Source organism: Streptomyces nodosus, from assembly GCF_008704995.1.
Classification (GTDB): Bacteria; Actinomycetota; Actinomycetes; order Streptomycetales; family Streptomycetaceae; genus Streptomyces; species Streptomyces nodosus.
This window is the reverse complement of sequence record NZ_CP023747.1, coordinates 6,355,074-6,469,957: the sequence shown is the minus strand read 5'-3', so window position 1 is coordinate 6,469,957 and position 114,884 is coordinate 6,355,074. Positions and strand designations below refer to the sequence as shown.

97 protein-coding genes and 3 pseudogenes (2 of these 100 cut by a window edge) are annotated in these 114,884 nt (G+C 70.8%); 54 read left to right on the top strand and 46 right to left on the bottom strand.

Annotated elements, in window-relative coordinates; translation table 11 throughout:
* Positions 1-927: the 5' portion of a LacI family DNA-binding transcriptional regulator gene (locus CP978_RS28805; protein WP_043445595.1), read on the bottom strand. The gene continues 129 nt to the left of window position 1, outside the view; only the first 927 of its 1,056 coding nucleotides appear in the window; the start codon lies at positions 925-927; its stop codon lies beyond the left edge, outside the window.
* Positions 928-1,066: 139 nt separating this feature from the next.
* On the opposite strand from CP978_RS28805, the gene CP978_RS28800 reads away from it, so the two are divergent.
* Positions 1,067-1,966 carry a hypothetical protein gene (locus CP978_RS28800; protein ID WP_227745495.1) on the top strand — a complete coding sequence of 300 codons (900 nt, stop codon included), beginning with the start codon at positions 1,067-1,069 and terminating at the stop codon, positions 1,964-1,966.
* A gap of 47 nt (positions 1,967-2,013) precedes the next feature.
* Here CP978_RS28800 and CP978_RS28795 read toward each other — a convergent pair whose 3' ends face one another.
* Together CP978_RS28795 and ligD are read right to left on the bottom strand one after the other, a co-directional pair.
* Positions 2,014-3,006 (bottom strand): multicopper oxidase domain-containing protein, encoded by a 993-nt coding sequence (locus CP978_RS28795; protein WP_107070463.1) that lies wholly within the window; start codon positions 3,004-3,006, stop codon positions 2,014-2,016.
* 189 nt (positions 3,007-3,195) lie between these two features.
* A complete protein-coding gene (gene ligD / locus CP978_RS28790) occupies positions 3,196-4,224 on the bottom strand; it encodes a non-homologous end-joining DNA ligase (protein ID WP_043445586.1) in 1,029 nt (342 codons plus the stop codon).
* An 86-nt stretch (positions 4,225-4,310) separates the two neighbouring features.
* On the opposite strand from ligD, the gene CP978_RS28785 reads away from it, so the two are divergent.
* The gene (locus CP978_RS28785; protein WP_043445583.1) at positions 4,311-5,381 is read left to right on the top strand and encodes an ATP-dependent DNA ligase; all 1,071 of its coding nucleotides are present in this window, start codon (positions 4,311-4,313) and stop codon (positions 5,379-5,381) included.
* Between the two features lie 28 nt (positions 5,382-5,409).
* On the opposite strand, the gene CP978_RS28780 is transcribed toward CP978_RS28785, so the two are convergent.
* A complete protein-coding gene (locus CP978_RS28780; RefSeq protein ID WP_043445580.1) occupies positions 5,410-5,874 on the bottom strand; it encodes a MarR family winged helix-turn-helix transcriptional regulator in 465 nt (154 codons plus the stop codon).
* Between the two features lie 288 nt (positions 5,875-6,162).
* Between CP978_RS28780 and pcaH the strand changes: the two genes are divergently transcribed.
* The 4 genes from pcaH to pcaDC are packed head-to-tail and all read left to right on the top strand — an operon-like array spanning position 6,163 to position 9,999.
* Positions 6,163-6,936, top strand: a complete 774-nt coding sequence (gene pcaH, locus CP978_RS28775; RefSeq protein ID WP_043445577.1) for a protocatechuate 3,4-dioxygenase subunit beta — start codon at positions 6,163-6,165, stop codon at positions 6,934-6,936.
* 5 nt (positions 6,937-6,941) lie between these two features.
* Complete coding sequence (gene pcaG / locus CP978_RS28770; protein ID WP_043445574.1) at positions 6,942-7,547, top strand: protocatechuate 3,4-dioxygenase subunit alpha; 606 nt, start codon at positions 6,942-6,944, stop codon at positions 7,545-7,547.
* Positions 7,544-8,875 carry a 3-carboxy-cis,cis-muconate cycloisomerase gene (pcaB, locus tag CP978_RS28765; RefSeq protein WP_043445571.1) on the top strand — a complete coding sequence of 444 codons (1,332 nt, stop codon included), beginning with the start codon at positions 7,544-7,546 and terminating at the stop codon, positions 8,873-8,875. Before pcaG ends, pcaB begins: the two co-directional genes overlap by 4 nt.
* A complete protein-coding gene (gene pcaDC, locus CP978_RS28760; protein WP_043445568.1) occupies positions 8,872-9,999 on the top strand; it encodes a bifunctional 3-oxoadipate enol-lactonase/4-carboxymuconolactone decarboxylase PcaDC in 1,128 nt (375 codons plus the stop codon). Before pcaB ends, pcaDC begins: the two co-directional genes overlap by 4 nt.
* A 299-nt stretch (positions 10,000-10,298) precedes the next feature.
* Here pcaDC and CP978_RS28755 read toward each other — a convergent pair.
* Together CP978_RS28755 and CP978_RS28750 are read right to left on the bottom strand one after the other, a co-directional pair.
* Positions 10,299-12,984: pseudogene (locus tag CP978_RS28755) on the bottom strand (ATP-binding protein).
* A 260-nt stretch (positions 12,985-13,244) separates the two neighbouring features.
* Positions 13,245-13,859: a TetR-like C-terminal domain-containing protein gene (locus CP978_RS28750; RefSeq protein ID WP_043445566.1), complete on the bottom strand. Its 615-nt coding sequence runs from the start codon at positions 13,857-13,859 to the stop codon at positions 13,245-13,247.
* Positions 13,860-14,212: 353 nt separating this feature from the next.
* Here CP978_RS28750 and CP978_RS28745 point away from each other — a divergent pair, with 353 nt between their 5' ends.
* Positions 14,213-15,193 carry a DMT family transporter gene (locus CP978_RS28745; RefSeq protein ID WP_043445563.1) on the top strand — a complete coding sequence of 327 codons (981 nt, stop codon included), beginning with the start codon at positions 14,213-14,215 and terminating at the stop codon, positions 15,191-15,193.
* Between the two features lie 83 nt (positions 15,194-15,276).
* Here CP978_RS28745 and CP978_RS28740 read toward each other — a convergent pair whose 3' ends face one another.
* The 11 genes from CP978_RS28740 to CP978_RS28690 form a co-directional block, all read right to left on the bottom strand.
* Entirely contained in the window at positions 15,277-16,134 is an 858-nt protein-coding gene (locus CP978_RS28740; RefSeq protein ID WP_150478331.1) for an LURP-one-related family protein, read from the bottom strand.
* 181 nt (positions 16,135-16,315) lie between these two features.
* On the bottom strand, positions 16,316-18,484 hold the full coding sequence (locus tag CP978_RS28735) for a discoidin domain-containing protein (RefSeq protein WP_043445560.1): 2,169 nt from the start codon (positions 18,482-18,484) through the stop codon (positions 16,316-16,318).
* Positions 18,485-18,538: 54 nt separating this feature from the next.
* Complete coding sequence (locus CP978_RS28730) at positions 18,539-20,170, bottom strand: glycoside hydrolase family 13 protein (RefSeq protein ID WP_043445557.1); 1,632 nt, start codon at positions 20,168-20,170, stop codon at positions 18,539-18,541.
* A gap of 32 nt (positions 20,171-20,202) precedes the next feature.
* The gene (locus CP978_RS28725; RefSeq protein WP_043445554.1) at positions 20,203-21,081 is read right to left on the bottom strand and encodes a carbohydrate ABC transporter permease; all 879 of its coding nucleotides are present in this window, start codon (positions 21,079-21,081) and stop codon (positions 20,203-20,205) included.
* Positions 21,078-22,031: a carbohydrate ABC transporter permease gene (locus tag CP978_RS28720; protein WP_043445552.1), complete on the bottom strand. Its 954-nt coding sequence runs from the start codon at positions 22,029-22,031 to the stop codon at positions 21,078-21,080. Before CP978_RS28720 ends, CP978_RS28725 begins: the two co-directional genes overlap by 4 nt.
* Positions 22,032-22,057: 26 nt before the next feature.
* Complete coding sequence (locus CP978_RS28715) at positions 22,058-23,398, bottom strand: ABC transporter substrate-binding protein (protein ID WP_043445550.1); 1,341 nt, start codon at positions 23,396-23,398, stop codon at positions 22,058-22,060.
* Positions 23,399-23,508: 110 nt separating this feature from the next.
* A complete protein-coding gene (locus CP978_RS28710; RefSeq protein ID WP_043445546.1) occupies positions 23,509-24,507 on the bottom strand; it encodes a LacI family DNA-binding transcriptional regulator in 999 nt (332 codons plus the stop codon).
* Between the two features lie 160 nt (positions 24,508-24,667).
* On the bottom strand, positions 24,668-25,483 hold the full coding sequence (locus CP978_RS28705) for an ABC transporter permease (protein ID WP_043445543.1): 816 nt from the start codon (positions 25,481-25,483) through the stop codon (positions 24,668-24,670).
* Between the two features lie 15 nt (positions 25,484-25,498).
* Positions 25,499-26,389 carry an ABC transporter permease gene (locus tag CP978_RS28700; protein WP_043445540.1) on the bottom strand — a complete coding sequence of 297 codons (891 nt, stop codon included), beginning with the start codon at positions 26,387-26,389 and terminating at the stop codon, positions 25,499-25,501.
* A gap of 8 nt (positions 26,390-26,397) precedes the next feature.
* Positions 26,398-27,606 (bottom strand): ABC transporter substrate-binding protein, encoded by a 1,209-nt coding sequence (locus tag CP978_RS28695; RefSeq protein WP_043449748.1) that lies wholly within the window; start codon positions 27,604-27,606, stop codon positions 26,398-26,400.
* Positions 27,607-27,708: 102 nt separating this feature from the next.
* Positions 27,709-28,746: an ABC transporter ATP-binding protein gene (locus CP978_RS28690; RefSeq protein WP_150478330.1), complete on the bottom strand. Its 1,038-nt coding sequence runs from the start codon at positions 28,744-28,746 to the stop codon at positions 27,709-27,711.
* Positions 28,747-28,849: 103 nt separating this feature from the next.
* On the opposite strand from CP978_RS28690, the gene CP978_RS28685 reads away from it, so the two are divergent.
* Positions 28,850-29,596, top strand: coding sequence for a FadR/GntR family transcriptional regulator (locus CP978_RS28685; protein ID WP_079162352.1), 747 nt, complete (start codon positions 28,850-28,852; stop codon positions 29,594-29,596).
* A 128-nt stretch (positions 29,597-29,724) separates the two neighbouring features.
* On the opposite strand, the gene CP978_RS28680 is transcribed toward CP978_RS28685, so the two are convergent.
* Entirely contained in the window at positions 29,725-30,393 is a 669-nt protein-coding gene (locus tag CP978_RS28680) for an MmyB family transcriptional regulator (RefSeq protein ID WP_043445537.1), read from the bottom strand.
* A 222-nt stretch (positions 30,394-30,615) separates the two neighbouring features.
* Between CP978_RS28680 and CP978_RS28675 the strand changes: the two genes are divergently transcribed.
* From CP978_RS28675 to CP978_RS28655, 5 genes are all read left to right on the top strand, one after another.
* On the top strand, positions 30,616-31,272 hold the full coding sequence (locus CP978_RS28675; protein ID WP_150478329.1) for a helix-turn-helix domain-containing protein: 657 nt from the start codon (positions 30,616-30,618) through the stop codon (positions 31,270-31,272).
* Positions 31,273-31,304: 32 nt separating this feature from the next.
* Positions 31,305-31,838 (top strand): hypothetical protein, encoded by a 534-nt coding sequence (locus tag CP978_RS28670; RefSeq protein WP_043445531.1) that lies wholly within the window; start codon positions 31,305-31,307, stop codon positions 31,836-31,838.
* 20 nt (positions 31,839-31,858) lie between these two features.
* Positions 31,859-33,040: an MAB_1171c family putative transporter gene (locus CP978_RS28665; RefSeq protein ID WP_043445529.1), complete on the top strand. Its 1,182-nt coding sequence runs from the start codon at positions 31,859-31,861 to the stop codon at positions 33,038-33,040.
* 63 nt (positions 33,041-33,103) lie between these two features.
* Positions 33,104-34,516, top strand: a complete 1,413-nt coding sequence (locus tag CP978_RS28660) for an FAD-dependent oxidoreductase (RefSeq protein ID WP_043445526.1) — start codon at positions 33,104-33,106, stop codon at positions 34,514-34,516.
* A 374-nt stretch (positions 34,517-34,890) separates the two neighbouring features.
* Positions 34,891-35,115, top strand: a complete 225-nt coding sequence (locus CP978_RS28655) for a hypothetical protein (protein ID WP_043445524.1) — start codon at positions 34,891-34,893, stop codon at positions 35,113-35,115.
* A 48-nt stretch (positions 35,116-35,163) separates the two neighbouring features.
* Here the strand turns inward: CP978_RS28655 and CP978_RS28650 are convergent, their stop codons facing one another.
* Together CP978_RS28650 and CP978_RS28645 are read right to left on the bottom strand one after the other, a co-directional pair.
* On the bottom strand, positions 35,164-35,871 hold the full coding sequence (locus CP978_RS28650; RefSeq protein WP_043445522.1) for a 4'-phosphopantetheinyl transferase family protein: 708 nt from the start codon (positions 35,869-35,871) through the stop codon (positions 35,164-35,166).
* Complete coding sequence (locus tag CP978_RS28645) at positions 35,804-36,724, bottom strand: metallophosphoesterase family protein (RefSeq protein ID WP_043445521.1); 921 nt, start codon at positions 36,722-36,724, stop codon at positions 35,804-35,806. The genes CP978_RS28650 and CP978_RS28645 overlap by 68 nt, the downstream gene beginning before the upstream one ends.
* Before the next feature lie 327 nt (positions 36,725-37,051).
* On the opposite strand from CP978_RS28645, the gene CP978_RS28640 reads away from it, so the two are divergent.
* Together CP978_RS28640 and CP978_RS28635 are read left to right on the top strand one after the other, a co-directional pair.
* Positions 37,052-38,209, top strand: a complete 1,158-nt coding sequence (locus CP978_RS28640) for an ATP-grasp domain-containing protein (protein WP_043445519.1) — start codon at positions 37,052-37,054, stop codon at positions 38,207-38,209.
* Between the two features lie 177 nt (positions 38,210-38,386).
* Positions 38,387-40,078: a carbohydrate binding domain-containing protein gene (locus CP978_RS28635; protein ID WP_043445517.1), complete on the top strand. Its 1,692-nt coding sequence runs from the start codon at positions 38,387-38,389 to the stop codon at positions 40,076-40,078.
* 165 nt (positions 40,079-40,243) lie between these two features.
* Here the strand turns inward: CP978_RS28635 and CP978_RS28625 are convergent, their stop codons facing one another.
* The gene (locus CP978_RS28625; protein ID WP_043445515.1) at positions 40,244-41,584 is read right to left on the bottom strand and encodes a 6-phospho-beta-glucosidase; all 1,341 of its coding nucleotides are present in this window, start codon (positions 41,582-41,584) and stop codon (positions 40,244-40,246) included.
* A 313-nt stretch (positions 41,585-41,897) separates the two neighbouring features.
* Between CP978_RS28625 and CP978_RS28620 the strand changes: the two genes are divergently transcribed.
* Positions 41,898-42,422 (top strand): DUF4981 domain-containing protein, encoded by a 525-nt coding sequence (locus tag CP978_RS28620; protein ID WP_227745493.1) that lies wholly within the window; start codon positions 41,898-41,900, stop codon positions 42,420-42,422.
* Here the strand turns inward: CP978_RS28620 and CP978_RS28615 are convergent.
* Complete coding sequence (locus CP978_RS28615) at positions 42,412-43,095, bottom strand: DUF4232 domain-containing protein (protein ID WP_052454344.1); 684 nt, start codon at positions 43,093-43,095, stop codon at positions 42,412-42,414. The two genes, CP978_RS28620 and CP978_RS28615, sit on opposite strands and share 11 nt — an antisense overlap.
* A 291-nt stretch (positions 43,096-43,386) precedes the next feature.
* On the opposite strand from CP978_RS28615, the gene CP978_RS28610 reads away from it, so the two are divergent.
* From CP978_RS28610 to CP978_RS28580, 8 genes are all read left to right on the top strand, one after another.
* A complete protein-coding gene (locus CP978_RS28610) occupies positions 43,387-44,715 on the top strand; it encodes a chloride channel protein (RefSeq protein ID WP_052454343.1) in 1,329 nt (442 codons plus the stop codon).
* A 206-nt stretch (positions 44,716-44,921) separates the two neighbouring features.
* The gene (locus CP978_RS28605; protein ID WP_043445509.1) at positions 44,922-46,328 is read left to right on the top strand and encodes a glycoside hydrolase family 16 protein; all 1,407 of its coding nucleotides are present in this window, start codon (positions 44,922-44,924) and stop codon (positions 46,326-46,328) included.
* A gap of 377 nt (positions 46,329-46,705) precedes the next feature.
* Positions 46,706-48,322 carry a glucose-6-phosphate dehydrogenase gene (gene zwf, locus CP978_RS28600; RefSeq protein ID WP_107070462.1) on the top strand — a complete coding sequence of 539 codons (1,617 nt, stop codon included), beginning with the start codon at positions 46,706-46,708 and terminating at the stop codon, positions 48,320-48,322.
* A complete protein-coding gene (gene opcA / locus CP978_RS28595) occupies positions 48,319-49,254 on the top strand; it encodes a glucose-6-phosphate dehydrogenase assembly protein OpcA (RefSeq protein ID WP_043445506.1) in 936 nt (311 codons plus the stop codon). Before zwf ends, opcA begins: the two co-directional genes overlap by 4 nt.
* Before the next feature lie 103 nt (positions 49,255-49,357).
* Entirely contained in the window at positions 49,358-50,236 is an 879-nt protein-coding gene (gnd, locus tag CP978_RS28590) for a phosphogluconate dehydrogenase (NAD(+)-dependent, decarboxylating) (RefSeq protein WP_043445503.1), read from the top strand.
* 154 nt (positions 50,237-50,390) lie between these two features.
* The gene (locus CP978_RS28585; RefSeq protein ID WP_043445501.1) at positions 50,391-50,846 is read left to right on the top strand and encodes a tellurite resistance TerB family protein; all 456 of its coding nucleotides are present in this window, start codon (positions 50,391-50,393) and stop codon (positions 50,844-50,846) included.
* Between the two features lie 59 nt (positions 50,847-50,905).
* The gene (locus CP978_RS35040; RefSeq protein ID WP_158508360.1) at positions 50,906-51,061 is read left to right on the top strand and encodes a hypothetical protein; all 156 of its coding nucleotides are present in this window, start codon (positions 50,906-50,908) and stop codon (positions 51,059-51,061) included.
* Positions 51,062-51,070: 9 nt separating this feature from the next.
* The gene (locus CP978_RS28580) at positions 51,071-52,516 is read left to right on the top strand and encodes a glycosyltransferase family 4 protein (protein WP_052454342.1); all 1,446 of its coding nucleotides are present in this window, start codon (positions 51,071-51,073) and stop codon (positions 52,514-52,516) included.
* A gap of 347 nt (positions 52,517-52,863) precedes the next feature.
* Here CP978_RS28580 and hemC read toward each other — a convergent pair whose 3' ends face one another.
* Both hemC and CP978_RS28565 read right to left on the bottom strand, forming a co-directional pair.
* Positions 52,864-53,838 (bottom strand): hydroxymethylbilane synthase, encoded by a 975-nt coding sequence (hemC, locus tag CP978_RS28575; protein WP_043445498.1) that lies wholly within the window; start codon positions 53,836-53,838, stop codon positions 52,864-52,866.
* Positions 53,839-54,365: 527 nt separating this feature from the next.
* Complete coding sequence (locus CP978_RS28565) at positions 54,366-54,629, bottom strand: hypothetical protein (protein WP_144401502.1); 264 nt, start codon at positions 54,627-54,629, stop codon at positions 54,366-54,368.
* 77 nt (positions 54,630-54,706) lie between these two features.
* On the opposite strand from CP978_RS28565, the gene CP978_RS28560 reads away from it, so the two are divergent.
* Positions 54,707-55,147 carry a DNA-processing protein DprA gene (locus CP978_RS28560; protein ID WP_227745492.1) on the top strand — a complete coding sequence of 147 codons (441 nt, stop codon included), beginning with the start codon at positions 54,707-54,709 and terminating at the stop codon, positions 55,145-55,147.
* 26 nt (positions 55,148-55,173) lie between these two features.
* A complete protein-coding gene (locus CP978_RS28555) occupies positions 55,174-56,505 on the top strand; it encodes an NsdA family TPR-like regulatory protein (protein ID WP_174498691.1) in 1,332 nt (443 codons plus the stop codon).
* A gap of 85 nt (positions 56,506-56,590) precedes the next feature.
* On the opposite strand, the gene CP978_RS28550 is transcribed toward CP978_RS28555, so the two are convergent.
* Positions 56,591-57,187, bottom strand: a complete 597-nt coding sequence (locus CP978_RS28550) for a TetR/AcrR family transcriptional regulator (RefSeq protein ID WP_043445488.1) — start codon at positions 57,185-57,187, stop codon at positions 56,591-56,593.
* Between the two features lie 147 nt (positions 57,188-57,334).
* Here CP978_RS28550 and CP978_RS28545 point away from each other — a divergent pair, with 147 nt between their 5' ends.
* Positions 57,335-58,219, top strand: a complete 885-nt coding sequence (locus CP978_RS28545; protein WP_043445485.1) for an NAD(P)-dependent oxidoreductase — start codon at positions 57,335-57,337, stop codon at positions 58,217-58,219.
* Positions 58,220-58,573: 354 nt separating this feature from the next.
* Here CP978_RS28545 and CP978_RS28540 read toward each other — a convergent pair.
* Positions 58,574-59,823 (bottom strand): annotated as a pseudogene (locus tag CP978_RS28540) (IS701 family transposase).
* 80 nt (positions 59,824-59,903) lie between these two features.
* Positions 59,904-60,344: a PPOX class F420-dependent oxidoreductase gene (locus tag CP978_RS28535; RefSeq protein WP_043445482.1), complete on the bottom strand. Its 441-nt coding sequence runs from the start codon at positions 60,342-60,344 to the stop codon at positions 59,904-59,906.
* 75 nt (positions 60,345-60,419) lie between these two features.
* Here CP978_RS28535 and CP978_RS28530 point away from each other — a divergent pair, with 75 nt between their 5' ends.
* Genes CP978_RS28530 through CP978_RS28520 form a run of 3 tightly spaced genes read left to right on the top strand, consistent with a single transcriptional unit; the run spans position 60,420 to position 63,704 of the window.
* Entirely contained in the window at positions 60,420-61,022 is a 603-nt protein-coding gene (locus CP978_RS28530; protein WP_043445479.1) for a TetR/AcrR family transcriptional regulator, read from the top strand.
* Positions 61,019-62,428, top strand: a complete 1,410-nt coding sequence (locus tag CP978_RS28525; RefSeq protein WP_150478328.1) for an MFS transporter — start codon at positions 61,019-61,021, stop codon at positions 62,426-62,428. Before CP978_RS28530 ends, CP978_RS28525 begins: the two co-directional genes overlap by 4 nt.
* Positions 62,429-62,456: 28 nt before the next feature.
* Positions 62,457-63,704, top strand: a complete 1,248-nt coding sequence (locus tag CP978_RS28520) for a serine hydrolase domain-containing protein (RefSeq protein ID WP_043445476.1) — start codon at positions 62,457-62,459, stop codon at positions 63,702-63,704.
* 126 nt (positions 63,705-63,830) lie between these two features.
* Here the strand turns inward: CP978_RS28520 and ribA are convergent, their stop codons facing one another.
* Positions 63,831-64,520: a GTP cyclohydrolase II gene (gene ribA, locus CP978_RS28515; RefSeq protein WP_043445475.1), complete on the bottom strand. Its 690-nt coding sequence runs from the start codon at positions 64,518-64,520 to the stop codon at positions 63,831-63,833.
* Positions 64,521-64,574: 54 nt separating this feature from the next.
* Here ribA and CP978_RS28510 point away from each other — a divergent pair, with 54 nt between their 5' ends.
* The gene (locus tag CP978_RS28510) at positions 64,575-65,432 is read left to right on the top strand and encodes a creatininase family protein (protein WP_079162351.1); all 858 of its coding nucleotides are present in this window, start codon (positions 64,575-64,577) and stop codon (positions 65,430-65,432) included.
* A 191-nt stretch (positions 65,433-65,623) separates the two neighbouring features.
* On the opposite strand, the pseudogene CP978_RS35850 reads toward CP978_RS28510, so the two are convergent.
* From CP978_RS35850 to CP978_RS28485, 5 genes and pseudogenes are all read right to left on the bottom strand, one after another.
* Positions 65,624-66,568: pseudogene (locus tag CP978_RS35850) on the bottom strand (lysylphosphatidylglycerol synthase transmembrane domain-containing protein); the annotation flags it as partial.
* The gene (locus CP978_RS28500) at positions 66,565-67,497 is read right to left on the bottom strand and encodes a trans-aconitate methyltransferase (protein WP_043445469.1); all 933 of its coding nucleotides are present in this window, start codon (positions 67,495-67,497) and stop codon (positions 66,565-66,567) included. The gene CP978_RS28500 and the pseudogene CP978_RS35850, both read right to left, overlap by 4 nt.
* Entirely contained in the window at positions 67,494-68,591 is a 1,098-nt protein-coding gene (locus CP978_RS28495; protein WP_079162568.1) for a glycosyltransferase family 4 protein, read from the bottom strand. Before CP978_RS28495 ends, CP978_RS28500 begins: the two co-directional genes overlap by 4 nt.
* 131 nt (positions 68,592-68,722) lie before the next feature.
* A complete protein-coding gene (locus CP978_RS28490; protein ID WP_043445464.1) occupies positions 68,723-69,121 on the bottom strand; it encodes a 6-pyruvoyl trahydropterin synthase family protein in 399 nt (132 codons plus the stop codon).
* Positions 69,122-69,282: 161 nt separating this feature from the next.
* Positions 69,283-70,263, bottom strand: a complete 981-nt coding sequence (locus tag CP978_RS28485) for a zinc-binding dehydrogenase (RefSeq protein WP_043445460.1) — start codon at positions 70,261-70,263, stop codon at positions 69,283-69,285.
* A 109-nt stretch (positions 70,264-70,372) separates the two neighbouring features.
* Here CP978_RS28485 and CP978_RS28480 point away from each other — a divergent pair, with 109 nt between their 5' ends.
* The gene (locus CP978_RS28480; protein WP_150478327.1) at positions 70,373-71,140 is read left to right on the top strand and encodes a CDP-alcohol phosphatidyltransferase family protein; all 768 of its coding nucleotides are present in this window, start codon (positions 70,373-70,375) and stop codon (positions 71,138-71,140) included.
* Between the two features lie 106 nt (positions 71,141-71,246).
* Here CP978_RS28480 and CP978_RS28475 read toward each other — a convergent pair whose 3' ends face one another.
* Positions 71,247-71,753, bottom strand: coding sequence for an RpiB/LacA/LacB family sugar-phosphate isomerase (locus CP978_RS28475; RefSeq protein ID WP_052454340.1), 507 nt, complete (start codon positions 71,751-71,753; stop codon positions 71,247-71,249).
* Positions 71,754-71,971: 218 nt separating this feature from the next.
* On the opposite strand from CP978_RS28475, the gene CP978_RS28470 reads away from it, so the two are divergent.
* Positions 71,972-72,739, top strand: a complete 768-nt coding sequence (locus tag CP978_RS28470) for an MBL fold metallo-hydrolase (protein WP_043445455.1) — start codon at positions 71,972-71,974, stop codon at positions 72,737-72,739.
* A 159-nt stretch (positions 72,740-72,898) separates the two neighbouring features.
* On the opposite strand, the gene CP978_RS28465 is transcribed toward CP978_RS28470, so the two are convergent.
* From CP978_RS28465 to CP978_RS28450, 4 genes are all read right to left on the bottom strand, one after another.
* Positions 72,899-74,743 (bottom strand): phosphatidylglycerol lysyltransferase domain-containing protein, encoded by a 1,845-nt coding sequence (locus tag CP978_RS28465; RefSeq protein ID WP_079162350.1) that lies wholly within the window; start codon positions 74,741-74,743, stop codon positions 72,899-72,901.
* A gap of 342 nt (positions 74,744-75,085) precedes the next feature.
* Positions 75,086-75,829: a hypothetical protein gene (locus CP978_RS28460; protein WP_052454339.1), complete on the bottom strand. Its 744-nt coding sequence runs from the start codon at positions 75,827-75,829 to the stop codon at positions 75,086-75,088.
* 143 nt (positions 75,830-75,972) lie between these two features.
* Positions 75,973-76,785, bottom strand: a complete 813-nt coding sequence (locus CP978_RS28455) for a helix-turn-helix domain-containing protein (protein ID WP_052454338.1) — start codon at positions 76,783-76,785, stop codon at positions 75,973-75,975.
* Between the two features lie 252 nt (positions 76,786-77,037).
* Positions 77,038-77,583 carry an SH3 domain-containing protein gene (locus tag CP978_RS28450; RefSeq protein ID WP_144401501.1) on the bottom strand — a complete coding sequence of 182 codons (546 nt, stop codon included), beginning with the start codon at positions 77,581-77,583 and terminating at the stop codon, positions 77,038-77,040.
* Between the two features lie 607 nt (positions 77,584-78,190).
* On the opposite strand from CP978_RS28450, the gene CP978_RS28445 reads away from it, so the two are divergent.
* Entirely contained in the window at positions 78,191-79,105 is a 915-nt protein-coding gene (locus tag CP978_RS28445) for a YceI family protein (protein WP_043445452.1), read from the top strand.
* A gap of 22 nt (positions 79,106-79,127) precedes the next feature.
* Here the strand turns inward: CP978_RS28445 and CP978_RS28440 are convergent, their stop codons facing one another.
* Entirely contained in the window at positions 79,128-79,697 is a 570-nt protein-coding gene (locus CP978_RS28440) for an Rv1352/Rv1906c domain-containing protein (RefSeq protein WP_227745491.1), read from the bottom strand.
* A 380-nt stretch (positions 79,698-80,077) separates the two neighbouring features.
* Here CP978_RS28440 and CP978_RS28435 point away from each other — a divergent pair, with 380 nt between their 5' ends.
* The 4 genes from CP978_RS28435 (at position 80,078) to CP978_RS28420 (ending at position 88,781) form a co-directional block, all read left to right on the top strand.
* On the top strand, positions 80,078-82,270 hold the full coding sequence (locus CP978_RS28435) for an N-6 DNA methylase (protein WP_174498690.1): 2,193 nt from the start codon (positions 80,078-80,080) through the stop codon (positions 82,268-82,270).
* Between the two features lie 99 nt (positions 82,271-82,369).
* Positions 82,370-84,361, top strand: coding sequence for a type I restriction-modification system subunit M (locus CP978_RS28430; RefSeq protein WP_043445450.1), 1,992 nt, complete (start codon positions 82,370-82,372; stop codon positions 84,359-84,361).
* Positions 84,358-85,599, top strand: coding sequence for a hypothetical protein (locus CP978_RS28425; RefSeq protein WP_144401500.1), 1,242 nt, complete (start codon positions 84,358-84,360; stop codon positions 85,597-85,599). The genes CP978_RS28430 and CP978_RS28425 overlap by 4 nt, the downstream gene beginning before the upstream one ends.
* On the top strand, positions 85,596-88,781 hold the full coding sequence (locus tag CP978_RS28420; protein ID WP_043445446.1) for a type I restriction endonuclease subunit R: 3,186 nt from the start codon (positions 85,596-85,598) through the stop codon (positions 88,779-88,781). The genes CP978_RS28425 and CP978_RS28420 overlap by 4 nt, the downstream gene beginning before the upstream one ends.
* Before the next feature lie 56 nt (positions 88,782-88,837).
* On the opposite strand, the gene CP978_RS28415 is transcribed toward CP978_RS28420, so the two are convergent.
* The gene (locus CP978_RS28415) at positions 88,838-89,044 is read right to left on the bottom strand and encodes a DUF397 domain-containing protein (protein ID WP_043445443.1); all 207 of its coding nucleotides are present in this window, start codon (positions 89,042-89,044) and stop codon (positions 88,838-88,840) included.
* Complete coding sequence (locus CP978_RS28410; RefSeq protein WP_043445441.1) at positions 89,041-89,886, bottom strand: helix-turn-helix domain-containing protein; 846 nt, start codon at positions 89,884-89,886, stop codon at positions 89,041-89,043. The genes CP978_RS28415 and CP978_RS28410 overlap by 4 nt, the downstream gene beginning before the upstream one ends.
* Before the next feature lie 396 nt (positions 89,887-90,282).
* Here CP978_RS28410 and tgmA point away from each other — a divergent pair, with 396 nt between their 5' ends.
* The 10 genes from tgmA to CP978_RS28355 all read left to right on the top strand — a co-directional run bounded on the left by tgmA (position 90,283) and on the right by CP978_RS28355 (position 103,603).
* Entirely contained in the window at positions 90,283-90,594 is a 312-nt protein-coding gene (tgmA, locus tag CP978_RS28405) for a putative ATP-grasp-modified RiPP (protein ID WP_043445440.1), read from the top strand.
* Positions 90,591-91,541: an ATP-grasp ribosomal peptide maturase gene (gene tgmB, locus CP978_RS28400; protein WP_174498689.1), complete on the top strand. Its 951-nt coding sequence runs from the start codon at positions 90,591-90,593 to the stop codon at positions 91,539-91,541. The genes tgmA and tgmB overlap by 4 nt, the downstream gene beginning before the upstream one ends.
* Positions 91,538-92,662, top strand: coding sequence for an ATP-grasp peptide maturase system methyltransferase (gene tgmC / locus CP978_RS28395; RefSeq protein ID WP_043445436.1), 1,125 nt, complete (start codon positions 91,538-91,540; stop codon positions 92,660-92,662). Before tgmB ends, tgmC begins: the two co-directional genes overlap by 4 nt.
* A gap of 278 nt (positions 92,663-92,940) precedes the next feature.
* Positions 92,941-93,408 carry an ATP-binding protein gene (locus tag CP978_RS28390; protein ID WP_043445434.1) on the top strand — a complete coding sequence of 156 codons (468 nt, stop codon included), beginning with the start codon at positions 92,941-92,943 and terminating at the stop codon, positions 93,406-93,408.
* Positions 93,409-93,586: 178 nt separating this feature from the next.
* Positions 93,587-95,131: a serine/threonine-protein kinase gene (locus CP978_RS28385; RefSeq protein WP_376697997.1), complete on the top strand. Its 1,545-nt coding sequence runs from the start codon at positions 93,587-93,589 to the stop codon at positions 95,129-95,131.
* 47 nt (positions 95,132-95,178) lie between these two features.
* A complete protein-coding gene (locus tag CP978_RS28380) occupies positions 95,179-97,335 on the top strand; it encodes a UvrD-helicase domain-containing protein (RefSeq protein ID WP_043445430.1) in 2,157 nt (718 codons plus the stop codon).
* A 1,047-nt stretch (positions 97,336-98,382) separates the two neighbouring features.
* Entirely contained in the window at positions 98,383-100,269 is a 1,887-nt protein-coding gene (locus CP978_RS28370; protein WP_043445428.1) for an ATP-dependent nuclease, read from the top strand.
* A gap of 531 nt (positions 100,270-100,800) precedes the next feature.
* On the top strand, positions 100,801-101,175 hold the full coding sequence (locus CP978_RS28365) for a hypothetical protein (protein WP_144401499.1): 375 nt from the start codon (positions 100,801-100,803) through the stop codon (positions 101,173-101,175).
* Positions 101,176-101,180: 5 nt separating this feature from the next.
* Positions 101,181-103,028 carry an alpha/beta hydrolase gene (locus CP978_RS28360; protein WP_043445426.1) on the top strand — a complete coding sequence of 616 codons (1,848 nt, stop codon included), beginning with the start codon at positions 101,181-101,183 and terminating at the stop codon, positions 103,026-103,028.
* Between the two features lie 92 nt (positions 103,029-103,120).
* Positions 103,121-103,603 (top strand): hypothetical protein, encoded by a 483-nt coding sequence (locus CP978_RS28355; RefSeq protein ID WP_052454334.1) that lies wholly within the window; start codon positions 103,121-103,123, stop codon positions 103,601-103,603.
* Positions 103,604-103,698: 95 nt separating this feature from the next.
* Here the strand turns inward: CP978_RS28355 and CP978_RS28350 are convergent, their stop codons facing one another.
* From CP978_RS28350 to CP978_RS28335, 4 genes are all read right to left on the bottom strand, one after another.
* Positions 103,699-103,911, bottom strand: a complete 213-nt coding sequence (locus CP978_RS28350) for a DUF6980 family protein (protein ID WP_043445424.1) — start codon at positions 103,909-103,911, stop codon at positions 103,699-103,701.
* 23 nt (positions 103,912-103,934) lie between these two features.
* Positions 103,935-104,297, bottom strand: a complete 363-nt coding sequence (locus CP978_RS28345) for a DUF1304 domain-containing protein (protein ID WP_043445422.1) — start codon at positions 104,295-104,297, stop codon at positions 103,935-103,937.
* 42 nt (positions 104,298-104,339) lie between these two features.
* Entirely contained in the window at positions 104,340-105,401 is a 1,062-nt protein-coding gene (locus tag CP978_RS28340; protein ID WP_227745490.1) for a DUF6745 domain-containing protein, read from the bottom strand.
* 84 nt (positions 105,402-105,485) lie between these two features.
* Entirely contained in the window at positions 105,486-105,812 is a 327-nt protein-coding gene (locus tag CP978_RS28335) for a hypothetical protein (RefSeq protein ID WP_043445420.1), read from the bottom strand.
* A gap of 239 nt (positions 105,813-106,051) precedes the next feature.
* Here CP978_RS28335 and CP978_RS28330 point away from each other — a divergent pair, with 239 nt between their 5' ends.
* Genes CP978_RS28330 through CP978_RS28305 form a run of 6 tightly spaced genes read left to right on the top strand, consistent with a single transcriptional unit; the run spans position 106,052 to position 112,210 of the window.
* On the top strand, positions 106,052-107,008 hold the full coding sequence (locus tag CP978_RS28330; protein ID WP_043445418.1) for an STM4015 family protein: 957 nt from the start codon (positions 106,052-106,054) through the stop codon (positions 107,006-107,008).
* A 7-nt stretch (positions 107,009-107,015) separates the two neighbouring features.
* The gene (locus CP978_RS28325) at positions 107,016-107,981 is read left to right on the top strand and encodes an STM4015 family protein (RefSeq protein WP_043445416.1); all 966 of its coding nucleotides are present in this window, start codon (positions 107,016-107,018) and stop codon (positions 107,979-107,981) included.
* The gene (locus CP978_RS28320; protein ID WP_052454333.1) at positions 107,962-109,140 is read left to right on the top strand and encodes an STM4014 family protein; all 1,179 of its coding nucleotides are present in this window, start codon (positions 107,962-107,964) and stop codon (positions 109,138-109,140) included. Before CP978_RS28325 ends, CP978_RS28320 begins: the two co-directional genes overlap by 20 nt.
* A gap of 1 nt (position 109,141) precedes the next feature.
* Positions 109,142-109,948, top strand: coding sequence for an STM4013/SEN3800 family hydrolase (locus CP978_RS28315; protein WP_043445414.1), 807 nt, complete (start codon positions 109,142-109,144; stop codon positions 109,946-109,948).
* Complete coding sequence (locus CP978_RS28310; protein WP_043445412.1) at positions 109,945-111,303, top strand: STM4012 family radical SAM protein; 1,359 nt, start codon at positions 109,945-109,947, stop codon at positions 111,301-111,303. Before CP978_RS28315 ends, CP978_RS28310 begins: the two co-directional genes overlap by 4 nt.
* A gap of 31 nt (positions 111,304-111,334) precedes the next feature.
* A complete protein-coding gene (locus tag CP978_RS28305) occupies positions 111,335-112,210 on the top strand; it encodes an STM4011 family radical SAM protein (protein WP_043445410.1) in 876 nt (291 codons plus the stop codon).
* A 28-nt stretch (positions 112,211-112,238) separates the two neighbouring features.
* Here the strand turns inward: CP978_RS28305 and CP978_RS28300 are convergent, their stop codons facing one another.
* Positions 112,239-114,884 carry the 3' portion of an ATP-binding protein gene (locus CP978_RS28300; RefSeq protein WP_227745489.1) on the bottom strand. It continues 63 nt past the right edge of the window, so 2,646 of the gene's 2,709 nt are visible here — the last part of the coding sequence; the start codon falls outside the window, past its right edge; the stop codon is at positions 112,239-112,241.

Below are 114,884 nucleotides of genomic sequence, written 5' to 3'. Positions count from 1 at the left end.
CATCAGCCGGCCCATCTCCTCGATGTCCTGGCGGACCGTCGTCAGGGGCGGATCGGTCTGCTCGGCGACCGTCAGCATGTCGTCGAAGCCGACGACCGCGACATCCTCGGGAACCCGCCGCCCCTGTGCACGCAGCACGCGCAGGGCGCCGGAGGCGGTGAGATCGTTGGCGGCGAACACGGCGTCGAGGTCCGGGTGGCGCTCCAGCAGCAGCCGCATCGCGCGCTCGCCGCCCGCCGGGGTGAAGTCCCCCTCGGCGATCAGCCCCGGGGCGACGTCGACCATGACATCACGGAACCCGTCGAGCCGGTCCACCGCCGAGGTCTGGTCCAGGGCGCCGGTGATGTGCGCGATGCGCCGGCGGCCGAGCCCCACGAGATGACGTACGGCCTCACGGGCGCCACCCCGGTTGTCGCTGTCCACATACACGGCGCTGCGGGTGCCCTCGCCCCAGCCGGGCCGCCCGCCGAAGACGGTGGGCATCCCGGCGCGCCGCACCAGCTCCGGCAGCGGATCGTCGAGGTGCAGCGAGAACACCAGCGCGCCGTCGACATGACCGCCGGAGAGATAGCGGCCGACCCGGGCGTGATCGGCGCGGCCCTCCGTCAGCAGCAGCACCAGCTGACAGTCGCGGGCCGTCAGCTCCTTGCTGATGCCGCGCAGCTGAAGGCCGAAGAAGGGGTCGGCGAAGACGCGGACCTCCGGTTCGGCGATCACCACCGCGATCGCGTCGTGCCGCCTGGTCACCAGGCTGCGCGCCGCCTGGTTCGGCACATACCCGAGTTCCTCGACGGCGCGGCGCACCTTCTCGACGAGGGGCCTGCGCACGCCCTCACCGCCGTTGACGACCCGGGACACGGTGGCCCGTGAGACCCCGGCCCGTGCGGCCACGGCCTCCAGGGTGGGACGCGGCGGGATCTCGGTCACTTCGGGGCTCCTCCTCGGCAGATGCCGGTCAGAATAACCCCGACCGCCGACATCTGAGAGCGCTCCCCGTCAGGGAGAAGCCGGTTGTGCCCGGGAAGCGGACCGGGTGAGGATCCCTCCATGACGACGAGAAAGAGCCATGGCCGCTGACCGCCGCCCCATGACCACGACCCGGCTGTCCGGGTACGCCCGGCTGCCGCGCGCGTACCACGCGTCGCACATCGTGCACAGCACGGTCGACGCCCAGGGCCGCGCCCACTGGCTGCTGACCGAGGAACCTCCCGACCGGCACCGCACGGACCCGTATGACGCCCTGGTCGTGACGGTCGAGGACGGCAGGCCCCGGGAGACGCGGCTCAGCGCGGTGGGGCCGCCGTACGCGGTGTTCGACGCCCTGCCCGACGGCGGTTTCCTGGTGGCCGCGCCCCGCAGCGACCCCGGCGAGGACCAGGTGCAGGTCTTCGACGCGCTCGGCCGCTGTTCCTGGACGTTCCGCGTCGGGGACGGCATCGAGGATCTGCTGGTCGACTCCTCCGGGGACATCTGGGCCGGCTATTTCGACGAGGGCATCTACGGTGACGACGCGTTGAGCGCGCCGGGGCTGCGCCGCTGGAGCAGCACGGGCGATCCCCTCTGGGCGCACGCGCCGGGCCCGGGGCACGACTACATCTCCGACTGCTATGCCCTGAACGTCGGCGCGAAGGCCGTGTGGGCGTGTCCGTACACGGACTTCCCGCTGCTGGAGATCCGGGGCGACCGGGTGGTGAGCGCCCGGAAGAATCCGGTGCACGGGGCGGGCGCCCTGGCCGTCCACGGCGACCGGGTGGTGTTCCTCGGTCCTTACGGCGACGACCGGAGTGTTCTCGTCGACTGCCGGCTCACCGGGAACGCCGTCGAACCGGTCGCCCGCGGCCGTCTGGTCCGCCCCGACGGAACCCGGCTGGAGCGGCGGCCCCGCACGGTGTGCCGCGGTCCTCGGCTCTATGTGCAGGCGGAGCCGTTCACCGAGTGGACGGTGCTGGACCTCGCCGCCGGCTGATGCCACCGGGTGCCGCGGCGGGCGAGGTTCGCGCGTCGCGGCACCGGTCACATGACGCCCGGCTGGTGCAGGGGGACCTTCCCGTCCTTCCCCTTCACCAGGAACAGCCCGGCCATGCCCAGGTCGGCGTGCCGTTGCACATGGCAGTGGTACATCCAGGCACCCGCGCCGACGCCCTCCCCCGCGATCACCTGGAAGCCGAAGGAGTCCCCCGGGCCCACGATCCTGTTGTCGATGATCGCGCTGTGGTCCTCGGGGCCGTCGAGGATTCCGGTGCGGTTGTCGGCCCAGCGGTGACCGTGCATATGGAACGTGTGGTAGTCGCTGCCATGCGTGATCATCACGAATTCGACGCGGTCGCCGACCGTCGCCTCGAACGAGGGGCCGTGGTGTCCCTGAGGCATCGCATGACGCCTCCGGTGTCTCCCGCGTCCCCCCTGCGGTTTGTGATTGTTGATCATCATGTTGTTGAACACGATGGTGTAGGTCCGGCCGGGCAGGACATCGCCGGCCCGGCGTACGATCACCGGCCCGTACAGACCCGCATGGACACCGCGCGAGCCGTGCTCCGAGCCGAGCACATGGTCGTGGTAGTGCCAGTAGCCCGCGCTGCCCTCCCGCCAGGTGCCGTCCTCGCGCCGCCCGGGGACATGGGTGCGCCAGGTGTAGGTGCGCTTGCCGCCCGGCTCCACCGCGCCCCCGGTCGGCCGGGTCCCGTCGTCGGCGATCTCGTAGTCCAGCCCGTGCACATGGAGGCTCGTCGGGGCGTCGGTGGTGTTGGTGAACTCGATGTGCAGGGTGTCGCCCTCGTTGAGCTCGATCAGCGGCCCCGGGATGGTCGCCCGCCCCTTGGCGAAGCCATAGCCCAGCTGTCCGTCACCCAGGCTCTCGGCGAACACCTTGATGCGCCGCACCTTGCCGCCGAGCGGTGCGGTTCTCACCTTCTTGGCGGGGCGGATGTCCTCCGGTCCCACGGACCACGCGGTCGCGGCGGCCGCACCGCCCAACAGCATCCGCCGGTTGAAGCTGCGTCTGTCCATGCGGGATTCCCCCATCCTGTACGGAGTTCACGGAGATGGGCCGCCGGACGAACAACGACGATGACGGCACGCCGAAACCGTACGCACATCAAGAGGCAAAATCTGACATTTAGACCATATGACTGGCGTGTGGCTCCGTCGTTCCGGTGATGCCTGATCGCACGAACCCCCCTTTCAGGTGATGCCTCGTCAGCCGGCCTCCGGTTTCCCCTCGCGACGGGCCCGGCTCGGCTGGACCCGCTTCGGCTCCCCGGGCATCTTCGGGTACTCCGGCGGATAGGGCAGATCGCCGAGGCCGTGGTCGTGTTCGTCACGGCGGGCGAGGTCCAGCAGCGCCTCCAGGGAGAACGCGTGGTCGTCCATGTCCGCGTGGACATCACCCAGTTCGGCGAACCGGCGGGGCATGGTGGCCAGATCGAAGTCGCCGGGCGTCACCTCGTCGACCTCCTCCCAGCGCAGGGGCGCGGACACGGGTGCCTGCGGCCGGGGGCGCACGGAGTAGGCGGAGGCGATGGTGCGATCGCGTGCGGTCTGGTTGTAGTCGACGAAGATCTTTTCGCCCCGTTCCTCCTTCCACCAGGCGATGGTGACGTCCCGGGGCATTCGGCGCTCCAGCTCGCGCCCGACGGCGATCGCGGCACGGCGCACCTGGGTGAAGGTCCAGCGCGGCTCGATGGGCACGAAGACATGCAGCCCCCGGCCGCCGGAGGTCTTGGGCCAGCCCCGCAGTCCACCGAACTCGTCGAGGACGGACCGCAGTTCATGGGCGGCGCGCACGGCGTCGACGAAGCCGGTACCGGGCTGCGGGTCGAGGTCGATGCGCAGTTCGTCGGGGCGGTCGACATCGTCGCGGCGCACCGGCCAGGGATGGAAGGTGAGCGTCCCGTACTGTGCGGCCCAGACGACGGCGGCGATCTCGGTGGGGCACATCTCGTCGGCGCTGCGACCGCTGGGGAAGGTGATGTGGGCGGTGGGGATCCAGTCGGGCATGTGCCGGGGCGCCCGCTTCTGGAAGAAGGACTCACCGGTCACCCCGTCCGGGTGGCGCTCCAGGGTGGTGGGCCGGTCGCGCAGGGCGCGCAGGATGCCGGGCCCGACGGCCAGATAGTAGCGCGCGAGGTCGAGCTTGGTGAAGCCCCGCTCCGGGAAGAAGACCTTGTCCGGGCTGGAGAGCCGTACCGTCCTGCCTCCCGCCTCCAGTTCCACCGCGTCACCCATGCGAGCCACGGTAGGCGCGGCGGCCCGGCCTCGCACACCGGGCGGACCGCGTCGCACGCGCAGGGGATCGGCCGCAGAATCAAGACATGGACCTGCCGGTGACGCCGCCCGTGAAGCCGATGCTCGCCAAGCCCGTGGCGCGCATCCCACCGGACATGCAGTACGAGGCGAAGTGGGACGGGTTCCGTGCGATCGTCTTCCGCGACGGCGCCGAGGTGGAACTGGGAAGCCGCACGGGAAAGCCCCTGACCAGGTATTTCCCCGAGCTGGTCGAGGCGCTGCGGGAGCGGCTGCCCAAGCGGTGCGTGGTGGACGGAGAGATCGTGATCGCCCGTGAGGGGCATCTCGACTTCGACGCGCTGACGGAGCGCATCCATCCGGCGGACTCACGGGTGCGGATGCTCGCCGAGCGGACGCCGGCGTCGTTCGTGGCGTTCGATCTGCTGGCGCTGGACGACACCTCGCTGCTCGACGTCCCCCTGCGCGAGCGGCGGGCCCGGCTGGAGGGGGCGCTGTCGGGGGTGACACCGCCCGTGCACCTCGCTCCTGCGACCCGGGACCGGGCGCTGGCGGAGCGGTGGTTCGAACAGTACGAGGGGGCGGGCCTGGACGGGGTGATCGCCAAGCCGCTCTCGGGGCCCTACCGGCCGGACGAGCGGGTCATGTTCAAGGTCAAGCACGAGCGCACCGCGGATGTGGTGGTCGCGGGCTACCGCTTCCACAAGAGCGGCCCGGTGGTGGGCTCGCTGCTGCTCGGGCTGTACGACGACCGGGGCGCCCTGCAGCATGTGGGCGTGTCCGCCGCGTTCCCCATGAAGCTCCGCGCGGAACTGGTGGAGGAGCTGGCACCGCTGCGGATGGAGGACGTCACGGGGCATCCATGGGCCGCCTGGTCGGACGAGGCGGCACACGAGACGGCCCGGCTGCCGGGCGCGCCCAGCCGCTGGTCGGGGAAGAAGGACCTGTCCTGGATGCCGCTGCGGCCCGAGCGGGTCGCGGAGGTGGCCTACGACCACATGGAGAAGGGGGTGCGCTTCCGGCACACCGCACGCTTCCGCCGCTGGCGCCCGGACCGTACTCCGTCCAGCTGCACCTACGCTCAGCTGGAGGAACCGGTCCGCTACGACCTCACCGAGATCCTCGGCACCCCGGGCTGAGCCCTCGCCCCCGGCGGAGGCGGACCGCTCAGGTCCCGCTTCCCGTGACGGGCGCCGGATCGCGCAGCCCCTCGGCCGCGGCCGCCACCCGCTGGATGAGAGCGAAGAACTGGGTCCGCTCCTCGTCGGAGAGCGGAGCCAGGAAGACCTGGTTCATCCGGGCCGTGCGGACCGCCAGTCTCCGGTGCGCGCGGATGCCGTCGTCGGTGAGGTGCAGCAGAGAGCGACGGCCGTCCTGGGGATCGCGGACCTTGTCGAGCAGCCCCCGGCGGCCCAGCCGGCTGATCACCTCGGCGATGGTGGACCGGTCGAGGCCCACCCGCTCCCCCACCGTGCGCTGGTCCAGCCCGGGCTCGGCGACCAGGGTGTTCAGGACCGCGAACTGCGGTGAGGTGATCTCCTCGGAGACCATGGTGTTCCACAGCAGATGATGCGCCTGCTGGAGTCTCCGGGCCAGGTGTCCCGGGTGGGTGGAGAGGTCCACCGTGGCCATCCGTGCTCCCGTGGTCGTGTTCGTGGCTGTCGTCCTGGTCATATTCGTCGGTGCACTGACCGACACCTTGAACGATACCCGTCCCAGACGTCGGGTGTCCTCGGGCGAGATACGCCCGGCGGACATCCTGAGAAGGCGTTTTCCAGGTCTTGACGCTGATGCGGCCGCGATGGCACCGTGTGCGCCACACCCAATCAAATGCTCAGTGCCCTGATTAATCGGAGTGATCGGGGCTTCTCGAAGGCCAGGCACCGGCCTGGGAGTCGAACGCTAGGAATCGACATCGTCATGGCTCTCACTCAGCAGGACATCGACCAGGAGATCGCGGCCGAGCGCGCCGCCTACCGGCAGCGGGTCGACGGGGGCGCCCCCGTCGAGCACCATCCGCGCCGGGACTACGCCCCCTACCGCTCCTCCGTGCTGCGCCACCCCGAGCAGCCGCCGGTCACCATCGACGTCGCCCAGGACCCGGAGCTGGTGGAGCTGTCCTCCCCGGCGTTCGGCGAGCGTGACATCACCGAGATCGACAACGACCTCACCCGGCACCACCGGGGTGAGCCGATCGGCGAGCGGATCACCGTCTCCGGCCGGCTGCTGAACCGTGCGGGGCAGCCGGTGCGCGGCCAGCTCATCGAGATCTGGCAGGCGAACTCGGCCGGCCGCTACGCCCACCGGCGCGAACAGCACGACGCACCGCTGGACCCGAACTTCACGGGCGTCGGCCGCACCCTCACGGACGACGACGGCTCCTACCGCTTCACCACCGTCCAGCCGGGCCCCTACCCCTGGCGCAACCACGTCAACGCCTGGCGCCCGGCTCATATCCACTTCTCCTTCTTCGGGACCGCGTTCACCCAGCGGCTCGTGACGCAGATGTACTTCCCGAACGACCCGCTCTTCCCCTACGACCCGATCCTGCAGTCGGTGACGGACGACGCGGCCCGGCAGCGGCTGGTCGCGACCTACGACCACAGCCTGTCGGTACCGGAGTTCTCCCTGGGCTACCGATGGGACATCGTGCTCGACGGCCCGGACGCCACCTGGATCGAGGAAGGACGCTGACCGCCATGACGAAGATCGACGCCGGCTCGCCGGAGAGCGTGCTCCCCACCCCGTCGCACACGGTCGGCCCCTTCTACGGCTATGCGCTGCCCTTCCCCGGCGGCGGTGAGATCGCCCCGGTCGGCCACCCGGACACGATCACCCTCCAGGGACATGTCCGCGACGGCGAGGGCAACCCGCTGCCGGACGCCTTTCTGGAGCTGTGGGGCCCGGATCCGGACGGCACGCTGCCGCAGGTCGACGGCTCGATGCGCCGTGACCCCGCGACCGGCGGCCATCTGGGCCGCAACGGCGTGCAGTTCACGGGCTGGGGACGCGTCCAGACGGACGCCGACGGCCACTGGTACGCCCGCACGCTGCGGCCCGGTGCGCGTGGGCACAGCGCCCCGTACCTCAGTGTGTGCGTGTTCGCGCGGGGCCTGCTGGTGCATCTCTTCACCCGGATCTATCTGCCGGACGACGCCTCGGCCCTCGCCTCGGACCCGCTGCTCGCCCGGCTGGACGAGCAGCGCCGTGGCACGCTGATCGCCGCCGCGGAGGGGAACGGCACGTACCGTTTCGACATACGTCTTCAGGGCGAAGGCGAGACGGTCTTTCTGGAGTTCCGGTGACATCAGACCCGTCCGACACCGGTCTGCTCTCCCCCGGGTGGGCCGACTCCCCCGCCGCGTCGGCGACCGGCGACACCGCGTATCTGCGGGCGCTGCTCGACGCGGAGGCCGCGCTGACCCGGGCCCAGGCCGCACAGGGGCTGGCGCCGGGGGCGGCGGCGAGGGCGGTCACCGAGGCCGCCCGGCCGGACCGCTTCGACGTACGTTCCCTGGCCCGGCGCGCCCGCGAGGGCGGAAACCCCGTCATCCCGCTGGTCGCCGATCTGACCGCGGCGGTGGGCGCCGACCACGGGCCCTACGTCCACCGGGGCGCGACCAGCCAGGACATCCTGGACACCGCGACGATGCTGGTCGCCGCGCGCACCCTGGACCTGGTCCTGGCCGATCTGGAGGCGGCGCAGCGGGCACTGGCCCGGCTCGCCGCGGGCCACCGGGACACCGTCGTACCCGGCCGGACGCTCACCCAGCACGCGGTGCCGACGACCTTCGGGCTGAAGGCGGCCGGCTGGCGGTCCCTGGTGCTGGACGCCCGGGACCGGGTACGGGCGGTCCGCGACCTGCTGCCCGTCCAACTGGGCGGCGCGGCAGGGACCCTGGCCGCGTTCATGGCGTACGGCGCGGAGGACCCGCGGGCCCTCGTGGCCGCATACGCGGGTGAACTGGGGCTCAGGGAGCCCGAGTCGCCCTGGCACAGTCTGCGCACCCCGATCGCGGATCTGGCGGGCGCGCTCGCCTTCACGGCCGGGGCGCTGGGGAAGGCGGCCGTGGATGTCCTGACCCTGTCCCGCACGGAGATCGCCGAGGTCGCCGAGGGCGCGAGCGGGGGCTCCTCGGCGATGCCGCACAAGGCGAACCCGGTACGGGCGACACTGATCGCGGCGGCCGCCCGGCAGGCCCCGCAGCTGGCCGCCGTCCTGTACGGGGCGCTGGTGGCCGAGGACGAACGCCCCGCCGGCGCCTGGCACGCCGAGTGGGAGCCGCTGCGCGCGCTGCTGAGGCTGGTCGGCGGCGCCACGCGGGACGCGGTGGAACTGGCCGAGGGGCTCCGGGTACGGTCCGACGCGATGCGGCACCACCTCGCCCTCACCCATGGTCTGATCGTCTCCGAGCGGCTGGCGGCCGAGCTGACGCCCCTGCTGGGCCGCGCCCGGGCCGGGGAACTGCTCACCGAGGTCGCCCTGCGGGCCCGTACCGAGGGCCGGAGCCTCGCCGAACTCCTGTCCGAGGAGCCCCGGTTGCGGGACCTCGACCTCGTCGCCCTCACCGATCCGACCCGTTACACCGGCTTCGCCGGACCGCTCACCGACCGTGCTCTGGAGCGCTCGTGACCGACAGGCTGCTGCACCATCGCACCGAGGGCTCGCCCTCCGCTCCCCCGCTGCTCCTCGGACCGTCGCTCGGCACCTCGTACGCCCTGTGGGACGCGGTGGCGCCCGAGTTGTCCGCGAGCCACCGGGTGATCCGCTGGGACCTCCCGGGCCATGGCGGTTCGGCCGCGGACCTCATCGCTCCCGGGGCGACGGTCGCCGATCTGGCCGCGCTGGTGCTGGCGCTCGCGGACGCGCTGGGCGTGGAACGGTTCGCCTACGCCGGGGTGTCCCTGGGCGGCGCGGTGGGACTCCAACTGGCCGTGGATCATCCCGAGCGGCTCTCCTCGCTGGCCGTCATCTGCTCGTCCGCGCACTTCAACGGGGCCCGGCCCTGGGAGGAGCGGGCCGCTCTGGTGCGCCGGGAGGGGCTCGGGGCCGTCGCGGCGACCGCCGAGGACCGCTGGTTCACGGCCGGGTTCACGGTGCCGCGGCTGGTGCGGGACCACCGGGAGGCGGACCCCGCCGCCTATGCCGCCTGCTGCGATGCGCTGGCCGCGTTCGACCTCCGTGACCGGCTGCCGTCGATCGGCGTCCCGACCCTGCTGATCGCGGGCCGTGAGGATCCGGCGACGCCTCCCGCGCATCTGCGGGAGATCGCCGACGCGGTGCCCGGCTCCGCGCTGGCCGAGATCCCGGGTGCCTCACATCTGGCGCCCGCGCAGTGCCCGGAGGCCGTCCTGGCGGCGCTGCGGACCCAGCTGTCGGGTGCCCCCGGGCGCGGTATGGAGGTCCGCAGGGCGGTCCTCGGCGATCCGCATGTGGACCGGGCGCAGGCGCGTCAGACCCCCTTCACCGCCCGCTTCCAGGACTTCATCTCCCGCTATGCCTGGGGCGAGATCTGGACCGACCCGACGCTCTCGCGCCGCGAGCGCAGCCTGATCACCCTGACGGCGCTGGTCGCGCACGGTCATCTCGACGAGTTGGCCCTGCATGTCCGTGCGGCCCGGCGCAATGGACTGACGCCGGAGGAGATCGGCGCGGTACTGCTGCAGACGGCCGTCTACTGCGGAGTGCCCGCGGCCAACGCGGCGTTCACGGTGGCGCAGCGGGTGCTGGCGGAGGAGGACTCCGCCGGGGGGTGATCTGGACCGGCGGTCGCGTCCGGCGCACCGTATCGTCGCCGCCACCGCCCGGCCGACGGGTACGTCTCCGGGGTGCGGGCCCGGCGCCCCGTGCCGCTCGGTCTCCGCGCCCTCGGTTCCGGCGCGGCCGCTTCGGACCGCGTCTTCGGGCGGTACGGCCGCATTCCCCGGCCGTGTCGGCCACGCGTCGCGGTCGTGTCGTACGCCCGCATGCCCCGGTCGTACGCCCGCACGAACTTCCGTACGACCGGGACATGCGGCCGGGTCCGGAGTCGGTCCCGATCGGCTGCCCCGGGGTGTCAGTGCGGCGCGCTGGTCTGCTCCAGAGCCTGCTGGGCACGGACCGCAAGACCGTCCGCCCCGCACGAACGTGCCAGCGTCAGGCCCCGTTTCAGCTCCGGCACGGACTTCGCGGCGGTGCCGTGTTCGACTCGGGCCGCCGCATGCTCATAGGCGCAGGGCGAGGATTCCAGATAGGTCACCGCCCGGGCGTACATCGTGGTGGCGCGGCGGCCCGTCTCCAGAGCGGCGGCCACCCGCAGGGCCTCGCCGATCGCCGTGTCGGTGCCCAGGAGTTCGGCCTGCCGGCGGGCGGTGCCGGCCAGTTCGGCGGCGCGCCGGGGATCGGTGTCGGCCAGTGCGCGGGCGAGGTCACCGGCCCAGGGCGCCAGCACGGTGTTGTGTCCGCGTCCGGCGGACGCCTTCTCGGCGGCCTCCAGTTCACTGATGCCCTCCTCGGTTCGGCCGACGGCGATCAGCAGCCGGCCGCGCACCGAACGGATGTCGGGCAGCACGATCGTGGTGGGGTACGGCGGTGCGAATCCGTAGCGTTCGGCCGTCGCCCACGCCTCCTCGGCATGCCCGCGGGCGAGCAGGGTGTCGATGAGCCCGCAGGTCGCGGACCAGTACAGGGGAAGCCCACGGCCGACCCGCTCGGCGAGGCGCAAGGAGGCGCGCAGGGAGGTCTCCGCCTCGACGAGGCGGCCCCGTCTGCGGTGTCCGAGGCCGACATAGGCATGGGCCAGGGCGAGATGGCCGCCGCTCCAGCCGGAGGACTCATAGGTGCGCAGGGCCTCGGTGAACAGGCTCTCGGCCCGGTCGAGACGGTCGGTGTACGCATAGGCGCTGCCGAGCATCAGCAGCAGCTCGATGCCCCACTCGGTGTCGGTCCAGCCGAGTCCGGGCGCGAGGCGGCCGTTGACCAGGGCACGGTCGCACAGCTCCACGACCTCCTCGGCGCTCTCCCCATGGGTCATGGCGTCGAAGCCGCGCAGGATGAGCAGCGCGCGTTCGGAGTTGTTCCGGCCGGTGCAGGTGCGGGCGATCTCGGCCAGTTCCCGGGAGCGGGCCGGGGTGTTCTCGTCGGCCGCGTGGACGGCCTCCCACATGTAGTGCACGGCTTGCAGGCGCATCCGTGAGGGGCCGGGTCCGAGCCGGGCGGCCTCCGCGACGACGGTGCGGATCGCCTCGTCCAACTGGTCGTTGTGCAGCTGGGCCTGGGAGAGGCGGTAGACGGCGCTCACCCGGTCGTCGCCGTCCAGGCCGGGCAGGGCGAGTGCCGCCTGGAGGTAGTCGATGGTGGTGGCGGGCGAGGTCAGCAGGGTGGCGCAGCCCAGTTCGTAGAGCACATGGGGATGGACCTCGGGCAGCGGCGGCTCCAGCAGGGCACGCTTCAGACAGCGGCGGGCCGCCTCGGGCGCGCCGACGGCGAGGTGTTCGCGGGCGGCGGCGCGCATCTGCTGGACGAGTTCCGCGTCGTCGTCCGGGTGCACCTCCAGGAGGTGGCGGGAGGCGGCGGCCGGGCCGCGTCCGGAGTCGGTGACGACCTGCGCGGCGATGCCGTGCATCGCGGTGCACAGTCCGGGAGGGATCGAGCGGTAGACGGCGCTGGCGATCAGGGGGTGCACGAACTCCAGCTCCCCGTCGCCCGGCCGACGCTCCTTCGGGTCGGGCCGGGAGAGGATACGGGCCGCGCCGAGGAGTTCGGCGCAGCGCTCCGCCTCGTCCAGGGGCATGGTGGCGAGGCGGGCCACCAGGGGGACCGTGATGCCGGTGCCGAGGATGGCGGCCGCCCAGGCGAACCGGGTGGCCTCGATGCCGAGTCCTTCGAGGCGGGCGACCAGGCCGTTGCCGCGGGAGGAGCGGTTCAGGGCGCGCAGTTCGGTGGCGGACGCCTCGACCGGTTGGAGCTGGCTGTCCTGCACCTTGGCGAGGAGTTCCACGGTCTCGTAGGGGTTGCCGCCGGTCACGGCCCACACCTCGCGGCAGAACGGGGCATCCGCGTGCCCGCCGACCGTGGCCCGGGTGAGCCCGGCGGCGGCATCGGGGGTGAGCGCGCTCAGGACGGTGACGGGGCGTCGGGAGGCCCCGACGACGGTGTCGAGGTGGCGGGCGCTCTCGCCGCCGGCCTCGCCGGTGCGCAGGGCGACCACGACCAGCACCCGGAACTCGTCCAGCCGTTCACAGAACGATGCCAGCCAGTGCAGGGTCTCCTGGTCCGCCCAGTGCGCGTCGTCGACGATCAGGACCAGCGGCCACTCCAGTTTGGCGAGCCGGGAGGCGGCCTCGACCAGACCGTCGCACACACCCTGTGGGTCGGCCTGCCCCGCACCGGGTTCGGTGAACGCCGAGGGCGGGGCCCGCGATCTCGTACGCGTCGCCCAGGTAGCCGCGTGCCTCCTCCGGCTCGAGACCGAGCAGTCCGGGCTTGAGCAGCTGCCGTACGACATGGAAGGGGACGGAGGTGACGGTCTCGCCGCCCCGTGCCGACCAGACCGTGCATCCTCGGCGCTCCGCGATGCGGCGTGTCTCGGCGAGCAGGGCGGTCTTGCCGATACCGGCCTCCCCGCCGAACACCAGCAGGTTCCCCGATCCGGTGGGCGCACCGTCATGGCGCAGGGCGTCGACCGCCTCGGTGACGACGGCGAGTTCCGCGTCGCGTTCCCACAGGGAAGCCGCCGCCGCGCCGGGCCGTGCCTCCGTCATCCCGGTACCTCCCCAGGTAGCCCAAACGACGTACAGGCCTTGAGCGTAGTCGCCCTCGCGCCCCGGCGGAGGAAGGTCGGAGCACCTGTTCCCTTCATGGGTGACGCGGATCGTCCGGCGGTGTCGGCAGGGCGGCCGGGCGGGACCCTCCTCCGTTCAGGAGGGAACCCCACCCGGCCGAGGGTGCGCGCCGCCCCCGTCCCCACGGTGCGGCGCATACAGGCCGGCGTCCGGTCATCTCGTGGACGGCGACCTGGGTCTCATCTCAGTCCGAGCATCGGCAGCAGCACCGCGTCCACGAAGCGTGCGAGGTACTCCTCGTCCGCGTACCGCCCCTCCAGGACGGGGTGGACCCGCACGACGCCCAGCAGTTGTGCCGGGACGTACTCCAGCGCCGGGTGGTCGGCGGGCACCTCCCCGCGCTCCACACCGCGCCGGACGATCGCCTTGAGCGCCTCGACCTCGGGCTCGACCAGGGCCTCGCGCAGCGCCCGCGCCAGTTCCTGGTCCTGCATCATGGCATGCCCCAGGGCCTGGAGCAGCCCGGTGTCCCGGCCAGACCGCTCGGCGGCCACCCGCGCCGCGGCGCGCAGGTCCTCGGCGAGCGAGCCGGTGTCGATCCCCGCGAACCGCACACAGCGATGGGACCTGAGCGCCGCGGCCACGAACCGGGGCTTGGTCTTCCACTGCCGGTAGAGCGTCGACTTGCTGCAGCGGGTGCTGGCGGCGACGCCTTCCATGGTGACCGCGTCATAGCCGCACTCACGGATCTGGTCGAGAACCGTGTCGAAGAACTCCTGCTCGCGCTCGGGCGTGAGCTTGGAGCGGCGCGAGGCGACAACCGTCTCCGGTGCGTCCGCTGCCTGCGACGTCATGGCTTCAGCTCCTCGGTCGTGGTCCGGGCCGCGTGGTCCGCTTCACACCAGTCTATCGATACGCCAGTGTACCGGTACGGGGTCGTATCGGTACACTGGCGTATCGATGAGACGTGGACAGGACCCGGTCGTATGTCGAGCGGACCCCGTTCCCGGCCCACCGCACACCACCCCGCACACGCACCGTCAGCAAAGGGGCCGGGGATGGATTCCCGCACCGAGCCCGAGCGAGGCAGCGAGCCTCGAGGAGAAGGGGCGACCGCGATACGCCGGCCGCCCCTCGCCCGCGCCGTCCCACCACCGTCCCTGCCGACGGGAGGGGCCGACCGCTCCGGCCCGCCGGGAGCCGGCCGATGAGTGCCACGGTCCTCGCCGTCGTCCTGTGCCTCTTCTCCGCCGTCGCCTATGCGGCGGCCGCGGTGGCCCAGGAGCGGCTGGCCGCCCGCACCGCGGGCACCGGTCTGCTGCGTCTGCTCACCCGGGGCGCCTGGTGGTGGTCGGTGGTGCTGAACGCCTCCGCCGCGCTGCTGCATGTCGCGGCCCTCAAGTTCGGACCGCTGACCCTGGTCCAGCCGCTCGGTGCCCTCACCCTGGTGGCCGCGGTGCCGTTGGGGGCGCGGGCGGCGGGACGCCGGGTCAGCCCCGTGGAGTGGCGGGGCACCGGCCTCACCCTGATGGGGCTGAGCGCACTGCTGGTGACGGCGTCCGGGCCCGAGCCCGACGATGTGCTGAGCCTGCCGGAGGCGCTGGCCGTGGCCGGTGCGACCGCCTCCCTGATAGGGCTGCTGTCGCTGCCCCGGTCCCGCACGGCGGGGGGAGCGTCGACGGGCGCCCGCCCCGGGCTGCGGCACGCGACCGCCTCCGGCTTCGCGTCCGGTGTCGCCTCGGCGCTCACCCAGACGGTGACGGTGGCGGCGACGGACCGCTCGGGACCGGTGCTCAGTGCGCAGGTCGTGGTGGTGGCTCTGCTGGTGGCGGCGTTCGCGATGGGTGGTCTGCTGCTGTCGCAGACGGCGTACCGGGGCGGCCTCGGCGCGCCGCTCGCGGTGGTGACCCTCGCCAATCCGGTCGCCGCGGGGGTGATCGGCCTCTCGCTGCTGGGCGAACGCCTCCAGGGCGGTGCGGCCGGTCTGCTTCTCGCGGTGGCGGGTGCGGGGCTGGCGTCCTGGGGTGTGGTGACGCTGTCCCGGCCGGTGTCCGGTCCGGCCGCGGAGGACGACCGCACGGTCGCGGCGCTGTCGGGGCCGGTGCCCCGGGGGGCGGGTGTCCTTCCGGAGTTCCCGCTGCTGCCCCCGCAGCCGCCCGCGCCCTCGGAGCACCTCACCGCGCGGTGAGACGGTGAGAAGACGAACGGCGGTCGGCAGGTGTGCGCACCTGCCGACCGCCGTTCACGGTCCCGGCGGAACCGGGGCGGGGCTCAGCCGAGGCCCCGCGAGTCCTGCTTGAGGGCCGTGTCCACGGTCAGCGCCGTGGCCACCACCAGGCTCAGCAGCGGCTCGGGCAGCTGGAAGTGGATCTGCAGCACATAGTTGTCGGCGGTCGTGAACATCGTCTTCGCCAGGCCCTCCCAGGTCTTGGTGATCCGGGCGACCTCGTTCTCGTTGTGGTCGACGATCGCGAAGTTCCAGGCGCGCCAGTTCTCCGCCTTGATCGCGCCGACCTTCTGGCCGTTCACGATCATGGCGAAGTTGATCTTGCCGATCATGTTCTCCTGGACGATCTCGCCCACGGGGCCGCCGTCCGGACGCGTCACGATCACCCGCGACTTGAAGAACTTCGCGGGCCGGGTCAGCATCAGCTGGGGCTGACCGTGGGCGTCACGGATCTCCAGCCGGTGCGTCAGGAACTGGTCGATGCTGGAGACGAAGCGCAGCACCTTCCGCAGCACGCTCTGCCCGACCTCGGTGACCGAGCCGAGCTGGCTGCCGTTCTGGTCGAAGACGCTGTACTCGTTCGTCAGCTCGATCAGCTTGGCCTTCTGGTTGACGACCAGGACCGGTTCGGTGAACAGGGTGCCGCCGCCCGCGCCGCTCGGGGCGACCCCGGCCTGCTGCTGCACCTGGCGCTGAACGCGCGGGTCGGGGGCCGGGGCCTGCTGGGCGTATGCCTGCTGCGGGCCGCCCGCCGGCGGCTGGGGCACCTGGGCGGGGGGCCGGCCCTGCTGTTCCGCATGGGTGTGCTCGGTCCACCGGGTGCCGTCCCAGTAGCGCAGGGTCTGAGGCGCCCCGTGCGGATCCGGGTACCAGCCTGCAAGAGTGTTCGATTGCGATGTCACCGGGGCACACTACCCCGCTCGTACCGGTATCTGACTAGTGCCTTCGTTGGGGGATTCGTCGCCCATGACCGACCGTTCCGGCGGGGCGGCGGCGGGAACGCGCCCCGCGCGCTCCACCGGGCCCGGGGTCCCCTGTGCGGCAGCGGATCCGGGCGGTGGAGCGCGGGGGCCCTTCAGGAGGTCACGACAGGTAGGCCTCCACCTCGCTGAACTGTGCCGCGGGCCACGCGGTGTTGGCGGTCACGGAGAGCCGCAGATAGCGCAGGCCGGCGCCGCTCGGCAGGGAGACGGTCACCGTGTTGCCGGACGCCGGGTCGAAGCGGTAGCCCTGGGAGCCGACCACCGTGCTGTATCCCGAGCCGTCCGTACTGCCCAGCACGGACAGGGTCTGGGTGCGTGCCTCCCAGGCCGCGAGCGGGGGCAGCTTCAGCACCAGCCGGCGGACGTTCTGCGTCGATCCGAGATCGACCGTCAGGGACTGCGGGAAGGCGTTGTTGGTGGACTCCCAGTAGCTGCCGGCGTCCCCGTCGACCGCCTTGCCGGGGGTGTAGACGTCCTGGGAGCCGGTGGCGGTGGCCGGACGGCCCTTGGCGAGGTTGCGGCCCGGGTCCGGGTCCGTGTTGCCCTGGCCGGGCTGCGGCCAGGCCGAGCAGTCCGACCAGGTGCTGTTCCAGCCGGAGTTGCCGCCGCCGTCGGTGAGGTTGAAGCCGCCCGAGCCGGAGGGGTAGGGGCAGTTGTAGATGCCCGCCGCGCCGACCCTGGTGGCCTGGACGTTGCTGAACTTCACCGTGCCCGGTGTCTCGGCCTGCACCACCACCGTGCCGGTGTTGGTCACGGTGGCGCCACTCACGGTGACGTTGTTGGTGGCGTAACCCCGCCCGCCGCCGGAGACGAACTCGAAGGCGCTGTAGGGGCTGTCGGTGATCGTGGTGTTGGTGATGTTCACGGTGGCGTTGACGGCGCTGTCGTAGGAGTCGACGCGCAGGGCACCCATGGGGTGGTTCCAGTTGGGGTTGACGGCGCCGGTGCGGACGAGCGTGTTGCCGTCGACCGTGATGGTGCCGGACAGCGGGGAGAAGGGGTCGAGGAACTTCTGGTTGGAGATGGCGATACCGCTGCCGAGGGCGTTGGTGTCGGAGATCAGGTTGTTCTTGACCGTGATGTCGGTGCCGCCGTAGATCGCGATGCCGTTGGCGAGGTTCGGCTGCGAGATGGTGTTGTTCTCGAAGCTGCTGTTGGTGTCGGGTCCGTACAGCGACCACATGGCGAGTGAGTCGTCGCCCTGGTTGCGCAGGAAGTTGTTGCGGACCCGGACGCCCTTGGCGGTGCCGTTGAGGTTGAGGCCGTCGGCGGTGGTGTCAAGGATGCGGTTGTTCTCCACGACCAGGTTGTCGTTGTTCCCCATCAGCCACAGGCCGACCTTGAGGTGCTGGATCCACATGCCAGAGACGGAGGAGTTCGGGCCCAGCGCGCCGTTGACGAAGTTGTCGGGGCTGGAGTCGACCCGCTCGGTGACCTCGCCGACGACCGCGAAGTCCTTGATGTGGACGTTGCCCGACGAGCCGGACTGGTCGATGAAGTGGGAGCTGTGCACCACCGAGTACCAGCTGCCGGCGCCCTGGAGGGTGACGTTCTGGACCCCGCTGAGGGCGGAGCCGATCCGGTAGTCGCCCGGCGGGATCCAGACCACTCCGCCCTGGGCCGCGGCGATGGCGTCCCGGAAGGCCTGGGTGGAGTCGGCCGCGCCGCTCGGGTCGGCGCCCCTGGAGGTGACCGAGACCGATCCGGCGGGCTGGCTCGCCGCGCCCGCGATCTGCTCGAAGTCGGCCACGTCCACGGTCACCTGGACGTTGGTGGCGACCAGGGCGACCGTGTCGCCGGGCCCTACGGTGCGGCCGAGCTGGATCCGGGCGTTGTCGTAGAAGTGGTGGGTCTTGGCGCCGGCGATCCAGCCGGTGTCGACATAGGAGTACTTGGAGGTGACCGGCAGGGTCGTGGCGAGCCTGCTGCCGTTGACATAGACGTCCAGCGAGCCGGACTGGCCGTCCGGGACGCTGTAGGAGACCGTCAGGGCGTTGGCGGCGCGCGGCACGCCGAACTCCACGCGCTGCCCGGCGGCGAGCCGTACGGCCTGGCGTCCGGAGGCCTCCGAGGCCAGGGTGCCCTGGGTGTAGTCCGGGCCGATCCGGGTGCCGGTGGTGGTGGCGGACTCCGCCTCCACCGAGGTGAGGGGGAGGCCGGCGCCCGCGGCGGCGTGCGCCGAGGGCGCCAGGGTGACGAGCGTGCCGGCGGCCAGGGCGACGGCCGTGGCCAGTGCCGGGAGGCGCCTGACCGATCTGGTGCTGTGCATGTGCTGATCCCTTCGTGGTGGGGGTACGGGACAGCGGGACACGGCGGCCGGTGCTCAGCGGCGGAGCCAGACCGCCGTGTCCCTCGGCAGCCGCCCCCGGGGATCCAGGGGGCCGCTGCCGAGCAGAAGGGCGGTGTGCGCGGGCAGTTCGGCGGGGGCCTCGGCGAGGTTCACCACACAGACCGGTCCGCCCGGCGCACGGCTGAACGCGAGGACTCCCTCGGGCGCGGGCAGCCAGGTCAGGGGGCCGTCGCCGAGCACGGGGCGCAGCCGCAGCGCCTCGCGGTAGAGGGAGAGCATCGAGTCCGGGTCCGCCGACTGCACATCGGCGGCGTACGCCTGCCAGTCGGCGGGCTGGGGCAGCCAGGGCTCCCCCCTCGATCCGAACCCGGCGTGGGGCGCGTCGGCCACCCAGGGCAGAGGCACCCGGCAGCCGTCACGGCCCGGGTCGGTGCCCTGGGAGCGGAAGTGCATGGGGTCCTGGATGCGGTCGAGGGGTATCTCCGCCTCGGGCAGGCCGAGTTCCTCGCCCTGGTAGAGATAGACGGAGCCGGGGAGGGCGAGCGACAGCAGGGCCGCGGCCCGGGCCCGCCGGGTGCCGAGGGCGAGGTCGGTGGGGGTGCCGAAGGCCTTGGTGGCGAAGTCGAAACCGGTGTCTACCCGGCCGTACCGGGTGACCGTGCGGGTCACATCGTGGTTGCACAGCACCCAGGTGGCGGGGGCGCCGACGGGCGCGTGCTCGGCGAGGGTGCCGTCGATCGCCGTACGCAGCCGGTCGGCGTCCCAGGGGCAGGACAGAAAGGCGAAGTTGAAGGCCGTGTGCAGTTCGTCGGGGCGCAGATAGCGGGCGAAGCGTTCGCTGTCGGGGAGCCAGACCTCGCCGACGAAGACGCCGTCGTACTCGTCGGCGATGGTGCGCCAGGAGCGGTAGATGTCGTGCAGTTCGTCGCGGTCCACATAGGGGTGCGGGTCGCGGCCCTCGACGAAGTCCGGCAGCTCCGGGTCCTTGGCGGGCAGGGCCGCCGAGTCGATGCGCACCCCGGCCACCCCGCGCTCGAACCAGAACCGCAGTACGTCCTCGTGCTCCTTGCGGACCGTCGGGTGGGCCCAGTTGAGGTCGGGCTGCTCGGGGGCGAAGAGATGGAGGTACCACTCGCCGTCGTCCAGTCGGGACCACGCGGGGCCGCCGAACTCGGACTTCCAGTCGTTCGGGGGGAGTTCGCCGTCCGGCCCGCGTCCGGGCCTGAAGTGGAACAGCTCCCGCTCGGGGCCGCCGGACCGGGCCGCGCGGAACCAGGGGTGCTGGTCCGAGACATGGTTGGGCACGATGTCGACGATGGCGCGGATGCCCGCCTCCCGTGCCTCCGCGATCAGTTTCTCGGCGTCCTCGAGGGTGCCGAAGGCGGGGTCGATGGCGCGGTAGTCGGTGACGTCATAGCCGCCGTCCTTCATCGGCGAGAGGTACCAGGGGCTGAACCAGAGGGCTTCCACGCCGAGTTCGGCGAGGTAGGGAAGTCTGGCGCGGACGCCCGCGAGATCGCCGGTGCCGTCGCCGTCGCCGTCCGCGAAGCTGCGGACGTACACCTGGTAGATGACGGCGGTGCGCCACCAGTCCGGGGTGTGGGGGTGTCCTCCGGTCCGGGCGGGGCCGGGCGTCGGAGGGAGGGCGGGGGTGGGCTGTCCCACGGTGCGTGCCTTTCTGTGAGGGGAGGGCTGTGTCAGCCCTTGGTGCTGCCCGCGCTGATCCCGGCGATGATGTGCCGTTGGAAGACGAGGAACATCAGGACCATGGGGATGCTGGCGATCACCATCGAGGCGATCAGCACGGTCAGCGGGATGTTCTGCGACAACTGCACCAGCGCCACGCTGATCGGCTGTTTGTCGGTGTCGGAGAAGACCATCAGCGGCCACAGGAAGTCCTGCCACACCGCGACCAGTGCGAAGATCGACACCACCCCGAGGACCGGGCGGGACATCGGCAGCACGATGGACCACAGGGTGCGCAGCCGGCCGGCTCCGTCGATCTCGGCGGCCTCCAGCACGTCCCGGGGGATCTGGTCGAAGAACCGCTTGAGCAGATAGAGGTTGAAGGCGTTGGCGACGGCCGGCAGCCAGATGCCCAGCGGGTCGTTGAGCAGGCTGGTGTGGATCAGCGGGAGGTCGGCGACGGTCAGGTACTTGGGGACGACGAGCGCCTGGGCCGGGACCATCAGGGTGGCGAGGATGCCGCCGAGGACCACCCTGCCGAGGACCGGCTTGAGCTTGGACAGGGAGTAGGCGGCCGCGGTGCAGAACACCAGCTGGAGCAGCCAGGCACCGGCGGCCTGCACCACCGTGTTCCACAGATGGGTGGGCAGGTCCATCAGGTCCCAGGCGTCGGTGTAGCCGCCGAGATGCCAGTGGTGGGGGACCAGGGTGGGCGGGGTCCCTGCCACCTCGTCGGGTGACTTCATCGCGCCGGTGACCATCCAGTACACGGGGAACAGGAAGGCGAGCGCGAAGAGCAGCACGATGCCGGTGAACACGGTCCAGTAGACGGCCTTGCCGCGGGGGCGGGACAGGGTGAGCGGCGAGACCAGGGTGCGGGTACTGCTCATGAGTCCTCCCCCGCGGTGCGGGTCAGGCGCAGATAGAGCGCGGAGAAGGCGCTGAGCAGCACCAGGAGCATCACGCTCAGGGCGCAGGCGCCGCCGAAGTCGTTGTAGAGGAAGGCGTATTTGTAGATCAGGTAGAGGATGGTGACGGTGGCGTTCTCGGGGCCGCCGCCGGTGATCACAAAGGGCTCGGTGAACACCTGCATGGTGGCGATGATCTGAAGCAGCATCAACATCAGCACGACGAAGCGGGTCTGCGGGATCGTCACATGACGGATGCGCTGGAGCAGACCGGCGCCGTCGAGCTCGGCGGCCTCGTAGAGTTCCCCCGGGATGCCCTGGAGGGCGGCCAGATAGATGAGGACCGTTCCGCCCATGTTGGCCCAGGTGGCGACCAGGACCAGGGAGACCAGAGCGGTGTCGGCGCCGTTGGTCCAGTTCGAGGTGGGCAGGTGCAGCAGGCGCAGCGCCTCGTTGGCGAGGCCGGCGCCGGGGTCGTAGAACCACTTCCAGAGCAGTGCGCTCACCACCGGCGGGATCATCACCGGCAGATAGACCACGACCCGGAAGAACGCCTTGGCGTGCCGGAGTTCATTGAGGACCAGGGCCAGTACGAAGGGCACGGCGAAGCCGATGAGCAGCGCGAACAGGGTGAAGAGCAGGGTGTTGCGCCAGGCCGCGCCGAACTCGGGGTCGTGCAGCACCCGGGTGAAGTTGGCGGTGCCGACCCATTCGGGCGCGGAACCGGGTGTGTATTTCTGGAAGGCGATCACGACGGCGCGGATCGCCGGGTACCAGGAGAACAGGGCGAAGCAGAGCAGCCCGCCGAGCAGGAAGGCGTAGGCGCGCAGCTGGTCGGTGAGGCGGCGCCGTCCCCGGCCCGCCACCGGGGAGGGCGCGCGGTCGGGACCCTCGGCGGCCGTCTCGATCGGCCGGGCCGCGGCCTCGGTCATCGGTGTCACCCCCGGGGTCATCGGTGTCAGCCCCGGGCGAGGATGCCGTCGATCTTGCCCGAGGCGTCCTTGAGCAACTGGTCGATGTCGCCGTCCTTCTTGGTGAGGACCGCGGAGACCACGCCGTCGAGGACGGAGTAGATCTGCTGGGCGTGCGGCGGCTCGATCTTCAGCTCGAGCTGCTGGTTGCCGTCGAGGAACGCCTGGTAGTTCTCCACCGGGACGTTCGCGTTGGCCTGCTTGACCTTCTGGTCCTCGGCGTCGGCGGCGCCGGTGAACAGCCGCGGTTCGGGAAGGCCGACCGGGGAGTCGGTCTTCTTGGCGCGGGCGTAGTCGCCGAGGAAGCCCTTGCCGGGGGTGAGGAACATGTGGTCGAGCCACTTCAGCCCGGCCTTGATCTGCTCGGGGGTGGCCTTCTTGTTGAACATATAGCCGTCGCCGCCGATGAGCGTGCCCTTGCCGCCGGGCATGGGGGCGAGGGCGAGGTCCTTGTAGTCGCCGCCCTTCTCCTTGACCAGGATCGGGATGTTGTCGGGCGCGGAGAGATACATCCCGAGCTTGCCCGAACCCATCATCTGCTGGACGTCGTTGATGACAAGGAGCTGCTTGCTGCCCATGGAGTCGTCGTTCCAGCGCATGTCGTGCAGGTTCTGCAGGACGGCGTGGCCCTCGGGGGTGTCGACGGTGGCCTTCTTTCCGTCGGAGCTGACGACGTTCCCGCCCTGCGAGTAGAGCTCGGCGGTGAAGTGCCAGCCGCCCTGGTTCTGGGCGCTGTAGTCGGCGTAGCCGACGGTGCCGTCGCCCAGCGCGGCGATCTTCTTGGCGGCGGCGCGGACCTCGTCCCAGGTCGTCGGGGGCTTGTCGGGGTCGAGGCCGGCCTTCTGGAAGAGCGCGCGGTTGTAGATCAGGCCCATCGAGTAGCCGGTGCGCGGGATGCCGTAGATCTTGCCGTCGACCGTGTAGATGTCGCGGAGCTGCTGCTGGAGGGTGCCGTAGCTCCCCAGGTCCTTGACGTACGGGGTGAGGTCGGCGGCCTGGTTGATGTCCACGACATGCTGGGCATCGGTGAAGTACGTGTAGAACACGTCCTCCATCTGGCCGCCGGCGAGCTTGGCGTCGAAGGTCTTGGGGTCCTCGCAGGGGAACGCGTCATGGGCGACGACGTCGATGTCCGGGTTCTTCTTCTCGAAGGAGGCGATGTCCTGCTCGAAGAAGCCGCGGTCGACCTTTGCGCTCTTGGGCGGCATGCAGTTGACCGTGATGCGGGTCTTGCCACTGGCCGAATCGCCGTTCGAGCCGCAGGCGGTGAGGGCGAGTGAACAGGCGCTGAGTGTGACAAGGGTGCGGCGGAACCCGGTGCTTCTCATCGGTGGACCCCTTCGGACAGGAGCGGTGGGCGCCGCACACTCAAGCACCCACAGCATCGTCCCGCAAGATGTCGCGCAGAATCTGAAATTATTTGACAGTGGAGCGGATCTCAGAGACGAGGCGCTTGCGCGGTCGATCCCCGTACCACCAGTTCGGGCTCGAACAGCAGCTCGTCGGCCGGTACGGAGCTGCCACCGATCTGGGCGTGCAGCAGTTCGACGGCGGCCTTGCCCATGGACTCGATGGGCTGCCGGACGGTGGTGAGGGGCGGTTCCGTGCAGTTCATCAGCGCGGAGTCGTCATAGCCCACCACGGAGATCTGCGACGGGACGTCGAGTCCCCTGCGGCGTGCGGCCCGCACCACGCCCAGCGCGAGCGGATCGCTGGCGCAGATGAATCCGGTGACCCCCCGGTCGATGAGCTTGGCGGCGGCCGCGTGCCCGCCCTCGATCGAGAAGATGGCCCGGGCGACGAACTCCTCCGGGATCTCCCCGGCGATCGCCCGCGCCGCGGCCAGCTTGCGCGCCGAGGGCACATGGTCGTTCGGCCCCAGCACCAGTCCGATCCGCTCGTGGCCCAGCGAGGCCAGATGCCGCCAGGCCTGTTCCACCGCCACCGCGTCGTCGCAGGAGACCCCGGGGAAGCCGAGGTGCCCTATGGCCGCGTTGATCAGGACGACCGGGATGTTCCGGTCGGCGAGCAGCCGGTAGTGGTCGTGCGGGGCGTCGGACTGCGCGTAGAGTCCGCCGGCGAAGACGACGCCGGAGACCTGCTGGTGCAGCAGCAGCGTCACATAGTCGGCTTCGGAGACCCCGCCCTTGGTCTGGGTGCACAGCACCGGGGTCAGCCCGAGCTGGGCCAGGGCACCGCCGATGACCTCCGCGAAGGCCGGGAAGATGGGGTTCTGGAGCTCCGGCAGCACGAGGCCCACCAGCCGGGCGCGCTCACCGCGCAGCTGGGTGGGCCGCTCGTACCCGAGGACGTCGAGCGCGGACAGCACGGCCTGCCGTGTGGCCTCGGAGACGCCGGGTTTGTTGTTGAGCACCCGGCTCACCGTGGCCTGGCTGACTCCGACCTTCTTGGCAACCTCAGCAAGTCGACGCGTCATACACGCAAGAATAGCGCAAGCCACGCAAGCGGTTTGCGTAGCCGTCGCGGCAAGGATCCGGCCGCTCTCCCGCCCGGACCCCTCGGCCTGCAAAAAAGCCGCCGGAGTGCGGGGACCTCCCCGGTCGGTCCCCGTACTCCGGCGGCGGTCTCGGGAGGCCTCAGATCCGGCTCTCCGTCGCCGTGTCCGACGACAGGCGCTGGGCGAGGTAGATGGGGATCACCGAGAGCAGCACGAGCACGGCCGCCACCACGTTCACGACCGGGGCCTGCTGGGGCCGGGTCATGTTGTTGAAGATCCAGATGGGCAGGGTCTCCACGCCCGCTCCCGCCGTGAACGTGGTCACCACGATCTCGTCGAAGGACAGCGCGAACGCCAGCAGACCGCCCGCGAACAGCGCGGAGCGCACCATCGGGAACGTCACGTCGACAAAGGCCCGGAAGGTGTGGGCCCCCAGGTCCATCGCCGCCTCCTCGTACGAGCCGGAGGTGCGCCGCAGCCGTGCGACCACGTTGTTGAAGACGACGACGATGCAGAAGGTGGCGTGCCCGACGACCACGGTGAACAGCCCGAGGCCGACCCCGAGCGGCTTGAGGACCGTACTGAACGCCGAGTTGAGCGCGATACCGGTGACGATACCGGGCAGCGCGATCGGCAGGACCACCACGAACGAGACCGTGCCCCGGCCGAAGAAGCGGTGCCGGGCCACCGCGAAGGCGATCAGCGTGCCGAGCACCAGGGCCACCGCGGTGGCGCCCAGACCCGCCTTCACCGAGACCCACACCGCGTTGCGGGCCCCTTCGTTCTCCCAGGCCACCGACCACCAGTGCACGGTCCACCCGGGCGGCGGCCAGCTCGCGCTGCGGTCCGGGTTGAAGGAGTTGACCAGCACGAGCGCGAGCGGCACATAGATGACCGCGAAGCCGAGCCCGGCGGCGATGCGCAGCGCGATGCGCGCGGAGCGGGACAGTTGCATGTCGAGGGACCTCTTCTAGAGGCTGCTGAGCGCGCCGGTGCGGCGCATCGCCAGCAGGTACAGCACGATGACCACCACCGGAACCGTGCCCAGCGCGGCGGCCATGGGCAGGTTGAGTTCGATGTTGGAGTAGACCAGGTTGCCGATCAGCTGGGTCTTGCCGCCGACGATCTGCACGGTGATGTAGTCACCGAGGCTGAGCGAGAAGGTGAAGACCGAACCGGCGGCGACCGACGGCAGCACCATCGGCAGGACGACCGTGCGGAAGGTGCGGCCGGGGCGCGCCCCCAGGTCGGCGGACGCGTCGAGAAGGCCGGCCGGCATCTGCTCCAGGGCCGTGTGGATCGGCAGGATCATGTACGGCAGCCAGAGGTACGTCAGGGTGATGATCGCGGCCGGCAGTCCGAACCCGGGGCCGCTCAGGCCGAACGGCTCCAGCATCCAGTCCGCGAGCCCGCCCTGGGACAGGATGAGCCGCCATGCGTACACCTTCACCAGGTAGCTCGCCCACAGCGGGGTGAGGATCGCGACCACCAGCAGGGGACGCCAGCGGGGCCGGGCCACCCGCGCGGTGAAGAAGGCCAGCGGGAAGGCGATCACGGCGCACAGCAGGGTCACGGAGAGGGCCACGCCGAGGCTGCGCAGGATCACCTGCCGGAAGACCGGCGTCGTCAGCAGCTCATGGAAGTTGTCCGTGGACCAGACCCGCACCACCTGGGAGGTGAAGGTGTCCGTCGTCCAGAACGCGGAGACGAACAGGACGCCCAGCGAGCCGAGATAGAGCACGCCCAGCCACAGCAGGGGGGCGGTCAGCAGCAGGGACAGCCGCAGCCGCGGTCGGCGGTGCAGCAGCCCGGCGAGCCGCCGGACGGGAGACCGTCCGGCGGCAGGCAGGGAGGCGCTCATCGTCGTCCTCAGCCCTTGATCTCGGTCCAGGCCTGGACCCACTTGGTGTAGGGCACGCACTTGACGTCGGTACGGCCGTCGAGGCACTGCTCGATGGGCGTACGCCAGAAGGCGACCTTCTTCCAGTACTCCGCCTCACCGGCGTGGTACGTGTCGCAGAAGCCCTTCTCGCTGGTCTCGGCGCACGCCTCGGAGTTGGCCGGGGCCTCGCCGAAGTACTCGGCGACCTGGGCGTTGGCCTTCGGCGAGATGATCCAGTCCATCCACTTGTAGGCGCAGTTGGGGTGCTTGGCCTTGGCGGACAGCATCCAGGTGTCGGACCAGCCGGTGGCGCCCTCGTCGGGGAGGAAGGCCTTGATCTTGGCGCCCTCGCTCTCCGCGATGTTGGCGATGACCTGCCAGGTGGTGCCGACGACGGAGTCACCGCTCTTGAAGGCGGAGATCTCCTTGAGGTAGTCGCTCCAGTACTCGCCGACGTTCACGTTCTGCTTCTTCAGCAGGTCGACCGCCGCGTCGAACTGCTTCTGGTCGAGCGCGTAGGGGTCCGTGATCTTCAGCTCGGGCTTGGTGTTCTTCAGGTAGAGCGCCGCGTCGGCGATGTAGATCGGGGAGTCGTACGCGGTGACATGGCCCTTGTAGGAGGCCGCGTCGTCGAAGACGGCGGACCAGGAGGTCGGCGCGGGCTTGACCTTCTTGGTGTTGTACATCAGCAGGTTGGCGCCGCGGCCGTGCGGGATGCCGTAGGCCGTGCCCTTGATGGAGTTCCACGGCTGGAGCTTCAGGTCGTCGAAGACGTTCTTGTAGTTGGGCACCAGGTCGGTGTTGACCGGGGCCGCGTCACCGGAGGCGATGAGGCGCAGGGAGGCGTCGCCGGAGGCGGAGACGGCGTCGTACTCACCCGTCTTCATCAGCTTGACCATCTCGTCGGAGCTGGCCGCGACCTTCGAGTTGACCTTGCAGCCGGTCTGCTTCTGGAAGTCGCTGACCCAGTCGACCTTGGGGTCGTTGGAGCCGTCCTCCACATAGCCCGCCCAGTTGACGAGGTTGACCTGGCCCTCGGTCTTGCCCAGCTCGGTCTGCGCCTTGAGGTCCGGCGGGTTGAAGCCGTTGCCGCCGGGGGACGCGGACGAGCCGCCCGAGTCGGACGAGCCGCAGGCGGAAATCGCGAGCAGCGCCGCCACGGCCGCGGCGGACTGGAGGGTTCGGGTGAGACGCACGACGTTCTCCATGAGTGATGGGGGGGGACCTTGCGTGGGGGGTGAAGCGTTTGGTCGGGGACCTCTGGGACGGCGGCGCCCCTCAGGGGCGCGCCGAGGGGGTCAGCTCGTTTCGGGCACCTGGACCGCGTGGCGGCGATGCCACTGCAGGCGCACCCGGGTGCCCCGGTAGGCGGCGACGTCCTCCGAGGAGGTGTCGAGGTTCTGCTGGAGGGCGGTGAGGCGGCCGCCCGCGTCGAGGTCCACCAGGAAACGGGTGGCGTCTCCCAGATAGACCACTTCGGCGACGGTGCCGTCGGCGGTGGAGTGCTCCGGCTCGTCCGCGAGGGCGGACTCCTTGAGGACCCGGATCTTCTCGGGCCTGATGCTGTAGGTGCCCCATGCCCCCACCACCCGCTGCGCCGCCTCGCCCTGGAGCAGGTTGGAGGTGCCCACGAAGGAGGCGACGAACGCGGTCGCGGGGCGTTCGTAGATCTCGGCGGGGGTGCCGACCTGTTCGATGCGGCCCTGGTTGAAGACGGCGATGCGGTCGCTCATCGTCAGGGCCTCCTCCTGGTCGTGGGTGACGAACACGAAGGTGATCCCGACCTCCCGCTGGAGCGCCTTGAGTTCGACCTGCATCTGCTCGCGCAGCTTGAGGTCGAGGGCGCCGAGCGGCTCGTCGAGCAGCAGCAGCCGGGGGCGGCCGACGAGGGCGCGGGCGAGCGCGACCCGCTGCCGCTGACCGCCGGAGAGCTGGGCGGGCCGTCGCTTGCCGAAGCTCTCCAGGCGTACGCCGGCGAGTGCCTCGCGGGCCCGGCTCAGTCGCTCCACCTTGGCCACCTTGCGCACCTTGAGGCCGTAGGCGACGTTCTGCTCGACGGTCATGTGCGGGAAGAGCGCGTAGTCCTGGAAGACCGTGTGCACATCGCGCTCGAAGGGCGCGAGGCCGGTGACGTCCTGGCCGCCCAGCTCGACCGTTCCCGAGCTGGGGCTCTCGAAGCCCGCGATCATCCGCAGGACGGTGGTCTTGCCGGAGCCGGAGGGGCCCAGCATCGAGAAGAACTCCCCGTCGGATATGTCCAGGTCGACGCCCGCCACTGCGGTGGTGCCACCGAACTCCTTCCGCAGACCCCGCAGCCGGATCGCGCTTCCCTTCATGACGGGAACCTTTCTGGTGCACTCTTACGTTGAAGTAAAAAGATATGAACTCATAGTTCAAATCTCAAGTCCTGGCTAAGGTAAAGGTTGAGCAACGCACAAGGTGGTGGCCGTGAAGCACAACAGAGGCGCCGGAGCCCGGACAGCGGTCTTCACTCCGGTGGACACACGGGCGCGCGTCGAGACGGTCGTCCGCCGCATCGGCGACGCCATCGAGCTCGGACTGCTCGCCGACGGCGAGCAACTCCCGGGCGAGAGCGTACTTGCTGGACAGCTGGGCGTGTCCACCGTGACCCTGCGGGAGGCGCTCATGGCGCTGCGGCAGCAGGGATTGGTCACCACCCGGCGGGGGCGCGGCGGCGGCAGCTTCGTCTCGCTGCCCGACGACCCCTCCGAGGAGCGGATCCTGGCGCGGCTGGCCGACTGGAGCACCGAGGAACTGAGGGACCTGGGCGACCACTGGGCGGCCATCTCCGGCGCCGCCGCCCGGCTCGCGGCCCAGCGCACCGAGCCGGACGACCTCCAGCCGCTGCGCCGCACCCTGGAGGAGTTCGCGGCGGCCCGGGGCGCCTCGGCGCGCAGCCGGATCCATGGACGGTTCCAGGTGGAGCTGGCCGCCGCCGCGCAGTCCGCCCGGCTCACCCGGGAGCAGGTCGCGCTGCAGACGGAGGTCGGGGCGCTGCTGTGCCTGGTCCTCGGGGACGACACCCGTCGCCACAAGCTGACGGATCGTTATCGGACCGTGATTTCCGCCGTGCAGGACGGGGCCCACGACGTGGCCGGGGAGCTGGCCGAGCGATGCGTCCGGGACATGACGGCACGGCTCATCGCGGTGCGGCTCACCCTGTAATCCGCCGACGGCCGGACCGAGTTGAGCGACGGGGCGCCCCGCGCCCCGGGTGGCCGTCCTCCGGAAACATCGAGCCCCGGCACCGTCGGCGACCTGAACGCCGACGGGGCCGGGGATCCGCGAAGGCCTCAGCCCTGCGGTGCGGGCACCACCCGGAGATGGCCCGCCGCACGTCGGGCCGGGCGGGCCGGGCGCGGGGCGGGTGCCTGGGGCCGCGCTTCGCGCAGCACCAGGGTCAGCCGCGCATACCCCATGTCCTGGAGCGTCCTGGGAGTCTCCCCCACCAGCCGGCAGTCGGCGCCCCAGCGCGGGTCGGGATGCAGCAGCGGCCGCACCGCCCCGTCGTGCTCCAGGGCGTGCCGTCCGACCGCACGGATCCAGTGCGGCAGTCCGTGCCGGTAGGCGGCGTCCATGATCGGATCCTGAGCGATGTCCCGGCGGATGGCCTGCAGTCCATGGTCGTGACCGTGCCGTTCCACCGCCGCGGAGAAGTGTGCCAGCATCGGCAGGCACCAGCTCGACTCATGGTCGCCGAGGACCGTCGACGCGTCCGGGTGGAACAGCACGAAACGCAGGAAGTTGTCTCCCGGCATGGCCGTCGGATGCGGTGCGACCCGGCCGAAGAGCGCCTCGAACGCGGTGTTGGTGAGGACGACGTCCCAGCGGTGGTCGAAGACCAGGGACGGATAGGGGGCGGCTTCCAACAGCGCGGCGTAGTCCTGCAGATACGCCCGCGCTTCCGGACTCTCGGGGACGGGTCGCGGCTGCGGCCGCTGCCCTCCTGCCTGATGTGCCATCGGGAGGTCACCCCTCTTGCCCTTGCGGCCTTCACGCGGCGCCCCGATCCTGCTGCCCCACCTCAACCCGTGTCAACTATCGTGGCATTCAGGGGCGGTTGACGGCTGAATCTCGCCACAGTTGTGGCGAGACCTGGATGCGGGTTCATGGAAGCGGATAGCCTTTCCCGTGGTTCCGGACGACCCTGACGACGATCTGAGAGACATGTAGGAGACCCCTCGGTGACGGATGGCTTCGAGGTTCCGGACACCATGACGACGGATCGGCTGCCGTCCGTCGTCTCCCGGGTCACCGCCCTCACCGACCGACTGGGCGTACCGCACGAGGAGGTCTTCGACGTCCCGCGCCTGTCGGTCGAATCCGGTGTCCCGGAGCCGGTGGTCAAGGCCCTGCTGGGCGGAATGCCCGCCGGGGAACCCGACCTCCAGGCACGCTTTCTGCAGCGGCTCGACCTGCTGCGCCACACCCGGCTGAAACCCAACGGACGCAAGTACACCCAGCAGGAGATCGCCGACGGCGCGGGCATGTCGCGTCAGCAGGCGGGTGCCCTCATCAACGGGGACCGGCGCCCCACCATGGAGCACTGCGACGCGATCCAGCGCTTCTTCAAGGTGCACGCGGGCTTCCTCACGGCCGAGGACAGCGAGGCGCTCACCCATATCCTCCAGCACTGTGAACAGGAGCTCCTCCAGCAACTCGCCGACCGCGAGCGTGCTTCGGCCGATGCCGCGGCCGACCCGCTGGAGCGGCTGCTGCAGGACCACGGTGTGCGCGGCATCGCCTGGCGGGCCGCCCAGCTGCCCACCGACCAGCACCGTGACAAGGTCGCCGAGTGGCTGGACATGCTCCTGGAGAGCGTCAAGCGGCCCGAGTTGTGATCCTGGGGAGGACCGTGGGCATCGGAAGGAAGATGCGCCGTCTGTGCGGCGAGCTCGTGGAGGAGCTCTCGCTGACGGCGCCGGCGGAACCGGCCGAGCTGTGCGCGGCGCTGTGCGACGCCATGAGCCGGCGCCGCGGCCGTCCGGTCCGGTTCCGCACGGCCCCCTTCCCGCCCGGCACAGCCAGCGGACTGTGGATCGACATGGCCGAGCAGGACCTCGTCGTCGTGGAGGAACGCACCGCCCCCGACCACCAGTTGGTGATCCTCGGCCATGAGCTGTGGCACATGAACGCCGGGCACCACGGCCACCCTGTGGAGGGCCTTGCGGTCGCGGCCCGGTCGCTGAGCGACACCGCCGACCTGGAGGCCACCGTCCGCCGGGTCGCCGCCCGTACCCGGTTCGACCTCGCCGACGAGCAGGAGGCCGAGAGCTTCGGGCTGCTGCTGGCCAGCAAGTGCCGTACCTGGCTGCCCGGTTCGGCGCTGCGCGGCCCGGTCAAGCGGGACGACCTGGCGGGGCGGATCGAGACCTCGCTGGGCTACCGCGGCCCGCAGAGCCGCTGAACGGCCCGGGCGGGAACGCGATGGACGGATCGAGCTACTACATACCCGCCGCCGCGATGGCGTGCGCCCTGGTCCTCAAGGCACCCGCGCTGCTGCGTTCCTGGCGCGATCCGCTGCTGCGTTCGGTGTGCACCCTGCTCACCCTGGCGGGGCTGGTCTTCCTCTTCGCCGCACCGCCGACCATCGCGAAGGTCAATCGCCTCACCGGTATCACCAATGTCTCGGCGCCCCTGGTGTACTGCCTGCTCAGCGCCTTCAGCGCCGCCTGTCTGGTGCTGGTCGTCAACTGGCGCGGCGGCCCGCCCGCCCAGACCCGTCTCCTCACCCGGCGGATCACCGCCGGATACGCCGTGGTGATCGTCGCCCTGGTGGTGCTGTTCGCCCTCGGGGACGCCCCGGTGGAGCGGCTGCGCGACTTCGACACCTACTACGCCCGCACCCCGTATCTGCGCGAGCTGATCGTGCTCTATCTGACGGCGATGACCGTCGCCGGTCTCGCGATGACCGCACTGTGCTGGCGCTGGGCCCTCCAGGTGCACGACTGGCTCCGGGCCGGGCTGCTGATCATCGTGACCGGCTATCTGTTCAACCTGGCCTATCTGGCGACCAAGTTCACGGCCGTGGTGGCCCGTTGGTGCGGCGGTGACCTGGACGGCCTGAGCACCTATGCGGCACCCGTGCTGGCCTCCGCGGGCGCGCAGATCAGCGCCGTCGGCTTCTGTCTTCCGCTGGCCTGCCGACGCGTCGGGGACAGCTGGACCACCTGGACGACCTACCGCAGGCTCGGACCGCTGTGGCACGAGCTGCGCCCGGTGTCCGCCCACGCCGGCCGGGAGCTGCGCATCTCCTGGTGGTCGCCGGTCGAACTGCAGGTGACACAGCGGGAGTCCGACATCCACGACGGCATGCTCAGCCTCTACCCCTACTTCGACCCCGCGGTCCGCTCCCGCGCCTATGACGCGGCGGTGGCGACCGGCTCGGACCCGCTCCAGGCGGAAGCCGAGGCGGACGCGGCGATGGTGGCGGCGGCCGTACGGGCCAGGGCCGCCGACCCGGAGGGCCGGGTCATCGACGCGGCGGAGGTGACCCTCGCCTCCGCTCCCCACGAGGGGTCCAGGGACCTGGTGCGGATGTCGCTGGCCCTGCGCCGGTCACCGGTCGTCGCGGCCGTCCGCGGGCAGGCCTGGGGGCCACCGCGGTGACGCCGCGCCCGACGCCGCCGCGCCCGTCAGCTCTCCCCCTCGACAGAAAGAGTGCCCCCGCCCATGTCTGACAGAGCCGCTCCTCGCCGCACCGCGGTGGTCGTCGGCGGCAGCATCACCGGCATGCTCGCCGCTTCGGTGCTCGCCGACCACGCCGATGTCACCGTGGTGGAACGCGATGTCCTTCCCGACGGTCCCCGGCCGCGCAAGGGACTGCCGCAGGCCCGCCATGCCCATGTGCTCTGGTCCGGCGGCGTCAAGGCCCTGGAAGAGCTGCTGCCGGGGGTCGTCGACGAGTTGGTGACGCACGGCGCCCACCGGGTCCGCATCATGACCGACCTGGTGTCCAAGGCCCCCTCGGGCCAGTGGTTCCGCCGGTTCGAGCACAGCCGTCACACCAATGTGCTGTGCAGCCGCGATCTGCTGGACGCCGTGATCCGGGCCAGGGTGCTGAAGGACCGGCGGATCACCCTGCTGACGGACACCGAGGCGCTCGGTCCCGAGGGCGGCGCGGACCGGGTGCGCGGGATGCGCGTCCGTACGGCGGGCGCCACCACCTCTCTGCCGGCCGACCTGGTGGTGGACGCGAGCGGGCGGGCCAGCCGGGCCCATGTCTGGCTGCGGGAGCTGGGCCTCCCGCCGGTCCCCGAACGCACCGTCGACGCCGGCTTCGCCTATGCCAGCCGGATGTACCGTGCGCCCGGAACCACCGCCGCCGGATTCCCCATCGTCAACGTCCAGGCCGACCCGCGGAACGCTCCCGGCAGGGCCGGCATCATCACCCCCGTCGAAGGGGGCCGCTGGCTGGTGACGCTCGCCGGGACCCGGGGCGGACAGCCCACCGCCGACAACGAGGCGTTTCTGGCCTTCGCCCGGACGCTGTCCCATCCGGTCATCGGTGAGCTGCTCGCCGACGCCGAACCCGAGACCGATGTCGTCACCTCCCGGAGCACCGTCAACCACCGGCGCTACTACGAGAAGGCCACCCGCTGGCCCGAGGCCTTCACCGTCCTCGGGGACGCCGTGGCCGGCTACAACCCCGTCTACGGCCACGGGTTGAGCGTCTCCGCGCTGAGCGTCCTCGCCCTGCGCCGTGTGCTGCGCCGGAGGGACCTCGTCGCGCCCGGCACGGCCCGGCGCATCCAGAAGGCTGCGGCACGCCCCGTCGAGGGCGCCTGGAGCCTGGCGGTCGGCCAGGACGTCTTCTACCCGGGCGCCGGTGCCGAGCCGCCCACCCGGCTGGAGAAGGCCCTCACCGCCTTTGTCGACAAGGCGGTGGACGCCGGGTCACGCGACCCGCGCGCCCTGCGGGTGCTCCTGGACGTGATGAGCATGGAGGCGTCCCCCGCCCGGCTGCTCGGGCCCGACATGCTCGCCCTGATCTGTTTCGGCCGGAAGCGACCGCCCCTCGACGGCCCCCCGCTCACCGGGACCGAATGGCGTGCGGTCACGGCGACACCGGCACGGGAGGAGTGACGCCCGGGCGCCCGACCACCCCGCCCCGAGGCCATACGGACACACGGGCCCCGCACCCGCCGCCCCTCAGCCCCACGCACCTCAGGGCCGACGAACGGCTCCCCGCCGCCACGGCCACACCGCCGTCCGTGACGCCCTGCCGCGGGACTGCAGGGGCCCCGGGCCACGGAACCGGGATCGCCCCTGCCGCACAGCACCGGCCCACTGCGCCGACCGGGCGAACCCCCGCCCGTGGAACCGGCATTGTCAGTGGCGCACGGCAAGCTGAAGCCACGTCACCGGTCGGCGCGGCGGGCGGCCGCGTGCCGGGGCGTGTGCCGTGCACCTGTGCCGCGCGACGCCTGTCGCCCGGCCGACCCGGGGAGAGCCGACCGATGCCGACCGCCGTAGGGACCGACCGTGAACGCGCCGCCGTACAGGCCTATCTGCACCTGCTGCACACCGTACGGGCCGCCCTGGACGGTCCCCCCGACCCACGGCGACCGCCCCTGGTGCCGCCCGCCGTACTGGCCGAGGCGGACCGGGCCCTGGCGGACGCGGGACTCAGCGGCACCGAGAAGGAGTTCTTCCGTCTGGTCGGCGACCGGTGCTCCCGATGACCCTCGTGCACCGGCCCCGCGAGCCCGGCCCGATCCGAACGAATGTGCCTAGCCTTGGGGCACGACCACGGAGGTCGCGGCCAGTCCGTGCCGGGCCGCCCAGCGGCCCTCGAAGACCTCCACCCGGCGACCGGCCACCACCGGCCCCGGGACCAGCAGCCGGGCCCGGAGAGTTCCGCCGGCGGAGATGCCCGAGCCGTCCCCGGCGTCCGGCGCGTCGCCCGGCAACAGCTCTATGTCGGCCTCGTGGAAGTCGAGCCACCGGCCGGTCAGCGGGAACCACGCCTTGTAGACGGACTCCTTGGCGCTGAACAGCAGCCGGTCCCAGTGGACCGACGGATGGCTGCGGGCGAGCCCCCGCAGCCGCGCACGCTCGGCGGGCAGCGAGATCGCGTCCAACACGCCGTCGGGCAGCCGGTCATGGGGTTCCGCGTCGATGCCCAGCGAGACCAGTTCCCCGGCCCGGGCCAGCGCGGCGGCACAGTAGCCGTCGCAGTGCGTCATGCTGCCGATCAGCCCGTCCGGCCAGCGCGGCGCGCCACGCTCACCGGGCAGGATGGGGCGTCCCGGCACGCCGAGCTTCTCCATGGCCTGCCGCGCACAGGCGCGTACGGTGGCGAACTCCCGGCGCCGTTTGTCGACGGCCCGGGCGACGACGGCCTCCTCCTCGGGGTAGAGGAAGGTGTCGTCACCGGTCGTGGCGTTGCCGGAGGCCTCCACCACCGCCACCGAACCCGGGACCAGATCCTCGAACACCTGCTTGAACCTCCATCGGCAGAATGTGGCGCAGCCTCCCGGGCGGCCCCGGGCGTGGGCCCCATTCGCGGGGGTAGCCGACCGACACCTCTTCGAAGCGGACGCCCTCGTGGTGGGTGGTCCGCGGAATGTGCAGATGCCCGTAGACCATGCAGGCGACACGGAAGCGGCGGTGCCAGTCGGCCGTCAGCCGGGTGCCGCACCACATGGCGAACTCGGGATAGCGCAGGACGTTCATGGGGTGCCGGTCCAGCGGATAGTGGTTCACCAGCACCGTGGGGAGGTCGTCCGGGATCTCGGCGAGCCTGCGCTCGGTCTCGGCCACCCGGGCCCGGCACCAGGCCTCGCGGCTCGGGTAGGGGTCGGGGTGCAGCAGAAACTCGTCCGTGCAGACGATCCCGGTGCTGTGGGCATAGGCCAGCCCCTGCTCCTTGGTCGCGCAGCCGGCCGGCAGGAAGGAGTAGTCGTAGAGCAGGAACAGCGGCGCCACCACCGCCGGTCCGCCAGGACCCTCCCAGATCGGGTAGGGGTCCTCGGGCGTGGTCACTCCCAGTTCCCGGCACAGGGCGACCAGATGCTCGTACCGCTCGACCCCGCGCAGGGTGACGGTGTCCTTCTGGTGGGTCCACAGCTCATGGTTGCCCGGCGCCCAGATCACCTTGCGGAAGCGGCCGGCGAGCAGCTTCAGGGCCCAGCGGATGTCGGCGACGGTCTCGGCCACATCACCGGCGACCAGCAGCCAGTCCTCGTCCGACGTGGGCCGCATCCGCTCCACCAGGGCCCGGTTCTCCGGGTATCCGATGTGCAGATCGCTGATGGCGAGCAGCCGTCCACGGCCTTCCGACGACTCCACCCGCGCCCCTTTCAAGAATCGAACGTGAACACAAGAACACACCGGGACCTCGACCGACAAGGGAGACCCGCGGGAGCTAGGGGAACCCCCGGAAAACACCGGTCCGCGGATGCTCACGGGGCCCGTGGGACCACCCGTGCCACCGGGACGGAGCCGGGGCGGATCCGTAACGCGCGTGTAGCAGTGGCAGTGCCCGGAAGGGCCTATGATCGCCCCAGCACATCCGCAACGAACGCTGTGACGCGCACGACGGCTCGGTGCACCTCCCCCACCCCTGGCCGGGCACGGCCTGCTTCGCCCTGCCCGCGTTCCCGAAAGGCGGCCTGCATGGTCTCTCGCGTACGCGTCTGGCTCAACCGCACGTACGCGGAGAACGTGTTCTTCATGGATCAGCTGCGGAGAAATCCGAGCGACCGGGCGGTCGAGATCCATGCCACCCATGGCAGCGCCGACTCCCCCGTCCTGGCCGCGGCCGACACCGCCGAGCTGGAGCCGGAGGGGCTGTCCCCGGCGGCCTATGTCGAGTACGCCCTGGACCAGTGCGCGCGCCGCGGCATCGATGTGTTCGTGCCCCGGCTGCATCAGGAGGCGATCGTCGCGCACCGCGCCGAGTTCGAGGCGGCCGGTACGGCACTGCTGGCGCCGCCCGTCGAGGCGGTGACGGTCTTCCAGGACAAGGTGACGGCCTATCAGGCGGTCCAGGCGGTCGGAATTCCCGTGCCGCCCTGGCGTCGGGTCACGAACGAGGACGAACTCGTCGCCACCGTCGAGGAGTTGGAGGCCGGCGGACACCGGGCCTGCTTCAAGCCCGCGGCAGGCGCGGGCGGTGTGGGTTTCCGGGTCATCACCCGGACCCCCTTCTCGATGGTGCAGCTCGAGGGCTTCCCCAGCCCCTATGTGCCGCTGGACCTGGTGGTCCGGGCGGTGCGCGAGGCCGAGGCGCCCGTCGACTGGCTGGTGATGCCGCGCCTGGAGCAGCCCGAGGTGTCGGTGGACTGCCTGACCGGGCCCGACAACCGGATCCGTATGGCGGTGGGCCGCACCAAGATGGGCCGCCGCCGGGGCTTCACCCTGCACGAGCAGTGGCTGGAGCCGGCCAGGCGGCTCGCGGAGGGCTTCGGGCTGCACCATCTCTCCAACATCCAGTTCCGGATGTACGGCGACCGGCCGGTGCTCATGGACGTCAACACCCGCCCGGCGGGCGGACTGCATCAGCTGGCGCTGTGCGGGATCAACGCCCCTTGGGCGGCGGTGCAGTTGGCGCTCGGGGAGGACCCCGGCACGGTGGTGCCGCCGTTCCTCGGCACGGACTACACCGTGGTCTCGGGGCCGCGTCCGCTGCGTCCGCTCTCGGTTCCGCAGCAGCGGGCCGGGGAGCAGCAGGTGCCCCCCGCGCCGCTCACGGCTCCGGCCGGTTCGGCGGGAGGCGGCTCGGCCGCGGCCGGCACCGCCGGGGTGGACGCGCAGAAGGTGCTGCCGCTGTAGGGCAGGGCGGGACCGATCCGCGCCGAAGCCTTGACAGCGGGATTGGTCCATACCAACTTGGTTGCGCACCCTTCTGCACCTCCCGCGCCTCCCCGCAGTTTCCGTGCACCCCGCAGTCCCGGTGCACCCCGCACTTCCCTGCACTCCCGAACCCCCCATTTCCTTCTGGGAGATCGCATGCGTTCCGTTCTCAGACGTACCAGACGTGCCCTCCTCGCACTCGTCGGCTCCGCCGCCCTCGCCCTGGCCGGGGCGGTCGCCCTCCCCGGGACCGCCGCGGCGGCCAACATCCTGTCCAACCCCGGCTTCGAAACCGGCGGCCTCTCCCCCTGGTCCTGCACCGGCAATCTGGGCTCGATCGTCTCCAGCCCCGTGCACGGCGGCTCCAAGGCCCTTGCGGGCGCCGTGAGTTCCAGCGACAACGCGCAGTGCGGCCAGACCGTCCCGGTCCAGCCGAACACGGCGTACACCCTCAGCGGCTGGGTCCGCGGCAGCTATGTCTACCTCGGTGTGGACGGCGGTGCCTCGACCTGGACCTCGTCCCCGTCGGCGTACAGCCAGCTGTCCGTCTCCTTCACCACCGGCGCCTCCCAGACCAGCGCCACCATCTATGTCCACGGCTGGTACGCGCAGGGGACGTACTACGCCGACGACATCAGCCTGGACGGCCCCGGCGGGGGCGGCGGCGGCTCGGACACCCAGGCGCCGACCGCGCCGGGGAACCTGACCTCCACCGGCAAGACGTCCACCAGTGTGTCGCTGTCGTGGTCGGCCTCGTCGGACAACGTCGGGGTGACCGCGTACGACGTCTACAGCGGCGCCAACCGGGTGCTCAGCGTCTCCGGTACGACCGCCACGGTCAGCGGGCTCTCGCCCAGCACCTCTTACACCTTCACGGTCAAGGCGCGGGACGCGGCCGGGAACGTCTCGGGGGCCTCCAACGCGGTGACCGTCACCACCGCCGCGAACAGCGGCGGCGGGACCACCGGCTTCAAGCAGGCCGCGCCCTATCTCTACCTCGGCTGGGGCGACCCGCCGAACGCGGCCTCGGTGATGAGCTCCACCGGGATCAAGTGGTACACCCTGGCGTTCATGCTGGACTCCGGCGGCTGCAACCCCGCCTGGGACAGCAGCCGACCGCTGACCGGCGGCACCGACCAGAGCGTCATCAACCAGATCCGCTCCGCGGGCGGTGATGTCGTGCCCTCGTTCGGCGGCTGGTCGGGCAGCAAGCTCGGCGCCAACTGCTCCTCGGCGAGCGCGCTCGCCGGAGCCCTCCAGAAGGTGATCAACGCCTATGGCCTCAAGGCCATCGACATGGACATCGAGAACTCGGACGAGTTCGAGAACGAGGCCGTGCAGGCGAAGATCCTTACCGCGCTGAAGACCGTCAAGGCCAACAACCCCGGTCTGAAGACGATCGTCACCTTCGGCACCTCGACGACCGGCCCGACCTACTACGGCAACCGGCTCATCGAGCAGGCGCAGTCGCTGAACGCCGACATCGACGTGTTCACCATCATGCCGTTCGACTTCGGCGGCGGCTCCGACATGTACGGCAACACGGTGAATGCGGCCGAGGGCCTGAAGACCAAGCTGAAGTCCACCTTCGGCTGGGACGACGCGACGGCCTACGCGCACATCGGCATCTCCGGGATGAACGGCCTCAGCGACCAGCAGGAGAACACCACCCCGGCGACCTGGACCAAGATCCGTGACTGGTCCAACTCCCATCACATCGCCCGGCTGGCCTACTGGGCGGTCAACCGTGACCGGCCGTGCGCGGGCGGAGGCGTGGTGAGCAACTGCTCCGGCATCGACCAGAGCACCTGGCAGTTCACCTCCATCACGGCCGGGTTCACCGGCTGACGAAGGACATCGGGGCCCGGTCGCGTCGCGGCCGGGCCCCGGTGCGTCCGGGGCCGGTGCGACCGGGGCCGGTGCGACCGGGGCCGGTGCGACCGGGGCCGGTCCGGGGCCGGTGCGTCCTGGGCCGGTCCGGGGCCGGTGCGTCCCGGCCCTGGCGTGCGCCTCTCAGCGGAGGTACGCCAGTCCGGGGTGGACCGCGGTGTACCCCTCGACCAGCCCCCGGGCGACGTTCACGGAGTCGACCAGCGGATGCAGGGCGAAGGCCTTCACCGCCGTGGCGCGGGAGCCGGACTCGGCGGCGGAGAGCACCTCGCGTTCGACGGCCTTGACCGCGCACACCAGGCCGGTGGCGTGGCCCGGCAGCGGGTCGGCGGCGATGGGGTGCGCCCCGTTGGCGTCGACCAGGCACGGCACCTCGACGACGGCCTCCGGGTCGAGGACCGCGAGGGTGCCGCGGTTGCGCACATTGAGGATCAGGGTGGTGCGCTCGTCACGGGCGATGGCCCGCATCAGGGCGAGCGCCACCTTCTCGTAGCCGCCGGACAGATCCTCGGCCTCCCGCTCCCCGGCGCCCGCGGTCTCCCGGTTCTCGGCCATATAGGTGGCCTCGCGCTCGGCCCGGGTGCGCTCCCAGGCCGTGAGGGCCCCGGCGTCCGGGCGCCTCATCTCCGCGTAGAAGCGGGACTGCTGGTCGCGCAGAAAGGCGCCGCGGGTCTGCTCGGCCTCGCGGTAGGCGCGGACCGTCTCGCGGTTGAAGTAGTAGTAGTGCAGATACTCGTTCGGGATCGCGCCCAGCGACCGCAGCCAGTCGGGGCCGAAGAGCCTGCCCTCCTCGAAGGAGCCGAGCAGCCCGGGGTCGGCGAGCAGCCGGGGCAGTTCGTCGCGTCCTGCGACGCGCAGTCCGCGCACCCAGCCCAGGTGGTTGAGGCCCACATAGTCGATGAACGCCTCGCCCGGGTTCGCCACGCCCAGCACCCGGGCGATACGGCGGCCGAGGCCCACCGGGGAGTCGCAGATGCCGATGACACGGTCACCGAGGTGGCGGGACATGGCCTCGGTGACCAGGCCCGCCGGGTTGGTGAAGTTGATGACCCAGGCATCGGGGGCCAGCCGGGCCACCCGCCGCGCGATGTCGACGGCCACGGGCACGGTCCGCAGCCCGTACGCGATGCCGCCCGCGCCGACCGTCTCCTGGCCGAGCACCCCCTCCGCGAGGGCCACCCGCTCGTCGTCTGCACGGCCCTCGAGACCGCCGACGCGGATCGCGGAGAAGACGAAGTCGGCGCCGCGCAGGGCCTCGTCGAGGTCGGTGGTGGACCTCACCGCGGGCGCGTCGGGCACCCGCGCGGCCTGCTCGGCGAGGACACGGCTCACCGCGGACAGCCGCTCCGCGTCCAGATCGTGCAGTACGACCTCGGTGACCCGGCCCTCGGCCCGGTCGCCGAGGAGCGCCCCGTACACCAGCGGCACCCGGAATCCGCCACCGCCCAGAATCGTCAGCTTCACGCTCGCACCTCTCCTGCCCCGCACACATCCGGACCTGCCACGATCGCCCCGGCGCCCGCCTCCTCGGGCGGGCAGCGGGGTCCTCCTCGATCATCGACCCGTCCCGCGGAGGAGTGCACGGTTCCGTGCCACCGCACCCGAACGGTACCGACGCGTGACTGCCGGCGGGGACGGCGGCCGACGACGTGTGCGCGCCCCGCATCGAGGGTCCGAGCCGGTGCGCATCGCCTGCCACCGGGCCGCCATCGAGTCCATGCCGGGCCTTCAGGGCGGCTTCATCCGGGGGTTCCGGGGTCACGGCAGGCTACGGCGTGTGAGCTACGGGAGAGCGGCCGGACGCAGGGGCACCGGGCGGTACGGGGGCGGCGTGGCCGCGCTCGACCGCTGCCGGCCGGACGCCGGTGTCCTCGGGGAGCTGCCGGGACACGGTGCGGCCCCCATGACCGAGACGGTGTTCCCCGGACACCCGCCCGAGTCGGAGAGCACGGCGCCGGTGGGCATGGAGTGCTTCCGCCATGAGGGCATCGTCATCCGCAATCAGCGGCGCCTCGGCGGCCTGGACCGGCTGACGGCCGAGTGGGAGCTGACCCTCGCCGACGGCCGCACCCTCACCGCCCCGGCCGCTCTGCCCCGGCTCGTCCCGGGCGAGTCGGCCGCCGTGCCACTGCCCTTCGCACTGCCGCGGGACGGCGGTGAGGCCTGGCTGACGCTGCGGGTGCGCACGGCGGAGGACCAGCCGTGGGCACCCAAGGGCACTCAGGTGTGCGTACGGCGGCTGCGGCTGAGGGGGCCCACGGCCCGCTCGGCGGCGGTGGGGTCGGGCGCGGCTACTGCCTGACGGGGCCGACGAACACGGCCTCATCGGTGGAACCGTCCTCCAGGACCGGCAGATGCACGGTGAGCTGGAGGGTGCCCCGGTGCGTCTCGTTGGGCGGGACGATCACCGCGCTGCTGAAGGTCGCACCGGTGCCGCCGCTGTCGTTCCGCAGCGCCAGCAGATCGAAGGTCGCGCTCCGTCCCGGGGCGAGGGTGACGGTCTGCGGGTTGTCCATGGTGCGCTGGGCGCTGACCCGGCCGTCCTTGCCGACCAGGTCCACGCTCGGGTAGCCGCGCAGGGAGCAGATCGTGGAGCCGGAGTTGGTCAGCCTGATGACGACAGCGCTGAAGTCCTCCTGGGTGTGGGTCGCGCCCTTGGCGAAGGTCAGGTTCATGGTCTTGCAGGACGGGCCGGGGTTCACCAGCACACTGGGGCGGGCGGGGCTGCCCGGCCGGGGCGGTGAGACCGGGGGCCGGGACCTGGGCGCCGCCGGGGACCTTCCGGCCGTCGAGCCGGTCCCGGACGCCGCGAGGGTCCCCGTGACGGAAGCACCCGGAGAGGCCTGGCCGGAGCGTACGGGGCGCGCTCCCCTGCCCTTCTCGTCACCGCTGCCCTTGCACGCGGTGAGCGGGATCCCCGCCGCGAGCACGACGGCGATGAACGCCGGCACCGTGCGGAGCCGTGGAACACGCATGAGATCCCCCCTGGTTGAGAGCACCGGAGCAGCATCACGATCCCGGCAAGGAAGGTACACGCGAGATCACCCGGTGTGATCGCGGCTCGCGGGGGATCGTTCACATGCGCGACGTCACCCGCCGCCGGACGGGCCGTCCGGTCCCCTTCGACCGTGCCCGGGCCGACGCCCTCGCCGGACCGCACGGGGGCGCGACACGCGAGCCGGACGGGCACGGCCCCGGGCGGCCCCGCCGGGAGACGATGCCCGGCGAGGGCCGAGTGACGGCCGGCTTCCCGGGAAAGGCGAGCGATGGGTGGTGGACGCGGCGACGACCGCGGCAGGGACCGGGCGGGGGCGGTGGGGCAGCCGAACCTCGTCGCGCCCGTGGATGTCCCCGCGCTGTCCGTGCGGTTCTGGGTGCTGGTGCTGGCCACGGGGGTGCTGGCGGGGCTCGCGGGTGCCGCCCTGATGGTGCTGCTGCACACGGCGGGCCACCTCACCTATGCCTACCGGTCGGGGAGTTTCCTGGCCGCGGTCGAACGGGCCGGTGCGCCCCGCCGGGTGGTGGCCCTGGCCCTCGCCGGGGCGGTCGCCGGGATCGGCTGGTGGCTGCTGCGGTGGTGGACGGGGCCCGGCGGACCCGAGGTGAGCGCGGCACTGTGGCGGGACAAGGGGCATCTGCCGCTGCGCCGCAGTCTGGGCACCGCAGTGCTGTCCGTGGTGATCGTGGGCATGGGCGCGTCGCTGGGGCGGGAGGCGGCACCCCGGCTGGCCGGTGCGGCGCTGGCCTCCCGGCTGTCCGACTGGGCCCGCCTGGACACCGCGCACCGCAGACTGCTGGCCGCCTGCGGCGCCGGTGCCGGCATGGCGTGCGTGTACAACGTCCCGCTGGGAGGGGCGCTGTTGACCCTGGAGGTGATGCTCGGTGTGCTGTCGCTGCGGCTGGCCCTGCCCGCCCTCGCCACCTCCTGCATCGCGACCGCGGTCGGCTGGATCCTGCTGCCCTCCGGGCCCACCTATCAGCTGCCCGATGTGCCGCTGTCCGCCTCGCTGACCGTGTTCGCCGTGCTGATCGGGCCCTTCGCGGGGCTGCTCGCGGTCGGCTGGGTGCGTCTGATCAGGATCGCGCACGAGCTCCGGCCGAAAGGGTGGCGGCCACTGGTCGCGCCCCTGCTGGTGTTCACCGCGGTCGGCGCGCTGGCCGTCCCGTATCCGCAGCTGCTCGGCAACGGCAAGGACATCATCCAGCTCACCCTGGGCGCACAGCTCGCCGCCCCCGCACTGGTGGCCCTGCTCCTCCTCAAGCCGATCGCCACCGCCGCCAGCCTGGGCAGCGGCGCCAGCGGCGGGCTCTTCACCCCCACGGTCGCCACCGGTGCCCTGCTGGGCGCCCTCGCCGGGCAGGGCTGGACCCTGGCCTGGCCGGGAGCGCCCGCGGGCTTCGCCGTCGTCGGGGCCGCCGCCGTGCTGGCCGCCGCGATGCAGGCGCCCGTCGCCGCCATCGTGCTGATGCTGGAACTCACCCGCACCATCGACGCGCTGATGGTCCCGCTGCTCCTCGCGGTCACCGGAGCCATGGTCGTCTCCCGGAGGCTCGACACCCCGTCCATCTACTCCGTACGCCTCCCCGCCCAGTGACTCCCGGCCGAAGCGGAATCAGCACACCTCCCGTTTCACCCCCTGAACTCCCTTGCCGCGCAAGGACTTTCCCGGCTTCGCCTCTTGACGGCCGAGCAAGGTCAGAGGACATTGGCCGCGCGGCGTGAGAGCGCTCTCAACCAGTCCGACCCCCTCTGCTCTCGCGCGCCTCCGCATACCCCCACCTGTACCGAGGAGGCACACCCATGAAGATCACCTCCGGCATCCCCCCGAGACGCCGCCCGCTGCGCCGCGCACTGGTCGCGGTGCTCGGCACCATGGGCCTGGCCGTGGCGGCCGCCACGGCCGCCACCCTGCCCGCGAACGCGTCCGCCCCCGCACCGCCCTCCGGCTGGAACCAGGTCTTCCTCGACGACTTCAACGGGCCCGCCGGATCCGGCGTCGACACGGGCAACTGGCAGTACGACCTCGGCACCGGCTACCCGGGCGGTGCCGGCAACTGGGGTACCGGCGAGGTCGAGACGATGACCTCCAGCACCGACAACGTCTCGCTGGACGGCAACGGCAATCTCCTGATCACCCCGCGCCGTGACGGCTCCGGCCACTGGACCTCGGGGCGCATCGAGACCACCCGCGGCGACTTCCAGCCCCAGGCGGGCGGGGCGCTGCGCGTCGAGGCCCGCATCCAGATGCCGAACGTCACCGGCGCCGCCGCCAAGGGCTACTGGCCCGCGTTCTGGATGCTGGGCACGCCGTACCGGGGCAACTACTGGAACTGGCCGGGCGTCGGCGAGCTGGACATCATGGAGAACGTCCAGGGGCTGAACACCAACTGGTCCACGATGCACTGCGGCACCAGCCCGGACGGCCCCTGCCACGAGACCACCGGCATCGGCGGCTCCACCTCCTGCACCGGCGCCACCTGCCAGGCCGGCTTCCACACCTACGCGGTGGAGTGGGACCGCTCGACGAGCCCCGAGGAGATCCGCTTCTCCCTCGACGGCACCACCTTCCACACCGTGAGGGCGAATCAGGTCGACGCCGCCACCTGGGCGAACGCCACCAACCACGGCTACTTCGTGATCCTGAACGTGGCGATGGGCGGCGGCTTCCCGGACGCCTTCGGCGGCGGCCCGGACGGCGGCACCGAGCCCGGGCACCCGATGGTGGTCGACTATGTGCGGGTGCTCCAGTCCTCCGGCGGCGGGGGCGGCACCACCCCTCCGCCGTCGTCCGGCAACCGGAACGCCTACGACCGGATCGAGGCCGAGTCGTTCGACAGCCAGTCGGGGGTGGTCACCGAGGCCACCACGGACAGCGGCGGCGGCCAGAACATCGGCTCGCTGGCGAACGGCGACTGGGCTCTCTACAAGGGCGTCGACTTCGGCTCCTCGGCGGCCACGCAGTTCTACGGCCGGGTCGCGAACGGTGCGGCCCAGGGGGTCGGCGGGCTGGTCGAGGTGCGCCTCGACAACCGTTCGAACGCACCGATCGGCAGCTTCGCGGTGGGCAACACGGGCGGCTGGCAGAACTGGCAGACGGTTCCGGCGAACATCTCCCCCGTCACCGGCACCCATGACGTCTATCTCACCTTCACCAGCGGCCAGCCCAACGACTTCGTGAACGTGAACTGGTTCTCCTTCGGTCACTGACAGGAAGACGGGAGACGGGAGACGGGAGACGGGAAGTGCCGAGGGGGGCGGGCCAAGTGCCCGCCCCCCTTTCTGTGCCCTTCCGCCGTCCGTGAAGGCCCGCGTGGCGATCGGGCGGGTGTCGCCGCGACCTGGTACCGGTACGTCGGTGAGAGTGGACGCATCGTCTCCCCGGACACCGAGGTGCCTCCGCCGGTGCCGGAACCCGGTGCGGCGGGTACGGCTTCACCGCCGGGACGTGGCCGCCGCCGAGGAATCCCTCGCACCCGTCAGCGGTTGTTCCGACCGCCGAAGGGCACCGTGGAGTCCGGGGCGGGCCGGGACGACCTGCCGGAGGCGGTAGCACACTGCATACGGAGCAAGGGAGTTGATGGGCAATGAGTGAGGAGAGGTCCGAGGGGACCACTGCCGGGAACACGGAGCCGGAGACCGTGACGACCGGAGCCACGGGTGAGAACGGAAGCGCGGCGGAGGACTGGGGCAACCCCCTCCGTGATCCCCGCGACCGGCGTCTCCCCCGGATCGCGGGCCCCTCCGGTCTGGTGATCTTCGGTGTCACGGGCGATCTGTCCCGCAAGAAGCTGATGCCCGCCGTCTACGACCTCGCCAACCGGGGTCTGCTGCCGCCGGGCTTCTCGCTCGTCGGCTTCGCCCGGCGCGACTGGGCCGACGAGGACTTCGCCGAGGTGGTGCACCAGGCGGTGCGCGAGCATGCCCGTACGCCCTTCCGCGAGGAGGTGTGGCAGCAGCTCGCCGAAGGCATGCGGTTCGTCCCCGGCACCTTCGAGGACGACGACGCCTTCGCACAGCTGTGCACGGCCATCGACGAGCTGAACGCGTCCCGGGGCACCGGCGGCAACTATGCGTTCTATCTCTCCGTGCCGCCGAAGTTCTTCCCGCAGGTCGTCCGGCAGCTGAAGAAGCACGGGCTCGCCGACGCCCCGGCGGGCTCCTGGCGGCGCGCGGTCATCGAAAAGCCGTTCGGCCATGATCTGGCGAGCGCGCGTGACCTCAATGCGATCGTGCACGATGTGTTCGAACCTGACCAGGTCTTCCGCATCGACCACTATCTGGGCAAGGAGACGGTCCAGAACATCCTGGCACTGCGCTTCGCCAATCAGATGTACGAGCCGGTGTGGAACCGCTCGTATGTCGACCATGTGCAGATCACCATGGCCGAGGACATCGGCATCGGCGGCCGGGCCGGCTACTACGACGGCATCGGCGCCGCCCGCGACGTCATCCAGAACCACCTCCTCCAGCTGCTGGCCCTCACGGCCATGGAGGAGCCCATCGCCTTCGACGCGGAGGCGCTGGTCACCGAGAAGCTGAAGGTCCTCAGGTCGGTGGAACTCCCGGAGGACCTCGGCGGCCACACCGTGCGGGGACAGTACGCGGCCGGCTGGCAGGGCGGCGAGCGGGTCGGCGGCTATCTGGAGGAGGAGGGCATCGACCCCGGGTCCACCACGGACACCTATGCGGCGATCAGGCTGGGGATCGACAACCGCCGCTGGGCGGGCGTGCCCTTCTATCTGCGCACCGGCAAGCGGCTGGGCCGCCGGGTCACCGAGATCGCGGTCGTCTTCCAGCGGGCGCCGCACTCCCCCTTCGACACCACCGCCACCGAGGAGCTCGGCGAGAACGCGATCGTCATCCGCGTCCAGCCCGACGAGGGCATGACCGTGCGCTTCGGTTCCAAGGTGCCGGGTACCTCGATGGAGCTCCGGGACGTCAGCATGGACTTCGCCTACGGCGAGTCCTTCACCGAGTCGAGCCCGGAGGCCTACGAACGGCTGATCCTGGACGTACTGCTCGGCGACGCCAATCTGTTCCCCCGCACCGAGGAGGTGGAGGAGTCCTGGAGGATCCTCGACCCGATCGAGGAGTACTGGGCCTCCCACGGCAAGCCCGCACAGTATCCCGCGGGCACCTGGGGTCCGGAGGAAGCCGACGAGATGCTCGCACGAGACGGACGGAGCTGGCGCAGGCCATGAAGATCGACCTCACCGACACCACGTCAAGCCAGATCAACAAGGCCCTGGTGCAGGGCCGCCGGGCCATCGGCACCCCCGCCGTGGGCATGGTCCTCACCCTGGTCATCGTCACCGACGAGGAGGACGCCTATGACTCGCTCAAGGCGGCCGAGGAGGCCTCGCACGAACATCCCTCGCGCACCCTGGTCGTCATCAAGCGGCACGCCCGCACCCTGCGGGACCGCACCTCCTCCCGGCTGGACGCCGAGGTCCGGGTGGGCGCCGACGCCGGTACCGGCGAGACGGTGATGCTGCGGCTCTACGGGGATGTGGCCGACCACGCCGACTCGGTGGTGCTGCCGCTGCTGCTGCCGGACGCCCCGGTGGTCGTGTGGTGGCCGGTGGACGCCCCGGACAACCCGTCCAGGGACCCGTTGGGCGCCCTCGCCCAACGCCGGATCACCGATCTGTACGCCGTCGAGGTGCCGCTGGCCGTGCTGGAGACCCGGGTCTCCTCGTACGCGCCGGGCGACACCGACCTGGCCTGGACCCGGCTGACGCCCTGGCGGTCACTGCTGGCCGCGGCGCTCGACCAGGCCCGTATCCCGGTGACCTCGGCGGCCGTCGAGAGCGAGGCCGGGAACCCCAGCGCCGAACTGCTGGCCCGCTGGCTGGGGTCCCGCCTGGAAGTGCCCGTCGAACGGGTCGTCACGGACGGACCGGTGGTCACGGCCGTCCGGCTGGGCACCGCGAAGGGCGAGATCGTCATCGACCGCCCCGAGGGCCCGCTGGCCACCCTCACCCTGCCGGACCAGCCCCCGCGCACCATCGCGTTGAAGGTGCGTCCGACCTCCGAGCTGATCGCCGAGGAGCTGCGCCGCCTCGACGCGGACGAGATGTACGCCATCGCCCTGCGCGGCGAGGCCGCCGGGAGGAACACCCGCCGTGTCTGACCGCCCCGGGCCCCTCAGACCCGTCCAGGCTTCTGGCCCCGGTCCTTCCACCGCTGCCGCCCTCATGGCCGCGCGTCGCACACCCAGGGAGAAGTGAACTGATATGCAGATCGGACTGATCGGTCTCGGCAAGATGGGCGGCAATATGCGCGAGCGCATCCGCCGCGCGGGCCACACCGTCGTGGGCTACGACCGCAACCCCGAGCTCTCCGACGTCGGCAGCCTGAGCGAACTGGCCGAGAGGCTCGACGCCCCGCGCGTGGTCTGGGTGATGGTCCCGGCCGGCGCCGCCACCCAGTCCACCGTCGACGAACTCGCCGGCCTGCTCTCCCCCGGGGACACCGTGGTCGACGGCGGCAACTCCCGCTGGACCGACGACGAGAAGCACGCCGAGCAGCTCGCGGCCAAGGGCATCGGCTTCGTCGACGCGGGCGTCTCCGGCGGGGTGTGGGGGCTCGAGAACGGCTATGCCCTGATGGTCGGCGGCGACAAGGAGCATGTGGACCGGCTGGGGCCGATCTTCGAGGCGCTCAAGCCGGACGGCCCCTACGGCTATGTCCATGCGGGCAAGGTCGGCGCGGGCCACTTCGCCAAGATGGTCCACAACGGCATCGAGTACGCCATGATGCAGGCCTACGCCGAGGGCTGGGAGCTGCTGGAGAAGGTCGACTCCGTGGAGAACGTCCGGGAGATCTTCCGCTCCTGGCAGCAGGGCACGGTGATCCGCTCCTGGCTGCTGGACCTCGCGGTCGACGCCCTGGACGAGGATCAGCACCTCGGCAAGCTGCGCGGCTACGCCGAGGACTCCGGCGAGGGCCGCTGGACCGTCGAGGCCGCCATCGACAACGCCGTGCCGCTGCCCGCGATCACCGCCGCGCTGTTCGCCCGGTTCGCCTCCCGGCAGGACGACTCCCCGCAGATGAAACTGATCGCGGCACTGCGCAACCAGTTCGGCGGCCACGCCGTCGAGTCAAACAAGTAGCCGAGCGGTCAAGGACCGGCCCCTGACGGCGGGTTGGAACGCGACCGGAACTTATACGGCTCCCGGACAGTTCTTTCTACGTTGCTGTAGAGACAGAAGAGGTCCCGGCCCGCCCCTGACGGCGGGCCGGGGCTCGATGACATCGGGAGTACGCATGGCCCTGTGGGACCGCATCAAGGAATCCGCCTCGACGATGCAGACCCAGCTCGTGGCGAAGAAGAACGATCTGAAGAGCGGGGCCTTCCGCGACGCGAGCATGGCGATGTGCGCCCTGGTGGCCGCCGCCGACGGCACGGTGGACCCGTCCGAGCGCCGGCGTGTGGCCCAGCTCATCGCCGGCAACGAGGTGCTGCAGAACTTCCCGGCCGACGATCTGCGCCGCCGCTTCGAGGACAACCTCGACAAGCTGACGAACGACTTCGACTTCGGCAAGGTCAGCGTGTTGCAGGAGATCGGCAAGGCCAAGAAGAAGCCCGCCGAGGCACGTGCCGTGATCCAGATCGGCATCGTCATCGGCGGCGCCGACGGCGACTTCGACAAGGACGAGCGGGCGGTCGTCCGGGAGGCGTGCTTCGCGCTGGACCTGCCGCCGCACGAGTTCGACCTCTGATCCCCACCGCCCGGGCCACAGCGCGTCGGCGCCCTCGGTGAGACGAGGGCGCGGCCCCGGTGGCCCGGGCTGTGGTGGCCCGGGCCGTGGTCGTCGCGAGCCGGGGCTCGTACGGCGCGCACCCGTCGCTCGTCCCGGGCATGCCGGACGCCCCGCGCCCCGCCATCCGGGTGGCGGGACCCCCGGGTCTGCTGTCCGCCGTCCGCGCGCCCTAGCCTGACGGCATGTCCCGTCGCACCCTGCGAGCCCTCACCCTGGCCGTCTCGGTCACCTGGGCCGAGCTGCGCCACGATCCGGCGCGCGCGGCGCTGTTCGCCGGGCGTCTGCTGCCGGCCCGTGACCGGCACCCGCTGCCGCCGGCGAAACGCCGCCCGGACGCGTCGCCCCGTCCCACCGGACCGGTACCGGCTCCACCGGGGCGAAGGATCCTGCCCGTTCCCGGGAGGGTGCTGCACCTGGTCCCCGAGGGGCTGCCGGAACGGCACACGAACGCCACCGCGCGCACCCAGGCGCTCGCCCGGGCCCAGTCCGCCGCCGGGCTCGACCCGCATGTGGTGACGAGAATCGGATTCCCCCTGGACCACGGGGTGTTCGATGCCCGGCCACTGCATCTGCTGGACGGAGTACCCCAGCACCGACTGCTGCCACGCTGGCTCCCCTACGATCCCACGGCGGCACTGAGCCGCCAGGCAGAGCTGACCGCACACCTCGTCGAACGGCTGCGCCCCTCCGCGCTGCATGTCGGCGGCGATGTGGGCGACGGCCTGGTGGCGCTGGCGCTGCGCGAGACCTATGGGCTCCCCGTGGTCCACGAGGTCCGCCGGCTCGGGCGGGAAGGCCGCGGCATCGGGCAGGAAGGCCGACCAGCCCGGGAGCCCAGGCGCTCCCGAGGGAACCACAACTATCCCGCAATCAGCGAGTGGGAGACCCACTGCCTGCGCGAGGCCGACGCGGTGCTGACGGCGAGTCGGGCGATGAAGACGGAGATCCTCTCGCGCGGGGTGCCCGAGGAGCGGGTACACATCGCACCGGAAGCAGTCGATCCGGCCTTCCTCGACCCCCTCCCCGACAGCACCGCCCTGCGCGCCGACCTCGGCATCGAGCCCGGGGAGCACGTCGTCGGCACGGCAGGAGACCTCACCCGCCCCGAGGGAATCGGCACCCTACTGGAGGCCGCGGCCGAACTACGGCGCCGGGGAGTTCCGGTACGGCTGCTGCTGATGGGCGAGGGACCCGAGCGCCCCGCGCTCGAAACACTGGCCGCACGACTGGGGCTGACGGGGGCGGTGGTGTTCACCGGCCGGGTGCCCCGCGACCGGCTCCGGGCCCACCACGCCGTACTGGACGTTTTCGCCGTGCCACGCATCGAGGAACATCCACACCCGGCGGCGCCCCCGCTCGCCGCGGTCGAGGCGATGGCGAGCGGTCTCCCTCTCCTGGCGAGCGACCTCCCGGCGATGACGGAACTGGTCGACCCAGGAGTCAACGGCCTTCTACTCCCACCGAACTCCACCCCGGCCTGGACCGACGCCCTCGACATGCTCCTCTCCACCCCGAAGAAACGCCAGGCCTGGGGCACCGCCGCCCACGCCACCGTCGTCCGCGACCGCTCCTGGGAACGCATCGCCACCACGACCCTCGACGTCTACCGCACCCTCGGATCCGCGTGAGCCCCCGCTGACGGGGCGCCCACTTCGGGCCGCCAACCGCGGACCCCACCGACCGGAGGCCCACCCACGAAGTCGAGAAGCCCTCAGGGCACAAACGGCCGACATCCAGCATTGCCGGGCCATCCCCGCGGGCGCGGGGATGGTCCCGCCCAGGCGCAGACCTGGCAGTACAAGGTCAGCTGCTCCCCGCACCCGCGGGGATGCCCCCCGGCATGGTCGCCGTGCCGGCGCCGCGGACCCTGCTCCCCCGCAACCTCCGGGATTCCCACACGCTGCGCCCGGAAAGATCCCTCCCACCGCCACAAGGGAGGTGCTGACGATCGGGGCCGGCCGATGACGCGCACGGATCAGTGTGGGATGCCCTCGATGATGTCGCGGGCGCCCTGCCGCAACAGTTCGGCGCAGACGCGTGAGCCGAGTACGACGGGATCGTTCATGGACTCGCCCCAGGAATGGGCGTGAACGAACTTGGATCCGTCACGGGAGAAGACCATCCCACGCAGGCTGAGCTGCCCATCGGGCTCCGTGACGCAGTGCCCCGCGATGGGGCTGTTGCAGTGCCCCCGTAGGCCGTGCAGCAGTACCCGTTCGGCCGTGACCTCCACCATGGTGCGTTCGTGATTGAGCTGCTGGAGGAGATAGGCGACGGCGTCGTCGTCCTTGCGGCATTCGAGGCCAAGGGCGCCCGCGCCGACGGCTGGCAGCATCTCACCAACCTCGAACACCTGTCGCGCCCGGTGCATGAGGTCGAGGCGTTCGAGTCCGGCATGCGCGAGGACCATGGCGTCGAGCTTGTGATCCATGGGCCTGAGCCCGTCGAGTTTGTCGATACGCGAGCCCACCAGACCACGGACGCGCACGACATTGAGGTCGGGGCGAACGCGGTTGATCTGAGCCTTACGTCGCACGGCCGAGGTGGCCACGGAAGCTCCGGGCGGCAGGTCGGCCAGTGTCCGCATGTCGGAACCTTCAGGAACGAGGAGCACGTCGCGCACGTCGTCGCGAGGCAGATACGCGGCGAAGATCAGGCCTCGTGGCATGGGAACGTCGCCCGGCACGTCCTTGATGCAGTGGACAGCCATGTCCACCTGCCCGCGCTGCAACATCTGGTCGATTTCGCGGACGAACAGGCCCTTCCCGCCCAGTTGAGCCAAGTCGCCCTGCCACTTGTCCGCCTCGGTGGTGACCGGCACGACCTCGATGTCCAGGGCAGGCTCGATCTTGCGCAGCAGGCCCGACACCTGGTCGACCTGGGCGAGAGCCAGCGGCGAGTTGCGCGTACCGATGCGCAGGCCACGGGCGGGAAAGTCAGTCGCACTCATAACACCCCTTCGTACCTGAATTCAGCATAGATATCGCTAACCGGAGGCCTACAGTGGCTCCGCGATTCGCGCGGCGACAACGGAAGACCGTGGCCCCGGCGAAAGCAGACTGGGGGTCGTGCGTCCTGCACTCGTCACAGGGGGCCATCCGCGCGCCGCCGCAGAGCTTCACCGGCGAACCTCCAGCGCGAGACGGCGCAGGGCCCTGCGGGTGTCGCAGAGGGTGGGGTCGTCTACGCACTGCTCGCACGTGCTCGGGTGTTCGTTGTGGGCGGTGACGGCGGCCTTGCGCACACACGGCCGACAGCCGCGGGGGTACCAGGGGGCAACGACCCCGACAAGGGTCCCGGATCGCGCGCCGAAGTCGATCGCGGTCTCCCCGGTGAGACGGGTGCCGCACCACACACAGGAGCCACCACGGACCTGTTCCGCCGTCAGGAGCCCTGCGTCGAGGTCGGGGAGCGGCAGAAGATCAAGAGATCTGCCTGCGGCGACAGTGGCCACACCTGCGTGCGCCGCACTTTCGGTCATGCCGAAGCCTCCGGTAGGGGCGTGGCGCCAACCGCGAGGATGCACGCGATACGCTCCGCGCATTCCTGTTCACGTCCACGCTCGCCGATCCTGTAGTCGAATGAGGTGACGAAGCTCCCCTCCGTAACGGTGTTTTCCTCCGAGAGGCGACTGTTGAGAGGGTTTGAGACGTGCAGTCGTAAATCGGTATTGCAGATGTCCACCACAAGGCCATGCGCCTCGAGTCGGGCGCCCAGTTCTCTCAGGTTGTCGATGTCCACGGGTCGACCATCTCAACCCGGCTCCCGACTGGGGATATGACAACCTATGACACCGGGAGATGATCTTGATTTATCGAGTGACCATCACCGGAACCCGCAGCACCGAGCACAGGCCCCTGACCGAATATGCCGACCTCTTCACGCGCTTCCTCAGCCCCTTCGCGCCCTCTGCCCACTTCTACATCGGCGGCGCCAAAGGCATCGACAGCCTCAGCCTGCTGTGGCTCGCAGACAACACCAACTCCGGCCTCACCATCGTCGCTCCGGGGACTGTGGATCAGCAGCCCGCCGAGGCCCGGCAGGCGATCACCCGCGCCCGCGACCGCATCACCGAGATCGTCGAACTGAAAGCACCCGAGTTGAATGCAGCCTCCTACCATGCCCGGAACCGCTGGATGGTCGACCACACCAGCATGACCATCGGCTTCCCCTGCCACGGTCGACTTCGCTCCGGGACCTGGCAGACCCTCGAGTACACCCTGGAACAGGGCAAACCTCATGTTGTCGTCCCCATCTGACCATCGGCTGCTGCACCATGGGAGGCATGGACGACAGGGCCACGGGAGCGGCCGCGCTCAAAAGGCTACGCAAGCGGCGTGGTCTGTCCCTCGCCGGCCTCGCCCGCGCCCTCACCGGCATCACACAGTCCCTGCACCAGCCCTCCCTGCCCGCTGTCGCCAGCATCCAGCGGTCCGTCGCCCGTTCGGAGGCTGCAAAGCCGACGATGCCTGACGAGCGCTATCAGCTCCTCCTCGCCCACATGTACGCCCGCACCCCTGCCGGCGATCTCGCGCTCGGGGCAGGGTCCGACTTCGCCGAGTACCTCCAGGCACTCGGTCTCCTCGGCGAAAGCGAACACCGCACCGCTGGCTTACGGACCACGGTCCTACGCGCCACCACCGACGCGGGCAGTGGCGTGCTCGCCCTCCTCAGTCCTGGTATCCACGCAAGCCTCGCCGCCGCGCTCGCAGACCCGTCCCAGGCCGATGACCAGACCGCGACCGGCCTCGCCTCCGTCGTCGCCGACGTCAACGCAGAGATCGGCTCGCTGCCGCTGGTGCGCCTCCAACTTCTCCTGGCGCCCGCGGTCGAGGCCGCCCGGCAACTGCTGGGCGGGGCCGTCCCACCGTCCCTTGCTGCGCGGTTACGGAACATCGCGGTTGCCGGGATGGCACTTGCCGGGCGCCTCGCCTTTGAGACACGTGACGACGCCGCCTCCCGCGCGCTGCACGCCGAGGCCACTCGGGAGGCCGCGACGCTGAGGCCGTGGCGGCAGGCCAGCGTTCAGCTGAGCCATGCTCTCGTCACCCTGTACTCGACCGAGGGTCTGGACGGCGCGCGGCGTCTCGTCGATCAGGCGGTGCGGACCGCGCAAACCGGCGAGAGCGTACTGGTGCGGGCCCGCGCGCACGCGCTTCAGGCCGAGTTGGCCGCGCGCTGTGGCCACGACCGGCAGGCGCAGACCGCGCTCGGGCTCGCCTGGTACGACATGGACTCCGACCACACAGACGATCCCGCGCCCATGTCATTCTCCCCCAGCCACCTGCGTGGTTTCGAAGGCGTGTGTGAGCTGTACGTCGGCGACCCGAGGGCCGCGCACGACCGCTTCGCTCGGTCGGCTGCTGCGCTCACCACGCCGCGGGAGCGGGTTCAGCGCGCGATCATCACCACGGACCAGGCGCTCGCCCGGATCCGGCTCGGGGAACCACAGGCCGCAGCGGAGCTCCTGCACGACTGCGTGGCCGCCGCGTCCAGCACGGGTGGCCGGGTGCCGGCGCTCCGCCTGCGGCAGGCCCGGCGGGAGCTGCGGCCGTGGAGGCGCGAGGACTGGGTGGCCCATCTGGACGATCACCTCACGGATGCGCTCGGACCCTGATCCGCCCGGCCGTCAAAGACGGCACCTTGGGCTCATCTCATGAGCCTCACGTGCGGCTTGCCGCCGCAGTGCACGCCCGACGCGGTTACGGCCTCTGGTCGACGTTCGCGTCCAGCAGGGGGCCGAGTTCTGTCGCCACGGCCGTCAGGGCGCGTACATCGCGTTCGGCGCGAGCGATCAGTAGTGCGCCCTCCAGTGCGCTGATCATCAGCGTCGCCAGCGGTTCCGCGCGGGCCGCCGGGATACCCATGTCGGTCAGCGCCTCGGTCACCGGGTGGGTCCAGCGTGCGAAGGCCGCCGCCGCGGCCGTGCGGGTGGAGTCGGTGGACTCCACGCAGTCCACGGTCGCCGCGGCCACCGGGCAGCCCCCGGCGAACCCCGCCAACTCGTACTCGTCCGTCCACTGGCGCACCATCGCGGCGAGCAGCCCGCCCGGCGTCGGCTCGTCCATCCCCGCGAGGAAACGGGCGACACGCCGGGACGCATACCGGCCCGCCCAGTCCACCGCCTCGTTGACGAGCTGTTCCTTGCCGCCGGGGAAGTAGTGCTGGAGGGAGCCGCGCGGGGCTCCCGCGTGTGCGGCGACCTCCCGCATGCCGGTCGCGGTGACGCCGTCACGCCGGATCAACTGGGCCGCGCTGAAGACCATCCGCTCACGTGGTCCCCGCTCGGACATCGCCATCACCGACCTCCCGACTCGCCGTCACCCCGCTCGCCACCCTATGACCGGCGTCATAACGCCCGCTACCATGCCCCTGTCAGCGGATTATGACCACTGTCATAAATGCCCCCTCGGCCGAGGGTGGCCCGACCAGGAAGGCGGTTCCTCATGAAGGTCGGCTTCATCGGTCTCGGCGTCATGGGGCAGCCCATGGCACTGCGACTGGCCCGCGCCGGCACTCCTCTGGTGGTCTGGAACCGCACGGCGGCCCGCACCGCGCCGCTGCGCTCGGCCGGTGCCGAGGTGGCGGCGGATCCGGCGGAGGTGTTCGCACGGGCGGACGTGGTGATCCTGATGCTGGCGGACGACGTGGCGACGGATTCCGTCTTGGGGCGCGCGACGCCCGCATTCACGGCCCGGGTCGCGGGACGCGTGCTCGTGCACATGGGGACGACCTCCCCCGACCACTCACGCGGCCTGGCGGCCGAGGTCCGGGCGGCGGGCGGACGGTATGTCGAGGCACCAGTGTCCGGCTCCCGGGTCCCGGCCGAGAACGGGCAGCTGGTGGCGATGCTCGCCGGGGACGACACGGCGGTGGACCTCGTACGGCCGCTGCTCGCCCCCTTGTGCCGCGAGACGTTTCTGTGCGGCCCCGCGCCGAACGCCCTGCTGATGAAGCTCTCGGTCAATCTGTTTCTGATCACCCTGGTCACCGGGCTCTCGGAGGCATACCACTTCGCCGAACAGCACGGTCTCGACCGGCGCCTCTTCCTGGACGTCCTGGACGCGGGGCCGATGGCCAGCGGAGTCTCCCGGATGAAGGCGCCCAAGCTGCACGCCCGTGACTTCGAGGTGCAGGCGGCGGCCCAGGACGTGCTCAAGAACAACCGGCTGATCGCCGAGGCCGCCCGTAAGACGGGGATCGCCTCCCCGCTCCTCGACGTCTGCCACGCCCTCTTCGAGGAGACCGTGACGCTGGGGTACGGCGACGAGGACATGGTCGCCGTCCTGCGCGCGATCGAGTCCCGCACCGCCGACGGCGTCAGGGGTTAGCTCCCGGGGCGCCCGGGGCCGGGACTTGCGCGCCGCAGCCTAGTGCTGTGACCGGGAAGGTTTGCCGGAAAGCTCGCGGCGTCCGGTGCGGTGCATCGCAAGGCGGAGCATTACCCGCGTACTGGATGTACTCGGGTGGTGCGACAACGCGGCGGTGGGGGCACCTCCCGCGCGAGCGCAGCCGAGCGTGGGGGAGCGTGCCGGGCGTCGCGAGCCGGTGAACCTTTCCGGTCACAGCACTAGTAGGGCTTGGTCAGGTTGGTATCGGGGTGGGTATGTCGCGGTGACAGGTGGGGCAGGTGCCGATCCAGAGGGCGAGGAGTGTCTGCATCTCGCGGACTACTTGGTAAAGGCTCAGTCCTGCGCCGCGTCTTTTGGGTCGTGTGCCAGCCGTTGCAGGGTGCAGAAGGCGTGGGCAGCCGAGACGAGGGTGACGTGGTGGTGCCAGCCGTTCCAGGTGCGGCCTTCGAAATGGGCCAGTCCGAGGGCTTGTTTCATCTCGCGGTAGTCGTGCTCGATGCGCCAGCGGAGCTTGGCCAGTCGGACCAGCGAGGCCAGGGGCATGCCGGAGGGCAGACTGGACAGCCAGAACTGCACCGGTTCCGGCTCGGTGGCGGGCCATTCGGCCAGCAGCCATCGCTCGGGCAGCCCCGCGCCCTTGGTGGCCTGGCGGATCTCGCGTCCGGCGGGCCGGATGCGCAGGACGACGAAGCGCGAGTACATGCGTTTGAAGCCACTGCGCCCCTTTCCCGGCCGGGAACCCTCGCGCCAGGACACCGGCCGGGCCGCCTGCCGGCCGGCCTCGATGACCAGTTCCTTCACCGTCATCGGCTTGTCCGGATACGTCGCCACCGGCGGTCGGCCAATGCCCTGATAAGGCGGGGTAACCGGCTGCGCATGTTCAGGGTGAGCAGTGAGCCGGGAGGAGACGCCGACGGCGTAAGCCAGTTTCCGTTCTTCCAGGGCCAGGCGGAAGGCGGTGGCGTCGCCGTATCCGGCGTCCGCGACGACCAGCGGAACGTCCACGCCCCAACTGCGGGCCTCGTCGATCATGTCCAGGGCCAACTGCCACTTCTCCACATGGCCGGCGTCGGCGGGGACGCCGCAACGCTGACGGCGGGCGACCTTGGCCGCATCCGTCTCCGGCGAGGCGGGATCCCAGGAAGCGGGCAGGAACAGCCGCCAGTCGATCGCGGCCGAGGCACGGTCGTTGGCCAGGTGCAGCGACACGCCTACCTGGCAGTTGGTGACCTTGCCCGCGGTGCCGGTGTACTGCCGGGATACGCATGCAGAGGCGTTACCGTCCTTGAGGAAGCCGGTGTCGTCGACGATCAGTGCCTCCGGACCGATCGCTTCATACATCCTCCAGGCCAGCCGGGCCCGCACATGGGCCGCATTCCACGGACTGGAGGTGATGAAGTGCGCAGCGCCTGGCGGTTGCCGTCCTCGCCGAGACGGGCAGCCATCGGTTCCACCGACTTGCGCCGCCCGTCCAGCAGCAGCCCTCGTACATACGCCTGCCCCCAGCGCCGCTGGTCCGCGCGGAAGAACCCGTCGAACAACTCCGCCGTGAACGCCTCCAGGTCCTCCCGGACCTCGGTCATCTCCCCAGGTGTCACACCCCCACAACGACACCCCGACGCCACCGGACACGCCACTCACGAGTGAAGCTGACCAAGCCCTACTAGACGGCCCGGGGAATGCCGTACGCCCGCTCCACCCGCAGGCGCAGCACCAGGCGCCGGTCGCGGACCATCGCCGCGCGGTACTCGTCCCAGTCGGGGTGCTCGCCGAGAACGTCGCGGTAGAGGCGGACGAGTTCCTCGACCGTGTCGTCGTAGGGGTCCTGCGCGACGGGCGAGAGGTCGGCCGTGCCCTCCGCGACCGTATAGGCCCATCGGTCGGCGCTGGTCACATGGTAGGAGGCCCGCGGGTCCCGGCGCAGATTGCGGGTCTTGGCGCGGTCGTCCGTGATCGAGACCCGGATGATCCGCTGGTCGGGGTCATAGGCGTGGCTGACGTTCGACAGCTGGGGCCGGCCGTCGCGTTTGAGGGTGACCAGCACCCCGCCGTGGCCCTCCAGGAGCAGTGCGAGCAGTGCGTTCTGCGTGGCGTCCTCGGTCATATCCGGGTCAACTCACGCGACGGGGTCACGCATTCCCGAGTAGACACTGTCTACCTGGGCTGGTAGACAGTGTCTATGACTGATGCGGAAACGGAGAGGGAGACAGAGACAGCGATGGGCCTGCGCGCACGGTTGGTCGATGTCGGTGTCGACCTGGTGGCCACCGAGGGCGTACCGGCGCTCACCCTGCGGGAGATCGCCCGGCGGGCCGGGGTCTCGCACGGGGCGCCCCGCCGCTACTTCCCCACCCATCTGGAGCTGCTGTCGGCCATCGCGCGCCGCGGCTTCGAGGATCTCTCGGCGCGGGCGGCCGAGGCGGTCGGCGACGGTTCGGCACACCCCCGGGACCAGCTCGCGGCGCTGGGTCGCGCCTATCTGGACTTCGCGTTCGCCCATCGGGGCATGCATGAGCTGATGTTCCGTCATGATCTGCTGGCGAGCGGCCACCTGGGGCTGCGCGAGACCAGCCTGCCGCTGTTCTCGCTGCTGGCGGGGCTGGTCGGCCGGGCCAGGCCGGACGCCGACGCGCGGCTGGTCGCGGCCTCCCTGCTGGCGAACCTGCACGGCCTCGCCCAGCTGTGGAGCTGGGGCAGTCTCCAACTCGCCACGGGTGCGGAGGACTTCGCGCCCCTCCTGGATGCCGCCCTGGACGCGCACCTCGGGACGGAGAAGCGGTGACCCGGCATCGCGGGGTGACGCTCGCCTGCAGTGTGGTCGGCGCGGTGATCGTCGCCCTGGACGGCACGGTGCTCACCGTCGCGCAACCCACCCTGCGACGGGATCTGGGCGCCTCACTGACCCAGGTGCAGTGGACGAGCACCGGCTATCTCATCGCGGTGGCGGGCCTGTTGGTCTTCGCGGGCCGGCTCGGCGACCTCTATGGCCATCATCGGATGTTCGCCCTGGGCATGCTGGGTTTCGGCGCGGCCTCGGCCGGCCTGGGGTTGGCGCCCGGCATCGGCTGGGTGATCGGACTGCGCGTGATCCAGGGCGTCTTCGGCGCCCTGCTGCAACCGGCGACGCTCGGCATGCTGCGCGCCGCCTATCCCCCGGAGCGGCTGGGCATGCCGATCGCGTTGCGCACCGGCGCCATCGGGGTGGCGGCCGCGGCAGGCCCGCTGGTGGGCGGGGCGCTGGTCACCCCGTTCGGCTGGCGGGCCGTCTTCTTCCTCAATGTCGCTCCGGCGCTGGTGATGGGCCTGCTGGCGGCCCTCTCGGGCGGCCCGGAGCCCCGGCGGGCCGTCCGCCCGCCGCTGGATCTCCCGGGCGCCGCTCTGCTCGCGGCGACCCTGGTGTGTCTGGTGTACGCGCTCACCGCCGCCGTGGACTCCGGCCGTACGGCCGTATCGGCGTCGGCGCTGCTCGGGGCGGCGGCGGCCGGCTGCCTGTTGGTCCGTCATGAACGCCGCGCCGACGGTCCGTTGGTTCCCGCGGAGGTGCTCGGCCGCTCGGCCGTCGGTGCCGCGCTCGGACTGCTGGTGGCGGCGTCGGCGGCGATGCTGGGCGCGCTGTTCGTGGGCAGCTATGTCCTTCAGGACGTGCTGGGGCTCGACCCGCTCCGGACCGCGCTCCGCGCCCTGCCGGGGCCCCTGGCGATGGTGCCGGCGGCGCCCGCGGCGGCCGTTCTGATGCGCCGCCACGGTCCGCGCCGCACGGCCGTGACGGCCACCGTGCTGCTCGCGCTGGGCATCCTGGTGTTGTCCCGGCTCGAACAGGAGTCGTCCCCGGTCTGGGCGGGAATGGGATTCCTGCTGCTGGGCGCCGGTTTCGGCACGGTGATGGTGACCGCGACCGCCGTCGTCGTCCGAGGGGTGTCCATGGCATCGGCCGGAGTGGCGGGCGGGCTGCAGCAGACGGCGCTGAACATCGGGCCCACGGTGGGCGTGGCTGCCGCCGGGGCGCTGATGACCTGGACGGATGTGGCTTCCGGGCCCACCTTCACGGTGCTCGCCGGTGTGTGTCTGCTCGGTGTGCCGCTCGCCCTGCGGCTGCCCGGCCGGCCGGAGGACCGGAGCGCCCGGCGCGGAACGGACGCTCCCGCTTCCGTGGCCGATCATGAAAGGTTGAACCCGCGCGCCCGGTGAGGGCACCGGGAGAGGTGGGAGGAGAACGATGGGACACCTGCGGCAAGAGGTGGAGCCGGGCGAGGTCGGTCTCGACGCCGACGCGCTGGCACGCCTCGACCGTCACTTCGCCCGCCAGGTCGACGAGGGCCGGCTGCCCGGCTTCCTGGTGGCCGTCTCCCGGCACGGCCGGACGGCCCATCTCACCGTCCATGGACACCGTGACGTCCGGGAACGGCTTCCGGTCGAGACCGACACCCTGTGGCGGATGTACTCCATGACCAAGCCGGTCACCTCGGTCGCCGCGCTGATCCTGATGGAGGAAGGGCGCTTCGGTCTTGACACGCCGGTGGCCGAGTTCCTGCCCGCGTTCGCCGAACCCCGGGTGTATGTCGACGGCTCCGGCCGGGACCTCCGTACCCGCCCCGCCGAGCGGCCGATCACGGTGCGGCATCTGCTCACCCACACGGCGGGACTGACCTTCGACTTCTACCACGCCCACCCGGTCGACGCGCTCTACCGGGAGGCGGGCATCGAGTCGTCCGTGGTGCCCGGTACGACCCTGGCCCAGACCTGTGAGGTGTATGCGCGGCTGCCCCTCCAGCACGAACCGGGCGCCCGCTGGAACTACTCGGTGGCGACCAATGTGCTGGGCCGGCTCATCGAGGTGGCCTCGGGCCAAAACCTGGACGACTTCCTCGCCGAACGCGTCTTCGCCCCGCTCGGGATGACGGACGCCGGTCTGTGTCTCACCGAGGCCCAGGCACCCCGGCTCGCGGAGCTGTACGGAGAGTCGGAGCAGGGCGGCATCGTGCCGGTCGCGGGGCTGCCCCTGCGCGGTCGGCCCCGGTTGCTGTCCGGCAGCGGCGGCATGGTGGCCTCGGCGTACGACTACCACCGCTTCATGGAGTTCCTCCGCCGCCGCGGTGAACTGGACGGCACCCGGCTGCTGAGTGCCGACACGGTCGCCGCGATGACCTCGAACCAGTTGCCGGGCGGCGCCGACATGCGCTCCTGCGGCGCCCCGGTCCATCGCGAGCCCGGCAAGGCGGGGCTCGGCTTCGGCCTGGGGGTCTCCGTCGTCACGGAGCCCACGCTCACCCGCTCGCCCTCGGTCCTGGGGACGTTCGGCTGGAGCGGTGTGGCCACCACCACGTTCTGGGTGGACCCTTACCACGATCTGACGGTCCAGTTCCTGACCCAGCTCAAGCCCAGGGGCGCGCACACGGTCTACCCGGAGCTGAAGCAGTTGGTGCACCAGGCCCTGGTGGGTTCCACCGCGCCGGCCGGGGTGTGAGCCCGGCCCCTGCCGGGCCGGGTGTCAGGTGCGGGGGCGGCGGCCGGACGTTACCGCCTCCGGCCGCCACGCACCCCGCCGCGCTCACCGGGATCGCGCCCGATGAACCCGGTCACCGCACCGGGCTCACGAGGAGTGGACCACCGCGTCCAGATGCGGCAGATGGTGGTCGAGCCGTTCCCGCTTGGTCCGCAGATAGGTGAGGTTGTTCTCGCCCGGCGGGATCAGCAGCGACACCTGCTCGTCGACCGTGATGCCGTGCCGCACCAACGCCTCCCGTTTGCGCGGGTTGTTGGAGAGCAGGCGCACCGACCGTACGCCGAGATCGTGCAGGATCTCCGCGGCGACCCGGTAGTCACGCGCGTCCACCGGCAGGCCCAGGGCGAGGTTGGCCTCGACCGTGTCCAGGCCCTCCGCCTGGAGCTTCATCGCGCGCAGCTTGGCGAGCAGACCGATGCCACGGCCCTCATGCCCGCGCAGATAGATCAGGACGCCGCGTCCCTCGGCGGCGATCTCCCGCAGCGCGGTGGAGAGTTGGGGTCCGCACTCGCAGTGCGTGGAACCGAAGGCGTCTCCGGTCAGGCACTCGGAATGGAGCCGGACGAGCATCCCCCGTTCCTCGATGTCGCCGTGGACCAGGGCGACTTGTTCGTCGCCGCGGGCATGGTCGAGGTAGCCGACGGCCTGGAAATCACCATAAGTGGTGGGCAGCGGGGCGTTCACCACCCGGGTGACTCCATGGCGCGGTTCCTGTACTCCTCTGGGAACTCCCGAGAGAGGAGCAGTCCCGCCGAGTACGCCTTCATTGTCTGTCATGATCTGTTCCTATCTGGTGAGCGCAGGCGGTACGAGACGAAAGGCCGTGGGAAAATGAGCGGTTCGGGAAGTTCGGATGGTGCGGGGACGCCGTCGGCGGGTGACACGGTCGCCTCGGGGCCGTCGCCCGCGGCCACCGCCGGTGTGCTGCCGTCGGACACCTCGCGGGATGTGAGCGAGCGGGCGACCGGTCCGTATCGTCAGGTCGCCGTCCTGCCCGTGGGCAGCTACGAACAGCACGGCCCCTACCTGCCGTTGGCGACCGACACCCTGATCGCCTGCGCGATCGCCCGCGAGATCGCGGCGGCTTATCCGGTGCATCTCCTTCCTCCGGTGACGATCTCCTGTTCGCACGAGCACGCGGCCTGGCCGGGGACCGTGAGCATCTCCGCGGTCACCCTGCATGCGGTGATACGGGACATCGCCGCCTCGTTGGCCCGCTCGGGTGTCGAGGCGCTGGTGGTGGTGAACGGTCACGGCGGGAATTACGTCCTCGGCAATGTCGTCCAGGAATCCGCCGGAAACGGTGTGCGTATGGCGCTTTTCCCGGCCGCGGAGGACTGGGAAACGGCCCGGGAGCGAGCCGGAGTACGCACCTCGCTGCTCAGTGACATGCATGCCGGGGAAATCGAGACCTCCATTCTTCTGCACTGCCATCCCGAATCCGTCAGGCCCGGTCACGAGACCATGGATTTCCTCGCCGACGACCGCAGGCATCTGCTCACCCTCGGGATGTCGGCCTATACCGAGTCCGGTGTCATCGGGCGTCCCTCGCTCGCCACCGAGGAGAAGGGACGACGGCTGCTCGCCGCGCTCACCGACTCCTTCGAGGCGTATTTCTCCCTGGTCGCCTCGGACAAGCCCCAGGGCGACGCCCCGGGGTCCGAAGGCGAAGGGGCGAGGTCCCTCTGACGGGGCGTCGGTGAGGTCACCCGGCGTACCGGGACGGAGCCCCGGGTGGGGGCACGGGGCGTGTGGGGGATGCGCTCCGTGCCCCCGCCCCGGGCCCTCCCGGACCACCGGGCGAGCAGGACGAGGATGCCGGGCAGACTCGCGACAAGGCTGAGGACGCCGTACACCACCGCGACGGTGAGCCCGGTGTCCGTGCCGAGGCCGGCCACGCCGAAGGCCCAGGCGGTGACGCCCTCCCGGGGGCCCCAGCCGCCGATGTTCAGCGGGATCCCCATGGCGATCAGGGCGAGCAGCGCCAGCGGCAGCAGGGTGACCGGGGAGGCGTGCGATCCGGCGACCCGGGCGGCCACCAGGAACATCAGCAGATGCCCGGCGAGCACCACCAGGGACGAGACCAGCACGACAGGCCAGCTGCCGCGGGACAGCAGGGCGGTTCGCACCTCGGCGAGCACGGCGCCCGGCTCCCGGCGCCGGCGCGGCGGGCGGGAGCCCCGGACCGCCCGCACCGCCACCACCAGGGCCAGGGCACCGACCGCCACGAGCGCGAGCGGTCCGGAGAGCTGACGAGCCTGGCCCAGCACCGGCGAGGGCATGATCAGCAGGACGGGCACCCCGACGGCCACCAGGGCCAGTTGCCCCGCGGTCCGTTCCAGTACCACGGCACGGACCCCCCGGCCGAGGTCACCGGCGCTCTGCCCGTGGCGTACCGCGCGGTGGACGTCGCCGAGCACCCCGCCGGGAAGCGCCGCATTGAGGAACAGCGCCCGGTAGTAGTCGGCGACGGCGGGACCGAACGGCAGCCTGATGGCCAGCGCACGGGCCACCCGGCACCAGCGCCAGGCGCTGAACACGGTGGTCAGGGCGCCGATCCCGAGCCCGGCGAGCAGGGCGGCGCCGTCGATGCGTCGCAGCCCGTCGAGGAACACCCCGGTGCCGAGCCGCCACAGCAGCACACCGAGGATGACGGCTCCGGCGACGGTGCCGAGATGTCGGCGCAGGGCGCGCGGGACGGAACGGCGGGGGGACGGCGCCGCGTCGGCCGGGGCCGCCGGGACGGCTGCGGCTGCGGCCCCGGCGGGCACGGTTCCGGGCGCCGCCTCCCCCGTCTCCGCCCGGGCGACGGTCTGCGCGGTCATCCGCTGTCTCCCGTCGGCCGGGGCAGGACCAGGAGGTCGTCATGGTGCACCACCACGCGCAGTTCGCCCGCCGCACAGGTGGCCAAACGATCATGCAGATACGTATCCGCACGGGCCGCGAGCCCCGGCCGCTGTTCGACGGCCGCGCCGACCCAGCCGCGCAGCCATTCCTCGGTCAGCTCCCCCTGCTCAGGGCCGAGGACCCAGGCGCTCGGCTGGGTCAGTACGGTCGCGCCGAGCCGGCCGAACGCCTCGCGGGCGGTGTCCACCGCGTCGGGTCCGAGGAGTTCGCCGCGGCACTGGTGCGCGTTGAACGCCTCCTGGATCTCCTCGTCCATGGGGTGTGCGGGGGTGAGTTCCACCCGGCCGGCCACGGTGAGCGTCAGCAGGGCCGGGCAGCCGGCGCCCGCACAGGCGGCGGCGAGGGTGCCGATCTCCTCGGTGGTCAGGACGTCCAGGAGCGCGGAGGCGGTCACCAGTGAGGCTCCGGTCAGGGCGTCGGGGGTGAGCCGGCCGATGTCGCCGCGCTGGGTGGTGACGGTCACCGGGCTGCCGTCGGCCGCCGCCCGGGGCGCCCCCGCCGTGGCGAAATGGAGCAGATACGGGTCCCGGTCGTGCAGCACCCAGTGCTGGGCGCCGTCCAGGAGCGGGGCGAGCCACCGCCCCATCGAACCGGTGCCGCAGCCCAGGTCGTGCACCACCAGGCCGGTGCCGCGCCCGGGCCGGTTGGCGAGCCGGACGCGCAGCGGGTCCAGCAGATCGTGTGCGCGCGCCGCGGCGTCGGCGGGCTCCCGCAGGCGGAGCCACTGCGGGGCGTAGCGCGGGACCTCGGATTCACCGGGGACGGGGGCGGGGATCGCGGAGAGCACCGCGGGTCCCGGGTCACCCGCGGGGGTCTCGGGGCTCGTCGGTGTCGTGCTGGTGTTCATGCGGCCCTCCGGGGCTCATGGCGCAGCCGTCCCAGGACGCCCGCGAGGCTGCGGGCGGTGGTGGCCCAGCCGTCCAGCGCGGCGCGCCGGCCGCGCGCCGCGGCCTTGAGCCGGCGCCGTACGTCGGCCTCGCCGAACCAGCCGCGCAGTTCCGCGGCGAGGGCGGCGGGGTCCTCCGGCGGGACCAGGATGCCGGGCACCCCGCCGTCGGGGGCGCGCCCGACCGCCTCGGGGAGTCCTCCGACATCGGTGGCGAGAACCGGGATGCCCCGGGCGAGCGCTTCGGTGACGGCCATGCCGTAGGTCTCGGCGTACGAGGTGAGGACCATGAGGTCGGCGGCGGCGTAACTGGCGTCCAGTTCGGCCCCGGAGCGGGGTCCGGCCAGCTGCAGCCGGTCGCCGAGGCCGTGACGGGCGATGAGGACGCGCAGGCGGGCCACGTACTCGGGGTCCTGGCCGAGGCCGCCGACGCAGACGCAGGTCCACGGCAGATCGGTGACACCGGCGAGGGCCTCGATCAGCCGGTGCTGTCCCTTGCGCGGGGTGACCGCGGCGACGCACAGCAGCCGAGACACCCCGTCGGTGCCGGGGGCGAGGGGCGCGATGTCGGCACCGGGCGCGGCGACATGAACCCGTTCGGGGGCGAGACCGTGGTGGGAGACGAGCCGGCGCACGGCCCAGTCGCTGGTGGCGACGACGGCGGACACCGCCCTGAGGACGGCGCGCTCCTTGGCGTCGAGTTCGGCGGCGGCGCGCGGGTCGAGGCCGGTCTCGTCGCCGAGCGGCAGATGCACGAGGACGGCCAGGCAGAGCCGTTCGGCCTCCGGCACGACGATCTCGGGGACGCCGCAGGCGACCAGGCCGTCCAGCAGCACGACCGTGCCGTCGGGCAGTTCCCGCAGGGTGCGGGCGAGTTCGGTGCGCTCGGGGGCCGTCGGCCGGGGCCAGGATCCCGCGACGAGGTGGCGGTGGACCTGCCAGCCGAAGCCGGGCAGGTCCAGACAGATACGGCGGTCATAGGCGTTGCCGCCGCTGGGGGCCGTCGCGTCGTCGACGCCGCCCGGCATGACGAAGTGCACGGTGCGCAGGGACATGGGAACGATGTCGGCGGGGGCGGGGGCCCGGTGCCGCGCGGACACCTGGCCGGGGGACGGCCGGTCGGCGGTCAGGGGGCCGGCCGGCCGGCTCGCGGTGTCCGGGAGCGGCTGGTCGAGGGTCGTGTCGGTCACAGGGCACGCTCATAACTCGCCCAGGCGATGTGCGACTCGTGCAGGGTGACGGCGAGGGCGGAGATGCCCCGCGCGTTCTCGCCCAGCGCGCCCTGGTGGATGCGTTCGGCGAGCCGGTCGGCGATCACCTTGGCCAGGAACTCCGTCGAGGTGTTGGTGCCCTCGAAGTCCGGCTCGTCGTCGAGATTGCGGTAGTTGAGCCCGCCGACCACGGCGCCGAGCTCCTGCGTCGCCAGCCCGATGTCGACGACGATGTTGTCGTCGTCCAGCTCGGCGCGACGGAAGGTGGCGTCCACCAGGAACGTCGCCCCGTGCAGGCGCTGCGCGGGCCCGAAGACCTCGCCTCGGAAGCTGTGGGCGATCATCAGGTGATCGCGGACGGTGATGCTGAACAACGGACGACCCTCCAGGTGCGGTGCGTCTGATCCCCTGCCGGGGCCCGCCGTCTAGTACGGCCGGCCCTTGCGCGTTGTTCAGCTGCCCGTTCTCCGTGTTTCGATACCCGGGGAATTCCTCGTGGGGTTCCCCGGGTTCCGGGCGGCTCGGGCGGCGGGGCTCAGCCGGCGTCGTACAGGACTCGATGGCACAGCCCCTTCAGCTCACCATCGGCGAGGCGGGGCAGCACCTCGGGGAGGTCCTCGAAGGGGGACTCACCCGTGATCAGTGCGTCGAACGCGGGTTCGGCGAGCAGTTCGAGGGCCAGGGCGAGGCGGTCGGCGTAGGTGCGTCCGGCGCGGGCGCGCGGCGAGACGGTGCCGACCTGGCTGCCGCGCAGGGTGAGACGGCGCGAGTGGAAGGCCTCGCCGAGCGGCAGGGTGACCCGCCGGTCGCCGTACCAGCTGAGCTCGACGACGGTGCCCTCCGGGGCGAGCAGTTCCAGGGACCGTACGAGGCCCTGTTCGGTGGCGCTGGCGTGCACGACGAGGTCGCAGTCGCCGAGGGCGTCCTCGGGCAGCGCGAAGTCCACGCCGAGCGCGCGGGCGGTGCCGGCACGCTCGGGGTCGGCGTCGACGAGCTGGACGCGCACCCCGGGATGGCGGGCGAGGAGGGCGGCGACACAGCCTCCGACCATCCCGCCGCCGACCACCGCGATCCGGTCCCCGATGAGCGGTCCGGCGTCCCACAGCGCGTTGACCGCGGTCTCGACGGTGCCGGCGAGGACGGCGCGCCCGGCGGGCACGGAGTCCGGCACGACGGTGACGGCCGAGGCGGGGACGACATACCGGCTCTGGTGCGGATACAGGCAGAAGACGGTCTTCCCGGCCAGTTCGGCGGGCCCGTGTTCCACCTGCCCGACACTCAGATAGCCGTATTTCACCGGTGCCGGGAAGTCGCCCTCCTGGAAGGGGGCACGCATGGCGGCATGCTGACTCTCCGGCACTCCACCGCGGAAGACCAGGGTCTCGGTGCCGCGGCTGACACCCGAGTACAGCGCCCGCACCAGCACCTCCCCGTCGCCGGGTTCCGGCAGCTCCACATCGCGCAGCTCACCGTGCCCCGGCGAGTGCAGCCAGAAGGCCCTGGCGGTGAGGTCCATCTGCGTCCTCCTGAACGATCCGGCGTCTCATCACGTAACGCAGCTACGAGAAGTCGCGCACAAGGTACGTGGCGAAGATCGAATCTGTCACTCGGCCGGAGGGTGAGCGGTGGCCCTGAACCACACATATGACGTACGGCTGTTGCAGCAGGAGACGACCGTGGGAGCGGGCGTGCAGGTGCTGCTGCTGGCCTTGCTGGGGGCGGTGATCGGGATGGGTACGGCCGGCTGGCTGACCGGGCTGGCGTTCGCGCTGGGCACCTGGGCCGTCCTCACCCGGGCCGTGCTCCGCTCCCGGCTGCCCTCCTTCGGACCGGCCAACCGGGTGACGCTGGGCCGGTCGATCCTGGTGGGCGGCGTCACCGCGCTGGTCGCGGACTCCTTCGAGAGCGCGCCTCCGGTGACCTTGTTCGTGGGGCTGACGGCGGTGGCGCTGATCCTGGACGGGGTGGACGGCAAGGTGGCCCGGCGCACGGGCACGGCCACCGCGCTCGGCGCCCGGTTCGACATGGAGGTCGACGCGTTTCTGATCCTGGTGCTGAGCGTGTATGTGTCGATGTCGCTGGGCCCCTGGGTGCTGCTGATCGGCACGATGCGCTATGTGTTCGTGGCGGCGGCCCGGCTGCTGCCCTGGCTGAACGGCCAGTTGCCGCCCAGCACGGCACGCAAGGCGGTGGCGGCCTTCCAGGGCATCGCCCTGCTGGTGGCCGCCTCCGGTCTTCTGCCGCACGGGGCGACGGTGGGCCTGATCGCGCTCGCGCTGGGGTCCCTGGTCTGGTCGTTCGGGCGCGATGTGCGGTGGCTCTGGATCACCCACGACCGGTCCGCGAAGGCGCCGACCGGCCAGGAGGCCCCGCAGCCGGCAACCGGCGGCTGACCGGCGGTGGGGCACCGTGCCGGAGGCGCCCCCGGTGTCCGGCGCGGGCCGACGCCCCGCCGGGGCACGGCAGCAGGCCCGGGATGACGCGGCCGGCCGGCGCGGCTCACTCCTCGCGGCGACCGGATGCGGTTCCGCCCCGCTCGATCCGCTCGATCCGGTCGATCCGGTCGATCCGGTCGATCCGGTCGATCCGGTCCAGGTTCTCCCGGTCCTCGGGCTCCTCGTCGGGCTCGGCCGTGAACCAGGCGTCCAGGATCTCCTTGAGCAGCGGCTCCGAGGTCAGCCGCAGGCTCAGCGCCAGCACATTGGCGTCGTTCCAGCGGCGTGCTCCGTCCGCCGTGTAGGCGTCCGTGCACAGCGCCGCCCGTACGCCCGGCACCTTGTTCGCGGCGATCGACGCTCCCGTACCGGTCCAGCAGCACACCACCGCCTGGTCCGACCGCCCGTCGGCGACCTCGCGGGCCGCGGCCTCCGAGCACATGGCCCACCGACGGTCGTCCCCGGGGCGCAGCGCACCGTGCGCCAGCACCTCGTGGCCGCGGTCGCCCAGCTCCGTGACCAGGAGACGGGCCACGGGTTCGTCCATGTCCGAGGAAACAGAGATCCGCATGTCCCGGAGCCTACCCGCGCAGGCCGTTCACCCGGCCGGGTGGCGGGAGGGGGTTCGGGCGGGCGCTCGGCCGGACGGTACTTTTCGGTTGCCGGATCCTGGCGTTCCACCGGATCCGGGCTGCGAGAGGATGAACGGGGCGGCGCCGGAACAGGTGTCCGCATCCGATGGCTGAAGTCGGTCCGCCCTGCGGGGCCCTGAGGAAGTTCCGGTGATCCATGTCCAACGACGGCATCGTCGAAGTCGGCCCCGATGTGTATCTGGTGGCGGGGACCAGCACCAACTGGGTGATCGTCAAGGACGGTGACAGCGCCACCCTCGTCGACGCGGGGTATCCGAAGGACCGGGAGCGGCTCCTCGCCTCCCTGGCCGCGGTAGGTGTGTCCCCTGCCGCCGTGGAAGCCGTGCTGATCACCCATGCGCACAACGACCACTTGGGCGCGGCCGAGTATCTGCGCCGCACCCATGGGACGCCGGTGCTGATGCACCGGGAGGAGCTGCCGCACGCACGGCGCGAGTTTCTGCACCAGGTCTCGGTGGGTCAGGTCCTGGCCAACGGCTGGCGTCCCGGTGTGCTGCCCTGGGCCGTCCACGCCCTGCGCGCGGGCGGAAAGACGCATGTCCCCGTCGTCGATCCGCAGCCGTTCCCGCGGGAGGGCCGGCTCGATGTCCCCGGGCGTCCCCTTCCGGTTCCGACGCCCGGTCACACCGACGGGCACTGCGCCTACCAACTGCCCGACACGGGCACGCTGATCACGGGAGACGCACTGGTCAGCGGCCATCCGACGTCCCGTCAGCAGGGGCCGCAGCTGCTGCCCCGGATGTTCCACCGCGACCGGTCCCGCGCCCTCGACTCCCTGAGCGCCCTCGAAGAGCTCGACGCCGATGTCCTGCTCCCCGGCCATGGCCCGATCGTCCGCACCACCGCCCGCGCCGCGGTCGAGCACGCCCGCGAACTGGCCGCCCGGGACGGCCGTCCCTCGTAGGACGTGTTCCGAGGTACCGTCTGCCCCGCGGCCGTGGCCTGAGGGCCGGCCGCAGCCGTGGCCCGAGGGCCGGGGCGACCGTCGGTTCACCCCGGTGGCGCCGTTCCCCTCTTCACCCGGGTCCCGTCGTGGGCGTGCACCGGGTCCCGCGGTGGGCCTTCACCGCGTCCCTCCGTGGGTGTTCACCGGCTCCTGTGGTCCGCCGGTGCGCCCGCGCGCGATCCGGGGGTGCCGTCCGAGGAGGGGCGGCAGGGCGGGCACGGTCAGAAAGCCCTCGGCGCGGGCGCTGGCGATGCCGATGCGCGGGATGTCGCTGGTCTTCTCGAACAGCAGGAAGCGGGGCTCCCACACCGGCCGGTACTTGGCGTTGGCGCGATAGAGGGACTCGATCTGCCACCACCGGGAGAAGAAGGTCAGCACCGAGCGCCACAGCCGCAGCACGGGTCCGGCGCCCAGACGGGAACCGCGTTCGAAGACGGCGCGGAACATGGCGAAGTTCAGCGACACCCGCTCGATGCCGACCTCGGGGGCCCGCAGCAGCAGCTCGATGACCATGAACTCCATCAGGCCGTTCTCGCTGTCGCGATCGCGCCGCATCAGATCGAGGGAGAGGCCGTGCGCGCCCCAGGGGACAAAGCTGAGCATCGCCCGCGGCTCGCCCTCGCGGTCGAGGCACTCCAGCATCACGCAGCTGTCGTCGGCGGGGTCGCCGAGTCGTCCCAGGGCCATGGAGAAGCCGCGCTCCCCGCCGTCGCGCCAGTCGTCCGCCTTCTTGATCAGGGTGGCCATCTCGGACTCGGGGATGTCCCCGTGCCGGCGGATCCTTACGGTGTGACCGGCGCGACGGACCCGGTTGTGCGCCTGTCGCACGACCCGCATCGCCCGGCCCTCGAGGCTGAAGTCCGCGACCTCCACGATCGCCTCGTCACCCAGTTCGAGGGCGTCGAGGCCATGGCGGGCGTAGATCGTGCCGGCCTCCTCCCCGGCGCCCATCACGGCGGGAGTCCAGGCGTGCCGACGGGCCTCCTCCAGCCAGGCGTCGATGGCGCCCGGCCAGGCCTCGGGGTCGCCGATCGGATCGCCGGAGGCCAGGGTGACACCGCCGATCACCCGATAGGCGATCGCGGCCTTGCCGCTCGGGGACCAGATGACCGCCTTGTCGCGGCGCAGCGCGAAATAGCCGAGGGAGTCGCGCTCACCGTGCTGGTCGAGCAGGGCGCGCAGCCGCCGTTCGTCCTCCTCGCCGAGGAGTTCCCGGCCGCGGGGCGCGCGGAAGCAGGCGTAGAGGACACAGAGCGCGGAGAGCGCGATCAGGATGTTGATGGTGATGTCGACCCAGCGCGGGGCGTGCACGGCGTCGATACGGTCGGCGAGCGGGCCGACGCTGACGCCGCGCAGCAGGGTGTAGGCGATCCTGTCCAGGAGGGAGGCGCCGGGCAGTTGGTTGGTGGCGCTCACCAGCAGGGTGCCGATACCGCCGCTGACCAGGACTCCGCAGCCGGCGACGATCAGTGCGAGCCTCGGATTGGAGCGGTCGCCCACGGCCCGGAACTCCCTGCGGCCGAGCAGCAGCGCGGCCACGAACAGCCCGGTGAGCAGGACGGAGATCCAGTCGAAGACATGTCTCCGGTAGGGGGCCTGGGTGAGGGCGAGCACATAGAGCACGAACAGCGGGCCGGCCAGCAGCAGATTGAAGATCCACGCGGCGCGTTTCCGGCGCCGCATCACCACCGCCAGGAACAGCGCAAGGACCGCCGAGACCAGTCCGGCGGTGGCCAGATACGGGGTGAAGAGCTCCCCGCCGTTGTGCTCGTGGACCTCTTCGCGGAAGGACAGCGAGAGCACCGCGACGATGTTCAGCACGGCCAGCAGCCTGAGGTACCAGACCGTGGCGGCGGCCGCCCCCGGGCGCAGGCGCGACAGAAGCGGCGGCCGCTGCTCCGCCGCGTCCCGCGGGCACTGGGCGCGCTGCTGGGGAAACACCGGTTTCTGACGTGCGGGCACCGCGATGACTCATCTCGACGAAAGGCCGGAACGACCGGCGTGGACGGAAGCGACACAGGGGACGGGGGGCGCACTACCCACTGTTCTCCCTGCATACTCCGATCGACCCTACATTTCGTAGGGGTTTCATGGGGCCCTGGAAGGTAGGAGTCAGGCAAGGACCGAACCGGGACGCCTGGGGCTCGGGGCTCAGGGCTCAGGGCTCAGGGCTCAGGGCTCAGGGCTCGAGGCTCGAGGCTCGGGACTCGGGACTCGGGACTCGGGACTCGGGACTCGGGACTCGGGACTCGGGACTCGGGACTCGGGCGAGGGTGGCTTGCCCGACGGGGAGGCGGGTCGCGGCTACGGCGCCCTGTCCGCCACGGGGTCCTGTCCGCGTCCGAGATCCATACACCCGGCGTCCACACGCCCGGCATCCACACCCCCGACGTCCACGCGCCCGAGATCCACGCGTTCGGCAGCCAGATGCTCGAGCTCCGCGCGTTCGAGATCCGCGCGTTCCAGCAGGAAGGGCACCAGCCCCCGCTCCATCACCGCGCGCTCCCAGTCCTCACGGGCACGGCGAACCCCGGGATCCCGGTCGGCCGGATCGTCACCGTGACCGCCGTCGCGGCCCCGCGCCCGGGCGGCCAGGAGCCAGGCGAGGTCACCGAGGGCCGCCCCCGCCGTCACCGCGGCGGCGATCACCCCGGACATCACCAGACCGTCTCCGGCATGCGGGCGCGCGGCGAAGGCACGCAGGCCGAAGCCGCACAGCAGAAACACCCCTGCGGCCACCACCCCGAGGCTGGGCACCAGCACCGCGAGCACCAGCAGCAGCCGGTCGGTACGGCCGTCGCCACGTGCGGGGCGCCCGCCGGGCGCGAGGACGGCGGCTCGGAGCGCGGCATAGCGCTCGTATTCATCGGTGGCGACGCCGAGGAGGGTGTCGCGCGCCTCCAGCGCCCGCGCGCGCAGCCGCTCATGCGACCGGCGCGCGCCGGCGGTACGGATCGTGGCCGCCACCCGTGGAAGCCCCAGGGCCCGGTCGACCATCCGCTCGAAGATCGGGCCGTGCTCCGGTGACGGCTCCTCGGACTCCCGCACAGATCCCCCGAACGGCGACAACACCCCGGCCGTAACCGACCGGCGGACGGACGAGCCAAACCCTACAACATGTAGGACGTCCGTCCGAGGGGCTGCGCGGAGGTGCCCTGGGACAGGGGCCCACTTCCGGCCAGATCATCCGCTCAACGTTCATCGGCGGACCGGGCGTACAGGCCGGTACACGCCCGTTTGCCGTCCACCTCCGCGCAGGCTTCCACCCCTTCGGGGGAGGTCACGGCGATCAGGGGGCTCTCCGTGCCGCCGGAACCGCCCCCCGGGTACGCCGCGGACAGCACGTCCTGCCCCGAGCGGACGGAGACGACCCGGGCCGCCGACGACGGAGCCTGGACCTCGGCCCAGGCCGCACCGCAGGACGGGGAGTACACCAACCGCACCGCATAGGAGGCGGCCCGGACCGTGCTCTTGGTCTGTGCGTCACGGTCGCAGGCGGACAGATCGGGCTGCTGTCCCTGACAGGAGGCGCCCCGGCACCGGGACGCGGGCGGCGCCTGCCGCGCCCCGCCGGGCGCCGCGGAGCGATGGGCCGCGACCAGGGCGAGGGCCACGGCCGCGACGGTGACGATCAGGGCGAGCACCGGCAGCGGCAGCGCCCGGATCCCGGCGGGCCGCGCCAGGGGGCGGTCCTTGCAGGGCGGCGCGCCCACGGCTGCCGGACGGTCGGCCGCCTCCCACTGGGCGAGTATGGGGGCGGGGTCGTCACCGGCGAGCCGGGCGAGCGCCTCCACCGCCGAACGAGGGGGTCGCTGGGCGCCGTTGAGATAGCGGTGCCAGGCGGACTTGCTGTAGGGGGTGCGCGCGGCCAGGGCCGCAAGACTGAGACCGGTGCGCTTCTTCAGATCGCGCAGCTCCGCCACGAACGGCTCGTCCATCCGCGCCGACGAGGTGCCGTCCCCCTGCTCGTCGGCCGACGCCGTCCCCTCCGCGCCCGCCGTCACGGTCTCGGTCCCTGGGGCTGTTGCATGAACTGTCCTCAACACCTATTCCACTTTGGGCGGTTCGCCCTGGTTGTTGGGATGTGTGCCCAGGGGTGTGGTGTCGCCACACATCGAGTCCCCGAGGAGATGGGCGAATTGCCCGGGCCGAGGCTCGCATACGTTCTGCCCGGACACCCACGGGTGACCGGGCAGAACACTCCTTCGGGAAGGTCGACGGGCCGCTCCCTCAGGAGAGATGGGAGGCGGACCCCGTCAGCACCAGGGCACGGCGCTCCCTACGCGGACATAGTGGGCGGAGACATACCCCCTGCCGTGGGCGAGCCGGTACCAGTGCCGGTTCCCGTGGACGTACGAGCCGTGCCTCTGGCACGACACCAGCAGACGGGCGTGGCCGTGGCGGTGGCCGATGACGCGGTAGCCGAAGCCGGGGCCGGAGCGGACGTTCAGCGAGACATGGCGTGCGCCGACACGTCCCAGGGCGTGGGAGCGGTGGTGGTAGGCCGTTCTTGTGGCGTGATGGACATGACGGATGTGATGGGCGCGGCGCACATGGCAGTGGTGACGGAAGTGGTGGTGGCGGGCGTGGTGATGGCACCACCGCGTCGCGTGCCGCGCTCGATGGCTGACCGGCGCGTTCCGGGCGGAGTCGGGGAACAGGACATGGGCGCGGTGCGGGGCCGTCGCGACGAGCGGCGCCGGGACGACGTGGTCGCTCTCGGCGGCCACGGCTGCCGTGGGCACCAGCGCGAACAGCGCGACCGTGGCCAGCAGACCGCCCTGCAGTGTCCGACGAATCATGGAAACCTCCGTGCTGACAGTGCCGATCACGAGACGTGATCTCACGTCGCCCAGCGTTTCCTTGCCGACGCACCGGAATTCCGTTCCATCGGCCCCCGGGACGCGAGGGACGTCCCCCGGGACGGAAGAGCACCGTCAACTGCGCACCGCGCGCCGTCCCCCGGTATGACCGGCACGAATCCGCACGCCCTTGGCCGGCTCCGCTGCCGGGGGTCCCCCCACTCCCGCGCGGGCGGGCCGGGGCGAACAGCCGTGTTCCGGCACACCGGGCCCGCTGCTCCCCACCTCCGGCCGGCGCTCCGGGCAGGGCGTCGGCCGACACACCCCGGGCCGGGGGTCACCTTCGCCACAGGAATCTGCAAAGCACCAGGACCGCGACACCGCGACCCCCTCCTCGCGTAGGCAGGTTTGCGATGGCCGGGCCACCCAACTCACCCCCGTACGCCGTTGACTACGGAAAACACTCCCCCTTTGCAATCTTCTTTATGATCGTTAACGATCTGTCCCCTTCGCGATGACATCCTGGCTCCGGATACTGTTGGCAACCGCGATCAGTGTCGACTGCGCGACGGCGCAACAGTCATACGTATACAGACAGGTGAACTCCATGCCCCTCGGCCTGCTCCGCCGTCTGCGCCCCCGCACCGCATCCGCTGCCGGGCCGGACCTTTCACTGCCCTTGCCGGCCGGCGCGGGCGCCTTCGGCTGCGAGGTCGTCGACCCCACAGGACAGCCCATGGCCGGTGCCGAGGTCACGGTGACCGCGCTGGACAGCCATCGCGTCGCGACCCACGGCACCACCGATCCGTACGGCTTCTTCATGGCGGCGCTGCCCCCGGGCTCCTACGGCCTGCGGATCGCGGCCGAGGGGCTGTCGCCCGCCCGCGAGACCATCGAGATAGCCGCCGGCGTGGCCCCTCCCCCGGCGCACATCACACTGGACCCTGCCCGCCAGCTGGAACTCCCGCCGACCGGCACCTGGTTGTTCGACCCGCCGCACACCGCGATCCGGTTCATCGCCAAGCATGTGGGCATGGCCCACGTCCACGGCCGCTTCACCCGCTTCGACGGCGGCATCCGCGTCGCCCCGAACATGGGCGACTCCCAGGTCTCGGTGCGCATCGACGCCTCGAGCATCTCCACGGGCAACAAGACCCGTGACAACCATCTGCGCTCCGCCGACTTCCTCGACGTCGAGCACTACCCGTACATCGACTTCGTCAGCAGCCGGTTCATCTACCGCGGCGGCTCCAAGTGGACCCTCCAGGGCACCCTCACCATGCACGGCACCAGCCGCTCCGTCGGCCTGGACACGACCTACCTGGGCACGGTGAACGGCGGCTACGAACAGGAACTCCGCTGCGCGGCCCTGGCGAAGGCGGAGCTGCACCGTGAGGACTTCACCCTGAACTACCGCTCCATGCTGGCCCGCGGCATCGCGGTCGTCGGCCCGACGATCCAACTGGAACTGGACATCCAGGCGATGTACCACACCTCGGACACGCCTACGCCGCCGGAGTAGGCGTGTCAGCGAACGCCGTGTCTCAGCCCACCCTCTTCCACTCCTGGCACCGGTTGGTCTTGAAGTACTCGCCCTGATTGAGCGTGACACGGCCGGGGCCCTGCAGGTTGTTGTTGGCGATGATGGCGTCGAACTCCCCGCTGGCGTTCTTGGCCCTCTCCCAATAGCACCCGAACCCGCCGTCCGGACCGGCCGTCTTGTAGGTGCCGGCCTTGATGTCCTCGCCGACGACGTACTCGCCCTCGCCCGAGAAGCTGTCCGCCGGGCCGGATTCCTGCGTCTTCTTCGGCTTCGCCGTCACCGTCTTGGTGACGGTGGGAGCGGGCTCGGGGTCACCGGCCTCGGCGGTCCTGGTGACCGTGACCGTCGGCTGGGGTGCGGCCTTGGCGTCGGGGGCGCCCTTGCCGCTGTCCGCCGAGCCGTCACTGTTACCGATGCCGACTCCGACGAACAGAGAAACCAGGGCGACCGCACCGTACTTCAGCCACCCCCTGCTGCGGCGGGCGGGCTGTCCGGGGCCGGTCGGGGCACCAGGGCCGAAGGCACCGTGTGCTCCCTGGTCGGGCTGCGGGGACGGCTGCGGGAAAGTCATGGTCTGTTGTTCCTTTTCTGTGGTCCGCGAAAGGCGATACGCACTGCGTGGCCCGCGCGGCGTGACGAGACGGCCGCCAAGTAGTGAGCGGCCCCCGGACGGCATGGAGGGGAGCGGCCGGGCGGTGCCGCTCCCCGGAGTGTTCTGAGACGGGCGCGGACAGCGCTCCGGCTGGTGCCGACACTCGGCGCGCCGGACCGGAATGGCACAGCACGACACGACGGCACGCACGTTCCCGACAGGCGCCCTGTCGGATGACCGCCCCCTAGTGGAAGCAGCCACAGACAAACATAGACACGAAAGCGTCGTCAACCACGCCACCGGACTTGACGAGTGTTGTAGGTTGTTGATGTCCGCTACGAGAGGCCCAGGACTCCGCCATGCCCCAGTCATCCGCCCAGGTGACCGCCGCCGAGATTTCCCGCATCGCGGGGGTCACCCGCGCCACAGTGAGCAACTGGCGCCGCCGGTACGGCGACTTCCCGGCCCCCTCGGGCGGCACGGAGAGCAGCCCGTTGTACGACCTGGAGACCGTGCGCACCTGGCTCGCCTCGCGTGGTCACGCCTCGGCGGCGAACCCTTCGGAGGAGCTGCGTACGACCCTCCGCCTGCACGCCCGGAGCAGCGGCAGCGGCACCTCGGACCTGCTGCTTCTCGTCCTGGCGGCAGCCGGCCGCTCACCGGAGGAACTGACCTCCGCCGTGCGGTTGCCGGACCCGGATCTCGTCGCCCGCGCGGAGCGCGACGCGGCGGACGTCGCGGAGGCCGTACCCGGCGCGGACGCGGTCCGCTTCAAGACGATCGACGCCACGGTGCTCCGGGCGCTGTACTCGTGTGTACGTGACGAGGGCGGCCAGGCCGCGCTGGGCGTGCTCGCGGAACGCGAACTGGAGGACAGCGCGGCGAGCGGCACGTACCAGACGCCCGCGCCTCTCGCGGATCTGCTCGCTCGCCTGATCCCCGGCACCCCGGCGCGTGTCTTCGACCCGGCGTGCGGCAGCGGCACCCTGCTCGCGGCCGCCGCCCGCCACGGCGCGCAGGAGCTGTACGGCCAGGACTCCCTGCCCGTGCAGGCCCGACGCAGCGCGGTGAGCCTGATGCTCACGGCCCCCGAGACGGCGGTCACCGTGCGCGCCGGTGACAGTCTGCGCGCCGACGCCTTCCCCGACCTGACCGCGGACGCGGTGCTGAGCAACCCGCCGTACGGCGTCCGGGACTGGGGGCACGACGAGTTGGCGTACGACCCGCGCTGGGCGTACGGGGTTCCGGCTCGCGCCGAGTCGGAGCTGGCCTGGGTGCAGCACGCGCTCGCCCATCTGACACCGGGCGGCTACGCGGCCCTGGTCCTGCCGCCCGCCACGGCCGGCCGCGCCTCGGGCCGCCGGGTGCGGGTGGAGCTGGTGCGCAGCGGGGCGCTGCGCGCGGTGATCGCGCTGCCGGTCGGCGCGTCGGTGCCGTTGCACGTCGGGCTGCAGATCTGGGTTCTTCAGCGGCCCGAACCGGGCGGCGCCGAGCGCAAGTCGGTGCTGTTCGTCGACACGGCGCAGGCGGCGACGGGAGCTGATGCCGGCCGTGGTGGGACGGCGGGGCCCCGGACGCGGGGCGGCAGCCGCTCCACCTCCCTGGACTGGGCCGCCGTCACGGCGCGGGTCCTGAGCGCCTGGCAAGCGTTCACGGCGGACCCGGACGCCTTCGACGGCGAGCCCGGTGTCGCTCGCGCGGCCGGCGTCGTCGACCTCCTGGACGACGTGGTGGACCTGACCCCGGCACGGCTCGTACGGGCCTCCCGGGCCGAGGTCGATCCCGCCGAGCTGTCGGCGGAGGTGGACGCGACGCGACGTGATCTCGTACGGGCCGCCAAGTCCCTCGGAAAGGCCGCGGGCTACGACGACTGGAGCGCGACCGGCCCCTCGGCGCGCGAGTGGCGGACGGCAACGGCGTCGGACCTCGCGCGGGGAGCTGCTCTGACGCTGCTGCGGACGGTTCCGGAGAGCGGGCGCGGACGCGGGGAGGGCGGCGGCGAAGAACATGGGGCCGTCCGGGTCCTCACTGGCGCCGACATTGTTCGGGGTTCGGGTCCCACGGGCGACCCGGCTGAGCTTCGCGGTGACACGGCACCCGTGATCGCCGTCGGGGACGTGCTCGTACGCGCGGTCGCGAGCGGGGGCGGCCCGATGGCACTGGTCGCCGGCGAGGAGGAGGCAGGGGCACTGCTCGGCCCCCACATTCACCTCTTCCGGCCGGATCCGACGCGGCTGGACCCCTGGTTCCTCGCCGGGTTCCTGGGCGCGGAGGACAACATCGCGGGCGCTTCCACGGGCAGTACGGTCCTGAATGTCAGCCCGGGCCGGCTGCGCGTTCCCTTGCTGCCACTGGAGGAGCAGCGACGGTACGGGGAGGCATTCCGGCGCGTGCATGAGCTACGGGCTGAGGCACAGCGGGCGACGCGCCTCGCTGAGGAGACGGCGCGGCTGCTGTCGGGCGGGCTGACCGGAGGACAGTTGCTCCCGTTGCGGGATGTCGGTACGGCCACACCGACCACACGAACGCAAACTGGCGATTCACCTCGCTAGGCAGACGCACCTCCACACATCGACCACAATTGGACGCTCCGCGTCGCTGAACGGCGCGGCGGGGGCGGGACACGTTTCGGAAGGAACTCGGGGATCCAGTTGAACAGCAGTAAGCACACGGAGTTGGCGAACCACGCGTGGTCCGTCGCCGATCTCCTGCGGGGGGACTACAAGCAGTCCGACTACGGCAAGGTCATCCTGCCGTTCACGGTGCTGCGGCGCCTTGAGTGCGTGCTGGAGCCGACGCGCGAGAAGGTCGCGGAGCTGGCGGAGCAGCACAAGGACAGCGGGATCGACCCGGACCGCTTCCTGCGCCGGGCCGCGGGCCACTCCTTCTACAACAAGTCCGACCTGACCTTGAAGAAGATCGCGGACGACCCGCAGAACGCGGCGCAGAACCTCATGGTGTACGTGGGGGCGTTCTCCGACAACGCGCGGGGCGTCCTGGAACGCTTCGAGTTCGCCCAGCAGATCAAGCGGCTCGACGGCGCGGACCTGCTCTACAAGGTCATCGGCAAGTTCACGGATCTGGACCTGCGTCCCGAGGTCGTGCCCAACCACAACATGGGCTACATCTTCGAGGAACTGATCCGCCGCTTCTCCGAGCAGTCGAACGAGACGGCCGGTGAGCACTTCACGCCGCGTGAGGTCATCCAGCTCATGGTGCGGCTGCTGGTCGCCCCGGACGGCGACGCGCTGCACCTGCCGGGCACGGTCCGTACCGTACTCGACCCGGCCTGCGGCACGGGCGGCATGCTCTCCGCGATGGACGACCTGATCACGGAGCTGAACCCGGACGCCACGGTGGAGGTGTACGGGCAGGAGCTCAACCCCGAGTCGTGGGCGATCTGCCGGTCCGACCTGATGATCAAGGGCCAGGACCCGGAGAACATCGCCTTCGGCAACTCCTTCTCCGACGACGGCCACGCCCGCAAGACCTTCGACTACATGCTGGCCAACCCGCCGTTCGGGGTGGAGTGGAAGAAGGTCAAGGACGAGGTCGAGGCCGAGCACAAGACGCTCGGTGAGGCCGGCCGCTTCGGTGCGGGTCTGCCGCGCATCAACGACGGTTCGCTGCTGTTCCTCCAGCACATGATCGACAAGATGAAGCCGGTGGATGTGAACGGCGGGGGCGGTTCGCGTCTCGCGATCGTCTTCAACGGCTCGCCGTTGTTCACGGGCGCGGCGGGGTCGGGTGAGTCGGAGATCCGCCGCTGGATCCTGGAGAACGACTGGCTGGAGGCCGTCGTGGCCCTGCCGGACCAGCTCTTCTACAACACCGGCATCGCGACGTACTTCTGGATCCTCACGAACCGGAAGAGCCCCGACCACAAGGGCAAGGTCGTGCTGCTCGACGCCCGCGACCAGTGGCAGAAGATGCGTAAGTCGCTGGGTGACAAGCGTAAGGAGTTGAGCAAGGACCACATCGCCACTGTGGTCAAGCTGTACGGCGAGGCCCTGGCCGTGGCGGGGGATGCGGAGCACCCGCTGCACGGCAAGGTGAAGGTCTTCTGGAACGAGGACTTCGGCTACCAGCGGATCACGGTGGAACGGCCGCTGAAGCTGCGGTTCGAGGTGACGGAGGAGAGGCTGGCGGCGCTGGAGGCGTCCAAGGTCATCCAGAAGCTTCCGCAAGCCTCGGCTCTGGCGGATGCCTTCAAGTCCCTGATGGACACGAGCTGGAGCACGAAGCAGGAGGCCTGGCTCGCCTTGAAGGACGCGGTGGTCCAGGCAGGCGGGACGTGGCCGACGGGGGCGCCGTTCAACAAGGCGCTGCGTGAGGTCATCGGGGTACGGGACCCGGAAGGTGAGGTCCAGCTCGTCAAGGGGCAGCCCGAGCCGGACGCGGAGCTCCGGGACTTCGAGAACGTGCCGTTGGGCGAGGACATCGAGGAGTACGTGGCCCGGGAGGTCCACCCGCACGTGCCGGATGCGTGGATCGACCACAGCAAGACGAAGATCGGGTACGAGCTCCCGTTCACGCGGCACTTCTACGTGTACGAGCCGCCGCGGCCGTTGGCGGAGATCGACGCGGAGTTGAAGGCGTTGGAGGCGGAAATTCAGGTGCTTCTGGGGGAGGTGACAGCGTGAAGACTCAACCTTCGACAATTCCGCTCAGATACGTCCTTACCCCTGTGGAGAGAACAGGCTTCGAAACTTCCCAAGTCCTTTCCGTCTACCGCGATCACGGTGTAGTCCCCAAGAACTCACGGAGCGATAACTACAACAAAACCCCAACTGACCTTTCACGCTACCAACTGGTTCAAGCAGGCGACCTCGTTGTCAACAAGATGAAGGCGTGGCAAGGTTCCCTTGGGGTATCTGACCACGAAGGAATCGTTAGCCCCGATTACCTTGTATGTGAGATCGGCGGGCAGGTGCACCCACCTTATCTCCACCATCTATTGAGGTCAGCACCGATTATCGGGGATTTCAAGTCTCGCTCCAAGGGAATCCGCCCAGCACAGTGGCGACTTTACTGGGACGACCTGGCTCAAGTTCGGATCGATCTCCCCCTACTGGAGGAGCAGCGACGCATCGCCGAATTCCTCGACGCCGAGACCATCCGCATCGACCGCGTTCTAGAGCTTCGCAGTGAGCTCGCTGCGCGCCTGATCGAACGTGATAACGCTTTGCGTGATGGCCTACTGGACCGCCTGTTCGAGTCCACAGATACCATTCCTCTACGGAGGTTCATCACTCGAATCGAGCAGGGCGACAGCCCTCAATGCGAGGCAGTTCCGCGCCAGACGAGCACTGAGTGGGGGATACTGAAGCTAAGCTCCGTCAGGCATGGGCAATTTGACCCTGACGAGAATAAGCGCCTCCCCGATCACCTCCGCCCGAACCGCTCCTATTCAGTCGGCCATGGGGACTTTCTCGTGACCAGGGCTAACACGCCCAACCTCGTGGGTGATGTCGCAGTAGTCACAGAAGGGGTCGAGAGGTTGCTCTTGCCTGACCTCATCTATCGAGTGAGACTCACCGACAGCGTAAGCGCAGATTTCGTTGCACAAGTGGCGCTTGGCCGCCGCACCCGCTCCCTCATCGAGTCCGTGGCACGCGGGACGTCGCAGTCAATGGTCAAGCTGCGCGGCGAGGACATCAAGACATGGCCTATTCCGAGTGCCACGAAGGATCAACAGGACAAATTCGTGTCGATCATCGCGCACAGAACTGCCGCCTCTGCCCGCCTGCGCAGCCTCGTAGACCGCCAGGCCAAACTGCTCGCGGAGCGACGTCAGGCCCTCATCACCGCCGCCGTAACCGGCCAGTTCGACGTATCCGCCGCCAGCGGGCGCAACGTAACCGAAGGAGTCTCCGCATGAGCCCCGTGCACGACGAGTCGTCCTTCGGGTCCGCGATCGTTGCCGCCCTCTGCGAGCGAGGTTGGCGGGAGGCGAATCCCGAGGACTATCAGGCTGATCTCGGTCTGGACACCAACGAGCTGTACACCTTCATCGGCGCGACCCAGCCCGATGAGTGGAGCGAGCTGCTCACCGTCTACGGCGGCAACCCCAACGAGGCCCAGCACGGTTTCGCCCAGCGCCTCGACCGGGCCATCGCCGAGGACGGGCTCCTCCACGTCCTCCGCAACGGCGTCAAGGACCGCGGTGTCCGCATCCGCGTCGCCTACTTCAAGCCCAACCTCATCTCCGCCGACTCCGTACTCGACGGCTACCGGGCCAACCGCCTCACCGTCGTCCGGGAACTCCGGTACGCCACCAAGCAGGCGGACTGGGGACACGAGCTCGACCTGACCCTGTTCCTCAACGGCATCCCGGTCGCCACGGCCGAGTTGAAGAACCCGCTCACCGGGCAGGGCGTCGAACAGGCCAAGGAGCAGTACCGTACCGACCGGGATCCGACCGAGCTTATCTTCACGCGGCGCGTGATCGCGAACTTCGCCGTCGACCCGGACCTGGTCTTCGTCAGCACGCAACTGCGCGGCAAGAGCACCCGATTCCTGCCCTTCAACACCGGCTCTAACGGCCCCGGCCAGCCCGGTGGGGCTGGGAACCCGGCCCCCACTGCCCACGGCACGTACGCGACCTCCTACCTCTGGGAACAGGTCTGGCAGCGGGACAACTGGCTCGACCTCCTCCAGCGTTTCGTGCACCAGCAGAAGCACAAGACGCCCGGCGGTGGAACCACCAAGTCGACGATCTTCCCCCGTTTCCACCAGTGGGACGTGGTCCGGAAGCTCACCGCGCACGCGTCAGTGCACGGTGCCGGCCAGAACTACCTGGTGATGGCCTCCGCCGGCTCGGGCAAGTCGAACACCATCGGCTGGCTGGCCCACCGCCTCAGCGACCTGCACGCCCGCAGGGATCCGAGCGTCCTGAGGCCCGATGCCCTCGCCGAGGGCCGTATCAAGCCGGGCGAGCCCGTCTTCGACAAGGTCATCGTCATCACCGACCGCCGCAACCTGGACTCCCAGCTCCGGGAAACCGTCGGCGGATTCAGCCAGACCGACGGCCTGGTCGTGAAGGTCGACGAGAAGCACGGAGCCAAGAGCGAACAGCTCGCCCGCGCCCTCTCCCGGGACACCGGCAAAATCGTCACCGTCACCCTGCACTCGTTCCCCGCGCTGCTCGACTACATCAAGCGCAACCCCACCGAGATCAAGGGCACCCGCTTCGCGATCATCGTCGACGAGGCACACTCCTCGCAGTCCGGCGACGCCGCCACCGCCGTGAAGTCCGCCCTGCGCGACCTCGGCCTGGACGCCGACTCGGACGACGAGGGCGCGACCACCGTCACCCTGAACGACCAGCTGAAGGCGAAGGCGGTGGAACGCTCCCGCGCCGCCAACCTCTCCTACTTCGCCTTCACCGCCACGCCCAAGTCCAAGACGCTCGAACTCTTCGGCACGGAAGGCGTCGAGAACGGAAACACCGTCTATCGCCCCTTCCACACCTACTCCATGCGCCAGGCCATCGAGGAAGGCTTCATCCTCGACCCGCTGCGCAACTACGTCACGTACAACACCTACTGGAAGCTCGCGAACCTCAACCGCGACGAGAAGGAGGTCGACCCCTCCAAGGCAAACAGCCTGCTCGCCCGGTTCGCCCTCATGCACGAGCACACGGTGTCGCAGCACGCCCAGGTGATCGTCGAGCACTTCGTCGCCCACACCCGCGGCCGGCTCGGCGGACGCGCCAAGGCCATGGTGGTCACGGCCTCCCGGCACTCCGCCGTGCAGATGGCCCGCGCCATCCGGAGTTACATCGCCGACCGCGAGTACGACACCAAGTACCCGGACCTCGGTGTCCTGGTCGCCTTCTCCGGGTCCCTCACCATCGACGGCGAGGAGACCACCGAGGTCAAGGAGAACGGCGGTGGCATCTCGGAGAACGCATTGCCGAAGGCCTTCGGCTACACCCGTGCCGACGACAAGGCCGCGAAGGCCGGTGGCAAGGGGCAGCAGGAGTACCGGATCCTGGTCGTCGCCGAGAAGTACCAGACCGGCTTCGACCAGCCGCTCCTCACCACGATGTACGTCAACAAGACACTGACCGGCATCGCGGCCGTGCAGACCCTCTCCCGCCTCAACCGCACCGCCGAACGCAAGTCCCAGGCAGACCTCGCCGTCCTGGACTTCGTCAACGACGCCGAGGACATCCAGGACGCCTTCCGCCCGTACTTCGAGGAGGCGCACACCCTGCCCTCCGATCCCAACCTCCTCTACACGGCCCAGAGCCGCGTCATGTCCGCCCCGATCATCTCGGAGCAGGACATGGACGAGTTCGTCGCCGCGTACTTCGAGGCGCAGGCGAAGGCGGCCGGCTCCCAGTCCAAGTGGGAGAAGCTGCACGCCGAGCTGTACCGGCTCCTGTCCCCCGCCGTCGTCCGCTTCACCGCCCTCCTGGAGAGCGAGGAGGAGGACGACGTCGAGACGGCCGAGGAGTTCCGTGCCAATCTCAACGACTACGTCCGCAAGTACGGCTTCCTCGCACAGATCGTGCCGTACCGCGATGCCGAGTTGGAGCGCCTGTACCTGTACGGGCGTTACCTGCTCAATCGCCTCCCCCGCCTCGCGGACGGCGGAGTCGACATAGGGGAGGTCGACCTGAGTCACCTGCGTGTCGAGAAGACCGGTGAGCACGACGTGTCCCTCAGCCCCGACGGTCCTGCCGAGCTCAAGGGCTTCGGCGACGGCGTCGGCGGCGCGAAGGACCCCGAGAAGTCACTGCTGTCCGAGCTGATCGACAAGTTCAACAGCAAGTTCGGCACGGACTTCACCGAGGAAGACGTTCTGCCGGCCTTCAACGCCACCAAGGAGGACCCGAAGGTCCGGGCCGCCGCCCTCGTCAACGACGAGGAGAACTTCGGCATCGTCTTCGACAAGAAGTTCGAGGAGAACATGATGGACCATGTCTCCACGATCGACACGCTCGGCAAGCGGTACTTCGGTACGGACCGCGACTTCAAGTCCAACCTGGACCGCAGCGCCCGCCGTGCGGCCTGGCGGATGATCCGCCGGGAAGAGGGGCTGGACGACCTCTGACCGCTTGGGGCCCGGTGCCGGTGCGCACCGGGCCCCGACGGTCATGTGTCCGTCGCTCAGCGCCGGGCGGCCATGCGCACGAAGCCGGCCCACGCTTCGGCGCCGAACGCCAGCCTGGCCACTGCGGGCCGCTTCGAGTCCCTGACGAGGATGGCTCCGGAGGTCGGGGCGGCCTCGACGCATTCACCACCGTTGCCTGTGCTGTAGCTGCTCTTTATCCAAGCGGCCTCGGGCACAGCCGCCTTGCTGTGCTGCACGCTCATGTGTCTCCCATCAGTTGCTCGATGAACGCCACCGACTCGCTCGGTGTCAGCGCTTGTGACCGGAGGATGCCATAGCGCGCTTCAAGCGTGCGTACGTACGCAGCGTCGGTGTAGATGCGGCTGTGATCCTGTACTTCCGCGTACGCAAGGCGCTGCCCCTTGTCCGTGTCGATCAGTGTGAAGGGGCCGCCCAACGCGGCGTTGTCTTCACGTTCGATCGGCATGACCTGCACCTCCACGTTCCTAGACTGACTGGTGACGAGGATTTGTTCCAGCGTCTCGCGCATGACTTTCTGGCCGCCGATCGGCCTGCGTAGCACCGCCTCCTCGATCACGAAGCTCATCAAGGGAGCGGGGCGTCGGCACAAGATCTCCTGACGCACCATGCGTGCCTCAAGCCGTTGCTCGATCACCTCGTCTTCCAGTAGCGGCCGCTGCATGTGGAAAACAGCACGCGCGTAGTCTTCCGTCTGCAACAAGCCCGGCACCGCGTACACCGCGTACAGGTTCAAGGCCGCAGCCTTCGCCTCCAGCCGAGCCATGTCCCTGAAGAAGGCCGGATACTGAGCCCTCCCCATCTCCTCCTTCAGGGCGGTCAGCACTCCCCCGGCCCCCAGCACCTCATCCGCCTTCTCGATGAACCGGGCCTGCGGAATCCGCCTCCCCTGCTCGATCGAGGCCACCGTCTCCGGTGAGTACCCCATCCGCTTGCCGAACTCCGGGCGCTCCAGCCCCGCCTGCACCCGCAACAGCTTCAACTGCCGTCCGAACGCGGTGACCACGCCCGCCCCCGGCTCGTCCTCCGGCCTCCGCTGCCCAGCCTCTTCGTCCCGCACGGTCATCTCTCGCGCCTCTCCCCGTACCACCACGTACACGGCCGCACACGCCACGGACGAAAGCCCCGCGTCGGCGCGTCACCACTGGTCACGCTAGGCCACAGGGCGCCACCGTAAGTGCATGACCTCGGCACAATCACCCCTCACGGTGCACAACTTCGCGATGCACCTCCGCCGGGGCCACCCCTCGGGCCGGCAACCGAACCTCGCGGCCGACCTCGTCGCCGACTGATCACCAGGCAGGCGAAACGCCCCGGAACCGTCCGGCGGCGGCTCCCACCGACTCCGCTCCGAAGCCCCCGGAAAGGCCGACGGAGCGGACAGCGGCACCGGTGGCCGGCTCCCAGGAGACGGCCGCCGCCCGGCAGAACCCATGACATTCCCGCCCACAAGGAGGCACCGATGTTCGCCCACTCCGATCGGCTTCCCAGCGGGACGCCGCTGCCCAACGGCGTCAACACCCCCGCGCCATGGGGATTGCGCCGGATGGCGCCGTACCCGGCCTTCGCACCCTCGTACGCCCACGTCGCGCTGGACCCGGCCACCCAGACCGGCCGCTACTTCGACGCCGCCGGACAGGTCGTGGAGATGCCCGGACACGGGACCAGCACAGGCACCAACCCCGCGACCAACACCGGCAACCCTTCCGACGGCGCGGGCCCCGGCGGTGCCGGTGGCGGCGACCAGGACACCGGGAACGACACCGACCAGTGACAGACATGGGTCCGGTTCTGGTCGTCACCAACCTGGACGACCCCACGACCGACCTGGTGATCGACGAACTGCACGGCCGGGGCGTCCCGGTCGTGCGGTTCGACTCCGGGGACTTCCCCGCCACCCTGTCGTTCGCGGCCACCGTCACGTCGAACGGAATCGGAGGCACGCTGAGCACGCCCACGCGCACAGCGGACCTGTCCCGCGTCCGTTCCCTCTACTACCGCAGGCCCTCCGGGTTCGCCTTCCCCCACCTCGACGGTCAGACCGCACGCTTCGCCGTCACGCAGGCACGTTACGGCCTCGGCGGAGTCATGGCCTCGCTGCCCGGCTGCCTGTACGTCAATCACCCGCACCGCATCGGCGACGCCGAGTTCAAGCCGTCCGGGCTTGCCGTCGCAGCCGCTTGCGGATTCCGTCTGCCTCCCACAGCGATCACCTCGGACCCCGACACCGCGCGCACCTTCGTCAAGACCCACCGTCCGGTCATCTACAAGCCACTGTCCACGCCGCTGTACCGAATCGACGGGGTCTCCTGCACCGTCGAGGTACGAGAGGTCACCGCCGATGAAATCGACGGCACGGTGGCCGGCACCGCCCACCTCTTCCAGCAGCGGATCGACAAGACCGGTGACGTGCGCGTCACCGTCATCGGCGATCAGGTGTTCTGCGTCCGCATCGAGTCGGACCTGTTGGACTGGCGCACCGACTACTCACGACTCCGGTACAGCGTCGTCCATCCACCGCGGGGTATCTGCGAGGCCCTGCGCGCCTATCTCGACCACTTCCGGCTCGTCTTCGGCGCTTTCGACTTCGCCGTGGACCGCCAGGGGCAATGGTGGTTCCTGGAGTGCAACCCCTCCGGGCAATGGGCGTGGCTGGAACCGGAGACCGGGCTGCCGATGGTGGCGGCGATGGCGGATCTCCTGGAGAGGAAGACGGCGTGAACGAACAGGAGCTGAGGTCACGGCTCGTCGAGCGACTGACCGACAGCGGACATCTGCGAACCGGGCCCTGGCGGGAGGCCGTGTCCGCGGTTCCGCGCCACGAGTTCCTGCGCGGCGGCTTCTTCCAGCAGGTCGACGGCTCGACGCCCACCGCCTGGGCCCCGGTCATGCCGGACGACCCGCGGTGGCTGGAGGGGTGTTACGACGATGCCTCCCTGGTGACGCAGGTCGCCGGAACGATCGTGCCCGGGGACGTCCACGGGAAGATCATGCGCGCCCCCACGTCGTCCAGCACCATGCCCGGCCTGGTGGTGCGCATGCTCGAAGACCTCCAGGTCGACGCAGGCCACCGTGTGCTCGAGATCGGCACGGGCACCGGCTACTCCACGGCCCTGATGTGTCACCGGCTCGGCGACGATTCGGTGACCTCCGTCGAGGTCGACGAGGACGTTTCCACCCGCGCCCGCATCGCGCTGGGCCAGTGTGGGTTCGCGCCGAACCTGATCGTCGGCGACGGCCTTGCCGGGTACGAGAACGGGGCCCACTACGACCGGGTGATCGCCACCTGCGGGCTCCTCACCGTCCCACGCGAACTGATCGAGCAGACCCGTCCCGGTGGGAGCATGCTCGTGACCCTCGGCGGTTGGCTGTACTCCTCCGAACTGGCCAGGCTCACGGTGCACGAGGACGGCACGGCATCCGGACGCTTCCTCGGTGGACACATCTCCTTCATGCTTGCCAGGCCACAACTGCCGCCGCCCCTGGGGCTGCTCCCCGATCTCGACGAGGGCGACGAGCGACATGCGGTCCTCGGCGCCGACGTGATCGACGACTGGAACACCCGATTCGTCGCCCAGCTCGCCGCGCCACGCGCTCAGTGCGTCCGCCTCACCCGCGAAGGCCGCACGGAACACCTGTTCCTCGACGTCGACACCGGCGCCTGGGCAGTGCTCCGAGAGCACGACGGTCGGTGGGCGGTCCGACAGGGCGGGCCGTCCCGCATCTGGGACGCCGTCGAGGCGCAGATCACCCGGTGGCGCGGCGCCGGGGCGCCGCCGTTGGAGGAGTTCGAGATCACCATCAGGTCCGGACAGCCGGCGGTCACCTGGGCGGGCCGCTGACCCGTGTCCCACGCATGCGCTCCGCCCCCACGAGCACCTCGGGGCGGAGCGCCTCGCTGTGCCGGCCACGGCCTCGGCCGAAGGTCGCACTCTCACCGCCTCGGAGCCGGTCAGGCTCGGCGTCCGGCAAGAACTGCGAAGCGGCCGGTGCGCTGGTCTCTGTCCCGCGTCTCTCGCCCGTACCGCCGCGTACACGACCGCGCGCCGCCACGGACGGTTGTCCGGCGTCGGCGCGTCACCACTGGTCACGGTGTGCCACAGGGCGCCACCGTGAGTGCATGACCGCAACTCAACCACCCCTCACCGCCCGTCTTTTCGCGATGCGCTTCAGCTCCACCCCGCGCGGCGCCCGCCTGGCCCGGCGGCTGTGCGGGCACCGCCTTGACGTCTGGGGAATCCCGTACGGCAGCGACACTCACGACGTCATCACGCTCGTCGCGGCGGAACTGTGTGCCAACGCCGTGCGGCACGGACATGTGGCAGGCCGGGACTTCCACCTCCTCCTCACCGCGGACCCGTCCACTGCGACCGTACGGATCGAGGTCAGCGACACCCGCGGTGAACGTCTCCCGTGCGTCCCACCGGCCGACGGCACCATCGCCGACCCCCTCGAAGACGGCGGACGCGGCCTGCTCCTCGTCGAGGCGCTCGCCGACCGCTGGGGCTGCTCCCCACGCACCGGAGGCGGGCCGGGCAAGACCGTCTGGGCGCAGTTCAGCACCCCTGGTGTGACCCCGACGGCTTAGACGAGCCAGTCCCCGGCGGGCCCGGCTGGACGCGCGGAACCGTACCGGCGAGACTGATCCCCGACCACATCGAAGACCACTTCGGACACTCGACGCGGGCGGGGGCCAGGACCAGGTGCCGGACGTACGACGGATCGCAGGGCGCTACGAGCTGCTGGAGCAGTTCAATCACGGTGGCATGGGGGACGTGTGGCGCGGCTACGACGCCGTACTGGACCGGCCGGTCGCCGTGAAGCTGATCCGGCCCGAGGCCGTGACGTCCCCGCATCTGGCCGAGGAGTTCGAGAAGCGGTTCCGGCGCGAGGCGCGGATCACCGCACGCATTCAGCACCCTGGCGTCCCGCAGGTGTACGACGCGGTGCTCGACGAGTCGTACGAGCAGCTGTTCCTGGTGATGGAACTGGTCGACGGCATCCCACTGACCGCTTACGTGCACCCGGAGCACCCCCTCCCCCTCAGCTGGGCGGTGGCTGTCGCGGCTCAGGTCGCGACCGTGCTGTCGTACGCGCACGACGTACCCGTGGTGCACCGTGACCTGAAGCCGAGCAACATCCTGGTCGCGCGGGACGGCACGGTGAAGGTGCTCGACTTCGGCATCGCGGCCATCCTGCGGACGGACGTCACCAAGCTGACCGCGACGGGCACTCCCATCGGGACGCACCAGTACATGGCGCCGGAACAGGTGCGTGGTGGACGCGTCACGCCGCGCACCGACCTGTACGCACTCGGCTGTGTGCTGCACGAACTGCTCTGCGGGCGACCGCTGTTCAACGGGGACAGCGAGTGGCAGCTGATGATGCAGCAGGTCAGCGCGACCCCGACGCCCCTGCGGGAGCTGCGTGCCGACGTACCGGCGGAGCTGGAGGATCTCGTCCTGCACCTGCTCCTCAAGGCGCCCGAGGCGCGTCCGGCGGACGTGCAGGAGGTGTACGAGCGGTTGCGGCCCTTCCTGCCGGCGCCCGGTGAGGTGTCCGCGCCGGAGGAGTCGGGGCCCGCCGGGACACCCGACCCGACCGGGATCTTCCGCCGTCCCTACGCGCCCCGCTCACGTGCCGGTACCGCGAGCGGGCGGCCTGTCGCACCCGCCGCCGGGTCCGACGCGCCGCCGGTCGTTCCCGCGGCCGAGCGGGAGGCGCTGCGGGAGCAGATCCGCGAGGTCCACGCGCACTACCTCGCTCTGATGGATGAGGAACGGTACGCCCAGGCCGCCGAGGTGGTGGGCGAGATGATCGAGTCGGCCGCACGCGCCCTCGGTTCGGAGAGCAAGGCGGTGCTCGGACTGCGCGTGCGCCGGGCGGTCAGCCGTCAGCTGGCGGGTGACTACCGGGCCGCGCTGCCCGAGTTCGAGGCGCTCGCCGACGCCTACGGACGCGTGAGTGGCCCGAGCAGCGAGGAGGCGCTGGACAGCCGGGCTCAAGCGGCCCGCTGTCGTGGCGAACTGGGCCAGGTGACCGAGGCGCTGGCCGGGCTGAACGGTGTACTCGGCATCGTCCGCTCCGTGGACGGCGACGTGAGCGAGAACGCGGTGGAGCTGCGCCGCGACATCGGCATGCTGCTGCTCGCGCAGGGACGGGCGGCAGATGCCTTCGCCGTCATGGAACCGCTGCACGCGGACCTGTGCATGGTGTTCGGCCCGGACGACGAGCTCACGGCCGAGGTGGCCGAGACACTGGCCGTGATCCGTCTGGACCTCGACGGCGGCGCCCCGGGCTCCTCTTCCTGACCTGACTTTCATCCGTCTCGTAACCCGCTCGGACCCTAGGACCCCCCATGCCGCAGCTTGCCTTCGACATCGGCTTCTTCGCCGAACTGCCCAAGCTTCAGCCCCCGGTCAGGAAAGGCGTCCTCGACGCCTGGGACAAGTTCGACCGGCTCACCCTCGATCAGCTCTTCAAGGATCAGGGGCTGAAGCTGGAGAGCCTGAAGAACGCGGAGGACCAGCAGATCCGGACCATCCGCATCGACCAGTTCTGGCGCGGTGTCGTGCTCGCCCCGCCCTCCGGGGACACCTTCGTCCTGCTGCGGGTCATGCAGCACGACAAGGCCATCGCCTGGGCGAAGAAGCAGAAGTCGAGCATCAACCAGGTGACACGGGCGGTCGAGATCCGGGACGCGGCGACCCTGGACGCGATCACGCCGGCGTACGAGCAGATCGCGGAGACCTCGCCGAAGGAACGGCTGTTCGCAAAGTTCTCGGACGGGGATCTGAAGGCGCTCGGCATCGACGACGAGACGCTGCGGCAGGCGAGAACGCTGGTCGACAAGGAGCAGCTGGAGGTGTTCGCGCCGCTGCTGCCTCAGGACCAGCGCGAAGTGCTGCACTTCCTCGCGGACGGTTGCACGGTCGAGGAGGTGTGGCAGGAGATCGTCGCACCGGCCCTGCAGGCTACGACGCAGCCGCTGGACGCCATGGACTACGAGACGGCGATCCAGCACACCCGGGCACGTATCGCCCTGGTCACGGCCTCGGAGGAACTGCGGGACATCCTCGAGAAGCCGTTCGCGGCTTGGCGGGTCTTCCTGCATCCGTCACAGCGGAAGGTGGCCTACCGGGCGTCCTATTCAGGACCCGCCCAGGTCACCGGCGGGCCCGGCACCGGGAAGACCGTCGTGGCGTTGCACCGCGTCAAGCATCTGCTCGGACATCTGCGCGACGGTGACCGCATCCTTCTCACCACGTACACCAACGCGCTCGTCAATGCTCTCCGTTCGGGCCTGGAGTCCCTGGTCGAGGACCCGGAGTTGCGCGATCGCGTGGACATCTCGACGGTGGACGGCTTCGCAAGCCGTGTCGTCGCCGAGGCGCCGGACGCATTGGCGTTGCGGCCACTGATGAACAACGAGGAGGAGAGCCGCTGGGGCAAGGCCGCCAAGGCGACGGGCTTCACCGGCAGCGCGCAGTTCCTGGCACAGGAGTACCGGCACGTCATCCTGGCCCAGGGCATAAGGTCCCTCGCCGAGTACGAGTCGGCGGACCGGCGTGGCCGCGGAAGCCGGCTGTCCGCGGGCGAGCGGCCTCTGGTCTGGGAGACGGCGGAGCGGTTCACCGCCGGACTGGCCGAGGACGGGGCGCGTACCTGGCTACAGACGTGCGCGGAGGCGGCGCGGCTGCTGGAGGAAAAGGGGCCGCAGTACCGGCACGTCGTGGTGGACGAGGCGCAGGACCTGCATCCGGCGCAGTGGCGTCTGCTGCGCATGGCTGCCCCCGCCCGCCCGGACGACCTGTTCATCGCGGGGGACCCGCATCAGCGCATCTATGGCTCAAAGGTCTCCCTGAAGTCCCTCGGTATCAAGGTGACCGGGCGGTCCGTGAAGCTGCGCAAGAACTACCGCAGCACGCAGGAGATCCTGCGCTGGGCCACGGCGCTGCTCATCGGCCGTCCCATCGCCCAGTTGGAGGACGAGAACCGGAACGAGACGCTGCTGGGGTACCGCTCCGCGTTGCACGGCGACGGGCCCGCACTGCATGCCGCGGAGACCGAGGAAGCGGAGCTGGATACCTTGGTCGCCCAGGTGCGGGCATGGCGGGAGGCGGGTGTCGGCGCCGCGGAGATAGGGGTCAGCGCCAGGTTCAACAAGACGTGCGCGAAGGCGATCGCCCATCTCAAGGACGCCGGTGTCCCCGCCGCATCGCTGCGAGCCGCCGACACCACGGGCGGGTCGGAGGCCGTGCGGGTCGGGACCATGCACTCCTTCAAGGGCCTGGAGTTCCGCTGCGTCGCCGTGATCGGCGCCAACGACGGCGCGCTGCCGTTCTCAAAGGCAGTCACACCGCCAGACATCGATTCCCAACAGCACGAAACCGACATGATGTCCGAGCGCTGCCTGCTGTTCGTGGCCTGCACGAGGGCGCGAGACAGCCTGTACGTCTCCTGGTCCGGCGAGCCCAGCCCGTTCCTCGTCGAGTCCGGCGTCATCGCTGTCTGAGCTGTCGACGGCCTGTCACCATGCAGCAATCCTGGGGCTTTTCTGTTTTGTCATCATCGACGGCTCTGTGGCGGGTCTTCGTTCCGGCGGCCTCGGCCGCCGAAGGCACGTCGCTCATGCAGGTTGCGGGCGGGAGTCCGCGGCCTTGATCGTCTAGGCGGGACCCGCAACTCACGCGTCAGAGCTTCGCCATTGTGGGAGGTGGCGCAGGACGGTGTCAGACTCGGCTGCAGCGGTCTCGAAGTTCGGAGATCACGGCATCCTCACACGCGTTGACAGCACCATCCACCGTGGCCACTCGGTCGGCCGCGTCGAGGATGTCGCTCAGATCCCCTGACTCGGCGTCTATCTCCGTCAGAGAGTCCGCCTTCGAGCGCGGCGTACCTCGCCGCCATCTTGATCCGCTGATCGACGATGGCGTCCGCGGGCCTGCGTACCGTTCCTGGAAGTACTGCCAGTTGACCTTGTCGGTGTAGGAGTTCAGGGCCTGCGCGATGAGCCTGGTGAACCAGTTTGCCCGACTTGATGCCGTCCGCGCCTCTGGTATGGACAACCTCGCTGACGACTCAACACGGTGGCACAGCAGCTAGCACTTCTGTCGACGAATGTCCCGTGAGCCGTAACCCTAGCGCGTCATCATGCGGCTGGTGATGCCATCGCATCGACCCTCAACATGATCGCCTTCACTGCGGCAGCCTGCGTCCCGCACCTGGCAAGCCCGAGTTGGTTCCGCACCGTGAACAGCGCCGTGTCGGCCGCCTGGCCAACTGGTCTTCCAACTCGCCCAGTTCCGCGCGTCGCACCGCGATCCGTTCCACAGCCCCACCTCCATCATGACGATTGACAGCGCTTTCACTGGCGTGCTTAAGTGGTCATGCTTCCAATGATAGCCGGTGGCGCCACCGGAAACACCCGTCCCACATGCCCGTTGGCAGCCGGGCGTCATGGCGTCGCCTCACTCGACGCCCCGCCACCGGTGCCGCGACCTCCGATCCGACTTCCGCACCGAGAGCCGGGCATTCCGCTCCGTCACACGTCAGGAAAGCCGTGAAGATCAAGCGCGTCCACATCGAGAACTTCTGCTGCATTCGCAGCCTCGACGTCTCCTTCGACTCCATCACCTCGCTCATCGGCCCGACGGGTGTCGGCAAGTCCACCGTCCTGCGCGCCCTCGACTGGTTCTTCAACGGCGAGAAGGGCGGCACCCTCGGCGAGGAGGACGTCCACTCGGCTGCGGAGACCCAGCGGATTCGCGTGGAGGTCGAGTTCGACGGGCTCACCGAGTCGGATCGTGTCGCGCTCGGCCACTACGCGCCGCACGGCGTGCACACCTTGAGCATCTGGCGCACCTGGGAGAACGGAGAGGACCGCATCACGGGCAAGGCCTTGGCCTATCTTCCCTTCGAACGGATCCGGCAGGGCGCCGGCAGTCGGGAGAAGACCACCGCGTACAAGGCCTTACGCGAGAGCGACCCGGCACTCGGCCTGCCTGCCGTCCGCAGCTGGGACAACGCCGAGGCCGCGATGCGCTCCTGGGAGGCGACGCACCGTGACCAGCTCACCGAGGCCGAAGTCGAAGGCACGCACTTCTTCGGCTTCGCCGGCCAGGGGCTCCTCGGCAAGCTGATCGACTTCGTCTTCATCTCCGCCGATCTGCGAGCGTACGAGGAAACCGACGACAACAAGACGTCCGTGGTGGGCCGGATCCTCGAGCACGCGGTGGATCGATCGGAGGCGGAAGCCCAGTTCACGGCCATCGACGAGGACGCCCAGGCGGCCCGCGAGAAGGTGCACAAGGAGATCTACGAGCCAGTGCTCGCCAAGTTGTCCGGCGCCCTGTCCGAAGAGGTCGGCCGGTTCACCACCGGACGGGATGTCGTCGTCACGCCGACGGCCCAGGTACCGAAGCGGGCCAGGACCGCGTTCGCCGTCAACATCCGCGACGGAGCGGCCCTCACTCCGGTCCGGCGTCAGGGGCACGGCTTCCAGCGTGCGCTGATCATCGCCGCGCTCAGGTACCTCTCGGACTGCCGCCGTCCTGAGACGGGCACGCGCTCCCTGTGCCTGGCGGTCGAGGAACCCGAGCTGTTCCAGCACCCGGCACAGACCAGGGTTTTCGCGCAGGTACTGCGCAACCTGGTCGAGTCGGCTCAGGACCAGACCCAGGTGATGTACGCGACGCACAGCCCGGTGTTCATCGACCCGAGCGACTACCAGCAGGTCCGCAGGCTGTACCGCGTCGCCACCGGCGAGCACCCCGAGGTATGCCTGCGGGAACTCACTGAAGAACAGTTGCGGCAGTCGCTCGACGGCTATGTGAACGAGAGGTCGATCGCACGGCGAGGTACTACTCGCTACGTGAAGAACCTCGCCGAGGCGATGTTCGCCAATGTCGCCGTCGTGGTCGAGGGCGCGACGGACGAGAGCGTCCTCCTGGCCTTCGCCGAGCGTCAGGGCCTCAACCTGGGAGCCGAAGGCATCTGCGTGCTGAACGCTGAGGGTAAGGACAACATGGTCCTCTGCCACGCCATTCTCACGGGGTTCGACGTGCGCTGCTACCTCGTGTTCGATGCGGACACCGGGCCCAAGAATCTGGAGAATCCGCAGCAGGAGGACAAGGTGCGGAAGTCGGCCGGGAAGAACTTGCGGATCTTTGACTACCTTGGCGCACCCGCTGTGCCGCGTCCCACGACCACGTGCGAAGGGACATACACGGTCTTCGAGGACGACCTCGACACGTACCTCAGCGACCGCTGGCCCGCCTGGGACGCCCGCTGCCAGGAGCTGATCAAGCAGGGTGCCGGCTACGTGCACGGCAAGCACGTACCGACTTACGCCGAGGCCACACGCACCGCCGACGGTGAACCCGACTTGCTCCACGCGCTGCTGGAGAACGTGAGGGCCATGGCAGGGCAGTCGGTGCCCCGGCCCTAGCCTCGACGTGTCGACGCCCAAGGCTTGCTCCTGCTGCCCCTGGGCGACGACTGATCGGCACCAAGCATCGCATCTTCACCGTCGGCCTCAGCGCCGGCCCGAAGGGCGCCGGACACTTCGCCGATGCCTCGCCGGTGCCCTCGCCCGGATCCGTGCGATGCAGGACGCCATCGGAGACCGCTCTTCCTTCCAGAACCTCAAGCGGCACCAGAGGCTTCTGCTGGACACCCGGGATGAGGTCAACACGTGGCTGCAGTCTCATCCCGAGGACTACCGCTGAGGAGCCATGGAGAGGCCTGGTTGCGAGCCCGAGTTCCACGGCCTCGGTGACCGGGGTGCCAGGGGCGTGCCCTTTTCTCCCGTACAGCGGTTTCCCTCTGCGTACACGTACTCAGATCCTGTGGCGACCAGAGCGGATGAGAGCAGGCGGTGCGGAGTTCTAGCCTGCTCTGGTTCAGCGCAGCGTTGCGGTCGCGCATTCACACAGTGAGACACGGGAGGGACCGCCCATGGCGCGGGAGGGGCAAGCTCGTGGGGTTTGACTGGGAGAAGGCCGCCGGGGTTCCGCCCCGGGCCGATGATGCCGATCTACGGATCAGTAAGACACCCTGGACGAGCGCTTCCGGTGTGGCGGACGAACTGCGTACCGCCACGAACAGCGGTCTGGCCGACCTCAAGGAAGCCGGCACCGGCACTGCAAGCGGCACCCAGGGATTCGACTGTACGGCCGCGCTGAGCGAGATCCGCACCACCTGGGAGGCCCGGCTCACCACGGTGCGGAGTGAGTGCGAGCGGCTGCACGGGTCCCTGGCCAGGACCGGAACGCACTTCGGCGAGGTCGACCGGCACGTCAAGGGGCGGGCGGCTGCCGTTCGCATCGGCAACACCCCTGACTGGGCACGGTGAGGCCGGTGCCCACCTGGCAGCAGTTACGGGACGTGAAGCTGTCCCGGTACCGGCACGACGCGGACGGCTGGGGCAAGGTCAGCCGCCGCGCCGACGCGGCCCGCCTCAGGGTGGACCGGGAGATGACGATTCCCGTTCGGTCCACCCAGAAGGGCGAGACAGCCACCAAGGCAGCCGGCGACCTGGATCGCCTCAGCCGCAACTACCGGTACGTCCACGGCGAGTGTGGTCTGGTCCGGACGACATTGGAGTCCCTCGCCGCCGACCTGGAAGGACCTCAACGCAAGTTGAAGCAGGCGCTGGAGGACGCCGAGGCGCTCAAGTTCACGGTGAACGGGGACGGTTCGGTGACGTATCCCGCGCCTGTCTCGATGGACGGCACGTCGTCGCCGGTCCTTCCGGGCCCGTACGCCCCGGGTGCGGGCGGTGGTACGGCGCGAGCGGGCGCCCTGGTCCCCTTTCTTCCCGGCTGGGGCGAGGGCGGCTCCAACGCCAACAAGGCCATGGCCGAGGACATCGCGGAACGTATCGCGAGCGCCGTGCGCCAGGCGAGCGAGATCGACGCGCGCTATGCACCGGTGCTCCGCGCGCTCAAGGCGCCTGCCGGGCTGGATGTCACCGACGACATACTGGTGGATGCCGCGAAGGACATGGGGGCCGTTCGCAAGGCCGTCGGCAACTTCCTTGACGACAAGGGCATCCCGCACGGCAACTCGCCCGCCGAGAACAGGAAGTGGTGGAGCGACCTCACCGACGGGCAGCGCGACGAGTACGCCACGCTCTACCCGGCCGAGATCGGCGCGCTCGACGGCCTGCCGTCCGAAGTACGCGACACCTCCAACCGGCTGGTGCTGGCGGAGACTCGCGCACTGCTGTCGCAGCAGTACGAGCGCCTTGGACCCGAACCTCCGCAGTACGTTCAGGTCGGTGATCCTCCCTCAGCGGTGGTCAATCCCCTGTGGCAGCAGTGGCACAAGAGCGGCGGCGAGCGGTTGCGGGCCCAACTCAAGGGCATGCAAGCGATCCAGGACCGGCTGGACGCGAGCGGCGTGCCCGGCCGGAACGGTGAGCCCGGCCTGCCGCAGGCGTATCTGCTGGGCTTCGACACCAAGGGCGACGGACACGCGATCATCGCCAACGGCAACCCGGACACAGCGGATCACACCGCCGTGTTCGTGCCCGGGACGGGCTCGAAGCTGGAGGATGCCAGCGGCGACATCAGGCGGATGACGGACACATGGCGGCAGACTCAGCAGATGGCACCCGGCAAGGCCACGTCCACCATCACCTGGATCGGCTACGACGCCCCGCAGAATCTCGTCACCGATTCCCCTAGGCCGAGTTACGCCTATGGCGCGGCGCCCAAGCTCAACAGCTTCCTGGACGGCTTGCGGGCCGCCCAGGGCAGTGACGCCGTATGCCTACCGTCACACCACACCACGGTCATCGCGCACAGCTACGGCACCACCGTCGTCGGGGCCGCGGCCAAGGAACACCACATCGCTGCCGACGACATCGTGGTCGCCGGCAGCCCGGGCATGCTGGTGGGCGACGCAAGCGACCTTGGCGTGGGCAGGGACCATGTGTGGTCCGAAGCTGCCGGTGACGATCCCGTGCCCTACATCGGACGGCCGTTTCTCGCGGGCGACAAATGGGGCGTGCACTATTTTCACGGGATTCCCTACAAGGCAGGGCATATCTCGACGATCCCGTCCGACGAGGCGTTCGGGGGGCATCGGATGGATGTGGACACCAGCGGGCACAGCGACTATTGGAACAAGGGGTCACTTTCGCTGAGCAACCAGGCTGCAGTTGTCGTGGGAAAATATGATGACGTTAAGGGAAAAAAGTGATTCCGCGCAGGCATCAACACGCACGACGACAGCTGGCCCTGTGTGCGGCAGCCGGCCTTCTGGTCCTCGTCATGACAGGGTGCTCAAAAAGCATGAACGCAGAAGACACGAACGATGCGACCACCGCCGAACCTACGGTCCTCGCTGTCAACGAGGCCAGAACGAAGGCCAACAACATCTCCAGCCAGATTCTCGATCTGATCGGGATCAAGGAAGGAAAGGTGGCGGGAGGAGGGGCCGGCGTATCCCTCTGTGACGAAGATCCCGATCACCTCTACCTCATGCGCCACCCCTGGTCGATCTACGAAGTAAAACCCGACACGCTGGAGGCAGGTTTCCAACGCCTGCGGGAGAAGCTTCCGAAGAATGGATGGAAAGTCGTCGCATACGGTCGGGACACCAGCGCCAATAAGAATCTCGAACTCACCGCGGATTCAGAGAAAGATCCCTTCTCCGTCAATGTTTCCTTGCACGTCACGGGCCCGTCAGGGACCAAGGAGCCGATGATCCAGGTCAATGTCGTCTCCGGCTGCTTCCGCGCCCCCGAGGGTACGGACCTCAACAAGGAGTTCTGACTCGCTCGCGTCGGTGCGGTGTCCCGCGCCGCGTCCCGGGCAGTGAGCCGCACTGAGATCCCGTCCGCCGAGGAGCAGCACGGATGCGCTCGATTTCACTCCTGCCGCGCCTCGGGGAGGCGTCGGCCGCACCAGGGGCAGAAGTGGATGCCGATGATCGACGTGCCGCCGTCGTGGATGATCAGTCCGTACTCCGGAGGCTCGGCGCTGAAGGCGATCAGTGCGTCCGGGCAGTCGAAGGGGTCGGTGTGCTGGTCGCAGTGGCCGTTGGCGTGGCTTGCCATGGCCGGGCAGCAGTGGTCGATCATGGGCTTCTCTCAGGGGGTGCGGTTCAGTGGGCTGCCAGTACCAGTGCCAGGCCGAGCAGGGCCGGAACGGTCTGGACGAAGAGGATTCTCCGGCTGGCCGTGGCGGCGCCGTATGCGCCGGCCACGGCCACGCACACCAGGAAGAACACCTTCGCCTGGAAGCCCACCGGATCGGACGCCACCGCGCCCCACACCAGACCGGCGGCGAGGAAGCCGTTGTACAGGCCTTGGTTGGCCGCGAGTGCCTTGGACTCGGAGGCGAACTCGGCGGTGGTACCGAAGGCGGCCCGGGCCCTCGGGCCGGTCCACAGGAACATCTCCAGGGCCAGGATGTAGACATGCAGGGCGGCTATGAGCAGTACCACGGTGGTTGCGATGATCGACATGGGTACTAGGTTCACACAAGTTCCCGCGACCGCGCGGGTGTCTCAGGTCTCCTTCTCCGGTGTGTAATCGGCCTCGTCGAGGCCGAAGGTCCAGGCGACGCCCTCGCGGGCGGTCCGGGTGCGGGGTGGGACCCTCAGCCAGTAGGTGCGGTGGGTGCCGTCGGGCTCCGGGGTGGAGTTGACCACCTCGACCATCACCAGCGGCTCGTCCCCCTCCAGTTCGATGCGCCAGAGCACGCCCGCCTTGTCGCGCTGCACGGGTTGGGCGCCGGACTCCTCCAGATAGCGCTCGTAGCCGTAGTGCTCCAGCATCACCCGGCGCAGCTCGGCGTTCTCCTCCTCGCGTATCCGGCGCGGGGTCAGTGCGGCGAGTTCGTCGAGGAAGGCGGCGGGGACCGGCATGCCGCGCCAGGCGTGCAGCGCGAAACCGTCGGGGAAGGCGAGCGCCGGACCGTCCGCTCGGTCGAGCCTGCCCGCCTCGTCCCGGTGCAGCTCCACGGGGCGTTCGGAGACGACCGCGGTCTTCTCGTAGGGCCACCACCAGCCCGCGGCGCGGGCGACCGCGCTGATCCCTTCGAGGGCCTCCGCGCCGTCCTGGCCGTCGAAGGCCGCCAGCCAGGCCGCGTCGTGCTGGCCCAGCACCGCGTCGAGCAGGACCAGCCGGACGGCCTGCTCATCGTCCGCCGCCACGCCGGTCGAGGCCTCGACCACGCCGGTCCGTATGCGTTCGGTCAGGGCGACCGTGACGTCCCACAGCTGAGCGCCCGTGAGGGCCCAGTGCGCGGCCCAGCCGGACGGTCCGAGCCGTTCGAGTACCCGCTCGCGTGCGGCGGCCCAGGGCCGGGTGCGCACCGCGTCGCGTACGCTGCGGCCGGCCGTGCCCTCCGCCGTGAGCCGTGCGGCCAGGGCCACGCCCTCATGGGGCGAGCCCGCCCAGACGATGTGCTCCGGCTCCGGCAGGCCCGCCAGCCGGTAGGCCAGGCACACCCCCTCCTCGGCAGCCGCACGGTCCGCGGGGCCGGTCGCCGACGCCACCTCGCGCCACAGCGCCGTCCTGTCCGTCTGCCCGGTCTCCATGTGTGCGGTCTCGACCTGTGTCGTCATCTCTCCGCTCCTCCGCCTTCTCGATCTGCCGTGTCGGTTCGCTGTCTGGGTTCGCAGTCTCGGTTCACTGCCGCGGTCGTCGGCTCAGTCGGCCACGACGCGCACCGCGCCGGGCGCGTACTCGCGCTGCCGCACCACGCGGTACCAGCCCTTGGGCAGCGATATCGCCGCGTGCTCCTCGTGCACCACCCGTCCGCCGTCCGGGAGCCGGAGGTAGGAGGCGCCGAACGGTCCCGCCTCCCGGACCAGCGTCCCCGGCCCGACGACCGCATGGGCGTGTCCGGTGACCTCGCCGAGGGCCAGCACGAGCCTCCCTCGTGCGTCCCTCGGCTGGTGCGGCAACCGGTCCGTGCCCGGCGGCACGGCCTCCTCCGCCACAGGCACGATCAGGACGTCCCCCTGCCGGTACATACGTGTCTCCCTTCCCCGTCGATCCGTTCAGCCCGTTCGGCCCGTCGCCGATCGATGTCCATGACGTTAAGCGGGGGGTCTGACAACGCCCCCTGGAGCGGGCTGGGGTCAGTGCGCGGACCGCCTCCGGGTCGGCCCGTGGACCGGGTCCTGACACATCCCGTCAGCGGCGTTGTCAGTGCCGCTTGGTAGAACATTGCGCGGCAACGCACCGTGTTCGGTCTCAGGAGGCCAGCGACATGTCCCACGTCGAGCATCTGCAGGAACTGCATGGCCTTCCGGCCTTCGACTTCGCCGAGGCCGTGGGGCAGCGGGAGCTGCCGGAGGCGGGCGCCGTGGCCTGGCGGCTGGCGGCCGATCCCTACGGGGACTCCCCGTACGGGGATTTCGACGACCTGTGGAAGCAGTTCCTCGACTCCGTGGATCTCTCCGGTGTCCGCGCGATCATCGTGGGTCAGTGGGGCGAGGCGTACGACGACGACTCCAGCGGCATCGTGCGGCGACTCGTGGACGCCCGTGACCGGCTGACCGCGCTCCGGGCCGTGTTCATCGGGGATCTGGAGATGGAGGAGGCGGAGATCTCCTGGATCCAGCAGTCCGATGTCACCCCGGTCCTCGAGGCGTATCCGCTGCTGGAGGAGTTCGGGATCCGCGGCGGCACCGGGCTGCGCTTCCCGGCGGTCCGGCACCAGCACCTGCACAGGCTCCGCTTCGAGGCCGGGGGCCTGCCCGGCGAGGTGGTGCGCGGTGTCGCGGCCAGTGAGCTCCCCGCGCTGGAGGACCTCGACATATGGCTCGGGGTGGTCGAGTACGGCGGTGATGCGTCGGTCGCCGATCTCGCGCCGCTCCTCACCCAGGGCCGCTTCCCGGCGCTGCGCCATCTCGGGCTGCGCAACAGCGAGATCCAGGACGAGATCGCCGCGGCCGTCGCCGGAGCCCCGGTCATCGCCCAGTTGACGTCGCTCGACCTGTCCATGGGAGTGCTCACCGACGAAGGGGCGACGGCCTTGCTCGGAGGTCAGCCGCTCACCCATCTGACCCGGCTCGACCTCCACCACAATTACGTCACCGAGCCGGTGGCCCGGCGGATCCGGGAGGCGCTGGAGCCCTCCGGTGTCGCGGTCGACCTGTCGGAGCCCGGTGACACCTGGGAGGACGACGGCGTCGTCCACCGTTTCACCGCCGTCGCGGAATGAGGCCGTCGTGACCGTCACCCGAAACAGCGATACCTTTCACGGACTGCCCGTCTTCACCCTGCCCGAGCCCTCGGAAGAGCCGCTTCCGGCCGCGGGGGACGTGGCCTGGCGGCTGGACTGCTACGCGGCCGGGGAGATTCCGTTCCCCGAGCTGTGGGAGAGCTTTACCGAGCGGGTTCCGAGCACGCAGGTACGGGCTCTTGTCATCGGGCCCTGGTGGGACGACGGGTATGACGAGTTGCGTCCGGTGCTGGAGCTGATCGTGGCCGAGGCGGAGCGCTTCCCCGCGCTGCGTGCCCTGTTCCTCGCCGATGTCACCGGTGAGGAGTGCGAGATCTCCTGGCTGCAGCTCACCGATGTCACGCCCGTCCTGACGGCCTTCCCGCTCCTGGAGGAGTTGGGGGTCCGCGGCGGTGACTCGCAGGGGCTCGGCGAGGAGTCACTGTCGCTGCGCCCGGTGCGCCATGACGCGCTGCGGGTGCTGCGGTTCGAGTCGGGTGGGCTGCCCGGGCAGGTGGTACGGGCGATCGGCGCCTGCGAACTGCCCGCTCTGGAGCACCTGGAGCTGTGGCTCGGGGTGTCCCACTACGGCGGTGACGCGACGGTGGCCGACCTCGCGCCGCTCCTGGCCCAGGGGCACTTCCCGGCGCTGCGCCACCTCGGGCTCCAGGACAGCGAGTTGCAGGACGAGATCGCGGCGGCCGTCGCCTCGGCGCCGTTGGTGGCGCAGCTGGAGTCGCTGAGCCTGTCCATGGGCACCCTCACCGACACCGGGGGCGAAGCGCTGCTCCACGGCCAGCCACTGACCCATCTCAAGCGGCTGGATCTGCACCACCACTTCCTGAGCGACTCCATGGCCGACCGGATCCGTGCGGCCTTGGGCTCCGCCGGGACCGAGGTGGATCTGTCGGGTCATCAGACTCCCCACAGCTGGGGTGACCAGGAGTGGCGCTATGTCGCGGTCTCCGAGTAGCCCGGCGCCCGCCTCCGGCCTGCGGTTCGCCGTCGTCGGCAATCCCGAGAACCGGCGGACGGCCATGTTCGCCGACGCCGTGCGCGCGGCGGGGCACCCGGCGCCCCGGGTGCTCGCCTGGCGGGATGTGCTGCGCGGACGGTACGCCTTCGGACCGGGCGAGCTGGTTCGGATCGACTCCCCGGGGGAGAACGCCGAGGTCGACCGGCTGCTGCGGGGCATCGACGATCCCACCCGGGTCGAGGGAACGGCTCTGTGGCACCGCCGTTTCACCGCGGCGGTCCGGGAGGTGACCGCGGCGGCGCGGTGTGCGGGCGCGGTGCCGACGGCCGACCCGGAGGATGTCGCGGTCCTGTTCGACAAGCGGCGCTGCCATGCCCGGCTCGCCGCCGCGGGGGTCCCGGTTCCGCCGGCGCTGACGGGCCCGGTAGGCGGCTGGGAGGAGCTCAGGGAGCGACTGGAGGCGGCCCGTGTCACCCGGGCGTTCCTGAAGCCGGCCCATGGGTCGTCGGCCTCCGGTGTCGTGGCGCTGTCGTGGGCGGGGCCCGGCCGGGTCAAGGCGACGACCTCCGTGGAGACCGCTCCCGACGGCCGTCTGTACAACTCCCTCCGGGTGCGTCACTACACCTCGGAGACGGAGGTCGCCGCCCTCGTGGACGCCCTGGTCCCGGACGGGCTCCATGTGGAGCGGTGGCTGCCCAAGGCCTCGCAGGGCGGCCGGGCCGCCGATCTGCGGGTGGTCGTGGTGGCGGGGCGCGCCACCCATGCAGTGGTACGCACCAGTCGGCACCCCATGACGAATCTGCACCTCGGGGGCGCCCGCGGCGATCTGGACCTGGCCCGTGCGGCGATCCGGGCCGCGGGAGGCTCGTTCACCGATGTGCTGGACACGGCCGAGCGGGCGGCCGCCTGTTTCCCGGGCACGCTGTGCGTCGGCGTGGACATCCTGCCGGCCACCGGGTGGCGCCGGTTCGCCGTCGGCGAGGTGAACGCCTTCGGGGATCTGCTGCCCCGTCTCAGGGGCCTGCCCGGCTCCGGCGCCGAGGGTCTGGACACCTATGCCGCTCAGACAGCCGCCATGACGGCCGCACCGTCCGTCGCACCGACCGCCCCACCCGGGGCGGCATGCAAGGAGCACCACCATGACACCATCGCTTGACATGAACGAGGTCGTGGGCAGCCATGACCTTCTGCTGGTCACCCTCGACACACTCCGCCACGACGTGGCCGAGGAGCTGGCGGCGGCCGGACGCATCCCGAATCTGGCCCGCTATCTGCCGGGTGGGACCTGGGAGCGCCGGCACGCCCCGGGCAGCTTCACCTACGCCTCCCATCAGGCGATGTTCGCGGGTTTCCTGCCGACACCGGCCGCCCCCGGTCCGCATCCTCGGCTGTTCGCCGCCCGTTTCGCGGGCAGTGAGACCACCGCGAACGGCACCTTCGTCTATGACACCCCCGATCTGGTCTCGGGGCTGGCCGCCGTGGGCTATCGCACCGTCTGCATCGGCGGCGTGGGCTTCTTCAACAAGGCAGGTGCGTTGGGTTCGGTGCTGCCGGGGATGTTCCAGGAGAGCCACTGGGAGCCGGAGTTCGGGGTGGCCTCCCCCACCTCCTTCGAGGCCCAGGTGGCCTGTGCGGAGAAGGTGGTGGCCGGACTCCCGGAGGAGCAGCGGCTGTTCCTCTTTGTGAATGTGTCGGCCCTGCACCAGCCCAACTGGTTCCATCTGCCGGGCGCCACCCGCGAGGCCGGCGACACCCGGGCCACCCATGCCGCGGCGCTGGAGTATGTGGACCGGCACATGGGGCGTCTGCTGGCCGCCGTCGGCAGCCGCCGCCCTTGCTTCGCCATCGTCTGCTCCGACCATGGCACCGCGTACGGGGAGGACGGTCACACCGGCCACCGCATCGGCCATGAGGTCGTCTGGACCGTGCCCTATGCCCACTTCTTCGTCGACGAGGCCCGATGACCAGCACCGAAACGGCGACCGCGCCCGTCGTCCGCCCCTACCAGCAGTATGTCTACGCCTATCCGCACAAGACCGCGTACCGGCCGCTGCGCCGGGAGCGGGCCTCCCTGCGGGAGCTGTGGGCGGGGGAGCCGAAGGACGCCCTCTCGCTCTACTTCCACATCCCGTTCTGCGAGGTCCGCTGCGGTTTCTGCAATCTGTTCACCCGGATCGGGGCTCCGGAGGGGCTGACCACCGCCTATCTGGACGCGCTGGAACGTCAGGCGTCCGCGGTGTCCGAGGCGCTGGGCGACGGGGCGCGGTTCGCGAACGCGGCCTTCGGCGGCGGCACTCCGACGTTCCTGGAGGCCGCGGAGCTGGAGCGGCTGTGCGATCTCGCCGAGCGCGGGCTGGGTGCCGATCTCACCGCGATCCCGCTGTCGGTGGAGGCCTCGCCCGCCACGGCGACCGCCGACCGGCTGGCCGTGCTGGCCGACCGCGGCGCCACCCGGCTGAGCCTGGGTGTGCAGAGCTTCGTCGACACCGAGGCGCGGACGGCGGTACGCCCCCAGCGCCGGGCGGAGGTGGAGGCGGCCCTCGCCCGGATCCGCGCCGCCGGCATCCCGGTCCTCAACATCGATCTGATCTACGGCATCGGCGGCCAGACCGAGGAGACCTGGACCCGGTCCCTGGACGCCGCCCTCGTCTGGCGGCCGGAGGAGTTGTATCTCTATCCCCTCTATGTGCGCCCGCTGACCGGTCTCGGCCGGCACCACGACCGGGCGGCCGGCGAAGCCGACTGGGACGAGCAGCGGCTGCGGCTGTACCGCCACGGCCGCGACCATCTGCTGGCGCGCGGCTATGAGCAGGTGTCGATGCGGATGTTCCGCCGTCGGGACGCCCCCGTCGGCGGCGGGGAGGACTACGCGTGCCAGACCGACGGCATGGTCGGCCTCGGCTGCGGCTCCCGCTCGTACACCCGGAGGGTGCACTACTCCTTCGACTACGCCGTGGACATGCACCGTATACGCGGGATCATCGACGACTACACCGCCCGCTCGGCCGAGGACTTCCGGCATGCCGACTTCGGCTGGGAGATGAACGCGGAGGAGGCCAGGCGCCGGCATCTGCTGCAGTCGATGCTGCAGGCCGAGGGCATGTCCGTCGCGGGCTATCGGACCCGTTTCGGCAGCGCGCCCGGCGAGGACTTCGCCGTCGAGCTGGAGCGTTTCCACGACCGGGGCTGGCTGGACGACTCCGGCGGCCCGGAGCTGCTGCGGCTCTCTCCGGAAGGTCTGGCGCACTCCGATGCGCTGGGCCCCGAGTTGTTCTCCGCCGCCGTGCGGGAGCGCATGGCCGCGTACGAACCCAAGTGACCGCGGTGCGAACCCAAGTGACGGAGTCCCTATGGACCTGACGATCCTCTATCGCGGCCCGCTGGCGTCCTGCGACTACGACTGTCCGTACTGCCCCTTCGCCAAGCGCCGGGACAGCCGTGACCAACTGGCGGCGGACCGCGCCGCCCTGGAGCGTTTCACCGCCTGGGCCGCCGGTCAGCGGGGCGACAGCCTGTCCCTGCTGTTCACCCCGTGGGGCGAGGGCCTGGTGCGTTCCTGGTACCGGCGGGCGCTGGTGGAGCTGAGCCGGCTGCCGCACACCCGCCGGGTGGCGATACAGACCAATCTCAGCTGCCGTACGGACTGGCTGGACACGGCCGACCTGGACACCCTCGCCCTGTGGTGCACCTTCCACCCCGGGCAGACGCCCTACGACCGCTTCCTCGCCAAGTGCCGCGATCTGGCCGCCCGCGGGGTCCGCCACAGTGTCGGCATCGTCGGCCTCCCCGAACACCTGGAGATGGCGCGCCGGTTGCGCGAGGACCTCCCCTCCCCCGTGTATCTGTGGGTGAACGCCGCCGAGGGGCACAGCTACACCGATGCCGAGGCCGACGGGTGGACCGCCCTCGACCCGCTGTTCCCCTACAGCCGCCGGCCGCACCGCAGCGCGGGACTGCCCTGTCGTACGGGGGAGTCGGTCATCTCGGTGGACGGGGAGGGCACGGTGCGGCGCTGCCATTTCGTCCGGTCGGAGCTGGGCAATCTGTACGACGGTTCCTACCGGCGGGCGCTACGGCCCCGCGCCTGCCCGCTGGCCGTCTGCGACTGCCATATCGGCTATGTCCATCTGGAGACGCTGCCGCTGTACGACGTGTTCGCGGGCGGGGTCCTGGAGCGGATACCGGCCGCGCCGCCCTCCGTTCCGGGAGTCCCGCGGGACCGCTGAGAGGGCGGTGTCCCCCGAGCGGTCGTCTCTACTCCGCGGCGTTCCCGCCGTGCTGCGCCGCGGGGTGTCCCCCCTGGAGCCGCAGACCGGCCCGGTTCATCTCGGCGCGCCCTCGCCGGGCGAGGTGGTCGGCGCCGCACCGGTCCGCCAGGGCGACGCCCTCGGAGAGAAGCCTCGTCGCTCTGCCGGCAGGGCCGTCGCACCCGAGTTCCACGGCAAGGTCGATCAAGGCCTGGGCGTAGGCGTGCCTGCTGGGGGATCGGCGAAGCAGTTCCACCGCGCGCTCCCGCAGGGGCAGCGCCTGCCCGTCCTCGGCCACCGTCGCGCTGAAGCCCAGCGCCTCCCCGATGGCGGTGGGGGTGCCGTAGCGCTCCGCCCGGCGCAGCATCGTCGCGGTGAGGGCGCGGGCGCGCCCGGGGTCCTCCTCGGCGACGGCGAGGGCCAGGTGTCCCGCCCAGGGGCACCAGGTCGGGTTGAGTATGCCCTTGGCCTCCAGGCGTGCCCCGGCGGCGGTGAGTTGTGCCTCGGCCTCCTTGCGCAGGCCACGGGCGAGCAGCAGCCGCCCGTGGACGGTCTGGGAGTCCGGGAAGACCACCGCGTTCGGGTAGGGGGGCGCGAAGTCGCACGTCCTGGCGACGCGAAGCGCCTCCTCCAGGTGCCCCCGGGACAGCAGGACGTCCAGCAGCAGCCCGACGGCGTACCAGCGGGCGGGGACCCGGTCGCCGACCCGCTCGGCCAGGCGTACTCCTTCCCGTGCGCATTCCTCGGCCTCGACGAGCATGCCGCGCCGGAGCCGGACCAGGCCGAGGAGGGTGAAACCGAAGGAGAGGTGGGCGCCGCTCCACCCGACCTGCTCGCACTCGGCGATGGCGGAACTGAACAGTTCTTCCGCGCGGTCGCATTCGTCGGCGTACATATAGCTGAGCGCGGCCACGCTCGGCAGTTCGAAGCCCCAGTCCGGGTCGGTGTAGCTCAGGCCCATGGCGCGGGCGGCGACGGCGAGCGTGTCCGCGGCGGGTTCCCCGCAGAGCACCGCGTCCCAGGTGCGCAGGCACAGCAGGGCCCGCTCCTCGATGGCTTCGCCGGGCAGGTCCTCGACAAGCCGTGCGAGGCGGCGGGAGCGGTCGGACGCCCGCTTCTCGTGTGCGTCGAAGACCAGCCACAGGTAGTGCGCCACCTGCAGCCGCAGCCGTGCGCGGGGGGACTCCGCCCGGGCGACCTCGGCGCCCGCGACGGCCGCCGCCTCGGCGAGTTCGTCGTTGTGCGCGAAGGCCTGGGCCAGCCGGAAGGTGGCATCCTGTCTGAGCTCGGGGTCGAGGCAGGGCTGCTCCAGGGCCGCGGTGAGGTGGTTGACCGTGGTGGCGGGGGCGGTGAGCAGGGCCGAGCAGCCGAGTTCATGGAGGACGCCCGCGCGGTCCTCGGGCGCCGGGGGTTCGCGCAGCGCACGTTCCAGACAGCGCCGGGCCGCGTCGGGCGCGCCCAGCCGGAGGTTCTCGCGGGCGGCGGCACGCAGTTGCCGCACGGTGTGCGGATCGCCCTCGGGGTGGGTCTCCAGCAGGTGCCGGGCGGCGGCGGTGATGCCCAGGCCCGCGTCGGCCACCGCCCAGGCGGCCTCGCCGTGCAGGCCGGTGCGGGTGGCCGGCGGGATGGCCTGGTAGACGGCGGTGGCGATGAGCGGATGGATGAACTCGAGGGTCCGGGTGCCGGTGAGGATACGGGCGACCCGCAGCCGGTCCACGGCGGCCCGGGCTTCGGCCGGGGGCAGTCCGGCCACCGTCGCGGCCAGATCGGCGGAGATCTCGGTGCCGAGCACCGCGGCGGCCCAGGCGAGCCGGACCGCGGCGTTGCCGAGCCGCTCCAGCCGTTTGACCAGTCCGGTGCCCCGTGCGCCCGCGCCGAGTTCACGCAGCAGGGAGGCCGACTCCGTGTCCGGGGCCAGGCCCCGGTCCTGGACCTTGGCGATGAGTTCGACGGCGTCGTAGGGGTTGCCCGCGGTGACCACCCAGCACTCGCGGCAGAAGGCGTCGTCGGCTCCCGCTCCGAGCGAACCGCGCACCAGTCCGGCCACCGCCTCCGGGCTGAGGGCGTGCAGCGGGATCGCGCGTGCGCCGCGCCCGTCGAGCAGTTCGCGGAACGTCCGGGCCTCGGCGGGTACTTCGTCGGGGCGGTAGCCGAGGACCACCAGCACGGGGAGTTCCTGAGCCCGGCCCGCGAAGGCGGCGAGCCAGGCGAGTGACTCCAGATCGCCCCAGTGGGCGTCGTCGAGGACGATCACGACCGGGGCCCGGCGTACGGCCACCTGGGTGACGACCCAGTCCAGACCGTCCCGCACGCCCTGCGGGTCCGGCGCCGCGGCACCGGTCTGCTGGGCGAACAGCCCGACGGCCGGGCCGGCGATCTCGTACCACCCGCCGAAGATCTCGCGGCGCTCGGCCTCGGTGCAGGACGCGAGGACGGGCTGGAGCAACTGGCGTACGACATGGAAGGGGACCGTGTGCTCCTGCTCGCTGCCCCGCGCGGACAGCACGGTGCAGCCGCGGGCGGCGGCGAGGCGCCGGATCTCGGCCAGCACGGTCGTCTTGCCCCGTCCGGCGGCCGCGCTGAAGAACAGCAGCCCGCCGCGCCCGCGTTCGCCGCTCCCACCGCCCGCGCAGATGTCCTCCACCGCGTCCTG

Bases quoted from the DNA above. Each gene is read 5' to 3' on its own strand.
- CP978_RS28665 (WP_043445529.1), top strand. From the start codon at position 31,859: ATGGACGGATCGAGCTACTACATACCCGCCGCCGCGATGGCGTGCGCC.
- CP978_RS28495 (WP_079162568.1), bottom strand. From the start codon at position 68,591: ATGTCCCTGCGCACCGTGCACTTCGTCATGCCGGGCGGCGTCGACGAC.
- ligD (WP_043445586.1), bottom strand. From the start codon at position 4,224: ATGGGTGACGCGGTGGAACTGGAGGCGGGAGGCAGGACGGTACGGCTC.
- CP978_RS28445 (WP_043445452.1), top strand. From the start codon at position 78,191: ATGCCCCTCGGCCTGCTCCGCCGTCTGCGCCCCCGCACCGCATCCGCT.
- CP978_RS28450 (WP_144401501.1), bottom strand. From the start codon at position 77,583: ATGATTCGTCGGACACTGCAGGGCGGTCTGCTGGCCACGGTCGCGCTG.
- CP978_RS28530 (WP_043445479.1), top strand. From the start codon at position 60,420: ATGACTGATGCGGAAACGGAGAGGGAGACAGAGACAGCGATGGGCCTG.
- CP978_RS28705 (WP_043445543.1), bottom strand. From the start codon at position 25,483: ATGCAACTGTCCCGCTCCGCGCGCATCGCGCTGCGCATCGCCGCCGGG.
- opcA (WP_043445506.1), top strand. From the start codon at position 48,319: ATGAAGATCGACCTCACCGACACCACGTCAAGCCAGATCAACAAGGCC.
- CP978_RS28715 (WP_043445550.1), bottom strand. From the start codon at position 23,398: ATGAGAAGCACCGGGTTCCGCCGCACCCTTGTCACACTCAGCGCCTGT.
- CP978_RS28795 (WP_107070463.1), bottom strand. From the start codon at position 3,006: ATGGACAGACGCAGCTTCAACCGGCGGATGCTGTTGGGCGGTGCGGCC.
- gnd (WP_043445503.1), top strand. From the start codon at position 49,358: ATGCAGATCGGACTGATCGGTCTCGGCAAGATGGGCGGCAATATGCGC.
- CP978_RS28800 (WP_227745495.1), top strand. From the start codon at position 1,067: ATGGCCGCTGACCGCCGCCCCATGACCACGACCCGGCTGTCCGGGTAC.
- CP978_RS28415 (WP_043445443.1), bottom strand. From the start codon at position 89,044: ATGAGCGTGCAGCACAGCAAGGCGGCTGTGCCCGAGGCCGCTTGGATA.
- CP978_RS28670 (WP_043445531.1), top strand. From the start codon at position 31,305: ATGCGCCGTCTGTGCGGCGAGCTCGTGGAGGAGCTCTCGCTGACGGCG.
- CP978_RS28420 (WP_043445446.1), top strand. From the start codon at position 85,596: ATGAGCCCCGTGCACGACGAGTCGTCCTTCGGGTCCGCGATCGTTGCC.
- CP978_RS28680 (WP_043445537.1), bottom strand. From the start codon at position 30,393: ATGGCACATCAGGCAGGAGGGCAGCGGCCGCAGCCGCGACCCGTCCCC.
- CP978_RS28355 (WP_052454334.1), top strand. From the start codon at position 103,121: ATGAACGCAGAAGACACGAACGATGCGACCACCGCCGAACCTACGGTC.
- CP978_RS28385 (WP_376697997.1), top strand. From the start codon at position 93,587: ATGGGGGACGTGTGGCGCGGCTACGACGCCGTACTGGACCGGCCGGTC.
- CP978_RS28340 (WP_227745490.1), bottom strand. From the start codon at position 105,401: ATGACGACACAGGTCGAGACCGCACACATGGAGACCGGGCAGACGGAC.
- CP978_RS28580 (WP_052454342.1), top strand. From the start codon at position 51,071: ATGTCCCGTCGCACCCTGCGAGCCCTCACCCTGGCCGTCTCGGTCACC.
- CP978_RS28640 (WP_043445519.1), top strand. From the start codon at position 37,052: ATGGTCTCTCGCGTACGCGTCTGGCTCAACCGCACGTACGCGGAGAAC.
- CP978_RS28585 (WP_043445501.1), top strand. From the start codon at position 50,391: ATGGCCCTGTGGGACCGCATCAAGGAATCCGCCTCGACGATGCAGACC.
- CP978_RS28435 (WP_174498690.1), top strand. From the start codon at position 80,078: ATGCCCCAGTCATCCGCCCAGGTGACCGCCGCCGAGATTTCCCGCATC.
- CP978_RS28615 (WP_052454344.1), bottom strand. From the start codon at position 43,095: ATGCGTGTTCCACGGCTCCGCACGGTGCCGGCGTTCATCGCCGTCGTG.
- CP978_RS28470 (WP_043445455.1), top strand. From the start codon at position 71,972: ATGTCCAACGACGGCATCGTCGAAGTCGGCCCCGATGTGTATCTGGTG.
- hemC (WP_043445498.1), bottom strand. From the start codon at position 53,838: ATGAGTGCGACTGACTTTCCCGCCCGTGGCCTGCGCATCGGTACGCGC.
- CP978_RS28745 (WP_043445563.1), top strand. From the start codon at position 14,213: ATGAGTGCCACGGTCCTCGCCGTCGTCCTGTGCCTCTTCTCCGCCGTC.
- CP978_RS28710 (WP_043445546.1), bottom strand. From the start codon at position 24,507: ATGACGCGTCGACTTGCTGAGGTTGCCAAGAAGGTCGGAGTCAGCCAG.
- CP978_RS28660 (WP_043445526.1), top strand. From the start codon at position 33,104: ATGTCTGACAGAGCCGCTCCTCGCCGCACCGCGGTGGTCGTCGGCGGC.
- CP978_RS28725 (WP_043445554.1), bottom strand. From the start codon at position 21,081: ATGAGCAGTACCCGCACCCTGGTCTCGCCGCTCACCCTGTCCCGCCCC.
- ribA (WP_043445475.1), bottom strand. From the start codon at position 64,520: ATGACAGACAATGAAGGCGTACTCGGCGGGACTGCTCCTCTCTCGGGA.
- CP978_RS28500 (WP_043445469.1), bottom strand. From the start codon at position 67,497: ATGAACACCAGCACGACACCGACGAGCCCCGAGACCCCCGCGGGTGAC.
- tgmA (WP_043445440.1), top strand. From the start codon at position 90,283: ATGTTCGCCCACTCCGATCGGCTTCCCAGCGGGACGCCGCTGCCCAAC.
- CP978_RS28610 (WP_052454343.1), top strand. From the start codon at position 43,387: ATGGGTGGTGGACGCGGCGACGACCGCGGCAGGGACCGGGCGGGGGCG.
- pcaG (WP_043445574.1), top strand. From the start codon at position 6,942: ATGACGAAGATCGACGCCGGCTCGCCGGAGAGCGTGCTCCCCACCCCG.
- CP978_RS28550 (WP_043445488.1), bottom strand. From the start codon at position 57,187: ATGGCGATGTCCGAGCGGGGACCACGTGAGCGGATGGTCTTCAGCGCG.
- CP978_RS28345 (WP_043445422.1), bottom strand. From the start codon at position 104,297: ATGTCGATCATCGCAACCACCGTGGTACTGCTCATAGCCGCCCTGCAT.
- CP978_RS28310 (WP_043445412.1), top strand. From the start codon at position 109,945: ATGACCAGCACCGAAACGGCGACCGCGCCCGTCGTCCGCCCCTACCAG.
- CP978_RS28535 (WP_043445482.1), bottom strand. From the start codon at position 60,344: ATGACCGAGGACGCCACGCAGAACGCACTGCTCGCACTGCTCCTGGAG.
- CP978_RS28635 (WP_043445517.1), top strand. From the start codon at position 38,387: ATGCGTTCCGTTCTCAGACGTACCAGACGTGCCCTCCTCGCACTCGTC.
- CP978_RS28750 (WP_043445566.1), bottom strand. From the start codon at position 13,859: ATGACGTCGCAGGCAGCGGACGCACCGGAGACGGTTGTCGCCTCGCGC.
- CP978_RS28605 (WP_043445509.1), top strand. From the start codon at position 44,922: ATGAAGATCACCTCCGGCATCCCCCCGAGACGCCGCCCGCTGCGCCGC.
- CP978_RS28335 (WP_043445420.1), bottom strand. From the start codon at position 105,812: ATGTACCGGCAGGGGGACGTCCTGATCGTGCCTGTGGCGGAGGAGGCC.
- CP978_RS28410 (WP_043445441.1), bottom strand. From the start codon at position 89,886: ATGACCGTGCGGGACGAAGAGGCTGGGCAGCGGAGGCCGGAGGACGAG.
- CP978_RS28785 (WP_043445583.1), top strand. From the start codon at position 4,311: ATGGACCTGCCGGTGACGCCGCCCGTGAAGCCGATGCTCGCCAAGCCC.
- CP978_RS28475 (WP_052454340.1), bottom strand. From the start codon at position 71,753: ATGCGGATCTCTGTTTCCTCGGACATGGACGAACCCGTGGCCCGTCTC.
- CP978_RS28690 (WP_150478330.1), bottom strand. From the start codon at position 28,746: ATGAAGGGAAGCGCGATCCGGCTGCGGGGTCTGCGGAAGGAGTTCGGT.
- CP978_RS28315 (WP_043445414.1), top strand. From the start codon at position 109,142: ATGAACGAGGTCGTGGGCAGCCATGACCTTCTGCTGGTCACCCTCGAC.
- CP978_RS28390 (WP_043445434.1), top strand. From the start codon at position 92,941: ATGACCGCAACTCAACCACCCCTCACCGCCCGTCTTTTCGCGATGCGC.
- CP978_RS28700 (WP_043445540.1), bottom strand. From the start codon at position 26,389: ATGAGCGCCTCCCTGCCTGCCGCCGGACGGTCTCCCGTCCGGCGGCTC.
- CP978_RS28720 (WP_043445552.1), bottom strand. From the start codon at position 22,031: ATGACCGAGGCCGCGGCCCGGCCGATCGAGACGGCCGCCGAGGGTCCC.
- pcaH (WP_043445577.1), top strand. From the start codon at position 6,163: ATGGCTCTCACTCAGCAGGACATCGACCAGGAGATCGCGGCCGAGCGC.
- CP978_RS28735 (WP_043445560.1), bottom strand. From the start codon at position 18,484: ATGCACAGCACCAGATCGGTCAGGCGCCTCCCGGCACTGGCCACGGCC.
- CP978_RS28440 (WP_227745491.1), bottom strand. From the start codon at position 79,697: ATGACTTTCCCGCAGCCGTCCCCGCAGCCCGACCAGGGAGCACACGGT.
- CP978_RS28330 (WP_043445418.1), top strand. From the start codon at position 106,052: ATGTCCCACGTCGAGCATCTGCAGGAACTGCATGGCCTTCCGGCCTTC.
- CP978_RS28510 (WP_079162351.1), top strand. From the start codon at position 64,575: ATGAGCGGTTCGGGAAGTTCGGATGGTGCGGGGACGCCGTCGGCGGGT.
- CP978_RS28780 (WP_043445580.1), bottom strand. From the start codon at position 5,874: ATGGCCACGGTGGACCTCTCCACCCACCCGGGACACCTGGCCCGGAGA.
- CP978_RS28485 (WP_043445460.1), bottom strand. From the start codon at position 70,263: ATGGACCTCACCGCCAGGGCCTTCTGGCTGCACTCGCCGGGGCACGGT.
- CP978_RS28380 (WP_043445430.1), top strand. From the start codon at position 95,179: ATGCCGCAGCTTGCCTTCGACATCGGCTTCTTCGCCGAACTGCCCAAG.
- CP978_RS28520 (WP_043445476.1), top strand. From the start codon at position 62,457: ATGGGACACCTGCGGCAAGAGGTGGAGCCGGGCGAGGTCGGTCTCGAC.
- CP978_RS28350 (WP_043445424.1), bottom strand. From the start codon at position 103,911: ATGATCGACCACTGCTGCCCGGCCATGGCAAGCCACGCCAACGGCCAC.
- CP978_RS28655 (WP_043445524.1), top strand. From the start codon at position 34,891: ATGCCGACCGCCGTAGGGACCGACCGTGAACGCGCCGCCGTACAGGCC.
- CP978_RS28555 (WP_174498691.1), top strand. From the start codon at position 55,174: ATGGACGACAGGGCCACGGGAGCGGCCGCGCTCAAAAGGCTACGCAAG.
- zwf (WP_107070462.1), top strand. From the start codon at position 46,706: ATGAGTGAGGAGAGGTCCGAGGGGACCACTGCCGGGAACACGGAGCCG.
- CP978_RS28320 (WP_052454333.1), top strand. From the start codon at position 107,962: ATGTCGCGGTCTCCGAGTAGCCCGGCGCCCGCCTCCGGCCTGCGGTTC.
- CP978_RS28545 (WP_043445485.1), top strand. From the start codon at position 57,335: ATGAAGGTCGGCTTCATCGGTCTCGGCGTCATGGGGCAGCCCATGGCA.
- CP978_RS28305 (WP_043445410.1), top strand. From the start codon at position 111,335: ATGGACCTGACGATCCTCTATCGCGGCCCGCTGGCGTCCTGCGACTAC.